Source organism: Pseudomonas sp. AP3_22 TE3818, from assembly GCF_053628995.1.
This window is the reverse complement of record NZ_JBRJHL010000001.1, coordinates 1,230,946-1,345,002: the sequence shown is the minus strand read 5'-3', so window position 1 is coordinate 1,345,002 and position 114,057 is coordinate 1,230,946. Positions and strand designations below refer to the sequence as shown.

Sequence of the window (114,057 nt, the reverse complement as noted above, 5' to 3'; positions counted from 1 at the left end):
AAACCCGATTGATCCTTGCCCTGACCCTTTCCGTGCTGGCTGCCAATGCCTTTGCAGCCGACGGCTACGACAAGACCGGTTCGGCCTCCTACGGCTCCGGCACCAGCGCTGCCATCGAACACGCCCATTCGGGCACCTATGCCGCCGATGGTTTCGATAAAACCGGCACCGCGGACGCTATCGCTGCTGACGGCTTCGACAAAACCGGCAGCGCAGAAGCTATCGGCTGAATGTGGAGGGAAATTCACAGCCCGGCTTCAAAACCTGTAGGAGCGAGCTTGCTCGCGAAAGCATTCTTGCAGACCACACAGCGGTTGAATGTGAAACCGCTATCGCGAGCAGGCTCGCTCCTACAGTGATCTTCATCCGGCTGGAATTCTGCAGCGAGTGACTGCACCATGAACGTTCCCGCACGTTCTGGAACACAGCCCAATGCCCGACGACATCCACTTCTACGAACCCGCCAACGGCCACGGCCTGCCCCACGATCCGTTCAACGCCATCGTCGGCCCGCGCCCCATCGGCTGGATCTCTTCAAAGGATGCCGAAGGCCGCTTGAACCTCGCGCCCTACAGCTTCTTCAACGCCTTCAACTACATCCCGCCGATCATTGGTTTTTCCAGTGTCGGACGCAAAGACAGCCTGAACAACATCGAACAAACCGGCGAGTTCGCCTGGAACCTGGCCACCCGTCCGCTGGCCGAGCAGATGAACCAGAGCAGCGCCATGGTCAGGCCTGAGGTCAACGAATTCGAACTGGCCGGCCTGACGACCGTTGCCTCGAAGGTCATTCAGGTGCCACGGGTGGCCGAAAGCCCGGTCTCCTTCGAGTGCAAGGTCACGCAGATCATTCAGTTGCAGCGGGCGGACGGCAATGTGGTGCCGAGTTGGCTGATCCTCGGCGAAGTGGTCGCCGTGCATATCGCCAAATGGCTGTTGAAGGATGGGGTATACGACACCGCCGCGGCAGAACCGATTCTGCGCGGCGGCGGGCCGGCGGATTATTTCCAGCTGGGGCCTGAGGCGTTGTTCAAGATGTACCGCCCGGGGGCGGTGAAGTGATCACCAGAGCAGGTCGGTGTTTTCCTTGACGTCCTTGAGGCGGGTCAGCTCCCTGGCGGCCGCATCATCGGCCTCGTGGGCCGTCTTGAAGGTCTGGCCTTCCAGCACTTTGTGAAACCGCGGGGCGCCGGCACCACCCAGCGCTTTGACGGCGATAGCGGCGTGGTAGCCCCCCTCGCCCGGTACTACAGCGGAAACAGCTTCGAAGTGATCAAAGGCTTTACGTGCCATGTCGCGAATCCTGGCTGGTTGAGAATGCCGTCATTAAACCCTCAACCGGCCAGTTTGTGTACCGTCAGTCCGGACTGACCGAGGGCCTGCGCCACCGACACTTCCTTGAAGGTGTGGAAATCCAGACTGTTGACCACCAGTTCCTGCACCAGCTCGGCAAAAATCTCCATCGCCGGCGTGCTGAAGTACGCTGTCATGGCTTGCTGATCGCTCCAGAAACCGGACACCAGCCACAGTTCCGGATCGCACTGCGAATGCTGCAAGGCGAAGCTCAGGCAGCCTGGCGCTGCGCGGGACGGTTCGATCAGGGCGCTGAGACGCACACCGAGTTCCGCCGAGCGCCCGGCGCGCGCCCGAACGAAGGCCATATGACTGACGGGGATCTGCTTGGACATGTTCAACCCTCCCGGGGAGTCGCGTGGCAGCCATGGGACGGGCTGCGACAGGATCAAAGGTTAAGGGTCGCGACGCCTGTCTCGTTAGTCGATTCCTGCCGGCGCGTTGCACAATCCTGCGAAACTGCATGACGAGCCTGTAACAAAGGGTAAAACCCTGTCACGGTTCTGCCATACGAATTTCAAGCAAGTTTTTCAGGCACAAGGCTCTAGTGGCAATACCGCCGGTCAACCCCCGGCAGAATCAGGCAAGCATCCGGCAGGATGTGTCTACCGCTGCCACTTGCACAAACATATGCTCTGCTCCATTCCCTCCATGCCTGCCGAGGATGCCACGCATGACGTCGCTCGATCACTTTCAAGCCCCGCTGGATACCGACATGGAAAAGCAACGCGCGGAACTGGCGGCGATCATCCGCCGTAACACCACCGAAGATGGCAGTTATGCCACGGCCATCGGCTCGCTGTTCATGTCACGCCACAGCCAATCCCACGAGTTTGCCCCGGGGCTGGCGCAACCGGCACTGTGCATCATGGCCCAGGGGCGCAAGGAAGTTCGGCTGGCCAACGAGTACTTCAACTACGACCCGTTGAACTACCTGGTGGTCTCGGTCTCGATGCCACTCAGTGGGCGGGTGGTGGATGTCTCGGCCGAGGAACCGATCCTGGCCCTGCGCCTGGATATCGATCCGGCGGAAATCACCGCACTGATCGCCGACGCCGGCCCCCTCGGCGTGCCCACCCGGCCGACCGGGCGCGGGCTGTATGTCGAGCGGCTCGATACGGCCATGCTCGATGCCGTGCTGCGCCTGGCACGGCTACTGGACACGCCGAAAGACATCGCCATGCTCGCGCCGCTGATTCGCCGGGAGATCCTCTATCGCCTGTTGCGCAGCAAACAGGGGCATCGACTGTACGAAATCGCCATCGCCAACAGTCAGAGCCATCGCGTCAGCCAGGCGATCAAATGGCTCAATGGCCATTTCGAACAGCCGTTGCGCATCGATGATCTGGCGAAGGAAGTGAACCTGAGCGTATCGACCCTGCATCACCGCTTCAAGGCGATGACGGCGATGAGTCCGTTGCAGTATCAGAAGCAGTTGCGTCTGCAGGAAGCACGGCGGTTGATGCTGGCCGAAGGGCTGGAAGCTTCGGCGGCGGGGTATCGTGTCGGGTATGAAAGCCCTTCGCAGTTCAGCCGGGAGTACAGCCGGTTGTTCGGCGCGCCGCCGTTGCGGGATCTGGCGCGGTTGCGGTTGACGGTCTGATCAGGAGTGTTGCGGATGGCGCCATCGCTGGCAAGCCAGCTCCTACAGGGGAATATTGGTGAACACCCAATTGTGTGAACACCGACGGCCCTTGTAGGAGCTGGCTTGCCAGCGATGGGCTGCACAGCAGCCCCTGAAAATCAGGCCCCAAGTACCCGGCAAGCCTCCGCCGGCAAGGTCACCGACACCGGATGGCCGACGCTCAGGCCAAAGCCCTGGCACGGCGTACTCAGCGCGGTAAACGATACCCCGGAACACTCAACCGTGGTCTCGATGGTCGCGCCGATATCGCGCACGAAGGTCACCTTGCCCAGCAAGCGGTTGCCCGCCGTCGCCTGCGGCGCCGACAGTTGAAGGTCTTCCGGACGAATCAGCATCTTCACCTTTTCCCCTGCCGCAACGCTCGTGCAGATCGGCACTTGCAGCGCATCGCCACCCGGCAGGCTGACCTTGCCGTTGCCCAGCGCCGTGGCCGGGAAGATGTTGCCCGAACCGATGAAGTCCGCGACGAACTCGTTGGCCGGGTGCCGGTAGATTTCAATCGGCGTGCCGACCTGCTGCACCCGATGCTCACCCAGCACGACCACAATATCGGCCATGGTCATGGCTTCACGCTGGTCGTGGGTCACCATGATGGTGGTGATGTTCAGGCGCTGTTGCAGTTGACGGATTTCCACCTGCATCGATTCGCGCAGCTTGGCGTCCAGCGCCGACAACGGTTCGTCGAGCAGGAGGATTTTCGGGTGATTGGCAATCGCCCGGGCAATCGCCACGCGCTGGCGTTGCCCGCCGGAGAGCTTGGCCACCGGACGATCGATCATCGGTTGCAACTGGATCAGTTCCAGCAACTCCACCACCCGCGCCTGCTGGTCAGCCTTGCTGACCCCGCGCAGTTTCAGCGGATAGGCGATGTTCTCACCCACGGTCATGTGCGGGAACAGTGCCAGGGACTGGAATACCATGCCGAAGTTGCGCAGGTGCGCCGGGGTGTGGCCGATGTCTTCACCGTCCAGGCGGATCTCGCCGCCGGTCAGGGTTTCAAGGCCGGCAATCATGCGCAGCAGCGTGGTTTTGCCACAGCCCGAAGGGCCGAGGAAACACACCAGTTTGCCCTCGGGCAAATGCAGGTTCACATCGGTTACCGCGCAGGCCGAGCCGTAATGTTTCTCGACGTTTTCCAGAATCAGACCAGACATTTGAAGTACCTCAAGAAATCAGAACGAAACGCCACCTTCACCCACCAGCTTCTCCAGCGCCCAGATCAGGACGAAGTCGATCAGCACGATCAGCACGGCAAACGAAAATACGGTTGGGTCGAGCGAAGACACGGTGCGGCTGTACATCCAGATCGGCACGGTCATCACATCGATGGTGTAGAGGAAATAGGTCACGGTGAATTCGTTGAACGAGACGATGAACGCCAGCAGCATGCCCGCCAGGATCCCCGACTTCATCAACGGCACCACCACATCGACAATCGCCCGCAACGGTGAGGCGCCGAGCATCTGCGCGGCCTCCTCGACTTCGCTGCCGATGGAGAGCATCGCGGCCGTGCAGTTCTTCACCACGAATGGCAGCGCCAGGATCACGTGGGCAATCACCAGGCGCGAGGTGGTCATCTGGAATGGCAGGCTGTCGAACACCAGCAGCAACGCCAGCCCCAATACCACCATCGGGAACACCAGTGGCAACGACATCAGTTGCAGGGCCACGGCCTTGCCACGGAACTCGCAACGGGTCAGGGCATACGCCGCCGGTACGGCGATGATGGTCGCGAACACCATGGTCAGGCAGGACACCATCAGGCTGGTGGTCATGGCTTTGCCCAGGCTCAGCACATCGCTGGCGTCCGGCGACACGAAGGTGTGCCAGGCGGCCTTGTACCATTGCAGGCTGTAGCTGCTCGGCGGGAAGTCGAGGTTCGACGCGCCGCTGAACGACATGACGATCATGGTCAGGATCGGCAGCACCGCCAGCAGCAGGATGAAGCCCGAAAGGATGCCGGCAAACTTGCCGGTCTCGCCGGGCAACAGTCCATAACGTTTTTTGGTCAGGGTGCTCATTGGGAAGCCTCCAGCATGCGCCGACGACGGCCAGTGATGTATTCGGACAAGGTCATGATCGCGAGGGTGGTGACGATCAGCACCACACCGGCAGCGGACGCGGCGGGCCAGTTCATCAGCGGGGCGATCTGGTCATGCACCATCACCGCCAGCATCGGCACGCGCCGGCCACCGAGCAGCAAGGGCACCACGAAACTGCTGGCGTTGTAGGCGAACACCAGGGTCGCACCGGTAATGATCCCCGGCAGACTCATCGGCAATACCACCTGGCGGAACACCTGGAAGCGACTGGCGCCGAGGGTGGCAGCGGCTTCTTCGTAGCTGCGGGCGACGCCGCGCATGGCGCTGGCGATCGGCAACACGGCCAGCGGGAAGGCGGTTTGCACCAGGCCCATCAACACGCCGTTCTGGTTGTACAACAGCATGATCGGGCGCTTGATCAGGCCCAGGCCCATCAGGGTCTGGTTGAGCATGCCACCGGGACCGAGGATCACCAGCCAGCCGTAGCTTTGCAGCAGCAGGTTGACCAGCAACGGCAGCAACACCGCCGCCAGGAAGATCCGTCGCACGAACGGCGAGGTCAGGCGCGACATGGTGTAGGCCACCGGGATCGCCAGAATCACTGCGATCACCGCGCTGATCAGCGCCAGGCGCAGGGTCAGCATCAGGGATTTGAGGTAATAGGGTTCCAGCAACTGGGCGTAGCTGGCCAGGCTGAACCCGGACCATTCCGCGCCTTTGGTGCCCACGCTCATGCGCAGTACCAAGAGGCTCGCGGCAATCAATACGCCAAGAAACAGCATCGACGGCGTGAGGAAAAACCAGGCGCGCGTCGTTGGCGAAACACCCCGAGCGGCGCGCACGGGGGCGGCACTCACCGGATGGGTCAGAGGTTGGTGTTCCATAGCAAAGGTCTCGTCAATGGAAGATCAAGCGCATGGCGAGTGCTGCGCACTCGATCGCTGGCAAGCCAGCTCCTACAGGTCATGCGCTGTTCTTGTAGGAGCTGGCTTGCCAGCGATGGAGGTTCGAAGAACCTCCCGCGGCATTCAGATCAGGAAGAAAAGATTTCCGTGTAACGACGAATCCATTGGTCATGCACAGTCGCCAGGAAGGCGTTGTCGTGCATGATCGCCTTCTCGGCAATCTGCTCCGGCGTGAGGATGTACGGGCTTTTGCGCGCTTCGGCGGAGATGATCGCCTTGGCGTTGACCGGGCCGTTGTAGATGTCTTCAGCCATCTTGCCCTGCACCAATGGGTCCAGGGAGTGGTTGATGAAGGCATAGGCCATGTCGGTATCGCCCGGACGGTTCTTCGGCATCACCGACAGCATCAGGTCGGTGTAGAAACCTTCCTTCATGCCAAAGGTCGCGCCCAGACCGTAGTTCGGATCGCGGATCTGTTTCGGGAAGAACGCCGGTGCGTACAGGCCACCCATGTCCAGGGAACCGGTGCGGAACAGCTCGGCGATCTGGTTCGGGTTTTCACCCAGGGTCACCACACGATCTTTCAGCTCGGCGAGTTTCTTGAAGCCAGGTTCGATGTTGTGCTCGTCACCACCGGCCAGTTTGGCGGCGATGATGATCAGGTCCATGGCCTCGGTCCAGTTCGGCGGCGGCAGGAAGATGTTCGGGGCCAGTTCCGGGTCCCACAGGGCCGCGTAGCTGGTCGGAGCTTCTTTCTGGGTGCGGGTGCTGTAGACCAGGCTGTTGCACCACAGCAGGTAACCGATACCGTGGCCATTGGCGCCGGTGCGGTACTTCTCCGGTACATCGACCAGGTTGGGAATGCGGTTGAGGTCGGGTTTTTCCAACAGGTTGGCGGCGGCCAGACCTTCGGCGCCGACGCCTGCCAGGGTAATGATGTCGTACTGAGGACGATCACCGCCGGCCTTGAGTTTGGCGACCATTTCCGAGGTACTGCCGGTGCGGTCAGCGATGACCTTGCAGCCGTACTTGTCTTCGAAAGTCGCGGCGATGTTGCGCAGTGCAGCCAGGCCGGTGTCATCGGACCAGGTCAGCAAACGCAGGGTCTTGCCGGCAAAGCGTGTGTCGCTGGCATTGGCCTTGATGAACGGCATGCTCATGGCTGCCGCTGCAACCGAGGCTACGCCCACGGTCTTGATAAATTGACGTCTGTTCAGATCATGCTCGCCCATTACGGACTCCCTTTGTTTTTGTAGGTATAAGGCAGGTCGAAACTGTTGCATCCGCGCGACCGGATCAGCGTTGGCCCCTCTATTTTCGGGGGGTTGGCTGAACCAGTGAGTTCATCCTGAGGTTGTGTAAAACACCTGACTATCGATAAAAATTCATTGAAGCCATGACGCCAGTGCATGCCTCATGTAGGAGCGAGCTTGCTCGCGATGGGTGCACTGGCGCCGCGTACATTCAGGCGCCCCACGTCATCGTTGACGTCCATCGCGAGCAAGCTCGCTCCTACACAGTGATCGGCGTCAGACGGCCCGGATCACGTGTTTGATTTCCTGGAAAGCCTGCAAGCCCCACGGCCCCAATTCGCGGCCGATGCTGCTCTGCTTGTAGCCGCCCCAGGCGGTCTGCGGGAAGATCACCTGCGGTGCGTTGATCCACACAAGCCCCGCCTGCAAAGCGTTGGCGACGCGGTCGGCAGCCTCGGCATTGCGCGTGACCACACTGGCGACCAGGCCGAACTGGCTGTCGTTGGCCAAGGCAATCGCCTCGGCTTCAGAGGCGAAACTGCGTACGCAGATCACCGGGCCGAAAATCTCTTCACACCACAACGCACTGTCGAGGGGCACTTCGGTGAAAACCGTCGGCTGCAAAAAATATCCGCGCGGCAGGTCCGCCGGGCGATTGCCACCGCAAACCAGTTTGGCGCCGGCGCTCAAACCACGATCGATGTGGCCCAGTACACGCTGGTATTGCGCCTGATTGACCAGCGCGCCCATTTCCACGTTCGGGTCGAACGGGTCGGCCACGCGAATCGCTTCGGCACGGGCCTTCACGCGGCTGAGGAATTCATCGGCCAGTTCATCGGCGACCAGCACGCGGCTGGTGGCGGAGCACATCTGCCCGGCGTTGAAGAAACCACCGCCGCAAGCCACTTCCACCGCCAGGTCGAGATCGGCATCGGCCAGCACCAGCAGCGATGATTTGCCGCCCAGTTCCAGGCTCACGCCTTTGACGGTTTCCGCCGCCCGCTGCATGACCTGCACGCCAACGGCGTTGCTGCCGGTGAAGGAAACTTTCGCGATACGCGGATCCGCCGACAATGGCGCGCCAACGGCCAGGCCGGTGCCACACACCAGGTTGAACACGCCCGCCGGCAAGCCGGCTTCAGCGATGATCGTTGCCAGCTCCAGCTCCGGCAGCGGCGTCACTTCCGAAGGTTTGAGCACCACGCAGCAACCGGCGGCCAGGGCCGGGGCGAGTTTCCAGGCGGTGGTGACCATCGGGAAGTTCCACGGCACGATCAGGCCGACCACACCGCACGGCTCACGGCGCAGGCGCGCACTGAAGTCGTCGCTCGGCAGTTCGATGGCGCTGTCCTGCTTCGCGTCCAGCCCTTCGGCCAGACCGGCGTAATACTCGAACGTGGCGATCACATCATCGACGTCGATCGCGGCTTCGAATTGCGGCTTGCCGTTGTTGCTCGACTGCAAGTGCATCAGTTTTTCACGGTTGGCCTGCACGCCCGCGGCGATTTTGCGCAGGATGGCAGCGCGTTCGGCGCCGGTGGTTTTCGACCAGACGGCGAACGCCCGGGTCGCCGCGCTCACCGCTTGATCAACCGCACGCTCATCGCCGCCATTGACCGTGGTCAACAGGGCTTCGGTCGCCGGGTTGATCACCCGCAGGTGTTCATTGCCGGCCGACCATTGGCCGTTGATGTACAGGCCATCCAGGGTAGTCGGGAAAGTCATTTCGACACCGCCTTCATCCACTCGGCCTGGTCGATTTCAATCAGGGTCGGGCCCTGGCGATCGTGGGCCACACGCAATGCGCCGCGCAATTGCTCGACGCTGCTGACGGCTTCGGCCGCGCAACCCAAGGCCTTGGCCACACCGATGAAGTCCGGGGTGTAGATGTCCACGCCGACCGGCTCGATGGCACGGTTGACCATGTATTTCTTGATCTCTTCGTAGCCCTGGTTATTCCACAGCAGCACGATGACCGGAGTGCGCGCTTCAACGGCGCTGGCCAGTTCCGGCAGGGTGAACTGCAGGCCGCCGTCGCCGATCAGGCACACCACGGGTGGGCGGCTGCCGCTTTCAGTACTGCCGCCGAGCCAGGCTCCAATCGCCGCCGGCAAGGCATAACCGAGGGTGCCGTAACCGGTGGACGAGTTGAACCAGCGACGCGGGCGCTCCGGGTTGAACGTCAGGTTGCCGGTGTAGACCGGTTGGGTCGAATCGCCGACGAACACCGCGTCCGGCAGCTCATGCAGGACGGTTTCGAGGAAACGGGTCTGGGCCAGCGTCGGTGCGTCCCAGGTCGCGGCCAGGTCTTCACGCAGACGGGCGGCCCGTACCTGGCCCCAATCGTTGCGGCGCTCGGCCAGGGATTTGTGCGACAAGGCGCTGAGCAAAGCCTGGGCAGCGTTGCGCGAGTCGGCCACCAGCGCCACGTGCGGCGGGTAGTTGCGCACGGTCTGGTCCGGGTCGATGTCCACGCGCAGCAACTTGCCAGGAATCTCGAAGCCACCGGCGAAGGTCACATCGTAGTCGGTCTCGGCCAGTTCGGTGCCGATGGCCAGGACCACGTCGGCCTCGGCGACCAGTGCACGGGTGGCGACCAGGCTCTGGGTCGAACCGATCAGCAGCGGGTGACCGGAGGCGAGCATGCCCTTGGCATTGATGGTCAGTGCGACCGGTGCGTCCAGCAGTTCGGCCAGTTCGGTCAGCTCGGGCGCCGCGTCGATGGCACCGCCACCGGCGAGAATCAGCGGACGCTTGGCGTTGGCCAGCAATTCGGTCATGCGCGACACGGCACTCGGCGAAGCACCGGCGCGGTCGATGTTGACCGGCAGGCTGCTGAGCAGCTCGTCAGCGTCTTCGACCAACACGTCCAATGGAATTTCAATGTGCACCGGACGCGGACGGCCTGCCTGGAACAGCGCAAAGGCGCGAGCCAGCACAACCGGCAATTCCGACGCCGACATCAGGGTGTGGGAGAACGCCGCGACACCGGCGCACAGTGCGCCCTGGTTCGGCAGTTCATGCAGCTTGCCGCGACCGCCGCCCAACTGGCTGCGCGATTGCACGCTGGAGATCACCAGCATCGGGATCGAATCGGCGTAGGCCTGGCCCATGGCGGTGGTGATGTTGGTCATGCCCGGGCCGGTGATGATGAAGCACACGCCCGGTTTGCCGCTGGTGCGAGCGTAGCCGTCGGCCATGAAGCCGGCGCCCTGTTCATGGCGCGGCGTCACGTGGTTGATGCTCGAACGGGCCAGCCCGCGATACAGCTCCACGGTATGAACCCCCGGAATGCCGAACACCTGCTCGACTCCGTAGTTTTCGAGTAACTTGACCAATACTTCGCCGCACGTCGCCATGTCTTTGCCCTTTTTGTTCGTTTGAGACGCCGGGCATGCGCTGTGTTTATGATGGATTGGCAGGCCCGGGAATGGCCTCATTGGAACGGGCGACACGTAGCCGCAACAATGGATAAAAAGTCATACTAGCCATGTCCTCACGTCATACCTTGGATCCCAATGAAACGACTGCCTCCCCTGCCGGCGCTGCACACTTTTCTGATTACCGCGCAGTGCTGCAATTTCACCCGGGCCGCCGAACAACTGCACATCACCCAGGGCGCGGTCAGCCGGCAGATCGCCGGCCTGGAAGATCACCTGGGTTATGAGCTGTTCATTCGCCAGGCCCGAGGCCTGGACCTGACCGCCGAAGGACGGGAGTGGCTGCCACGGGTGCAGCAGATTTTCGGCCTGATCGACGAGGCCGTGGAGCAGATCGGCGAGAAGCGCGAAACCCTGCAACTCAAGGCACCGACCTGCGTCATGCGCTGGTTGCTGCCGCGCCTGCTGCAATGGCAAAGGGAACGCCCGGATGTGCCGGTGGAGCTGACCACTACGGTCAAGCACGGCGTGGATTTTCATCTCGAGCAGTTCGATGCGGCGGTGATGTACGGCGCACCGCCGGACAATTCACTGATGTCGCAAAAACTCTTCGATGAACAACTCACGCCGGTGTGTTCCAGACCGATGCTCGAAGGTCCCATGCCCCTGCAGACACCTGCCGATCTGCAACAACACCTGCTGCTGCACCCGACCCGCGATGAACGGGACTGGAAGGCCTGGTTGAAGGCCGCGGATGTGAATTTGACCAATGTCGGCAAGGGCCAGCATTTCGAAACACTGGACCTGGCAATGTCGATGGCGTCCCAGGGAACGGGGGTGGCGATTGGCGACTGGTCGCTGATCGGCGATGACCTGAATGCCGGGCGGCTGGTCATGCCATTCGAATTGAAGGTCACAACAGGGCTGGCGTACTACCTGGTTTTCCCAGAAAAACCAGGACCTTCGCCGAAGTTACGTGAATTGATGGGGTGGCTGGTGGAGCAGGCGCAGACACGGTGATACCTGAAACGCATCGCCGGCAAGCCGGCTCCTACAAAGATTGGCGTCGCAACACAGATCCACTGTAGGAGCCGGCTTGCCGGCGATGAATTCAGCGAAGCTATCAATACCCGACGGTAAACCGCTGCCGCGAATGCTTCGGTACTTCCACTTCGTCGAGCATTGCAATCGCATAGTCGGCAAACGTGATCCAGCTGCGCCCTTCACGGCTCACCAGCAAATCATCCTGGCCGAGGCGGAATGTCCCGGTGCGCTCACCCTCGACAAATTCGGCCGAAGGCGACAGGAAGGTCCAGTCCAGATCCTTTTCCTGACTCAGGTTCTCCAGGAACTCGGCACCCGCACCAGCCTCTGCCTTGTACTCTGCCGGGAAGCCTTTGCTATCGATCACCCGGGTGCCATCTGGCAACAACAGGGACCCTGCACCGCCCACCACCAGCAAGCGCTTGACCCCGGCCTTTTTCACCGGCCCGATGACGGCACTGGCAGGCAGCGTTGCGAAATGTGCCGCGCTGATGACTGCGTCATGCCCCTCGATGGCTGCTTGCAATGCACTGGCATCCAGAGCGTCGACGTTGCGCGTGACCACACCGGCACGCTGGCCGATTTTCGCCGTGTTGCGGGCGATCGCGGTAACGCTGTGACCGCGACGCAGGGCTTCTTCCAGCAGTTGGCTACCGGCACGACCGGTGGCACCGATGATTGCGATGTTGCTCATGACATACTCCAGTGGATGACAAATTTGAAAAGCAACGCGGCCTATTGTGGCGAGGGGGCTTGTCGGAATGCCGCACCACCCCGTTCGGCTGCGCAGCAGTCGTAAAACCTCTGCTTAGGGTGTGACTAAAGGAATGCAGGGGAGTGCTTCGCACTCCAACGGGGGCAAGCCCCCTCGCCACAGGAATTCCTATTAACCCTTAAATTTATTCACCCCACTTCATCTCGCCCTTGGCGACCTTGGCGCTCAGCTCCAGGGAGCTTTCATCGCCCAGTGCCGGGAAGCGTTTCTTCATTGCCGCAATCAGTTCAGCAGAATCCCTGGCCTTGGCGGTTTCTTCGTCGAAGGCCTTGATGTAAGCGGCGGTGAACTGCACGGCTGCCACGGAACGGCCGCTCTCGCCGAGGTAATGCCCCGGCACCACGACCTGCGGTTTCAGGGTTTCAATGGAATGCAGCGTAGCCAACCAATCGGCATGGGACTGCGGCGTTTGCGTGTCGGCCATCCACACGTGGATGTTTTGCGCCACCACGACACCACCGACGACCGCCTTGATCGACGGGATCCACACAAAGCTGCGATCCGGCTGCGGCCCCTCAAGACCGACCACCTGCAACCTCTGCCCTTCGAGGATCAGGCTGTCGCCCTTGAGCACGTCCGGCACGATGGTTTTGGCCGGTACATCGGCGCCCATTTTCGGGCCCCAGAAGGCCAGTTTGCCGTCGACGGTTTGCTTGATGTGGTCGACGGTCGGCTGCGAAGCCAGGACCTTGGCCTTGGGGAACGCGGCCGTCAGGGTGTCGAGGCCGAAGTAGTAGTCCGGGTCGCCGTGACTGATGTAGATGGTGGTCAGTTGCTTGCCGCTGGCGCGGATTTTTTCCACCACCTGTTCGGCCTGGGATTTGCCGAATTGGGCATCCACCAGAATCGCTTCCTTTTCGCCGCTGACCAGCACCGAGGTCACCGGGAAGATGGCTTTTTCGCCAGGGTTGTAGACATCCAGCGTCAGGGTCGAGGCGCTGGCGTGGGCGGCAAAACCGAAGGTGGTGGCCAGCAAAACTCGCTTAAGTGAGGTGAAACCGATCATTTGTTGCTCCGAAATCCGATGGCCAGGCTGGCCGCTGACGGTGTAGGAGCTGGCTTGCCAGCGATGAACGCAAAAGCGCCGCAGATATCCTGAAAGCACTCGTTATCGTTAACGACCATCGCGAGCAAGCTCGCTCCTTCATGGGAACAGAGCTTAGTTGCCTGACTCGGTACAAAAAATGCGATGCTTGAACATAGTTTGTTTCTGAAAGCGGGCAAATCATGGATCGTCTTCAAGCAATGCGTGTGTTCGTCACGGTGGTCGACCTCGGCAGCCAGTCGGCCGCCGCCGATCACCTGGAGCTGTCACGGCCGGTGGTGTCGCGGTATCTGGCGGAACTGGAAGATTGGGTCGGCGCGCGCCTGATGCACCGCACCACACGCAAGTTGAGCCTGACCGCCGCCGGCAACGAGATCCTGCCCCGCTGCCGGCAGATGCTCGACTTGTCCAGCGACATGCAAGCCGCCGTCAGCGAACCGGACGACGCACCGCGCGGCCTGCTGCGGATCAGCGTCAGCACCTCGTTCGGCCAGGCGCAACTGGCCGATGCCATGGCCGCGTACGTCAAGCGCTACCCCGGCGTCAGCGTCGACATGCAGATGCTCGACCGCACCGTGAACCTGGTGGATGAGCGCATCGACCTGGCCATCCGCACCAGCAACGATCTGGACCCGAACCTGATCGCCCGCCGCCTGACGGTTTGCCGCTCGGTGATCTGCGCTTCCCCTGCTTACTTGCGCGAACATCCAGCGCCGCAACGGGTCGAGGACCTGAGCCTGCACAATTGCCTGACCCACTCCTACTTCGGCAAAAGCCTCTGGCATTTCGAGCAGGACGGCGAGCAGGTTTCAGTGCCGGTGCAGGGCAACATCAGCGCCAACGAAGCCAGCACGCTGTTGCGCGCAACGATCGCCGGCGCCGGGGTGGCGATGCTGCCCACCTACCAGGCCGGCGTGCACATTCACAGCGGCGAATTGATTCGCCTGCTGCCAGCGGCCGAACCCCGGCAAATGAACGTGTACGCGGTGTATGCCTCACGCAAGCACATGCCGGCGGCGCTGCGCAGCTTGCTGGATTTTCTGGTGGTGAGATTTCCGCAAGAACCGGAGTGGGATGCGGGCCTGTAAACACCGATTCTGTAGGAGCTGGCTTGCCAGCGATGGCGTCCTGAAGACCTGCGCAATATCCAAAGCCCCCATCGCTGGCAAGCCAGCTCCTACAGGGGTATTCGTGTTCTGAATGGCTCGTTATGGCTGGCAACTCAATGGCGCTGACCTATGCTCAAAGTAATACCGAAAGGTATTCGTTCAGAGGTCAACGCCATGAACATCAGAACAAGAAGATACCTCGCGATCTTCATCACCTGCGCGGTCACGCTCGGGCTGTATGGCGCTGCCGCCTGGCGCGTCGAGCAACTGCGCAACCTGCCCCGTGAATACGCGAGCTGTAATTTCGAGCGCTGCATTCCCCACAACGCTACCCTCAACGCCCTCCGGTAACGAAGGGGGTCAGGCTTCGTTGTCCTGATCGGCCTTTAAGCGGTCGCGGAAGGCCTTGGGCGAAATCCCCACGCGACGCCGGAACAGGCGCGTGAAGTTGGTCGGATCGGAAAACCCCAACACGTCGGACATTTCATAAATGGTCATGCTGGTGTAGGTCAGCAAGCGCTTGGCCTCCAGCAATTGCCGTTCGTGCATGATCTGCAGCGCCGGTTGCCCCGCCAGCTCACGACAGGTGCCGTTGAGGTGCGACACGGAAATCCCCAGCCGATGCGCCAGATCCTCGACCTTGACGTGCTGGCGATAAGTCTCTTCCACCAATTGAATAAAGCCGTTGAGGTATTCCCGGGCCCGCTGCGGTCGCGCCATGGCGGTGCGACGCTGGATCACCTGGCGGCTGACCCACACCACGATCACGCTGACCAGCGAATGCATGAGCATTTCCCGCGCCGGTTGATGGCTGTTGTATTCGCTCTGCAAGGCACTGAACAGGCTGTTGAGGTACTCGGCGTCCTTGCCTGCCGGGTAACTTTCGGCCTGGGCCAGGGCATTCACCGAGTGGCCCAACTGCATCTGCAGGTGGGCGATCAGCGGCGCGGCCAGGGTCACGACAAAGCCTTCCACGTCTTCGGAAAAGCGAAAGCCATGCACCGACAGCGGTGGCAGGATCTGGATCCCCGGTTCCACCAGTTGTGTACGTTTGCCTTCGATTTCAAGCTCTGCCTGACCTTTGAATACGAAGAGCAGTTGGCATAAATCAGCGTGGCGGTGGGGTTTGATTTCCCAATGATGTTCGCGGCTGCGTTTGGAAATGGTCTCACAGTGCAGCAAGTCCGGGGTTGGCCAATCCAGGCTTTCACCGTAGAGCTTGAACACCGGAATCGAAGGCAGGTCAGGCTTGTTCATCACTTCAATCCAGGCCTCGGAGTTTGATGGCGGGCGATAATCGCACCGATTGGCAGAATGTACAGCTTTCGGCTCAGTTTTCACCTTCAATTGACAGACTCGCAAGGGAAAAATGCAAGCACTCGATCCATAAAAATCATTCACCGACCCTGGTCGCGTGAAGCCTGCGAGTCATAAAAACAATGAAAACGCTGAAAACCCAGGTCGCCATCATTGGCGCCGGCCCTTCTGGCTTGTTGCTCGGCCAATTGCTGCACAACGCCGGTATCGACACCCTCATTCTCGAACGGCAGACCCCGGACTATGTACTCGGTAGAATCCGCGCCGGCGTGCTTGAACAAGGCATGGTAGAGCTGTTGCGCCAGGCCGGCGTGAGTCAGCGCATGGACACCGAGGGACTGGTGCATGGCGGCTTCGAACTGGCCCTCGACGGGCGCCAGGTGCACATCGATCTGCACGCCCTCACGGGTGGCAAAACCGTGATGATCTACGGCCAGACCGAAGTCACCCGCGACCTGATGGCCGCCCGTCGGGAGGCCGGCGCGCAAACGATTTACCAGGCAACCAAGGTCATTCCCCACGGTATGAAAACCGACGAAGCCTTTGTCACTTTTGAGAAGGATGGTGAGACCTGGCGACTCGATTGCGACTACATCGCCGGTTGCGACGGTTTCCATGGCGTGGCGCGACAATCGATTCCCGCCGACAGCCTGAAAGTCTTCGAACGGATCTACCCCTTCGGCTGGCTCGGGATCCTGGCCGATACCCCGCCGGTCCACGACGAACTGGTCTACGCCCGCCATGAGCGCGGTTTTGCCCTGTGCAGCATGCGTTCGCCGACACGCACCCGTTACTACCTTCAAGTGCCCACCAGCGATCATGTCGATCACTGGTCGGATCAACGCTTCTGGGATGAACTCAAGACGCGTTTGCCACAGGCATTGGCAGACAAACTGGTGACCGGCCCGTCCATCGAAAAAAGCATCGCGCCGCTGCGCAGCTTCGTGGTCGAACCGATGCAATACGGGCGGATGTTCCTGGTCGGCGATGCCGCGCACATCGTTCCGCCCACCGGCGCCAAAGGCCTGAACCTGGCAGCCAGCGATGTGAGTACGCTGTTCAATATCCTGCTCAAGGTTTACCGTGAAAACCGCCTTGATCTGCTGGAGAAATACTCGCAAATCTGCCTGCGCCGGGTGTGGAAGGCCGAGCGGTTTTCCTGGTGGATGACCTCGATGCTGCACCGTTTCGATGAACACGATGCCTTCAGCCAGCGCATTGCCGAGTCGGAACTGGACTACTTCATCGGCTCCGAGGCGGGTCGAAAAACCATCGCGGAAAACTACGTCGGGCTTCCTTATGAGGCTATCGAATAGCCTGCTATCGACTTACACTGGCGAGCATTCCCCGCTCGCCTTGCCACCTGCGGGTCAATCACTGCCGCAGGTTTTACCGTGACCAATCTTCACCAGCCTGAAACGCCAAAACCCGCCATCCGCAGCGTGCTGATCGCCCTGATGCTGGCGATCTTTCTCGGCGCGCTGGACCAGACCATCGTCGCCGTGTCGATGCCGGCCATCTCCGCACAGTTCAAGGACGTCAGCCTGCTGGCCTGGGTGATTTCCGGCTACATGGTGGCCATGACCGTGGCGGTGCCGATCTACGGCAAACTGGGCGACCTGTACGGACGACGCAAGTTGATGCTGTTCGGCATGGGCCTGTTCACTCTGGCGTCGGTGTTCTGCGGCATGGCCCAGAGCATGGAGCAACTGGTTCTGGCGCGGATCTTCCAGGGCATCGGGGCCGGCGGGATGATTTCGGTGAGCCAGGCGATCATCGGTGACATCGTGCCGCCACGGGAGCGCGGTCGTTATCAGGGTTATTTCAGCAGCATGTACGCAGTGGCCAGCGTGGCCGGCCCGGTGCTCGGCGGTTACATGACCGAATACCTGTCCTGGCGCTGGGTGTTCCTGATCAACCTGCCGCTGGGCCTGGGTGCCTGGCTGGTGGCCCATCGCACGCTGGTGGGTCTGCCGGTTCCGCAACGCAAACCGGTCATCGATTACCTGGGCACCGTGTTGATGATCATCGGGCTGACGGCATTGTTGCTGGGCATCACGCAGGTTGGTCAGGGTCATTCCTGGCGCAGTGCCGAAGTGCTGGCGCTGCTCGCTTGTGCGGTGCTGGTGCTGGGGCTGTTTGTCGTTCACGAGCGACGGGCACGGGAGCCGTTGCTGCCCATGCATCTGTTCGCCAACCGCAACGCGATCCTGTGCTGGTGCACGATTTTCTTCACCAGTTTCCAGGCCATCTCGCTGATCGTGTTGATGCCGTTGCGCTTCCAGAGCGTCACCGGCGCCGGGGCCGACAGCGCCGCCCTGCATCTGCTGCCGCTGGCCATGGGCTTGCCGATGGGCGCGTATTTCGCTGGCCGCCGCACCTCGGTGACCGGGCGCTACAAACCGATGATCCTCACCGGTGCCGCGCTGATGCCCATCGCGATTATCGGCATGGCGTTCAGCCCGCCGCAGGCATTCGTCGTGAGCAGCTTGTTCATGCTGCTCTGCGGGATTGCCTCCGGCATGCAGTTCCCGACATCGTTGGTCGGCACACAGAACTCGGTGGACCAGCGGGACATCGGCGTCGCCACCAGTACCACCAACCTGTTCCGTTCGCTGGGCGGTGCCGTGGGTGTGGCGTTGATGTCGGCGCTGCTGCTGGCCTTGTTGCAGGATTCAAGTTTTGCGCACCTGGCCGGCTCGTCGCTGATTGCCGAAGGCAGTTCGGGGAATGTGTTGCTCGACGGGTTGAACGCCGCACCGGGTGAGGCGCAGAACGCCTTGCGTGCCGAATTGCTGCTGACGTTCCGGCACTTGCTGACGGTCAGTGCGGTGGTGTCGTTGCTGGGGCTGGCGGCGGCGATTGCCATGCCGAACATGTTGTTGCGCGGGCGTGAGGACAAGGTTCGATAGGTAAACCGCGTTGCGGCCATCGCTGGCAAGCCAGCTCCTACAGAATTACCCGACCCTGTAGGAGCTGGCTTGCCAGCGAAGACGCCCTTTCAATCAACTCAAAATCAAGGGCTGTAATACCCCACAGCCACCAGAAAATGCCCGACCTTCTTCAGGTAGGCATGCTTGTTCTCGACCTTGCCGGTCACCGGGTTTTTCCAGCGGTATTCGTATTCGCCGTAATCCTGTTTGGCCAGCAACGCCAGGATCGGCTCGCCCACCGGTTTGCCTTCCGGGTCTTCGATCTTGCTGAAGTCGGTATTGATCAGCCGCAGGTTGGTGCCGTGGGCCACATAACGCCGGGTGTTCAGATCGACGACAAACACATACAGGTCATCCTGCAGGTAGCCGCCCTTGAGGGAATTGATCGCCGTCAGGGTGCCCTTTTCATCCTTGGCCAGATCGGTTGCCGCTTTGTTCAGCAAGGCCATAGCCTGTTCAGCAGAGGCCCGGGGCAGGTAATAACCGACCGCCAGAATTCGCTGGCCGATGCGCTGGTAGTAGACATGCTTGCGCTCGACCTTGCCGTCGTTCCAGTTCTGCCAGCGATACTCCGCCTGCTGAATGCCATTGCCCTCCGGCACTTTCAGGGCGTCCTTGAAGGTTTTCTGCAAGTCCGGCCCAAGCACCTCCGACACGTCCCGGCCAATCAACGCCGACGACGGTCCGCCGCTGGCAAGCATCACGCCCTTGGTGTCGAGCACAAAGACGTAACGGTCCTTGTCGACAAACTCGCCCTGGCGACTGAACGCCGCAAAGGCCTTGTCGCCGTTCTGGTGGTAGTAGGCCAAGGCTTTTTCCAGCAGGGCGATGGCCGCCTTGCTGTCGTCCTTTTCCGTCCCGGCGGCTTGTGCCTGACCCAGGCACAGTAAGAACATGCCGCATAGCAAGGCGGACTTATGCAGAAACCCCATTGCGCATCCCTCGTTCCTGATGGTGTTTCAAGAGCGTAGACGGCAATGGGGGGAGGCATGGATATTCAGGAAAACGCTGAGTGTTGTGGTGCGCTGGGCTTTTTGTGGCGAGGGGGCTTGCCCCCGTTGCGCTGCGAAGCGGCGCTAAAAACTGCGGCCGGTGATGGCCTGACACACCGCGGTTACCGGTTTTACGACTGCTGCGCAGCCGAACGGGGTGGTGCGGCATTCCGACAAGCCCCCTCGCCACAGCAAGCCCCCTCGCCACAAGTGCTCGTTTTACTGCCGGGCGCGCAGCTGCTGTTGCAGGTTCTGGATCTGCGCCTGAAGGGTATTGATGTTGCGGGTGACCTGGCTGCGGAAGGCATCGAACTCGGCGGTATTGGTCGTGCCCGGTGCGGCGGCCGGACGGTTGTCCTGCACGCTCTTGAGCACGACGATGTCTTGTTCGAGACGCTCGATGGCAGCGCTCGGGTTGCCTTGTTTCTTCAGTGCGACGATGTCGGCACCCAGGCTTTTCAACTGCGCATCGAATTTTTCCGCGTCGGACGGAGCACTTTTCAGGGCGGCCACTTCAGCACTCAAGGCTTTGACCTCGGCCTGCAACTGGGTATTGACCGCCTGATGTTCGGTGCCCTGGGCAGTCATCAGTGCAAGGCGCTTGTCCACTTCGGTGGTTTGCGCGGTCATTTGCGCCAGTCGCTTGTCCAGGTCCGAGGCCTGGCCGGCCACACCTTGCTGCTGGGTGCTCTGGTCCTGGAGCTTGCCTTCCAGCTGGCGGATTTGCAGCTTCAAGGCCTCGCTGTCGGTGGTGACACTGGTCTGGCTGGCCACAACCTTTCCGGAAATATCCTGCAGGCGCCCTGCCGCTTCCTCGCTGATCCGCGCGAAACTTTCCTGGGTCGCCACCAGTTGCTGTTCCATCAGGGAGATCTGCTGAAAGCTCCACCAGGCCAGGCCCGCGAACGCAATGATCAGCGCCCCGACCAACGCCCACAGGGGGCCGGTGCTCGCCGCCTTGACCTTCACCACCGGCGCCGTGCGCGAATGCACGACCGTGCGAGCAGTCGGCGGAAAATCGTCATCGAGAACGTCTGCACGCAGGCTCGGTACATCGTCGAAGTCGTCGTTGGCATCGTTTCGCATGGACATTGAATCAACCTTAGTGTGAATCAAATAATGGCTTTATGCCGCGCAGTATAAACCCCACGGCCGCAACCATTGACCCCCAAGCCCGTATCCGGTTCAGAAATGGCGCGTTGTTCGAGCCTCAGCGAATATCCTGCGCCTTCCACCAGCCACAGAATTCATCGAGCGCCGCCCAGAGGCTGACCTTGGGATCGTAATCCAGATAATGTCGGGCGCGGCTGATGTCCAGGGTGAAATTTTTGTTCATGACTTGCATGCCCAGACGCGACAGCGTCGGTTCGGGACGCCCCGGCCACACCTTGCACACGCCCTCGTTGAGCGCCGCCACGCTGTAGCCCAGGCCGTAGGAGCGGTAGCGGGTAACCTGTGGGACGTCCATTTTGCGCATGACGTAATTGACCACGTCCCACAAAGGAATCGGCGTGCCGTTGCTGATGTTGTAAGCCTTGCCCAGCGCGGAACCGCTGGCCAGCAAACTGCTGAGCAACGCCTCGTTGAGGTTTTGCACGCTGGTGAAGTCAACCTTGTTCAGACCGTTGCCGATGATTGCCAGGCGCCCCTTGCGCTGCATGTTCAACAGGCGCGGGAAGATGCTCATGTCTCCGGCCCCGGTCACGAAACGCGGGCGCAGGGCCAGGGTTTCGAGACCGAACTCCTGGGCGCCGAAGACTTTTTGCTCGGCCAGGTACTTGGTGGCGGCGTAAGGGTGTTTGAAGCGCTTGGGCACCTGCTCTTCGGTCAGGCCCAGGTGATCTCGACCATCGAAATAGATCGACGGCGACGACAAATGCACCAGCCGCCGTACCCGTTGCTTCAGGCAGGCTTCCACCACGTTCTCGGTGACCTGGACGTTGCCCTGATGGAAGTCTTGATAACGTCCCCACAAACCGACGGCACCGGCGCAATGCACCACGGCCTCGACGTCCGAACACAGTTCGCGCGCCAGTTCCGGGTCGCTCAAATCGCCCTGGATGAATTCGGCTCCCCGGCGTATCAGATGCTCCACACTTTCGGCCCGGCGACCGTTGACCCGCACGTCCAGGCCCTGCTCCAGGGCAAAACGCGCAAAGCGTCCGCCGATGAAGCCGCTTGCGCCGGTAACCAGAATCTTCATGAATTGCTCCGAATATTTCGTTTTGCGTATTACGTGAGGTCTTGACGCTGCGCGTCAGTCCAAGGGCACCAGCCATTGCTTCGATGCGCTGACCAATTGATCGGTGAGTAGCCCCAGCAACTGACCGCCATTACGCCAATGATGCCAGTACAGCGGCACATCGATCGGCTTATCTGGCAGCAACTCCTGCAATACCCCCCTTTCCAGTTGCTCGCGTACCTGCAGTTCCGGGACCAGGCCCCAGCCCAGACCGGCTTCGGTCAATCGAATGAAGCCTTCCGAGGACGGGCATAAATGGTGCTCGAAACCACCCTCGACACCGAGGGACGCAAGGTACCGATGCTGCAGGAAATCGTCCGGGCCAAACACCAGCGCCGGGGTGCGGGCCAACTGATCGGCGCGTACGCCTTGTGGAAAATGCCGGGCAATAAAAGCCGGACTGGCCAGTGCACGGTAACGCATGGCCCCCAGCAACACGCTGCGCGCGCCAGCCACCGGACGCTCGCTGGCGCAGACACAGGCTGCCACCTCGCCGGCGCGCATGCGCTTGAGGCCGACGGTCTGGTCTTCGACCACCAGATCCATCAACAGATGCTGTTGCGCGCAAAACTCCCCCACCGCCTGCGCCCACCAGGTGGCCAGGCTGTCGGCGTTCAGGGCGATCCGCAGGCGTTCGGGCAGGCCCTCTTCATCCAGTGCCGGCACCAGGCTTTGCAAATCCCGTTCAAGCAAGCGCACCTGCTGCACGTGGTTGAGCAAGCGCCGACCGATTTCCGTCGGCGTCGGCGGTGTGGCGCGCACCAGCACCGGCTGGCCAACCCGCGCTTCCAGCAGCTTGATGCGCTGGGATATCGCCGATTGCGACAGGCCCAGCACCTGGGCTGCCCGTTCAAAACCGGCCTGTTCGACCACGGCGGCCAGGGCAGAAAGCAATTTATAGTCGAACATCAGTTTTCCTAATGAGCGATCAGCAAGATTGGTTTTTCTTATACAGCCTTCACAGGGACAATGACCAGCAAGAACTCTTGAACAAGGATTACCCACATGGCTGGCGAAACTTCATTGGCAACGCTGCTGCGCAGCATGAGCCCGCAACTCAATGCCGGCGAATACGTGTTCTGCACCCTGCGCGATGGCCAGTTGCCTGCGGGCCTGGAGATTGTCGGCAGCTTCCGCGAGCAGGAAGGCCTGACCGTGATTCTCGAACGCTCCCATGCCGAAAAAGCCGGGCTGCGCTTCGACTACATCGCCGCCTGGATCACCCTGAACGTGCATTCGGCACTCGAAGCGGTTGGCCTGACCGCCGCATTCGCCACGGCATTGGGCAAGGCTGGCATCAGTTGCAACGTGATTGCCGGCTACTACCACGACCATTTGTTTGTCGGCCAGGCCGACGCCGACCGTGCCCTGCAAGTACTGCGGGATCTGGCAGCCAACGCGGAGTAAAAAATCATGTGGCAGAGTTATATGAACGGCCTGTTGGTGGCCTTTGGCCTGATCATGGCGATCGGCACCCAGAATGCGTTTGTCCTGGCGCAAAGCCTGCGACGTGAACATCACCTGCCGGTCGCGGCACTCTGCGTGGCCTGCGACGCCCTGTTGGTGGCGGCCGGGGTGTTCGGCCTGGCGACGGTATTGGCACAGAACCCGACATTGCTGGCCATCGCCCGCTGGGGCGGTGCAGCGTTTCTGTTGTGGTATGGCACCCAGGCACTGCGCCGGGCCTTTTCGAAACAGAGCCTTGAGCAGGGCGAGGGCCAGACCGTACGCTCGCTGCGGGCGGTCATGCTCAGCGCGCTGGCGGTGACCTTGCTCAACCCGCACGTCTACCTGGATACCGTTTTGCTGATCGGCTCCCTGGGCGCACAACAAACCGAGCCTGGCGCTTATGTGGTCGGCGCGGCCAGTGCCTCGCTGTTGTGGTTCTTCACCCTGGCGCTGGGTGCGGCATGGCTGGCACCCTGGCTCGCCCGCCCCGGTACCTGGCGAATTCTCGATCTGTTGGTGGCGGTGATGATGTTTGCCGTAGCGCTGCAGTTGATCGCGGCCATCTGATTCGCGGAACCTCTATTCCACACAGTTGTTGCGTGGTTATGCGGCCCCCCCGGTGCTATGATCCGTCTCCCTGCGCCGCAAAGAGTACAAACTCCCCGGCGCTTGTCTGGCCGCCCGTGATCGGCCTTGCGCTCACCGCAACTGACCTGATTAGGAGAATCATCATGGCTTTCGAATTGCCGCCGCTGCCGTACGCACACGATGCCCTGCAGCCGCACATTTCCAAGGAAACTCTGGAATTCCACCACGACAAGCACCACAACACCTACGTCGTGAACCTGAACAACCTGGTGCCAGGCACCGAGTTCGAAGGCAAGACCCTGGAAGAAATCGTCAAGACTTCCTCGGGCGGTATCTTCAACAACGCCGCACAGGTCTGGAACCACACTTTCTACTGGAACTGCCTGGCGCCAAACGCCGGCGGTCAACCAACCGGCGCACTGGCTGAAGCCATCAACGCAGCTTTCGGTTCGTTCGACAAGTTCAAGGAAGAGTTCAGCAAGACTTCCATCGGCACCTTCGGTTCCGGTTGGGGCTGGCTGGTGAAGAAGGCTGACGGTTCCCTGGCCCTGGCCAGCACCATCGGCGCCGGCAACCCGCTGACCAACGGCGACACCCCGCTGCTGACCTGCGACGTCTGGGAACACGCTTACTACATCGACTACCGCAACCTGCGTCCGAAGTACGTCGAAGCGTTCTGGAACCTGGTCAACTGGAAATTCGTGGCTGAGCAGTTCGAAGGCAAAACCTTCACCGCTTAAGCTCGACGCCAGTCAAAAAACCCGGCTTTTTAGCCGGGTTTTTTATTGCCCGGGATTTTCAGCGTTCTGCAGGGCCCCTTCGCGAGCAAGCCCGCTCCCACATTTGATCTGTATACGACCCGATCCAGTGTGGGAGCGGGCTTGCTCGCGAAGAACGATGACGCGGTCAACCTGAAGGAATACCTATCCCTGCGGATCGAGGTTATCCAACGCGCGACTCACCGCCAGCTCCGCCAACATGACAATCTGCGAAATGGCCAGCGCTGTGTTGCGCTGGGGACCACTCAGGTAGGTGGCGAAATCACTCGCCAGGACATTGGCTGAAGCCAGTGACTCACAGGCGTGGGCAAGAAGGGTTTCAGTGTCCATGTCGGGAACGATCATGAACAGGGTGTGGGGGCTGTAGGGTTTGGTGGTGCTGCTGGGGGGATCGGGGATTAACTTATCCAAAATATGCTCCTTATCGATTGGAGCCATCTCTTGCCGTTTCTCACGCGGGCGAAGAGGTGGCAGCTATGTGCGGAGTGAGAAACCGGCAAGAGAGCAATCCGGCCAGACCGAGGTCTGCCCGCACACAGCCGCCATAAAGCATTGCTGGCAGCGGATAAGCTGGCGGCAATTATGGTGGTACTGGCGCTGGATTAACACTCTCTTGCGGGTTCTCACGCCCGATCGCTGAAGTATTTCAGCGATCACCAAAGGTTATTCAGCCCGCTTCCGACGGACAACCTGAAAACTGCGTGGGAAACTTCTGGCGCTTTCCTACACCGCGCCATCTCGCAGAAACGTAACGCGGAGCGTCCCTGGCATCACTCCCACGCGGGCGTCTGGGATTGATCAGCTTGGAGGCGTGGGAGATTGGTCGGCTGACAGGCCGTCATCGCAGGCAAGCCAGCTCCCACAGGGTCAAAGTACATCCGCCAGATTCAGGTCGGCTGTCAGGCCGCCTTCGCAGGCAAGCCAGCTCCCACAGGGTCAAAGTACATCCGCCAGATTCAGGTCGGCTGTCAGGCCGCCTTCGCAGGCAAGCCAGCTCCCACAGGGTCAAAGTACATCCGCCAGATTCAGGTCGGCTGTCAGGCCGCCTTCGCAGGCAAGCCAGCTCCCACAGGGTCAAAGTACATCCGCCAGATTCAGGTCGGCTGTCAGGCCGCCTTCGCAGGCAAGCCAGCTCCCACAGGGTCAAAGTACATCCGCCAGATTCAGGTCGGCTGGCAGGCCGCCTTCGCGAGCAAGTCGGATCGCCGCACCGCCGCTCCCACAGAAGAGCAAAGGCAGAGCGGCGTACACAGAGGCTCTTCACCACTCAACAGGCCGAGCGTTAGCTCGCCTGCAGCTTGTGATCTTGATCCACCCGCCCCCTCGGCAGGCTGAGTGGAGGTGTTCATCCGGGGATGGGCGCGCAGCGCCGTTCGACGCAGTCGAACTCATTGCATGTAGGTCGAAGCGAAGCCGACCGGAGGGCAATGCCCCCGGATGGACACCGGAGCGAAGGAACCCCGAGCCTCAGCGAGGGGCCGTACGTAAGGGGCGAGACCTTTTGGTTACTTTTGGGGCGTTTGCCAAAAGTGACCCGCTGTAAGAGCGGAACCATAAGCCGCCGTTACCGCAGAAACGGATATGTACTCAGTTAAAAACCCAACAACGAAACAAGCCTCGAGCCCCTTGCCCCACCGCCACAGACGGCTAACATCAAACAAAAGGAAAATATCTGCGCCCCCACCCCTCAAGTTGAAGGACTCGACAACCGACACAGTGCTAATAGGCTAACTCGTCAAGACAACTGCAAATCAGCCAAGCTGCAGGCAAAATCCCCCAAGGATGATTGTCCCTTTGACTGCCATCACGGGATTGCCAATACTCATGGCAACTTGATACTACCCGCACGGAACAAGGAATATCCCTTTGAAGCTGGAACTCAAGAACAGCTTGTCGGTGAAGTTGCTCCGGGTCGTGCTCCTGTCGGCACTGATTGTCGGCGTGGTCTTGAGCTGCGCGCAGATTGTGTTCGATGCCTATAAAACCCGCCAGGCCGTCGCCAGCGATGCCGAACGCATCCTCGACATGTTTCGCGACCCCTCGACCCAGGCCGTCTACAGCCTGGACCGGGAAATGGGCATGCAGGTGATCGAAGGCCTGTTTCAGGACGCCGCCGTGCGCAAGGCCTCCATTGGCCATCCCAACGAAGCCATGCTCGCGCAAAAAACCCGCGAACTGCAGCACTCCCACAGCCGCTGGCTGACCGACCTGATTCTTGGCAAAGAACGCACCTTCACCACCCAACTGGTCGGTCGCGGGCCCTACAGCGAGTATTACGGCGACCTGAGCATCACCCTCGATACCGCCACCTACGGCCAAGGGTTCATTGTCAGCTCGGTGATCATCTTCATCTCCGGCGTACTGCGCGCGCTCGCCATGGGGCTGGTGCTGTATCTGGTCTATCACTGGCTGCTGACCAAGCCGCTGTCGCGGATCATCGAGCACCTCACGGAAATCAATCCGGATCGTCCCAGCGAACACAAGATTCCGCTGCTCAAGGGCCACGAGAAAAACGAACTGGGCATTTGGATCAACACTGCCAACCAGTTGCTCGAGTCCATCGAACGCAACACCCATCTGCGCCACGAGGCAGAAAACAGCCTGTTGCGCATGTCCCAATACGACTTCCTGACGGGACTGCCGAACCGGCAGCAATTGCAGCAGCAACTGGACAAGATCCTCATCGACGCCGGCAGGTTGCAGCGCCGGGTCGCGGTGTTGTGTGTCGGCCTCGACGACTTCAAGGGCATCAACGAGCAGTTCAGCTACCAGACCGGCGACCAGCTGCTGCTGGCCCTGGCCGATCGCCTGCGCGGCCATAGCGGTCGCCTGGGCGCCCTCGCCCGCCTCGGTGGCGACCAGTTCGCCCTGGTCCAGGCCGATATCGAACAACCCTACGAAGCCGCCGAGCTGGCACAAAGCATTCTCGATGATCTGGAAGCGCCGTTTGCCCTCGACCATCAGGAGATCCGCCTGCGCGCCACCATCGGCATCACCCTGTTCCCCGAGGACGGTGACAGCACCGAGAAGCTGCTGCAAAAGGCCGAGCAGACCATGACGCTGGCCAAGACCCGCTCACGCAACCGCTATCAGTTCTATATCGCCAGCGTCGACACCGAAATGCGTCGCCGCCGCGAGCTGGAAAAAGACCTGCGCGATGCCCTGGTCCGCAATCAGTTCTACCTCGTCTACCAGCCGCAGATCAGTTACCGCGACAACCGCGTAGTGGGCGTCGAAGCCCTGATTCGCTGGCAGCACCCCGAGCACGGTCTGGTGCCGCCAGACCTGTTCATCCCGCTGGCCGAACAGAACGGCACCATCATTGCCATCGGCGAATGGGTGCTGGACCAGGCCTGCAAACAATTACGCGAGTGGCATGACCAGGGCTTCAGTGACCTGCGCATGGCGGTCAACCTGTCCACGGTGCAATTGCACCACGCCGAACTGCCACGGGTGGTCAACAACCTGCTGCAAATGTACCGCCTGCCGCCCCGCAGCCTGGAACTGGAAGTCACCGAAACCGGCCTGATGGAAGACATCAGCACCGCAGCCCAGCATCTGCTCAGCCTGCGCCGCTCCGGTGCGCTGATCGCCATCGACGACTTCGGAACCGGCTATTCATCCTTGAGCTATCTCAAGAGCCTGCCGCTGGACAAGATCAAGATCGACAAGAGTTTCGTTCAGGACCTGCTCGATGACGACGACGATGCGACCATCGTTCGCGCCATCATCCAGCTGGGCAAAAGCCTGGGCATGCAGGTGATTGCCGAAGGTGTGGAAACCGCCGAACAAGAGGCCTACATCATTTCCGAAGGCTGCCACGAAGGTCAGGGTTATCACTACAGCAAACCATTACCGGCGCGGGAACTGGGCGTTTACCTCAAGCAGGCCCAACGCAGTAACGCGGCTATTTTGTAACCCCTGTAGGAGCGAGCTCGCTCGCGATGGTCGTGAACGATAACGCGTTGATTCTGGATGAGCGCGTTGTTCTCAGGTTCATCGCGAGCAAGCTCGCTCCTACAGGGGTCTGTGAATAAGAAATATTTCCACCTACAACCCTTTACACATAATGCGAAAGATTTGCATTATGTCGCAGTTTTGCGTGCGCATAGCGCCACTCCACCCCTATCGAAGCAGGATGTTCGCCATGATTCGTATGCCTCTGGCTACCGCCAGTCTGTTGGCCATCGCTATTTCCCTCGCCGGTTGCGGCGAAGGTGACAAAGAAAAAGCTGCCGCGCCTGCGCCAGCCGCCAGCACCGCGGCTGCCCCGGCTGCTGCACCTGCCGCTGCCGGTAAAGTCGACGAAGCCGCCGCCAAAGCCGTTGTCGCTCACTACGCCGACATCGTTTTCGCCGTATACAGCGATGCCGAATCCACCGCGAAGACCCTGCAAACCGCCGTAGACGCCTTCCTCGCCAAGCCGAACGACGACACCCTGAAAGCCGCCAAGGCTGCCTGGGTTGCCGCTCGCGTGCCTTACCTGCAGAGCGAAGTGTTCCGCTTCGGCAACACCATCGTTGACGACTGGGAGGGTCAACTGAACTCCTGGCCGCTGGACGAAGGCCTGATCGACTACGTCGACAAGTCCTACGAGCACGCCCTGGGCAACCCGGGCGCCACCGCCAACATCATCGCCAACACTGAAGTGCAGATCGGCGAGGACAAGGTCGACGTCAAAGACATCACCCCGGAAAAACTCGCCAGCCTGAACGAGCTGGGCGGTTCCGAGGCCAACGTCGCCACCGGTTACCACGCCATCGAATTCCTGCTCTGGGGCCAGGACCTGAACGGCACCGGCCCTGGCGCCGGCAACCGTCCGGCTTCGGACTACCTGGAAGGCAAAGGGGCTACCGGCGGTCACAACGATCGTCGTCGTGCCTACCTGAAGTCCGTGACTCAGCTGCTGGTCAGCGACCTGGAAGAAATGGTCGGTAACTGGAAGCCGAACGTGGCCGACAACTACCGCGCCACCCTGGAAGCGGAACCGGCTGAAACCGGCCTGCGCAAAATGCTGTTCGGCATGGGCAGCCTGTCCCTGGGCGAACTGGCGGGCGAGCGCATGAAGGTTTCCCTGGAAGCCAACTCCCCGGAAGACGAACAGGATTGCTTCAGCGACAACACCCACAACTCGCATTTCTACGATGCCAAGGGCATTCGTAACGTGTACCTGGGCGAATACACCCGTGTCGACGGTACCAAAATGACCGGCGCCAGCCTGTCGTCCCTGGTGGCCAAGGCCGACCCGGCTGCCGACACCGCGCTCAAAGACGACCTGGCCGCTACCGAAGCCAAGATCCAGATCATGGTTGATCACGCCAACAAGGGTGAGCACTACGACCAGTTGATCGCTGCCGGCAACACCGCAGGCAACCAGATCGTCCGTGACGCCATCGCATCCCTGGTCAAGCAGACCGGCTCGATCGAAGCCGCCGCTGGCAAACTGGGCATCAACGACCTGAACCCGGACAACGCTGATCACGAATTCTGATCAACGCTGGCTGAATGAAAAAGGCGACCTTCGGGTCGCCTTTTTCATGCCTGCCTTTTGTGGTGATGCTGGTGGCCCCATCGCTGGCAAGCCAGCTCCTACAGGTTTGGTGGTTTGCAAAACCCGAGTACACAACCTATCCCTGTAGGAGCTGGCTTGCCAGCGATCGCAACGCCTCGGTCTCAAGTGAAAAACCCTGCCCCACATCAAGCAAACGATAATTCCTCTTATTCAAATTCTTATCCCCTGTTAGACTTTGCGCCCTTGTTTTGCTCGTCTTGCAGGATCCCTGATGCCCTCGCTGCCTCTTCGCTTGTCCGCACTGTTTCTGGCCCTGGGCCTGAGTGCCTGCGATGACGCCCCGAAATTCACCCAGGCAGAACCCGGTGAAGCCCGCTCCGGCGGCAGTGCGACGGTGCGCAAGACCGATCAGAATTCGTTTTCCATGCCCTCGGCGAACCTGCCGCCGTCCCGGCGTGTGGATTTCAGCGTCGGCAACAGCTTCTTCCGCAGCCCTTGGGTGATTGCCCCTTCGACGACGACCGCGCGCGATGGCCTCGGCCCGCTGTTCAATACCAATGCCTGCCAGGGCTGTCACATCAAGGACGGCCGCGGTCATCCACCGGCTGCGGACGATGTGAACGCCGTGTCGATGCTGGTACGCCTGTCGATTCCCGACGCCCCGGCGTATGCCAAGGTCATCGAGCAGATCGGCGTGGTGCCGGAGCCCGTCTACGGCGGTCAGTTCCAGGACATGGCCGTACCCGGCGTGGCCCCCGAAGGCAAAGTGCGGGTCGATTACACCGCCGTGCCGGTTCGCTTCAAGGACGGCACCGAAGTCGAGTTGCGCAAACCCAGCCTGAACATCACCCAGCTGGGCTACGGCCCGATGCACCCCGACACCCGTTTCTCGGCACGGGTTGCCCCGCCGATGATTGGCCTGGGCCTGCTCGAGGCGATCCCTGACGAGGCGATCCTGGCCAACGCCGAGGCACAGGCCAAGGCGAACAACGGCATCAGCGGACGACCGAACCGGGTCTGGGATGACGCCGGGCAAAAAACGGTGCTTGGACGATTTGGCTGGAAAGCCGGACAACCGAACCTCAATCAGCAAAATGTCCACGCGTTTTCGGGCGATATGGGCCTCACGACCAGCCTGCGACCCTTTGATGACTGCACGGACGCGCAAACGGACTGCAAACAGGCCCCCAGTGGCAACGGCCCCGATGGCGAGCTGGAAGTCAGCGATAACATCCTGCGCCTGGTGCTGTTCTACAGCCGTAACCTCGCCGTACCGGCCCGTCGTGACGTCAACGCACCTGAAGTGCTGGCCGGCAAGACCTTGTTCTATCAGGCCGGTTGCCAGTCCTGTCACACACCGAAATACACCACCGCCGCCAACGCCGCCGAACCTGAACTGGCCAATCAAGTGATTCGCCCCTATAGCGACCTGCTGCTGCATGACATGGGCGACGGCCTGGCCGACAACCGTAGCGAATTCCAGGCCAGTGGCCGCGAATGGCGCACCCCGCCGTTGTGGGGCATCGGCCTGACACAGGCGGTCAGCGGCCACACCCAGTTCCTGCACGACGGCCGCGCCCGCAACCTGCTCGAAGCCGTGCTCTGGCATGGCGGCGAGGCGACAGCGGCGCAACAACAGGTTTTGTCTTTCAATGCCGAGCAGCGCGCCGCGCTGCTGGCGTTCCTGAATTCCCTTTAACACGCATTCCACTCGCGGGAGCCCGACATGTTCCGTCCCAAACTGTTGTTCACCAGCCTTGCCGCCCTCGCCCTGGGCGCCTGCTCGCCCCAGGATCCGCAAGCGGTCACGTCGGCTGCCATCGCCAAGTCGGTGATCCTGCCGACCTACACCCGCTGGGTTGAAGCCGACCGTCAATTGGCAGTCAGCGCCCTCGCCTATTGCGAAGGCAAGGAAACCCTGGAAACCGCCCGTGCCGACTTCCTGCACGCGCAAAAAGCCTGGGCCGAGCTGCAACCGCTGCTGATCGGGCCGTTGGCCGAAGGCAACCGCTCGTGGCAAGTGCAGTTCTGGCCGGACAAGAAAAACCTGGTCGGCCGTCAGGTCGAGCAACTGGTCAGCGCCCAGCCGCAGATCGACGTTGCAGCGCTGGCCAAGTCCAGCGTCGTGGTACAGGGCCTCTCGGCCTACGAATACATTCTGTTCGACAGCAAGCCTGACGTGGCCAACGCTGAACAGAAGGCCAGGTACTGCCCACTGTTGGTCGCGATTGGCGAACGCCAGAAGCAATTGGCCGAAGAGATTCTGCAAACCTGGAACAACACCGACGGCATGCTCGCGCAGATGAGCAAATTCCCGAACCAGCGTTACGCCGACTCCCACGAAGCGATCGCCGATCTGCTGCGGGTTCAAGTCACCGCCATCGACACCCTGAAGAAAAAACTCGGCACGCCGATGGGTCGCCAGAGCAAGGGCGTGCCGCAACCGTTCCAGGCCGATGCCTGGCGCAGCCAGTCGTCCCTGACCAGCCTCGAAGCCAGCCTCGCGGCCGCCAAAACGGTCTGGGAAGGTGTGGATAACAAAGGCCTGCGCGGACTGTTGCCGAGCGAGCAGAAACCCTTGGCCGACAAGATCGATGCCGCCTATGCCGCCTCGCTGAAACTGTTTGCCGGTAACCAGCGTTCGCTGACCGACATGCTCAATGACGAGGCCGGCCGTCAGCAACTCAACGAGCTGTATGACAGCCTCAACGTTGTCCATCGCCTGCATGAGGCCGATCTGGCCAAGGCATTGGGCATCCAGCTGGGCTTCAACGCCAACGACGGTGACTGATGAGGGCCCGTTCCATGCTGCGACGCCAGGTTCTGACATTAGGGAGTTTGCTGCTGGGTGCGGTGACGCTGGGCGGCTGGACGCTGTTCAAGCAAAAGGACAAGCGTCCGCTGTTGCTTTCGGCTCGGGACGATACCGATGGCCAGCATTACGCCGTCGGTTATCGGCTCGATGGTACCCAGGTGTTCGCCACCCGGGTCGGCCAGCGTTGCCACGACATCATCAACCACCCGACACAGCCGATTGCGCTGTTCGTCGCCCGCCGTCCGGGTACCGAGAGCTACCTGATTGATCTGCGCAACGGCACTCTGCTGCAAACCGTGACGTCGCAGCCGAACCGGCACTTCTACGGTCACGCGGTCATTCACCACAGCGGCGACTGGCTGTACACCACCGAAAACGACACCACCGACCCGGGCCGCGGCCTGCTCGGCGTGTATAAGTTCGAAGGCGAAAGGCTGGTGCACAGCGGTGAGATTTCCACCCACGGCCTGGGTCCGCACCAGGTGTCGTGGATGCCCGATGGCGAAACCCTGGTGGTGGCCAACGGCGGGATTCGCACCGAGGCCGAAAGCCGGGTGGAAATGAACCTCAACGCCATGGAACCGAGCCTGGTCCTGATGCAACGTGACGGCACCTTGCTGAGCAAGGAAACCCTCGCCCAGCAGATGAACAGCGTGCGCCATCTGGCCATCGCCAGCGACGGCACCATCGTCGCCAGCCAACAATTCATGGGCGCGGCCCACGAGTCGTCGGAGCTGTTGGCGATCAAGCGTCCCGGCCAGCCTTTCGTGGCGTTCCCGGTGCCCGAGCACCAGTTGCAGGCCATGGGGCACTACACCGCCAGCGTCGCGGTGCACAACGACTTGCGCCTGGTGGCGTTGACTGCGCCGCGGGGCAACCGTTTCTTCATCTGGGACCTGGACAGCGGTGAAGTACGCCTGGATGCACCCCTGCCCGATTGTGCCGGGGTCGGCGCCGTGGCCGATGGTTTTGTCGTGACCTCGGGCCAGGGGCGCTGCCGCTACTATGACTGCCGTCAGACAAACCTGGTCGCCAAACCGCTGGAGCTACCCGCAGGGCTCTGGGACAACCATCTTCATCTCATGGCATAAAACGCCAAAAAGATCGCAGCCTTCGGCAGCTCCTACAGGACGTACAACATTCCCCTGCAGGAGCTGGCTTGCCAGCGATGGCAATCTCAATCCTGCCGCCCACTCAACGACTCCTTCGCCGGCAAGCCGGCGCCTACGGGTTGTGAGCGTTCAATAAACGGCAGTCGGATTACCCTCTACACTCCCGGTAATGTGCCCCCGTTGTCTCACCTGATTTTGTCCAAGGAACTGGAATATGCTGCGTCGCCGCATGCTGATCATGTTGGGTGTGGTTCTCTTGATTGTGCTGGTCCTGGCCGCGTACAAAGCCTTCTCGATCTACACGATGGTTCAAGGCTTCTCTGCGCCCAGACCGGCCACCAGCGTTGCCGTGGTCACCGCCACCGAGCGTCCATGGCAAGCCCGCCTGCCTACCGTTGGCACGCTCAAGGCATTGCAGGGCGTGGACCTGAGCCTGGAGACCGATGGTACCGTCATCGATTTGCAGTTCGAGTCAGGTCAAAAGGTCAAGGCCGGTCAACCACTCCTGCGCCTCGACAGCGCCGTTGAAAGCGCCCTGCTGGAAACGGCTCTGGCCGACCTCGGGCTGGCCCAGCTTGATTATGGTCGCGGTAGCCAATTGGTCGGCAGCCAGGCCATTTCCAAAGGCGAGTTCGACCGACTTTCGGCGGTGCTGAAAAAGAGCCGGGCCACGGTCAATCAACTCAAGGCTGCGCTCGGCAAAAAAAGCATCGTCGCGCCCTTCAGCGGGACCATCGGCATTCGTCACGTAGACGTTGGCGACTATCTTGCCAGCGGCACCATGATCGCCACCCTGCAAGACCTCAGCAGCCTGTATGTCGACTTTTTTGTGCCCGAGCAGTCGGTGCCCAAGATTGCACTCGGCCAGCCAGTGCAGGTCATTGTCGCGGCGTATCCGAACCAGGAGTACCCGGGCACCATCAGTGCAATCAACCCCAAAGTCGAGAATAGCACCCGTAACGTGCAGGTCCGCGCCACCCTGGCCAACCCCGATGGCAAGCTGATGCCAGGCATGTTCGCCAACCTCCAGGTGCTCCTGCCCGACCCGCAACCGCGCATCGTGGTGCCGGAAAGCGCGATTACCTACACGCTCTACGGCAACTCGGTGTATGTGGCCGTACCAAAGAAGGCCGAAGATGGCAGCCTGGTGAAGGACGACAAGGGCCAACCGGTGCTGATCGCCGAACGGCGTTTTGTCGAGACCGGCGAACGCCGCGATGGGCAAGTGATGATCACCAAAGGCGTGCAGAGCGGCGAGAAAGTGGTGACCGCCGGCCAGCTCAAACTGGATAACGGCTCACGCATTGCCATCAGCGACGACAAGACCCAGGCCGGGCAGAACAGCCCGCCACGCGCGGACTGATCAAGGAATTCCCATGGCTTTTACCGACCCGTTCATCCGCCGTCCGGTTCTCGCTACCGTGGTCAGCCTGTTGATCGTGCTGCTGGGCTTCCAGGCCTGGAGCAAGCTGCCGCTGCGCCAGTACCCGCAAATGGAAAACGCCCTGATCACGGTGACTACCGCCTACCCCGGGGCCAACGCCGAGACCATCCAGGGCTACATCACCCAACCGATGCAGCAAAGCCTGGCCAGCGCCGAGGGCATCGACTACATGACCTCGGTCAGTCGCCAGAACTTTTCGGTGATCTCGATCTACGCACGTATCGGCTCCAACAGCGACCGTCTGTTTACCGAACTGCTGGCCAAGGCCAACGAAGTCAAGAACCAACTGCCCCAGGATGCTGAAGATCCGGTGCTGAGCAAGGAGTCTGCCAATGCGTCGGTGTTGATGTACATCAGCTACTTCAGCAAGGAAATGAACAACCCGCAGATCACCGATTACCTGTCCCGGGTGATCCAGCCCAAACTGGCTACCTTGCCCGGCATGGCCGAAGCCGAGATCCTCGGTAACCAGGTATTTGCCATGCGCCTGTGGCTGGACCCGATGAAGCTGGCAGGATTCGGCCTCAGTGCCAGCGATGTGACCAACGCGGTGCGCCAGTACAACTTCCTCTCTGCCGCGGGGGAGGTGAAGGGCGAGTACGTGGTCACCAGCATCAACGCCAATACCGAACTCAAGTCCGCCGAAGCCTTCGGGGCGATTCCGCTCAAGGTCGACGGCGACAGCCGTGTGCTGCTGCGGGATGTGGCGCGCGTGGAAATGGGTGCGGAAAACTACGACTCCATCAGCTCCTTCGGTGGCACCCCTTCGGTGTACATCGGCATCAAGGCGACACCCGCCGCCAACCCGCTGGATGTGATCAAGGAAGTGCGCAAGATCATGCCGGACCTTGAGGCCCAGCTACCACCGAACCTCAAGGGTGAAATCGCCTACGACGCCACCCTGTTCATCCAGGCCTCGATCGACGAAGTGGTGAAGACCCTGTTCGAAGCGGTGCTGATCGTGATCGTGGTGGTGTTTCTGTTCCTGGGCGCCCTGCGCTCGGTGGTGATCCCGGTGGTGACCATCCCGCTGTCGATGATCGGCGTCATGTTCTTCATGCAGATGATGGGGTACTCGATCAACCTGCTCACCCTGCTGGCGATGGTATTGGCCATCGGCCTGGTGGTGGACGACGCCATCGTGGTGGTGGAAAACATTCATCGCCACATCGAGGAAGGCAAGACGCCGCTCGACGCCGCCATTGAAGGCGCCCGGGAAATCGCCATGCCGGTGGTTTCGATGACCATCACCCTGGCGGCGGTGTACGCTCCGATCGGCTTCCTGAGCGGCCTGACCGGGGCGCTGTTCAAGGAGTTCGCCCTGACCCTGGCCGGCGCGGTGGTGATTTCCGGCATCGTCGCCCTCACCCTGTCGCCGATGATGTGTGCGTTTCTGCTGCGTCACGACGAGAACCCCAGTGGCCTGGCCCATCGCCTGGACATGCTTTTCGAACGCCTCAAGCGCCGCTACCAGAGCATGCTCCACGGCACCCTCAACACCCGCCCGGTGGTACTGGTGTTCGCCGTGATCGTGTTGTGCCTGATTCCGGTCCTTCTCAAGTTCACCCAATCGGAACTGGCGCCGGATGAGGACCAGGGCATCATTTTCATGATTGCCAACGCCCCGCAACCGACCAACCTCGACTACCTGAACACCTACACCGACGAGTTCGTCGCGATCTTCAAGGGGTTTCCCGAGTACTACTCGTCATTCCAGATCAACGGATTCAACGGCGTGCAATCGGGCATCGGCGGTTTCCTGCTCAAGCCATGGGACGATCGCAGTCGCACGCAAATGGCGATCCTGCCCGAGGTGCAGGCCAAACTGGAAAAGATCCCGGGGCTGCAGATCTTCGGCTTCAACCTGCCGTCACTGCCGGGCACCGGCGAAGGCGTGCCGTTTCAGTTCGTCATCAACTCCGCCAACGATTACGAATCGCTGCTGCAAGTGGTCGAGCGGGTAAAAAAACGTGCGAAGGAATCCGGCAAGTTTGCGTTTGTCCACGTTGACCTGGCCTTCGACAAGCCGGAAGTGGTGGTGGATATCGACCGCGCCAAGGCTGCGCAGATGGGGGTTTCCATGCAGGATCTGGGGGGAACCCTGGCAACCCTGCTGGGTGAAGGCGAGATCAACCGATTCACCATCGAAGGTCGCAGCTACAAGGTCATTGCCCAGGTCGAACGGCCGTTCCGCGACAATCCGGACTGGCTGAACAATTACTACGTGAAAAACACCCAGGGCGAACTGTTGGCGTTGTCGACCCTGATCACCGTCACCGACCGTGCCCGACCGAGACAGCTGAACCAGTTCCAGCAACTCAACTCGGCCATCCTGTCCGGCGTGCCGCTGGTGAGCATGGGGGAAGCCATCGACCTTGTGCGCCAGATCGCCCGGGAAGAGGCCCCCCCCGGCTTTGCCTTCGACTACGCCGGCGCATCGAGGCAGTACGTGCAGGAAGGCAGCGCCCTGTGGGTCACCTTTGCCCTGGCACTGGCAATCATTTTCCTGGTGCTGGCGGCCCAGTTCGAAAGTTTCCGCGACCCGCTGGTGATCCTGGTCACCGTGCCCCTGTCCATCTGCGGCGCGTTGATTCCGCTGTTCCTGGGTTGGTCGAGCATGAACATCTACACCCAGGTCGGGCTGGTGACGTTGATCGGGCTGATCAGCAAGCACGGCATTCTGATCGTCGAGTTCGCCAACCAGCTACGCAAGGACGAGGGCCTGACGGCGCGGGAAGCCGTGGAGGAAGCGGCGGCCATCCGGCTGCGTCCGGTGTTGATGACCACCGCGGCGATGGTGTTTGGCATGGTGCCATTGATCATCGCCACCGGTGCTGGCGCGGTCAGCCGGTTCGACATCGGCACGGTCATCGCGACCGGCATGTCGATCGGCACGTTGTTCACCCTGTTTGTGCTGCCTTGCATCTACACGATGCTGGCCAAACCGGATAAGCCATGAACCTTGTAGGAGCCGGCTTGCTGGCGATGGGCTCAAGTGCGCCGCGTTTATCCAGTTCATACGCGTTATCGTTAGCGACCATCGCCAGCAAGCTGGCTCCTGCAAGGGGTCGTGTGCCCACGCTCAAACCAGTGGAAGCCTCAAAAAAGGTTCATTACGCAATCCCGGAAAACTGTAGGAGCCAGCCTGCTGGCGATGGACTCAAGTGCGCCGCGTTTATCCAGTTCATACGCGTTATCGTTAGCGACCATCGCCAGCAAGCTGGCTCCTACAAGGGGTCGTGTGCCCACGCTCAAACCAGTGGAAGCCCCAAAAAAAAGGCCTCGCAAGTGCGAGGCCTTTCATTTTGGCTTCAATCGTTTCAACTTTGCGGCCTCAATCCCTGAGAAAGTCCGAACATGAATAGCAACAAATCATGATCGGGTCGAGTGGCCACGGATGCCTTCGCAACCCGTGGCAACGGACAATGTTCTTCTGCGCTTATCGAGCTGAGAACCTGGGGGCGTGGTTGCTCCCAGGCTGCCATCGCGATCGATGCAACTGCCAAGGCTCCTACCAGAAACAAACCTCGTGCAATTTCGAGTTTCATCGCTATAAACCCTTGATAGCGCTGCCAAACGCCGTCTCATAAAAGTAGACGAGCTTTTTCCAGTCTGCATCGCTGAACGACGAGTGGCGACGCAACTGCTTCATGTCATGGACAGCTGCGCGACGGGTCGTCAAACGCTGTCGGCATTTTTCCAGATCGATCAGGGCCACTTCGACCTTGGCCGTCTCGCCCTCACCGGTCACGCGAACGAATACGTGCTTGTCGTAAAGGCAACCGTGCTGCCAGCGGCCCTTGTGCATGCGAGCCAGGTTTTCCGCCAGGTCCTTGAGCACGCGTTCGTTTATGGCTTCACCATGTCGCTCGCGACCGCCACCAGCGTACCAGCGATCGATTTCCTCGTAGCCGTCCAGCGACTTGGTGACCAGCAAGGCACGCCACTTGTGCACAGGATCGCGCTGTGCGCCACAGAAAACGATGTCCGGAACCCGTACGCCAAGCGCGGTCACAGCGATGAGCGCAGCATGCTCGCGCATGACCGTAGGCCGCCCGAAAGGGTGCTGCAAGCTACGATGGATATGCCCGGTCTGGCGCTTGACGTAGAGCAGTTGACCATCACTGCCCATCAGGCGTTGAACGCCGCTTTCCCCGCCGCGACGGACATTGGGCTCTTCTACCCATTCACCGCGCTGATTCCAGAAGTAATCGAAGCGGTCCTGGGGAACGACTTCCGTTTCTGCTGCATACTGCACTGCCATCCTGTTACCTCTTGCGTAATACGTAAACTCGCCACATGGCATAGAGCGGCAAAAAGTCCAGTTGTTCCTGGATGCGGAAACCCGCCTGCTCAAATTCCTTTTCTACGGTAGCGGCCGGTAACACAAACCGGTTTTGGTAACCTTCCTGCCCACGGGTTTTCTCCGATCGTTTGCGTTTCCAGGCCTTGAAGTTGCCATCGACCCACAGCGAAAGGATCACGCTGTCGCGGGAAACCCGCTCGAATTCACGCAAAATAGCCATGCGATGCTCGGCTTCACCGATGTGGTGGAGCAAGCGCATGCAAAAAATGCTGTCGACAGCGTTGCCCGGCAAGGCGATGTCGAATGCAGACGTGTGCAAGGGTTGTACCCGTTTCACCACGTCGGCAGGTTGCGCCTGGGTTGCGACCTTCAGCATGGACTCCGAATTATCGGCACCGATGATCACACGGTTGGATTTTTCCGCCAACAAAGGCCAGAAACGCCCTGCACCACAAGGCAAATCGAGGACCAGACCAGGCTCGCCAACCAGGGCCAGCGCCTTACGCGCCAGTTGTTCGTCACGCCAATGGGACAATCGACGGCCGAGCCCCTCTTGGTGTTTGCGCAAATAGCGTTGGGCGTGTTGGTCGTCGTACTTTTCCGAGAAATCGAGCTTGATCGGGCCGTCCATCATCAGGTCTCCTGAACTTCTGATAGCAACTACCTTAGATTTTGCGGTGTCGGCGACTGGTCATCCATTTGTGAAAATATCGTTAGGGGAACCCGGAAGTATTACAAGGTTTTACGAAATTGACAGGGTTTGTCGGGCGCCTGACTCAACAGCTCAAGTTCGGGCCAACTCCACCTGAAAACGGCAGCCACTGGGCTCCATCGTAGTCAGGCTGACGCTCCAGCCCTGGCTTTCACAGATCCGCTGCACCAGTGAAAGCCCCAGCCCCAAGCCCTCTCCGCGTTTTTCAGTGCCTCGAACGAAGGGTTCGAACATCGCCTCGCGTTTTTCCTCGGGAATGCCCACACCGCTGTCTTCGACCAGAAATCCCGTGCCCGTCAGGGTCAGGCGAATGAAGCCCCGTTCGGTGTAGTGCAAGGCGTTACGCAGCAAATTCCCCATTACCGCATGCAGGAACGTCGCGTTGTAGCCCTTGGCCTCGGGGTCTCCCGGTTCGAAGATCAGTTCCAGCCCTTTGCTTTCGATAGGTTCGCGCCACAGACCGACCAGGTCCTCGGCCACCTGCCCCAAGGACTGCTGCGGCGACATGCTGGCGTCTTCGCGCTGGGCACGGGCCAGCATCAGGAAGGTTTGTACCAGCTCACGCATTTCTTCACAGGCCCGGGCGATGCGCTCGACCTGGGCGCGACCGCGCTGATCGAGACCTGGGTTTTCCAGCAACAGTTCGCAGGAACTGGCCAGGATCATCAGGGGTGTACGCAATTCGTGGCTGACGTCGCTGGTGAACAAACGCTCGCGGGTCAGGGCCTGACGCAAGCGCCCGAGGGTGGCGTCGAAGGCCACGGCCAGCTCGCCCACTTCGTCGGCGGCATAATCCGGAGCCAAGGGGGGAGCCAAACCCAGCAGTTGATCGCGATGGCGTACCTGGCGGGCCAACCGCACCACCGGCGCCATGACCTTGCGCGCCAGCACCCAGCCGAGAAATACCGCCAGCGCCAGGCTCAGCACGAAACCCACCAGCACCACGGCAAACAGCACCCGTTCACGCTCTTCAAAGTCGCTCTGGTCCTGCAACAGCACGTAACGTCGGCCGTCGACGATTTCGACCATGGCATGATACGACAGGTTTTCACGGAACACTTCGTGGAAACCCGGCTCCAGATGCCGCAAATCCTTGGGCAACTTGAAATCACCTGGCCCGCTGCTGAAGTAGAACAATTGGTCCGGTTCGGGGCGATGGCTCCAGTCCGTGACATTGTCCATCAGCAACAGGCGCTGCAAATCGCCGCCCAGACCGGCCGAAATCAGCTTTTCCTCCACCAGGTGCACGGTCGCCACGATGCCCATGGCAAAGGCGCCTGCCACCAGTGCGCTCATCAGCGCAAAGGCAATGATGATGCGTTGAGCAAGGCTCTGCTTAAACTCCATCACGCCCCTCGGCCAGGCGATACCCCACGCCGTGAACGGTTTGCAACAACGGCTTGGCGAACGGCTTGTCGATCACCTGGCGCAGTTGGTGGACATGGCTGCGCAGGCTGTCGCTGTCCGGGCAGTCATCACCCCAGAGCGCTTCTTCAAGAATTTCACGACGCAACACATGCGGGCTTTTCTGCATCAACACGGCCAGCAATTTCAGGCCGACCGGGTTGAGTTTCAGCAATCGGCCTTCGCGGGTGACTTCCAGGGTGTCGAGGTCATAGCTCAGGTCGCCGACCTGCAAGGTCCGCCGCCCGCCGCCCTGGGTCCGGCGCATGACCGCTTCGATACGCGCTGCCAGTTCCGACAGGGCGAACGGTTTGATCAGGTAGTCATCGGCGCCGGACTTGAAGCCCTGCAGACGGTCGTCCAGTTGATCGCGAGCCGTGAGCATGATCACCGGCGTTTCACGGCGGGCATCTTCGCGCAGGCGCTTGCACAAGGTGTAGCCGTCGATGCCGGGCAACATGATATCGAGCACGATCAAATCATAGTGCTCGGTGGCCGCCAGATGCAGGCCCGACAGACCATCCTGAGCGCAATCCACGGTATAGCCTTTGAGCCCCAGGTAATCGGCCAGGTTGGCCAGGATATCGCGGTTGTCTTCAACCAATAGAATTCGCATGGGTATCTCTCCGTCCACAGTAACGGCCGTCGTGGCCCGCGCAGCTTAAGGCCAAGTGTGGCTCAGGGCTAGGGGAAGGCTGTGGGTGAATCAATTTGCTCAACCAATAGATATGATTGACAAGTTTTTCACTATCGATTCACACGCTGACAACAGCGGCCGGTGAAGACTGTCACGCGATTGATAATAAGGAATAAAGAAAATGGACTATTTGAAGACAGCCCCCCTGCGCTTTTTGCTGCTGGTCAGCGGCACCTGGCTGGCGATATTTTTTCTGACTCGAACAGTCCTGCTCCTCACTCATCTGGATGAGGCCGGCAGCGGATTTCTGTCGGTATTCGGTATCGGGCTGCTCTACGACCTTGGTTTCATTGCCTACGCGGCACTGCCCATGGGGCTCTACCTGTTGCTGTGCCCGCCGGCCCTTTGGCGCACCCGTGGCCATCGCTGGTTTCTTCAAGGTCTGCTGACCGTCAGTCTGTTCGCGATGCTGTTCACCGCGGTGGCCGAGTGGCTGTTCTGGGATGAGTTCGGCGTTCGCTTCAACTTCATCGCCGTCGACTACCTGGTGTATTCCGACGAAGTACTGAACAACCTGCTGGAGTCGTACCCGATCGGCACGCTGCTGAGCATCCTCGCCGTGCTGGTCGTGGTCCTGAGTCTTGTACTGCGTAAAGCTTTCAACGCTGCACTCGATGCGCCGTTACCGCCGCTGCGTGGCCGCCTGCTGAATGCTCTCGGTTTGTTGATCGTCGCAGGCCTGAGCCTGCAGCTGCTCAGCCAGGACGCCCCACGCGCCCAGGGCGGCAACGCCTATCAGAACGAACTGGCGAGCAACGGTCCCTACCAGTTCTTCGCCGCGTTCCGTAACAACGAACTGGACTACCCACAGTTCTACAGCACGCTGCCGTCGGCAGTGGTTGCTCAGCAGATTCGCGCCGAACTGGCAGAGCCCGATGCCCACTTCGTGGGTCAGGACCCGCAGGACATCCGTCGGCAAATCGATAACCCGGGCACACCGCGCAAGCCAAATATCGTGCTGGTCACCATTGAAAGCTTCAGTGCCAAATACATGGGCAGCAACGGCGACACCCGCAACCTGACGCCCTACCTTGATGCGTTGCGCCAGCAGAGCCTGTATTTCAATAACTTCTACGCCACCGGCACCCGCACCGATCGCGGCCTGGAAGCCATTACCCTGGCGATTCCGCCAACGCCCGGTCGCTCGATCGTCAAGCGCGTGGGTCGTGAAAGCGGTTTTGCCAGCCTGGGCCAGCAACTCAATGCCGTGGGCTATGACAGCGTATTTGTTTACGGGGGCCGCGGTTATTTCGACAACATGAATGCGTTCTTCAGTGGCAATGGTTATCGCGTCGTCGACCAGAGCAGCGTCGAGGAGTCGGAGATTCACTTCAAGAATGCCTGGGGCATGGCAGACGAAGATCTCTACAATCAGACACTGAAACTGGCCGATGCCGACTATGCCAAACAGCAGCCATTCCTGCTTCAGCTGATGACGACGTCCAACCACCGCCCTTACACCTATCCGGACAACCGGATCGACATCAAGTCCGGCAACGGCCGTGACGGCGCGGTGAAATACACCGACTACGCCATCGGCAAGTTTCTCGAACAGGCGCGTCAGAAACCCTGGTTTGACAACACAATCTTCGTCTTTGTCGCGGACCACACCGCAGGCAGCGCCGGCAAGGAAGACTTGCCCATCGCCAACTATCAGATTCCGCTGTTCATCTATGCACCCAAGTTGATCGAGGCTCGGGAAACTGCACAATTGGCCAGCCAGATCGATCTGGCGCCGACCTTGCTCGGCCTGCTCAATCTGGATTATGAATCGACATTCTTTGGACGTAACCTGTTGCAGGATAACCCGCTGCCGCCACGGGTGGTGGTCGGTAACTACCAGCACCTGGGATTGTTCGACGGCAAGGACCTGGCGATTTTGAGCCCTCGCCAGGGGTTGCGTCGTCACGATGACGCGCTGACCGAAAGCCGAGAGTCCCGGTCGACCGCCAATGACCCGTTGATCACCCGCGCCATCACTTATTACCAAACCGCCAGTTATGGCTTCAAGCAACAGCTGCTTGGCTGGAAGGCGCCCAAGGAGGGCGCCGGTCAAGTCGGCGAACGTTAACCGAATCGCCCCGGGCTGATGCCCCGGGGCTTTTTCCTTTGTTCAGGATCCACCATGTCATCAACCGCTGTCCGCCCTGCCCCGCGCCCGCTCAACTTCTGGGTGTGCCTGGGGGTTCCCGCCGTTGCGGCGATCATTCTGGTGTTGCTCGAACTGACCTCACTGGACATGGACCTTGCCAAGCTGTTCTACGACCCGGTCGCGGGTGACTTCATCGGACGGCACAGTTACTTCCTGGAAAACATCCTGCACGATCGCGCCAAGCAAGTCGTCATCGCCTTCTCGGTGTTTGCCATCCTCGGCTTCATCACCTCGTTCTTCATGGCCAGGCTCAAGCCGTTCAAGCGGGAACTGGGTTGCCTGGTGTTATCCCTGGGCCTGGCGACCTCCTTTGTCACGCCGATGAAAGCGGTGACGGCGGTGCAATGCCCTTGGAGCCTTGAGCAATTCGGTGGTCATGAGACGTACAGCGAACTGTTGAGCCCTCGCCCGCATACCGATAAACCGGGACGTTGCTGGCCCGGCGGCCATGCGGCCACCGGCTTCACCCTGTTTGCCCTGTTTTTCGTACTGCGTGACCGTCGCCCGCGCATGGCTCGTGCGGCATTTGTCTTTGCATTTGCCCTGGGTTCGGTGTTTTCCATCGGGCGGATGATGCAGGGGGCGCACTTTTTCTCACATAACGTGTGGACAGCGGTGTTCTGCTGGCTGATTTGTCTGGGGTCTTACTACTGCATTCTTTATCGGCCTGCTTCCCGAGCCGACGCTGTTGCCAAAGCACAACCGGTGAGTGCCTGAAACACAGATCAAAAATGTGGGAGCGGGCTTGCTCGCGAAAGCGGTTCAACATTCAACAAACATGTTGTCTGACACATCGCTTTCGCGAGCAAGCCCGCTCCCACACTAGACCGAGGCGCCCTTCAAATTCCGGGCAATAAAAAACCCCGCCTGCTTTCGCAGGCGGGGTTTTTTCGTACAGGGGTAAGGCTGGCTTACATCATGCCGCCCATGCCGCCCATACCGCCCATGTCTGGCATACCGCCGCCAGCACCGCCGTCTTTCTTCGGTGCTTCAGCAACAGCGGCTTCGGTGGTCAGGATCAGACCGCCGATCGACGATGCAGCTTGCAGAGCCGAACGGGTTACCTTGGTTGGGTCCAGGATACCCATTTCGATCATGTCGCCGTATTCGCCAGTCGCAGCGTTGTAACCGAAGTTACCTTTGCCGTTCTTGACTTCGTTGACCACAACGCTTGGCTCGTCACCGCTGTTGGCAGCGATCTGACGCAGCGGTGCTTCAATGGCACGACGCAGTACAGCGATACCTACGTCCTGGTCAGCGTTGTCGCCTTTCAGGTTCAGGATAGCTTCCAGGGCACGGATCAGTGCCACGCCACCGCCAGGTACCACGCCTTCTTCAACGGCTGCACGGGTAGCGTGCAGGGCGTCTTCAACGCGGGCTTTCTTCTCTTTCATTTCAACTTCGGAACCAGCGCCAACCTTGATCACTGCAACGCCGCCGGACAGCTTGGCCAGACGCTCTTGCAGTTTTTCACGGTCGTAGTCCGAGGAAGTCTCGGCAACCTGGGCACGGATCTGGGTGATGCGTGCTTCGATGTCGCCGTGTACGCCAGCACCGTCAACGATGATGGTGTTTTCCTTGGACAGGGTCACGCGCTTGGCGCTGCCCAGGTTTTCCAGGGTTGCGCTTTCCAGGCTCAGGCCGATCTCTTCGGAGATCACGGTACCGCCGGTCAGAACGGCGATGTCCTGCAGCATGGCCTTGCGACGGTCGCCGAAGCCTGGAGCCTTGACGGCTGCGACTTTAACGATGCCACGCATGTTGTTCACAACCAGAGTCGCCAGGGCTTCGCCTTCAACGTCTTCGGCCACGATCAGCAGTGGACGGCCGGCTTTGGCAACGGCTTCCAGCACTGGCAGCATTTCGCGGATGTTCGAGATTTTCTTGTCGACCAGCAGGATCAGCGGGCCGTCCAGCTCAGCGACCATGGTCTCTGGCTTGTTGACGAAGTACGGGGACAGGTAGCCACGGTCGAACTGCATGCCTTCAACAACCGACAGTTCGTTTTCCAGGCCCGAGCCTTCTTCAACGGTGATCACGCCTTCTTTACCGACTTTTTCCATGGCTTCGGCAATGATGTCGCCGATGGAGTTGTCGGAGTTGGCGGAGATGGTGCCTACCTGAGCGATAGCCTTGGTGTCGGCGCATGGCTTGGACAGGGCTTTCAGCTCTTTGACGATCGCGATGGTCGCTTTGTCGATACCGCGCTTGAGGTCCATCGGGTTCATGCCGGCAGCGACGGCTTTCAGGCCTTCGTTGACGATCGATTGAGCCAGAACGGTAGCGGTGGTGGTGCCGTCGCCTGCGTCATCGTTGGCACGGGAGGCAACGTCTTTGACCAGCTGCGCGCCCATGTTTTCGAAACGGTCTTCCAGTTCAATTTCTTTGGCGACGGAAACGCCGTCCTTGGTGATGGTCGGAGCGCCGAAGCTCTTCTCGATGATCACGTTACGGCCTTTCGGGCCCAAGGTCGCTTTTACTGCGTCAGCCAGGACGTTGACACCGGTGAGCATTTTCTTGCGGGCGGAATCGCCGAATTTAACTTCTTTAGCAGCCATGATCGATATTCCTTAAATACTTTGAAGTAGCGGGAAAATGAGCGGGTAATCAGCCTTCGATAACAGCGAGGATTTCGTTCTCGCTCATTACCAGCAGGTCTTCGCCGTCGACTTTCACAGTGTTGCTGCCGGAGTAAGGACCGAACACAACCTTGTCGCCCACTTTCACGGACAGTGCACGCACTTCACCGTTTTCCAGTACGCGGCCGGTGCCTACAGCGAGGATTTCGCCGCTGTTGGCTTTTTCAGCAGCCGAACCTGGCAGGACGATACCGCCAGCGGTTTTCTTTTCTTCTTCGCTGCGACGGATGACGACGCGGTCATGCAGAGGACGAAGCTTCATTGTCGATCTCTCCTAATTGTGGTTTTCATCGGCCGGTGTAGTCCCGGCGGGTTTAACAAAGGCCGGCGGTGCCGGTTGCGGTTCGTCTAGCGAACCGCGGAAGTCTGTCTGGCGTGTTCGCCAGAAACCTTGCGGTGACCGTTACATAAGGGCGCATAAGCTTATTACAAGGGCGGGTAGCGAAAATTTTTCAGCTCGATGCCCCGCAAACGAACACGGCACCCGAAGGTGCCGTGTCGATGGGCGTATTACTTGGTATCGCGGTGTTCGAACTCGCCTTCGATCACGTTGGGCTCGCGGCCCAGCGGTTCGCGAGGGGCTGGACCGCCACGGGCCTGGAGGTCGTCGGCGAACGCTCGCTGACGCATAGCCTGCTCTTCGGCGCGCTGGCGCATCTTGCCCGCCAGCAGACGGCGACTGAACGGCAGCAGCATGAACAGGCCGATCACATCGCTGATGAAACCCGGAAGAATCAGCAGGCCACCGGCCAATGCCAGCATCAGGCCTTCGAGCATGGTCTGGGCCGGCAACTCGCCGCGGTTCAGGCTTTCACGGGCACGCAGTGCCGTGGCCAGGCCGGCGATGCGCAGCACGAACACACCGAACATCGAGCCGAGAATGATCAGCAGCAGGGCCGGGAAAAACCCGATAGACCCTGCCACCTTGACGAATACGAACAGCTCCAACACCGGGAACAGCAGAAAGAGCAACAAAAAAGGGCGCATCAAATGGTTCCTCAACGCAAGAATGCCTTGCCAGTCCACCTTAGATGACGTCGCCGTTTCGTGAATTCAAGCGTCGGCCACTTCATTTTTCGGCCAATGTTCAGCGTGAGCCAGAGAAACCAAGGCTTCGCGGACTTGTGTCGGCGTATTACAAGGCGCTTGAAACGGCAACCAGTACAGGCTCTGGCCGATACGCAGGTGCATGCCTTCGGTATCGATACCGGCCATTTGCGCCGGCACGTTGTTCGGCAGCCCGGCCAGCTCGACGTAATGGGCGATGGCCTTGGCGTGATCCGCGTTCATGTGCTCGACCATGCTCACTTCGGCCTTGCCGGCGAACGGGTTGGCCAGGGTCAGGTCGTTGACCCAATGAATCGCGCCAAAACCGCCGATGTAACGGTGGCGCACCGGCTTGAGCACCCAGAAGTCGAAATCGTGGGCCTTGTGATAACCCTGCGACTCCGGGAAGTAGCGGTAGTAACGCTCGGAAGCGACTTCGATGGCGGCCTCGTCTTCGAGCTGCTGCGCTTCAGCCAGGTAGGTCAAGCGACCAACGGCTTGCACATCCTCGGCTCCACGCTCGCCCACGAACAGCGAGCATTTCGGGTCTTTCTGCAGATTATGCGTGTGCTGGGCGATGCGGCTGATCAGGATCAGCGGCCAGCCCTGCTCGTCCAGGCAGTAGGGCACCACGGAGCCGAACGGAAAACCGGGCATTGACTTGGAGTGCGTCGAGAGCACTCCACGGTATTCCTTGAGGAGCAATTCTCGTGCATGCTTAGCTGCTTCAACGCTCAATTTATGACTCCTTAGATAGAATCCGTCATAAAAACGGACAAGCTGCTGGTGAAAGTCCCAGCACGCCATCGGGGGCAGTTCTCATGTGCAGCCGGGCCACGTCAGGCGCAGATCGAGAGGCTCTCTACAAGGAAACCACTCAGACCTGCTACCGGGGGACATGCGAATGCAACTCACTGACAAAGTAATCATTATCACTGGCGGCTGCCAGGGTTTAGGTCGTTCCATGGCCGAGTATTTCGCCGACAAGGGCGCGAAACTCGCCCTGGTCGACCTCAATCAGGAAAAACTCGACGCCGCCGTCGCGGCCTGCAAAGCCAAGGGTGTCGAAGCCCGAGCTTACCTGTGCAACGTCGCCAATGAAGAGCAAGTGACCCACATGGTCGCCCAGGTCGCCGAAGATTTCGGCGCGATCCACGGCCTGATCAACAATGCCGGGATCCTGCGTGACGGCCTGCTGCTCAAGGTCAAGGATGGCGAAATGACCAAGATGAGCCTGGCCCAGTGGCAGGCGGTCATCGACGTCAACCTGACCGGCGTATTCCTGTGCACCCGTGAAGTCGCGGCGAAAATGGTCGAGCTGAAAAACAGCGGCGCGATCATCAATATCTCGTCGATTTCCCGTGCCGGCAACATCGGCCAGACCAACTACTCGGCGGCCAAGGCCGGTGTCGCTGCGGCGACCGTGACCTGGGCCAAGGAACTGGCGCGCTACGGCATTCGCGTGGCCGGCATTGCACCGGGCTTCATCGAAACCGAGATGACCCTGGGCATGAAGCCTGAAGCGCTGGAAAAAATGACCGCCGGCATTCCGCTCAAGCGCATGGGCAAGCCGGAAGAGATCGCCCATTCGGCGGCGTACATCTTTGAGAACGACTATTACACCGGTCGGATTCTGGAGATGGATGGCGGGTTGCGGATCTAAGTCCTGCGCAAATCAACTGTAGGAGCGAGCTTGCTCGCGATGTACTCGAAGGCGATGCATTTTTCCAGAAAGCCCGGGTCATCGTTTACGTCCATCGCGAGCAAGCTCGCTCCTACAGAGGATCGTATTTCTAAGCTTTAGTCGTCGCTGATGCTGATATTCGGCATCGCCGGCGTCAAAGCTTCCTGTAATACGATCCGCGCACCGACATGACGCGCCAGCTCCTGGTAAACCATGGCGATCTGACTGTCAGGCTCGGCGATCACCGTCGGCTTGCCGCCATCGGCCTGTTCGCGAATGACCATCGACAGCGGCAACGAGGCCAGCAGCTCGACGCCATACTGGTTGGCCAGCTTCACCCCCCCGCCCTCACCGAACAGATGCTCGGCATGTCCGCAGTTGGAGCAGATGTGCACGGCCATGTTTTCCACCACGCCCAGCACCGGAATGTTGACCTTGCGGAACATTTCCACGCCCTTGCGCGCGTCCAGCAAGGCCAGGTCCTGCGGAGTGGTCACGATGACTGCACCGGCCACCGGCACTTTCTGCGCCAGGGTCAGCTGGATGTCACCGGTACCCGGCGGCATGTCGATGACCAGGTAGTCCAGGTCGCCCCACGCGGTTTGGGTCACCAGTTGCAGCAAGGCGCCGGAGACCATCGGACCACGCCAGACCATTGGTGTGTTGTCATCGGTGAGGAAGGCCATGGACATCACTTCGACGCCATGGGACTTGAGCGGAACGAACCATTTCTGATCCTTGACCTCAGGACGGGTACGCTCCGGGATACCAAACATGATGCCCTGGCTCGGACCGTAGATGTCCGCATCGAGAATACCGACCTTGGCGCCTTCGCGAGCCAGGGCCAGGGCCAGGTTGGCCGCGGTGGTGGATTTGCCCACGCCACCCTTGCCGGACGCCACGGCCACGACGTTCTTGACGTTGGCCAGCCCCGGGATCTGCGCCTGGGCCTTGTGCGCGGCGATCACGCTGGTGATATCAACTTTGGCACTCGACACGCCATCCAGGCCTTGAATGGCCATCTCCAGCATCTGCGCCCAGCCACTCTTGAACAGACCGGCGGCGTAACCCAATTCGAGCTGGACGCTGACGCGGTCGCCCTGGATGTCGATGTTGCGCACGCACCCGGCGCTGACAGGGTCCTGATTCAGGTAAGGGTCGGTGTATTGGCGAAGGACGGCTTCCACCGCTGCGCGATTGACGGCGCTCATGGGCAACTCCGAAAACAGGACTGGAAAAGATGATGGGTATCGTACCTCAAAAGATCGCAGCCTTCGGCAGCTCCTGCAGATGTACGCCGATTCCCTATAGGAGCTGCCGCAGGCTGCGATCTTTTCTGGCTGCTCATCCAATGAAACAGGCTCACAGGATGAAAAATATGCGCCAGCGCTTTATAGTGGCCGACCTCCGTTTCATCAAGTAGCCGAGCCCCATGTCCGAGCCACGCAAGATCCTCGTCACCAGCGCCCTGCCCTATGCCAATGGTTCGATCCATCTTGGCCACATGCTGGAATACATCCAGACCGATATGTGGGTGCGCTTCCAGAAGCACCGCGGCAATCAATGCATCTATGTCTGCGCCGACGACGCCCACGGTTCGGCGATCATGCTGCGCGCGGAAAAGGAAGGCATCACCCCGGAACAACTGATCGCCAACGTCCAGGCTGAACACAGCGCCGACTTTGCCGAGTTCCTGGTGGACTTCGACAATTTCCACTCCACTCACGCTGAAGAAAACCGTGAGCTGTCGAGCCAGATCTACCTGAAGCTGCGTGACGCCGGGCACATCGCCACGCGCTCGATCACCCAGTATTTCGACCCGGAAAAGAAAATGTTCCTGGCCGACCGCTTCATCAAGGGCACCTGTCCGAAATGCGGCACCGAAGACCAGTACGGCGACAACTGCGAAAAATGCGGCGCGACCTACGCGCCAACCGACCTGAAGGATCCGAAGTCGGCAATCTCCGGCGCCACCCCGGTGCTCAAGGATTCCCAGCACTTCTTCTTCAAGCTGCCGGACTTCCAGGCCATGCTGCAAACCTGGACCCGCAGCGGCACCCTGCAGGATGCCGTGGCCAACAAGATCGCCGAATGGCTGGATGCCGGCCTGCAACAGTGGGACATCTCCCGCGATGCGCCGTACTTCGGCTTCGAGATCCCCGACGAGCCGGGCAAGTACTTCTACGTGTGGCTGGATGCGCCGATCGGCTACATGGCCAGCTTCAAGAACCTGTGCAACCGCACGCCGGAACTGGACTTCGACGCGTTCTGGGGCAAGGACTCCACCGCCGAGCTGTACCACTTCATCGGCAAGGACATCGTCAACTTCCACGCACTGTTCTGGCCAGCCATGCTCGAAGGCGCCGGCTACCGCAAGCCGACCGGGATCAACGTGCATGGCTACCTGACCGTCAACGGCCAGAAGATGTCCAAGTCCCGCGGCACGTTCATCAAGGCCCGCACCTACCTGGATCACCTGTCGCCGGAATACCTGCGCTATTACTACGCGTCCAAGCTCGGCCGTGGCGTCGACGACCTCGACCTGAACCTCGAGGACTTCGTGCAGAAGGTCAACTCTGACCTGGTGGGCAAGGTCGTCAACATCGCCAGCCGTTGCGCCGGGTTCATTCACAAAGGCAATGCCGGCGTGATGGTCGACACCAACGCCGCGCTTGAGTTGACCGAAGCATTCCTGGCCGCCGCGCCAGGCATTGCCGATGCCTACGAAGCCCGCGACTTCGCCCGCGCCATGCGCGAGATCATGGGCCTGGCCGACCGCGCCAACGCCTGGATCGCCGACAAGGCTCCGTGGTCGCTGAACAAGCAGGAAGGCAAGCAGGATGAAGTCCAGGCCATCTGCGCCACCGGCGTCAACCTGTTCCGCCAGTTGGTGATCTTCCTCAAGCCCGTGCTGCCGCTGCTGGCCGCCGACGCCGAGGCGTTCCTCAACGTCGCACCGCTGACCTGGAACGACCACGCGACCTTGCTCGCCAACCATCAGTTGAACGAGTTCAAGCCGCTGATGACCCGCATCGACCCGGTCAAGGTACAAGCCATGACCGACGCCTCGAAAGAAGACCTGACCGCCAGCCAGACCGACACCGGCGAAGCCGCACCTGCCGGCAATGGCGAACTGGCCAAGGATCCTCTGTCGCCGGAAATCGAGTTCGACACCTTCGCAGCGGTCGATTTGCGCGTCGCGCTGATCGTCAAGGCCGAACACGTGGAGGGCGCCGACAAGCTGCTGCGCCTGACCCTGGACATCGGTGACGAGCAACGCAACGTGTTCTCCGGAATCAAGAGCGCTTACCCGGACCCGTCCAAGCTCGATGGCCGCCTGACCATGATGATCGCCAACCTCAAGCCACGGAAAATGAAGTTCGGCATCTCCGAAGGCATGGTGATGGCAGCCGGTCCTGGCGGTGAAGAGATCTACCTGCTCAGCCCTGACAGCGGCGCCAAGCCGGGTCAGCGCATCAAGTAAGATCTGCGGCAAATCGATCCCACAGCCGTGCCTGGCGCGACTGTGGGATTTTCATGTCTGGCCCACCCTCCCGCCTTGCCGGATAATGCCTACTCTTTTTAGAGCGTCTCCTGTAGGAGCGAGCTCGCTCGCGATGGTCATTAACAATTACGCGTGTCCATAGATTGAACGCAGCGCTCTTGAGTCCATCGCGAGCAAGCTCGCTCCTACAAAACTGCCGGCACAAACAATGACCGAAATCCTGCTTACGCTTATCAGCGCCGCCTTGATCAACAACCTTGTGTTGCACTGGCCGCTGGGCGTCGATCCGCTGCTGGGCAGCCAACGCCGCCAGGTCCATGCCCTGGGCATTGCGACGACATGCCTGATGCTGATCGTGGGCATGCTCGGCTACGCGCTCTATCACTGGCTGCTGATGCCGCTGCAATTGACGGCGCTGCGTCTGTTTGTGTTTCTGCCATTGAGCGTGTTGCTGATCGGCCCGTTGCTGAAGCTGCTGGCGCGGGTGTTTTCGACACTGTCGTTCGAAGGCCTCTGGCCGTTGCTGCTGGGCAATGCCGGCGTACTCGGCGTGGCCTTGCTCAATGTTCAGGAGGACAAAGGCTTGTTTCACGCCATAGCCTTGAGCCTGGGTGCCGGGTTGGGCTTCTGGCTGGTGTTGAGCCTGTTCACTGATTTGCGTGAACGCACGGCCGACAACGATGTGCCCCTGCCCTTTCGCGGCCTGTCGATCGACCTGATCGGTGCCGGCCTGATCGCAGTGGTTTTTCTCGGATTCAGCGGACTGATCAAAACATGAGTCTGATTCAACTCATCGACGCACTCTTGCCGCAAACCCAATGCGGCAAGTGCGGCCACCCCGGGTGCAAGCCGTACGCCGAAGGCATTGCCAGCGGAGAGCCGATCAACAAGTGCCCGCCCGGCGGCAACGAAACCATCGCGGCCCTGGCTGAATTGCTGAAGGTGCCGGTGCTGGAGCTGGACATCACTCGCGGCTCGGCACCTGCACAGATCGCCTATATCCGCGAAGCCGAGTGTATAGGTTGCACCAAGTGCATTCAGGCCTGCCCGGTCGATGCCATCGTTGGGGCGGCCAAGCTGATGCACACGGTGATCATCGATGAGTGCACCGGTTGCGACCTCTGTGTAGCACCCTGCCCGGTGGACTGCATCGAAATGCGCCCGCTGCCGCTGGACACCGTATTGCCGGTTGTCGGGGGGCTGGCCCTCACACCGCAAGCGCAGCAGGCCCGTGCCCTCAAGCGCGATCACGCGCGGCGCCGCTTCGAACAGCGCAATGCCCGCTTGCAGCGCGAAGAGCAACAGAAAATCGCCGAACGCCAGGCCCGGCAACGTGCCACCCAACCTAGCGAAGCGGTAGTCGACCCGGTACAGGCCGCCCTCGAGCGCGTCCGCGCACAGAAAGCCGCCACTGCCGATGCCGCGCTGAAAAAGGCGAAGATCGATGTGGCGATGAGTCGGGCACAGCTGAACAAATCGCTGAAAGCCTTCGGACATCCACCGACCTTCGAACAACAATCGCAGTTGATTGTCCTGCAACAGCAGTTCGAAGACGCCGAACAAAACCTGGCGCAACTGGAAAGCACCGCGCCACCTGCCCCTGCGCCGACGGTCGCAACAGTGTCGTCAAATGATGCCGACCTGAAACGGGCCAAGATCCAGTTGGCCATGCGCCGTGCCGAACTCAAGAAGGCTCAGGCCAATGAAGCACCGGCGGAGCACATCGAAGCCCTGGAGCGCGCACTCGGCGAAGCCGAACGCCAGGTGAACGCCCATGCCAGCCCTTGAAACCGTTGATGAGCGCCTGCAGCAGGCCATGAAGCTGGTGTTGCTGGCCACGCTGCCGGGACTGCTCGCGGCGTTCTGGCTATACGGCTGGGGCGTGTTGATCAACCTGGTTCTGGCGGCTGCGGCTGCGCTGGCCGTTGAAGCTGCCGTCGTGCAATGGCGCAAGCGACCGCTGATGCCAACCCTGAGTGACGGTAGCGCGTTGGTCAGTGCCACCTTGCTGGCACTGGCGCTGCCGCCTTACTGCCCATGGTGGCTGACCCTCAGTGCTGCTGCCTTTGCGATGATTTTCGGCAAGCACTTGTATGGCGGCGTTGGCTCGAATCCCTTCAACCCGGCGATGCTCGGATTTGCTCTGGTGCTGGTGGCCTTTCCCCAACCCATGACCTATTGGCCATCGCCCCATGGCATGGACCTGTTGAGTGGCTTGCAGCAAGTGTTCGGATTCGGCCAGGCACCGGATGCGTGGGTGCAGGCCACGGCGCTGGACAGCCTGCGGATCAACAGAAGCCTGACCATGGATGAACTGTTTGCCGGCAATCCGGCATTCGGCCACTACGGCGGGCGCGGTGTGGAGTGGGTGAACCTGGCGTTTCTCGCCGGCGGAATGTTTCTCCTGCAACGAAGAGTGATCAGCTGGCATGCACCGGTCGGCATGCTGGCCAGCCTGTTCGTCATCAGCCTGCTGTGCTGGAACGGGTCGGGCTCCGACTCCCATGGCTCGCCGCTGTTTCACCTGCTGACCGGTGCGACCATGCTGGGGGCGTTCTTCATCATTACCGAACCGGTGTCCGGTGCCAGAAGCCCTGGGGCGAAACTCCTGTTTGGCGTCGGCGTCGGGCTCCTGACTTATCTGATTCGTACCTGGGGCGGCTATCCGGACGGTATCGCCTTTGCCGTGCTGTTGATGAACCTGTGCGTGCCGGCGCTGGAGCGGTTCGTGGCGGCCAGACAACAGCCGGAGGCGTCATGAGCCGGACATCAAGCATCGCGCTTCTGGTGGTGTTGGCCGCACTGGGCATGGGTGTGACGTACTTCGTGCAACTCGGCAGCGCGCCGCGCATTGCAGCCGAACAGCGCCTGCTCGACAGCCGGAATCTGCTCGACCTGATACCGTCAGACAGCTACGACAATCAACCTCTCGACCACCCCATCAGGATCGAAACAACCACCCTGGCAAACAGCACCTTGCTGGGCGGCTATCTGGCGACCCGGGGCGAGCAACCCGTCGCGGTGTTGCTGCGCAGTCAAACCCTCGGCTACACCGGTGCCATCGAGCTACTGATCGCTGTCGATGCCAATGGCAGGTTGCTGGGCGTCAAAACCCTCAAACAGTCGGAAACACCTGGGCTGGGGGCACGAATCGCCGACTGGCCCGATGGCTGGCTGCGGATTTTTTCCGGAAAATCCCGAACAGAACCCGCTGACAGCGGTTGGGCGCTGAAAAAGGATCAGGGGCAGTTCGATCAGATCGCAGGCGCGACCATCACCTCAAGAGCAGTGATCAATGCCGTGCACGATGCCTTGCGCTACTTTGATGAACACCGGCAACAACTGCTCGGGAACCCTGCCCATGGATAACTCATCGACGCTGCGCAACGCCCTGATGCTGACGCCGCTGATCGGCGCCACCCACTCGCTGATGGCCGCACTTGGCCTGTGCCTGATGTTCATGCTGGTGACCCAGTTGTTCAGCCTGGCCATGGGCGCCCTGCGACCCCGACTGGTCCCGACGGCCCGCTTGCCGGCCAGCGTTCTGTTGGCCGCCACGCTCACCAGTTGCACTGAACTCTTGGCACAAGCCTGGTCGCTGCAATGGCAGCAGCATCTGGGGTTTTATGGCGCCATGATCGCCTTGCAATGCGTCGTACTGGAGCACACCGGGTTCTTTCAGAACGGCTGGCCCCAGCGCCTGCGACTCAGTGGGCTGTTTGTCACGCTGATGATCGCTATGGGGCTGCTGCGCGAACTCATCGGCAACGCAACCCTTGGAAACCGACTATCGTGGCTGTCCGGTGCAACGCACACTGACTGGCAAGGCTGGGTGCTGGTGGTCGATGGCGGTCTGCGCCTGGCCACATTGGTCCCTGGCGGGTTCATTCTGCTCGGACTGCTGATCGCCGCCTGGCAGGCCTGGCGCCCCAAACCCACCCATTGATTGCCTACGAGGAAACGCACTGCCCATGAATGCCGCAAAACGTCTGGAAATTTTCCGCAGGCTGCACGAAGACAACCCGGAACCCAAGACCGAACTGGCCTATTCCTCACCGTTCGAATTGCTGATTGCCGTGATTCTCTCGGCGCAGTCGACCGACGTCGGCGTCAACAAGGCCACCGCCAAGCTGTTCCCGGTCGCCAATACCCCGGCAGCGATCCATGCCCTGGGTGTCGAGGGACTGTCGGAGTACATCAAGACCATCGGCCTGTACAACAGCAAAGCGAAAAACGTGATCGAAACCTGCCGGTTGCTGGTCGAGCGTCATGCCGGTGAAGTGCCGCAAACCCGCGAAGAGCTGGAAGCGCTGCCCGGCGTCGGCCGCAAAACCGCCAATGTGGTACTCAATACGGCATTCCGTCAGCTGACCATGGCTGTCGACACGCATATTTTCAGGGTCAGTAACCGCACCGGCATTGCGCCCGGCAAAAATGTGGTGGACGTCGAGAAAAAACTGATGAAATTCGTGCCCAGGGAGTATCTGCTCGACTCCCATCACTGGCTGATCCTTCACGGCCGCTATGTCTGCCTCGCCCGCAAGCCCCGATGCGGAAGCTGCCGGATCGAGGACTTGTGCGAATACAAGCACAAAACCTCCGACGATTGAGGCGCTATTGGGATTATTGAATTGTCGATTGAAAAAATCTTTTTTACCCGCCGGGAGATTGTCGATATAAGGAGCGCCAAAGGCCTTCTTAGCCTGGAGCAACTAAATGAGTACTGGCAAAGAGCAATTGGACGTAGAAGACGACTTCACCACCGCCGAAACCGATGACGCCGAGCCGGTGGTTGAAGTAGCGAAAACTAATCTGAGCAAACGCCGCACCATCGACAATCTGCTGGAGGAGCGCCGACTGCAAAAGCAATTGGCCGACTACGATTTTGACTTATGACACCTGAAAGCCTCCCGAAACGGAGGCTTTTTTTTAAGTGCCATACTCCGGTAAACGCCCCTTGTCGCGCAGTTACGCCATCACACCAAGCCATTGCGTTGTGCCAGTTCGATCAAATCGACCAAGGACCTTGCATTGAGTTTGAGCAACAGGCGGGTCTTGTAAGTACTGACTGTTTTATTGCTGAGAAACATTCCATCGGCAATTTCCTTATTGGTCTTCCCTCTGGCCAATTGCTGCAGGACCATCATTTCCCGCCCCGACAACCGATCAACCATGTCGGCCTCACTGGCGTTCCCCAAACTGCAACGTACGGTATGCAAGGCTTGATTGGGAAAGTAACTGTAGCCTGACAACACGGCCTTTATTGCACTGAGCAACTCCGTCAGGTCTTGTTGTTTGCAGACATAACCGGCCGCACCGGATTGCATGCAACGCATGGAAAAATGCCCCGGTGCCTGGGAAGTCAGGATCAGCACTTTCATCGGCATTGAAGTCGAAGACAAACGTGCGATGACTTCCAACCCGTCCAGCTTCGGAATCCCGATATCCAGAATGACAATATCCGGCGTAAGTTCACGGGCTAGTTGCAGTGCATCCACACCATTATCGGTTTCTGCAATAACTTCGTAGCCATGACGTTCCATTAGCATACGTACCGCAAGACGAATGACGGGGTGATCATCCACGATCAGCACTTTATTCATGGGCAAGTCCAATTTTCGCTGTTCGAATTTTTAGAGCCCGCACAATAGCCTAGTCGTTTCACCCATGGCATGTCGCCCCTTCCAACCACCCACACCAAGAGACATACCCTACAAACAACACGGATTTCTCCTACAAAAATCCCTCGAACGGAATGAGTTGAAAACTGTATCAGCGTCATGGTGGCGCTGTTTTCAGCAATCGGCTCTATCGATTTACGACCAGAATTTTCCAAAAGCCAGCGTGAACGGCCGTGCCCTGACAAACACAAGTATCTACTTCTGCGCTAAAACGTAACTGATATTTTCGCACTTAACATTCACACCAGAAATATCACACACCAGGCATCCAATTACTCTTACAGCAAATTATATTTTTTGAGCAATGATTAAAACATTACCAGCAACCTTCCAAAACTCTAAAATCACTACATCAAACAAACCTTAAAAACCATTCAGGAAATGAGAACCCAACATGAGCACAGAACATGACAGAAAGCTAATCACCAACCCAATGACAATCATTGCGATATTCGCAGCACTCTCTGAAACTTCGGCTGCCGTTTCCCTCCCCTTCCTTGACCAAGAGGAAAGAGAACTCTATGTCTGGTTTCTAATCAGCTTTCCGTTTTATTTACTTTTGCTTTTTTTCGCGACACTCAACTTCAACTACCGATCACTGTATGCGCCTTCCGACTTTGAAAAGGGAAAACATTTCATGAAGGCGATGGAAGATGCTGGGCGGTCGGAAAAAAAAGCGTCCGGGAAGTCGTCAGCGAATCCCGCTATGGAAACGTCAACGAACGGCCAGCCGTCAGCTCGGTCGCCCTGCGGTGCACAGGACCCGCCAACGGAGATCGGCCTGCACAGCACCGTCTTCGTTCAGCATCAACTTCAGTTGCCGGAATTTGTAAAAGACCTGTGCATCGTTGATACACGCTGGATGAGCCAGGAGGTCGAATTTGAAACGCTGCTGGAAAAAATCAAGAAGCCGCGGGAAAAGATGGCGTACGTGATTCTGTTTGTCACTTGTGCCATTTCAGAGACCTTACTGAAGGCCAGTGCGCTCAAACATTCCAGGCAGACCACGAAGCACTGCTCCGCCTTCTACATTGCCTACGATCCGGTCTCGCACCGGTTGACGGTCATTGATCAAGCCGGACAACCGGCAAACAACAACGCGTAGAACAGGACAGCCCATTGGAAGGAGAAAGACAGAAAACCGTCAGCGACAACGAATGCACCCGACAACGCAGTAACTGGCATCACACCCCGTTTTCAGGTGCCTGACCTCGTCGAGGACGAGGCCAGGCTTCCATCACGAGTTCAAAGGTCTCAGAACAGCTTCCGGCCTTTGTTCGCCGCAATGCGCATGCGCAGGGCGTTGAGCTTGATGAAGCCCGCAGCATCCGCCTGGTTGTAGGCGCCGCCATCTTCTTCGAAGGTCGCGATGTTGGCGTCGAACAGCGAGTCGTCGGACTTGCGACCAGTGACAATCACATTGCCCTTGTACAGTTTCAGGCGCACAACGCCGTTCACGTTGACCTGGGACGCATCGATCATCTGTTGCAGCATCAGACGCTCAGGGCTCCACCAGTAGCCGGTGTAGATCAGGCTGGCGTACTTGGGCATCAACTCGTCCTTGAGGTGAGCCACTTCGCGGTCCAGGGTGATCGATTCGATCGCACGGTGGGCACGCAGCATGATGGTGCCGCCAGGGGTTTCGTAGCAGCCACGGGACTTCATGCCCACATAGCGGTTCTCGACGATGTCGAGACGGCCGATACCGTGCTCGCCACCGATACGGTTCAGGGTCGCCAGCACGGTGGCCGGCGTCATTTCGACGCCATCCAGCGCGACGATGTCGCCGTTGCGGTAGGTCAGCTCCAGGTACTGCGGCTTGTCCGGAGCGTTTTCCGGGGAAACGGTCCAGCGCCACATGTCTTCTTCGTGCTCGGTCCAGGTGTCTTCCAGCACGCCGCCTTCATAGGAGATGTGCAGCAGGTTGGCATCCATGGAGTACGGGGATTTCTTCTTGCCGTGACGCTCGATCGGGATCGCGTGCTTCGCGGCGTAGTCCATCAGCTTCTCACGGGACAGCAGGTCCCACTCACGCCAGGGGGCAATCACTTTCACGCCAGGCTTCAAGGCGTACGCGCCCAATTCGAAACGAACCTGGTCGTTGCCCTTGCCGGTGGCGCCATGGGAAATGGCGTCGGCGCCGGTTTCGTTGGCGATTTCGATCAGGCGCTTGGCGATCAGCGGACGAGCGATGGAAGTACCCAGCAGGTACTCGCCTTCATAAACGGTGTTGGCGCGGAACATCGGGAAAACGAAATCGCGCACGAACTCTTCGCGCAAGTCGTCGATATAGATCTCTTTGACGCCCATGGCCTGAGCCTTGGCGCGTGCAGGTTCGACCTCTTCGCCCTGACCCAGGTCAGCGGTGAAGGTCACCACTTCACAGTTATAAGTATCCTGCAGCCACTTGAGGATCACCGAAGTGTCCAGGCCGCCGGAATACGCCAGAACGACCTTGTTTACGTCCGCCATGCCATCACTCCACGGGGTTCTACGGAAAGCCGTGAAGTCTACCGCTCATGCAGGATAATTTACAGAGGCGCGACAGCTTATGACGACCAAGCGACAGAATCTGTCGAGAGCGCGACGATGACCAAAGAGTCAGGAAGTTGCCGAATTGGCCGCTTTCGTCGCTTGCGGGGCGACTTGTTCCGCGGGCGCTCCCCGCTCCAGGCGTACCGCTACCCGACGGTTCTTCGCACGGTTGGCGTTGTTGGTATTGGGCGCCAGCGGATAACGTTCGCCATGGAAACGCAGGGTGATTTGCGACTCCTGGATGCCGTTGACCTTGAAGAACTCCATCACTGCCAGGGCCCGGCGCCGCGACAGGTCGCGATTGGTCAGGCGGTTGCCGCTGTTGTCGGAGTGACCGTCAAGCTCGATGTGATTGACCGTCGGATCAGCCTTCATGTACTCCAGCATGACCTGCAGCTTGGCTTTCGCGGCACTGTCGAGCTCGATTCCGCCGCCAGGGAAGCCGATTTGGGATTGTTTCACCTGCTCGAAGTTCTGCGGCAACAGTTTGGCCACGCAGCCTTGATAATCGGCAAACGCCTGGGTGAACCTGACCGGCAGCAAGCGCACTTCCGACACCCGGCCATCCCCCGAGGAATGGCGAACCACCGGGCTGCGACCGTCCATCAGTCCGCTGATCAGGCGTCCGGCCTGCAGCTGTGAACTGTTGAACAACACGTTGCCGCTGCCGATTCTCACCGTGCCCAGGTTGATATCGTCACGCCCCGGTTGCCACGGTGCGGCAGCGGCCAGCAAGGTCGCCGAACCTCCGCCCATCATCGGGTTATAGGCTTTCAGACGAAACGTTGCCTGCTCACCGGCCTTGCGCACGAACTCACCCGAACCGAAGTCGGTAATCGGCTGCGCCAGGCGGCATTCGAATTTGTCGCCTTCGACCGTCCACTCAATGCTCTCCAGGCGGGTCTGAAAAGTGAGCGCCATCGCGGGAAGGCTGGCAAACACACTGAGCAAGGCTAAATAACGCTGGCGCACGGGAGGCTCCACTGGCTTCTACAACAAAAAGACCGACACACACATGTTTACGGCATACCTGTTGGATATCGGAAGCTGGCGGCAAAACTTGATAGCGAGTGCCTGCAAGAGTCTTTTCCGGTAGCATTCCCTTGAGTTTGACCCGCCTGGAATCCCCTCATGTCCGACCGCCTGACCCTGCTGCGTCCCGACGACTGGCACATTCATCTTCGCGATGGTGCCGTGTTGACCAATACCGTCGCGGATGTCGCGCGCACCTTTGGCCGCGCCATCATCATGCCCAACCTGGTTCCACCGGTGCGCAACGCGGCCGAAGCCGACGGCTATCGCCAGCGGATTCTCGCTGCCCGCCCGGCCGGCAGCCCGTTCGAACCGCTGATGGTCCTGTACCTGACCGACCGCACCCAGCCTGAAGAAATCCGCGAGGCCAAGGCCAGCGGATTCGTGCACGCCGCCAAGCTGTACCCGGCCGGCGCGACCACCAACTCGGACTCTGGTGTTACCAGCATCGACAAGATTTTTCCTGCACTCGAGGCCATGGCCGAAGTCGGGATGCCGTTGCTGATCCACGGTGAAGTCACCCGTGGCGATGTCGACGTGTTCGACCGCGAAAAAATCTTCATCGACGAGCACATGCGTCGTGTGGTCGAGCGTTTCCCGACGCTCAAGGTGGTGTTCGAACACATCACCACCGCTGACGCCGTGCAGTTCGTCAACTCGGCTTCGGCCAACGTGGGCGCAACCATCACCGCGCATCACCTGCTGTACAACCGCAACCACATGCTGGTGGGCGGGATTCGGCCGCATTTCTACTGCCTGCCGATCCTCAAGCGCAATACGCACCAGGAAGCCCTGCTCGACGCCGCCACCAGCGGCAGCGAAAAATTCTTCCTCGGCACCGACTCGGCCCCCCACGCCCAGCACGCCAAGGAAGCCGCTTGTGGTTGCGCCGGCTGCTACACCGCTTATGCGGCGATCGAGATGTACGCCGAAGCGTTCGAACAGCGCAATGCGCTGGACAAGCTCGAAGCCTTCGCCAGCCTCAACGGCCCGCGTTTCTATGGCCTGCCGGCCAACACCGATCGCATCACCCTGGTCCGCGAAGAATGGACCGCCCCTGCCAGCCTGCCGTTTGGCGAGCTGACCGTTATCCCGCTGCGCGCCGGTGAAAAACTGCGCTGGCGCCTGCTGGAGGAACACGCGTGAGTGAAGACCATTTCGACGACGAACTGGAAGGCAATGGCGGCGGTGGCGGTTCCCGTCATCCAATGGCTGCCAGGTTTCGTGGTTACCTGCCGGTTGTCGTCGACGTAGAAACCGGTGGCTTCAACTCGGCCACCGATGCCCTGCTGGAAATCGCCGCGACCACCATCGCCATGGATGAAAAGGGTTTTGTCTACCCGGATCACACCTACTTTTTCCGGGTCGAGCCATTCGAAGGCGCGAACATCGAAGCGGCGGCCCTGGAATTCACCGGGATCAAGCTCGATCACCCGCTGCGCATGGCCGTGAGTGAAGAGTCTGCTCTGAACGATATCTTCCGCGGCGTGCGCAAGGCCCTCAAGGCCAACGGTTGCAAACGGGCGATCCTGGTCGGGCATAACAGCAGCTTCGACCTTGGCTTCCTGAACGCGGCGGTTGCGCGCCTGGACATGAAGCGCAATCCGTTCCATCCGTTCTCCAGTTTCGATACCGCGACGCTCGCTGGCCTGGCCTACGGCCAGACCGTGCTGGCCAAGGCGTGTCAGGCAGCGGACATCGACTTCGACGGTCGTGAGGCCCACTCGGCGCGCTATGACACCGAGAAGACGGCAGAGCTGTTCTGCGGCATCGTCAATCGCTGGAAACAGATGGGTGGCTGGGAAGATTTCAACGATTGATGGCTTTGTGTAGGAGCGAGCCTGCTCGCGATGGTCGTTAACGATAACGCGGGGAACCTGACACCCAGCGGTGTTCTTGAGGTCATCGCGAGCAAGCTCGCTCCTACACAGTCCCGGCGTTATTCCGCGCATAAAAAAACCGGCCTCGATGGCCGGTTTTTTTTACCTGCAGCGTGCGCCTTACAGAGCGGCAGCGTGCTCGGTCAGGTATGCCGCAACGCCTTCTGGCGAAGCGTTCATGCCTTTGTCGCCTTTCTTCCAGTTGGCAGGGCAGACTTCGCCGTGCTCTTCGTGGAATTGCAGAGCATCGACCAGACGCAGCAGCTCTTCCATGTTACGGCCCAGCGGCAGGTCGTTGATGATCTGCGAACGGACAACGCCTTTGTCGTCGATCAGGAACGCGCCACGGAACGCCACGCCGTCAGCGGACTGAACGTCGTAGGCTTTCATGATTTCCTGCTTGATGTCGGCAGCCATGGTGTAGCGAACTTCGCCGATGCCGCCGTTGTTGACCGGGGTGTTGCGCCAGGCGTTGTGGGTGAAGTGCGAGTCGATCGATACAGCGACCACTTCAACGTTGCGTGCCTTGAACTCGGACATGCGGTTGTCCAGAGCGATCAGCTCGGACGGGCAAACGAAGGTGAAGTCCAGCGGGTAGAAGAACACCAGGCCGTATTTGCCTTTGATCGCCGAAGACAGGGTGAAGCTGTCTACGATCTCGCCATTGCCGAGTACGGCCGGTACGGTGAAGTCAGGGGCTTGTTTGCCTACGAGTACGCTCATTGGATATCTCCTGGTGTAATAGCGTGAGAAACAGGGTTCGCATCAGCCTGCCACCCGGAGGCGACAGCCCTGTGACACGAACCCCGGTCGCAAAAGACCGGTCATCATACACCGCGTATTTGAGCTGGCTTAGCTGTTTTTTCCCGGTACGATGAAATCCCCGACGGTTTTGTATCACCGGTTTGCCGTATAGACCGTTCGTCAGCCACCCTCGCTTATGACGAAAAGTACCCTGAAACCACTTTGACAATCATTCTCGTTAACATTAAGATCCATCGCAATTGAGTCACAATCAGCGACGGTCCTTCCTTATGTATGTCTGCCTCTGCACTGGCGTCACCGACGGTCAAATCCGCGATGCGATCTATGAAGGATGCTGCAGCTACAAGGAAGTCCGTGCGGCTACCGGTGTGGCCAGCCAATGCGGAAAATGTGCCTGTCTTGCCAAGGAAGTGGTCCGCGAGACCCTGACCAAACTGCAAACGGCCCAGGCTGCAATTCCCTATCCAGCAGAATTTACAGCGGCTTAACTATCGAATTTCAAAGAACCGGACATATGTCCGGTTTTTTTATGTCTCAAAATCAACTAGTTATGATCTAGACGCGGAACACAAACATTCTTATTCCGATTAATTTTCATTTAAGTTTCAATAACTTAGGTTTGACACTATTAAATACGCGGCTCAAACTCTCTGCTCTATTGACAGCTAATAAAGGGCAGGACCCCATCATGAAAGGCGACGTTACAGTCATCCAGCATCTCAACAAGATCCTTGCCAATGAGCTGGTCGCGATCAATCAATACTTCCTGCATGCGCGCATGTACGAAGATTGGGGCCTGAACAAGCTCGGCAAGCACGAGTACCACGAATCCATCGACGAAATGAAGCACGCAGACAAGCTGATCAAGCGGATCCTGTTCCTTGAAGGCCTGCCGAACGTCCAGGACCTGGGCAAGCTGCACATCGGCGAGCACACCAAGGAAATGCTGGAGTGTGACCTGCGTATTGAGAAAACCGGCCATGCCGACCTGAAAGTGGCTATCGCGCATTGCGAAAAAGTTGGCGACTTCGGCAGCCGTGAGCTGCTTGAAGATATCCTCGAATCCGAAGAAGAACATATCGACTGGCTGGAAACCCAGCTGGGCCTGATCGACAAGATCGGTCTCGAAAACTACCTGCAATCGCAGATGGGCGAAGACGAGTAGGAGCTGCAGATGCTGCGATCTTTTGATTTTCCAGGATCAAAAGATCGCAGCCGGCGGCAGCTCCTACAGACGCAATGAAAAGCCCCGCCCTCTTTCGAGTGGCGGGGCTTTTTAATACCTGTTGTCTCTGTAGGAGCGAGCTTGCTCCGGGCGGCGTTCCGACGATGGTGGTCAGCGATAACGCGGGAAATCTGGTTCCCCGCGGCGTTCTTTAGTCCATCGCGAGCGAGCTCGCTCCTACAGAAAGCGAATCAGGCTTCGGTCTTTGGAGCAGCGGCCTTGGCGGCGGCGTCCTTGATCAGGCTCTGCAGCGAACCGTCAGCGGCCATTTCAGTCATGATGTCGCTACCGCCGACCAGCTCACCGGCAACCCACAGTTGCGGGAAGGTTGGCCAGTTGGCGTATTTTGGCAGGTTGGCGCGGATTTCCGGGTTCTGCAGGATGTCCACGTACGCAAACTTTTCACCACACGCCATCACGGCCTGTGCAGCTTTCGCGGAGAAGCCGCACTGCGGGGCATTTGGCGAGCCTTTCATGTAAAGCAGAATGGTGTTGTTGGCAATCTGCTCTTTAATCGTTTCGATGATATCCATGGAGCACCTCGGCTGAACTTTCCGACTCATGGGTCGGCACGGTGGCGCATTGTAACGGAAAGCCGAGCGCCCTGCTCGGTCTCTCCGTCAGACAGATTCAAGCCGCCGCCACGGTCACTGGCACGCCGTTGAGCGCGGCATTTCCCGACAGTTCGTCAAGCTGGCAGTCGTCGGTCAGATCATTGGCGCTGGAGCCCGGCTGGCTGCTGGCAATCGACATTTGCACGCCCGGCCGCGCGTGCCCCCAGCCGTGCGGCAGGCTGACCACGCCTTTCATCATATCAAGACTGCCCAGCACTTCGACCTCGATCACACCCACCCGCGAACTGACCCGAACACGCTGTCCGTCACTGAGCCCGCGACTGACCAGATCGTCCGGATGCATCAGCAACTGGTGACGTGGCTTGCCCTTCACCAACCGATGATAGTTATGCATCCATGAGTTGTTGCTGCGTACATGCCGGCGGCCAATCATCAACAACTCGTCGGCGGCCGGCGCCTTCAAGGCGGCGAAGCGCGCCAGGTCAGCGAGAATCGCCGCCGGCGCGGCCTGGATGCGTTGATTGGCAGTCTTCAGGCGCGGTGCAAGGTTAGGCTTGAGCGCGCCAAGATCGACACCATGGGGATGATCGAACAAAGTCGCCAGCGACAGCTTGTGCTCTGAAGTGTCCCCGTACATCCCCATGCGCAGGCCGCGATCGATCATTTGCGCCGGGGCGATGGTCGGCTTCAACTCTTTGCCGGTCCTGGCGGCAAATGCCTTGGCCAGCCCGACGAAGATCTCCCAGTCGTGCAGTGCACCTTTGGGTTTGGCGAGGATTGCGCGGTTGAAACGGCTGACGTTGCGCACCGCAAACAGGTTGAACGTCGTGTCGTAATGGTCGTTCTCCAGCGCCGACGTGGACGGCAGGATCAGGTCGGCGTAACGCGTTGTTTCATTGATGTACAAGTCGATACTGACCATGAACTCCAGCCCGTCCAGCGCCTGCTCGAGTTTTCGGCCATTGGGCGTGGACAGCACCGGATTGCCCGCCACGGTGATCAGCGCCCGGACTTGCCCTTCCCCTTCGGTGAGCATCTCTTCGGCCAGCGCAGAGACCGGCAGCTCTCCGGCGTATTCCGGACGCCCGGAAACCCGGCTCTGCCACAGATTGAAATGTCCGCCCGAAGTCGTCGCCACCAGATCCACCGCCGGCTCGGTGCACAAGGCACCTCCCACGCGGTCGAGGTTGCCGGTGACCAGATTGATCAACTGCACCGCCCAGTGACAAAGTGTTCCGAAGGCTTGGGTCGAGACGCCCATGCGGCCATAACAGACAGCCGAGGGCGCCGCGGCGAAGTCCCGCGCCAATTGGCGGATCTGTTCGGCCGGCACCGCGCACAACGGACTCATGGCCTCGGCGGTGAACGGCGCGACGGCCTTGCGCACGTCCTCCAGACCGTCTATGGGCAGATGGCTGTCGCGGGTCAAATCTTCAGCGAACAAGGTGTTGAGCAGGCCGAACAACAATGCCGCATCGCCGCCAGGGCGCACGAACAGATGCTGATCGGCAATCGCCGCCGTTTCACTACGGCGCGGATCGACCACCACCACTTTGCCACCTCGAGCCTGTATCGCCTTCAAACGTTTTTCCACATCCGGCACGGTCATGATGCTGCCGTTTGAAGCCAGTGGGTTGCCGCCCAGGATCAGCATGAAATCGGTGTGATCGATGTCCGGGATTGGCAGCAGCAAACCGTGGCCGTACATCAAATGACTGGTCAGGTGATGGGGCAATTGATCGACCGAGGTGGCAGAAAACCGGTTGCGGGTTTTCAGCAGGCCGAGGAAGTAATTGCTGTGGGTCATCAGCCCATAATTGTGCACGCTGGGGTTGCCTTGATAGACCGCCACGGCATTTTGTCCGTGATGCTCCTGAATGGCGGCAAGGCGTTCGGCGACCAGATTGAATGCCGCGTCCCACTCGATGGGCTGCCATTCATTGCCCACCCGCTGCATCGGCTGATGCAGGCGATCCGGATCGTTCTGGATGTCTTGCAACGCAACGGCCTTGGGACAGATGTGCCCACGGCTGAATGTATCCTGGGGGTCGCCCTTGATCGATGTGATCTGGACGTTACCGCCTTCGACCTCGGTGGTTTCGATGGTCAGGCCACAGATGGCTTCGCACAAATGGCACGCACGATGATGGAGAGTCTTGGTCATGGCCAGTCTCTGTCTTGTTATGGGCGGGGCAACATTGGCCGCGGAAGCAAAACTATGGCGCCAGACCCGCCACCGCGCCAGCGATGTTCGTCTTGTGAATCGATGGTTATCAGGCCAGCCGATGGATATCGGAGTTCAATTCGAAGACGGCCTGGGGGGTGCCTGTAACTGGATTCCCGCAGGGTTTCAATCTGCTCGTGGGGTACACAAATGCCGGTCAGCTCACCAATCAGGCACCCGTGTTCGTCGAGCCCGGTGCCGGCTGGCGACACGCTGCTCAAGACCTGGAACGGCAAGTCAGAAACCGACTGTCAGCGCACCATTGCCGCCTCGCCTGATTGCCAAGCCCCGAGAGGCCGGTGTACAAATGAGACGCTGCTGTCAGGAAACAGGCTTCAAAAGCGCTACCTCGGTGAACCCGTAGCACCTCTGAAACTCCCTAAAAACTGTAGCCCTATTGGTAAGACGCGACATTTAATTATAAGATCGCGCCTTCCCCTATTTCGTCGCCCCGTGCGGCTTACGCCGCAGGTCTCGCCCGTTGTTCCGTCAAACAAGGCTTTGAGCATCTGCGGTTTGTAGCAAAAAGGTAGTCAATGATGAGCGCAAGGCACTTTCTCTCCCTGATGGATTGCACGCCCGAAGAGCTGGTCAGCGTGATCCGTCGAGGCGTTGAGCTCAAGGACCTGCGTAACCGCGGCGTACTGTTCGAGCCTCTGAAAAACCGCGTCCTGGGGATGATTTTCGAGAAATCCTCGACCCGCACCCGGATCTCCTTCGAGGCCGGCATGATCCAGCTCGGCGGCCAGGCGATCTTCCTGTCGCCACGTGATACCCAACTGGGCCGTGGCGAGCCGATCGGCGACTGTGCCATCGTCATGTCGAGCATGCTCGACGCGGTGATGATCCGTACCTTTGCCCACAGCAACCTGACCGAGTTCGCCGCCAACTCCCGCGTACCGGTGATCAACGGCCTGTCCGATGACCTGCACCCGTGCCAGTTGCTGGCCGACATGCAGACCTTCCTCGAACACCGCGGCTCGATCCAGGGCAAGACCGTGGCCTGGATCGGCGATGGCAACAACATGTGCAACAGCTATATAGAAGCGGCGATCCAGTTCGACTTCCAGTTGCGCGTTGCCTGCCCGGAAGGCTACGAGCCCAACCCAGTGTTCCTGGCCAAGGCCGGCGATCGCGTCTCCATCGTTCGCGACCCGAAAGATGCCGTGCGCGGCGCACACCTGGTGAGCACCGACGTCTGGACCTCCATGGGTCAGGAAGAGGAAACCGCCAAGCGCCTGCAACTGTTCGCACCGTTCCAGGTCAACCGCGCCCTGCTCGACCTGGCCGCTGACGACGTGCTGTTCATGCACTGCCTGCCGGCGCACCGTGGCGAGGAAATCAGCGTCGACCTGCTCGACGACAAACGCTCGGTGGCCTGGGATCAAGCCGAAAACCGTCTGCATGCGCAAAAAGCCCTGCTCGAGTTCCTCGTCGAACCGGCGTATCACCACGCATGAGCCAGCCATTACTGCTTAACCTGCGCAACCTCGCGTGCGGCTATCAAGACCAACGCGTGGTGCAGAACCTGAACCTGCATTTGAACGCCGGTGACATCGGTTGCCTGCTGGGCTCTTCCGGCTGCGGCAAGACCACCACTCTTCGGGCGATTGCCGGTTTCGAACCGGTACACGAAGGCGAAATCCAGCTGGCCGGCGAGACCATCTCCAGCGCCGGCTTCACCCTCGCCCCGGAGAAACGCCGCATCGGCATGGTGTTCCAGGACTACGCGCTGTTCCCGCACTTGAGCGTGGCCGACAACATCGCCTTCGGTATTCGCAAGCATCCGCAAAAGGATCGCGTGACCGAAGAGCTGCTGGAACTGGTCAACCTGAAGAACCTCGGCAAGCGTTTCCCCCACGAGCTTTCCGGTGGGCAGCAGCAACGTGTCGCCCTGGCCCGCGCACTGGCGCCGGAACCGCAACTGCTGTTGCTCGACGAGCCGTTCTCCAACCTCGATGGCGAATTGCGCCGCAAGCTCAGCCATGAAGTACGCGACATCCTCAAGGCCCGCGGCACCAGCGCGATTCTGGTGACACACGACCAGGAAGAAGCCTTCGCGGTCAGCGACCACGTTGGCGTGTTCAAGGAAGGTCGACTGGAACAGTGGGATACGCCCTACAACCTGTATCACGAACCACTGACGCCCTTTGTCGCCAGTTTCATCGGCCAGGGCTATTTCATTCGCGGTCAGTTGAGCAGCCCGGAGTCGGTGCAAACCGAGCTGGGTGAGTTGCGCGGCAACCGGGCCTACACCTGGCCGGTAGGCGGCGCCGTGGACGTGCTGCTGCGTCCGGACGATATCGTCTACGCACCGGACAGCGCACTCAAGGCGCGAATCGCCGGCAAGACGTTCCTCGGTGCATCGACCCTGTATCGCTTGCAACTGCCGACAGGCGCGCAGTTGGAGTCGATCTTTCCGAGCCATGTCGATCGTCAGGTCGGGGCGGATGTGGGCATTCGTGTCGCGGCTGAACACCTGGTGCTATTCCAGGCGTCCGGCAGCACGGCGGCGCAGATTCCCGCTGTTGAATCGGGTGTCCGGCGCTACAGCACGGCCAACTGACATACATGGATCAAATGTGGGAGCGGGCTTGCTCGCGAAGGCGGAGTGTCAGTCGATGATGATGTTAACTGACAGTCCGCCTTCGCGAGCAAGCTCGCTCCTACACTGGGTTTGCGTTAGCCCAGCATCAGCGTTCCACTTGCTATGAGCGTCGCATCCCCGCCGATCTTCACCCGCTCGCCTTCCAGCCGGCAGAACAACTCCACACCCCGCGCCGAACGCTGACAGGCCATCAGGCTCGACTTGCCCAAACGCTTCGACCAGTACGGAATCAGAAGGCAATGGGTCGATCCGGTCACCGGGTCCTCATTGATGCCGATTGCCGGGGCGAAGTAACGGGAAACGAAATCGTGCTGCTCCCCGCGCGCCGTCACGATGGCGCCCAACCACGGCAGTTTTGCCAGGGCCACCATGTCCGGCTTGCAGTCGAGTACGGCTTGCTCCGACTCCAGCACCACGAACAGCTCATTCGAAGCCAGTACCTCGACAGCCTTGACGCCCAGTGCACGCTCGATGTCCGAGATAACGCTCACCGGCGACGCAGTGATCGACGGGAAATCCAGCCACAGTCGTCCATCTTCACGGGTCACGCTCAACGGGCCGGATTTGCAGATAAAGTCCAGTCGCTCGACCGGCTCTTTATAGACCTCAAACAACACGTGGGCACTGGCCAGTGTCGCGTGACCGCACAGTGGCACCTCGGTGGTCGGTGTAAACCAGCGAATGTGCCAGCCCTGCCCTTCGCGCACGACAAACGCCGTTTCGGCGAGGTTGTGCTCGGCGGCAATCTTCTGCATCAATTCATCGGCGAGCCAGGTATCGAGCCGATAGACCATCGCCGGGTTGCCGCTGAAGGGCTGATTGCTGAACGCGTCGACCTGATGAAACTCAAGCTGCATAACCTTCTCCCTTTGTCAGACCGCCGAGCATGCAGCGCCGATCGAACCGGCACCAGTGACAGAACCGGCTGATTTTCACCATACAGCGCTGCGTTCACGCACGGCCGATATCGGCAAATTTCGCTTGGGTGTGCTCGGCCAGCACGGCCGGCGCCAGTTCGACTTCCAGTCCACGCCGGCCGGCACTGACAAAAATGCTGGCGAAGGGCTGGGCCGAGTTATCAATGAAGGTACGCAAACGCTTTTTCTGCCCCAGCGGGCTGATCCCGCCCAACAAATAACCCGTAGAGCGCTGCGCTGCCGCCGGATCGGCCATTTCGACCTTTTTCACGCCGGCAGCATGGGCCAGCCCTTTCAAGTCCAGGCTGCCGACAACCGGCACCACCGCCACCAGCAACTCTCCTTTCTCGCTGGCCGCCAGCAAGGTCTTGAACACTTGCGCCGGGGCGAGACCGAGTTTTTCCGCAGCTTCCAGACCATAGGAAGCGGCCTTCGGGTCATGTTCGTAACTGTGTACGCGATGTTCGGCCCGAACCTTTTTCAATAAATCCAATGCAGGGGTCATGGCAGCTCCAGACTGGGCGGCAGAAGAAAATACTGCGCCGGATTCTAGGACATTGATCGTCAAAAGGCTCTACGGCGGCGCATCCATAACGCCATTGTCTGGCCATTCCGTTGTGCAATGACTCATTCATTCATGCAACGAATAGTTTTTTTGTGACCGATGGTTCACTTTCGACCTTTGACAGCAGCGTTTCTTGTCTATATTTTTTCGTTTCTGAAACTGTACGAAACGTCCTACCGCTGTACCCGGCAGTAAACCGCGACCAGGATGGGGATCCTGTCTCGGCGAAAAACGCGCGTTGACCATGAAGGCAAGAACGCGCCAGACAACAAAAAAAATGAGGTTTCAATGACTACTGCTTTACAACAACCGTCGCTCTCGAGCCAATGCATGGCCGAGTTTCTGGGTACGGCGCTGCTGATCTTTTTTGGTACCGGTTGTGTTGCCGCGCTCAAGGTCGCGGGTGCCAGTTTTGGCTTGTGGGAAATCAGCATTATCTGGGGCGTCGGCGTCAGCATGGCGATCTACCTCACCGCCGGGGTGTCCGGGGCTCATCTGAACCCTGCCGTCAGCATTGCCCTGAGCATTTTCGCAGACTTCGAAAAACGTAAATTGCCTTTCTACGTACTCGCCCAAGTGGCGGGTGCCTTTTGTGGTGCGTTGTTGGTTTACACGCTCTACAGCAATCTATTCTTCGAATTCGAACAAACGCAGCACATGGTTCGTGGCACGCAAGCCAGCCTTGAATTGGCCTCCGTGTTCTCCACCTTCCCGAATCCTGCGTTGACCACCGCCCAGGCATTTCTGGTGGAGGTGATCATTACGGCCATCCTGATGGGCGTGATCATGTCCCTGACCGACGATAACAATGGCCTGCCTAAGGGCCCGCTGGCACCGCTGCTGATCGGCCTGCTGATTGCGGTGATCGGCAGTTCGATGGGACCGCTGACCGGTTTTGCCATGAACCCTGCGCGGGACTTCGGCCCAAAACTGATGACTTTCTTCGCTGGCTGGGGTGAAATTTCCTTCACCGGCGGACGCGATATTCCGTACTTCCTGATTCCTGTTTTTGCACCGATTGTCGGTGCCTGCCTCGGCGCCGCCGCCTATCGCGGGCTGATTGCCCGCCATCTGCCCGGCCCCGTAGCTGCTACAAAGGATGAGCGACCTGCCATTGACGGCAAACCCAGAACGTCCTGATACCGTTGGCGCGTGCCCCTGCCCTTTGATCGCGCGCCAGACCTCACTCCCTTATTTCGTCCAAGGCAATCGACATGACCGACACACAGAATAAGAACTACATCATTGCCCTCGATCAGGGTACGACCAGCTCCCGCGCGATCATTTTCGACCGCGACGCGAACGTGGTCTGCACCGCCCAACGGGAGTTCGCCCAGCATTACCCGCAAGCCGGCTGGGTCGAGCATGACCCGATGGAGATCTTCGCCACCCAAAGCGCCGTGATGGTCGAGGCCCTGGCACAAGCCGGCCTGCACCACGACCAGGTAGCCGCCATCGGCATCACCAACCAGCGCGAAACCACCGTGGTCTGGGACAAGAACACCGGCCGCCCGATCTACAACGCCATCGTCTGGCAGTGCCGACGCAGCACCGAGATCTGCCAGCAACTGAAGCGTGACGGCCACGAGCAATACATCAGCGACACCACCGGCCTGGTCACCGACCCCTACTTCTCCGGCACCAAGCTCAAGTGGATTCTCGATAACGTCGAAGGCAGCCGCGAACGTGCGCGCAACGGCGAACTGCTGTTCGGCACCGTCGACAGCTGGCTGATCTGGAAATTTACCGGCGGCAAGGTGCACGTCACTGACTACACCAACGCCTCACGCACCATGCTCTTCAACATCCACACCCTCGAGTGGGACGCGAAGATGCTGGAGGTGCTGGATATCCCACGCGAAATGCTCCCGGAAGTTAAATCGTCTTCGGAAATCTACGGCCACACCAAAAGCGGCATCGCCATCGGCGGTATCGCCGGTGACCAGCAAGCCGCCCTGTTCGGCCAGATGTGCGTCGAGCCAGGCCAGGCGAAAAACACCTACGGCACTGGCTGCTTCCTGCTGATGAACACCGGTGACAAAGCGGTGAAATCCAAGCATGGCATGCTGACCACCATCGCTTGCGGCCCTCGCGGCGAAGTGGCCTACGCGCTGGAAGGTGCGGTGTTCAACGGCGGCTCTACCGTACAGTGGCTGCGTGACGAACTGAAAATCATCAACGACGCCCACGACACCGAATACTTCGCCAACAAGGTCAAGGACAGCAACGGCGTGTACCTGGTGCCGGCCTTCACCGGACTTGGCGCACCGTACTGGGACCCGTATGCCCGTGGCGCGCTGTTCGGCCTGACCCGCGGCGTACGCGTGGATCACATCATTCGCGCCGCACTGGAATCGATTGCCTACCAGACCCGCGACGTGCTGGACGCCATGCAGCAGGACTCCGGGGAGCGTCTGAAAGCGCTGCGCGTGGACGGTGGCGCGGTGGCCAACAACTTCCTCATGCAATTCCAGGCCGACATTCTCGGCACGCAGGTCGAGCGCCCGCAAATGCGCGAAACCACAGCACTCGGCGCCGCTTACCTGGCAGGCCTGGCCTGTGGCTTCTGGGGCAGCCTGGAAGAGTTGCGTGGCAAGGCCGTGATCGAGCGCCGGTTCGAACCGACGCTGGATGAAGGGGCGAAGGAAAAACTCTACGCCGGTTGGAAAAAAGCGGTCAGCCGCACCCGCGATTGGGCGGTTGAAGACGAGGCTGAATAAGCGAACTACAGCCCCCGTATCTGTATGTAACTGGTAGGGAGCGGATTCCTGCGTCATCATGGGCAAATTTTGCACGGCAGCCCAAAGGACGCCCCATGAATCTGCCTCCCCGTCAGCAGCAAATCCTCGAGCTGGTTCGCGAACGCGGCTATGTCAGCATCGAGGAAATGGCCACGTTGTTCGTCGTTACACCGCAGACCATCCGCCGCGACATCAATCAGCTCGCGGAAGCCAACTTGTTGCGTCGCTACCACGGTGGCGCCGCCTATGACTCCAGTGTCGAAAACACCGCCTACGCCATGCGCGCCGATCAGATGCGCGATGAAAAACAGCGTATCGGCGAAGCCATTGCCGCGCAGATTCCCGACCACGCTTCGTTGTTCATCAACATCGGCACCACCACCGAATCCATCGCCCGGGCGCTGCTCAACCACAGTCACCTGAAGATCATCACCAACAACCTGCATGTGGCCTCCATGCTCAGCGCCAAGGACGACTTCGACGTGCTGCTGACCGGTGGCAACGTGCGGCGCGACGGCGGCGTGGTCGGTCAGGCCAGTGTCGACTTCATCAACCAGTTCAAGGTCGATTTTGCCTTGGTCGGCATCAGTGGCATCGATGAGGACGGCAGCCTGCTGGACTTCGATTATCAGGAAGTGCGGGTATCCCAGGCGATCATCGCCAATGCCCGACAAGTGATCCTCGCGGCCGACTCGAGCAAATTCGGGCGCAACGCCATGATTCGCCTGGGACCGATCAGCCTGGTCGATTGCCTGGTCACCGATCAGCAGCCATCCCCAGCGCTGGCGCAGCTGTTGAACCAGCACAAGGTTCGGCTGGAGGTTGTTTAACGCCGAAGGCGGTTAAACAACCTGTAGGAGCCGGCTTGCTGGCGATAGCGCCCTTGAGTACGCCATCGCCGGCAAGCCGGCTCCTACAATAAAGACCCCGCAATACGCTCTTCCTCCACATTCAAATGTTCGTAAATTTTCCTTTAACGGCCCTTCGATGAGTATTTTCAATCGAAGTTGACTGGCTGTGCGCCTATTTATGGGCTAGTATTTTCGCAAATGAACATTAATGTTCGAATTCAAATACAGTACATCAAAGAATTCCGAGGCCGTGCCGATGCCCACTTCCACCTTGCCTACGCCCCCTCTCGCCGAGATCTACGATATCGCCGTCATCGGTGGCGGGATCAATGGCGTGGGGATCGCAGCAGATGCCGCCGGTCGCGGTCTCTCGGTGTTCCTTTGCGAAAAGGATGATCTGGCCAGTCATACTTCGTCGGCCAGCAGCAAGTTGATTCACGGCGGCCTGCGCTACCTCGAACATTACGAATTTCGTCTGGTGCGTGAAGCCCTGGCCGAGCGTGAAGTGCTGTTGGCCAAGGCACCGCACATCGTCAAGCAAATGCGCTTTGTGTTGCCACACCGCCCGCACCTGCGCCCGGCATGGATGATCCGCGCCGGGCTGTTTCTCTATGACAACCTGGGCAAGCGCGAGCAACTCCAGGGTTCGAAAAGCCTGAAGTTCGGCACCGACAGTGCGCTGAAAAGTGAAATCACCAAGGGTTTCGAATACTCCGATTGCTGGGTCGACGATGCGCGCCTGGTGGTGTTGAACGCCATGGCCGCCCGGGAACAAGGCGCCCACGTTCACACCCAAACCCGCTGCGTCAGCGCGCGCCGCACCAAGGGCCTGTGGCACCTGCACCTGGAACGCAGCGATGGCAGCCTGTTTTCGATTCGCGCCAAGGCATTGGTCAATGCGGCCGGGCCATGGGTCGCCAGGTTCATTCGAGATGACCTGAAGATGGAATCGCCTTACGGCATCCGCCTGATCCAGGGCAGCCACCTGATCGTGCCGAAGCTGTATGAAGGCGAACACGCGCACATCCTGCAAAACGAGGATCAGCGCATCGTGTTCACCATTCCGTACCTGAACCATTTCACCCTGATCGGCACTACGGACCGCGAGTACACTGGCGATCCTGCCGCCGTTGCAATCACCGACGGCGAAACCGACTACTTGTTGAACGTGGTCAATGCCCATTTCAAAAAGCAGATCAGCCGCGACGACATCCTGCACAGTTATTCCGGTGTGCGCCCGCTGTGCAACGACGAATCCGACAACCCATCGGCCGTTACCCGCGATTACACCCTGGCGCTGTCGGGCAGTGGCGAAGAAGCGCCGTTGCTGTCGGTGTTCGGTGGAAAGCTCACCACTTACCGTAAGCTCGCCGAGTCGGCGCTGGCGCAACTGGCCCCGTACTTCAAGCACATCAAGCCGAGCTGGACCGCCAGCGCCCCGCTGCCGGGGGGTGAAAACATGACTACCCCGCAAGCCTTGAGCTCGCGTATCCGCGACAAGTTCGACTGGGTACCGAGCGAGATCGCGCGCCGCTGGGCCACCACCTACGGTAGCCGTACCTGGCGCATGCTCGAAGGTGTACAGGACCTCAGCGATATGGGCGAGCATATCGGCGGCGGTCTCTACACCCGTGAAGTCGACTACCTGTGCAGCGAGGAATGGGCCACCAACGCCCACGACATCCTCTGGCGTCGCAGCAAGCTCGGCTTGTTCACGACAGTGGCCGAGCAGGACAAGCTCAAGGATTACTTGAACCAGGTCGAGCAGAACCGCAGCAAGATCGAAGCGGCCTGATCGGTCACCGACATAAACAAAAGCCCCTGGATCTCACGATTCAGGGGCTTTTTCGTATCAATGGATTTCAGTCGCGCAAATCCGATTCGTGAATCGGCTGCTCACGGTGAGTCGCCCGCTGATACTGCGCCGGCCACACGGCCTTGTGCCCGCCCAGGTCATCATCGGCGTGCAGCGCCCAGTACGGATCGCGCAACAACTCACGGGCCAGGAAGATGATGTCCGCCTGGCAGGTGCGCAGGATGTGCTCGGCCTGGGCCGGCTCGGTGATCATGCCGACCGTGCCGGTGGCCATGCCCGACTCCTTGCGCACACGTTCGGCGAAGCGGGTCTGGTAACCGGGGCCTGTGGGGATTTCGGCATTCACCGCCGTACCGCCCGACGAGACGTCAATCAGGTCCACGCCCAAGGCTTTGAGGCGACGCGCCAGTTCCACGGTTTCATCGGGGTTCCAGCCGTCTTCGACCCAGTCGGTGGCCGACACCCGGACAAACACCGGCAACTCTTCAGGCCACACCGCACGTATCGCTTCGGTGACTTGCAGCACCAGCCGAATGCGATTTTCGAACGAACCACCATATTGATCGCGACGCTGATTGCTCAACGGCGACAGGAACTGATGCAGCAGGTAGCCATGGGCGGCGTGCACTTCGACCACCTTGAAACCGGCCGTCAGCGAGCGCTTTGCCGCATCGACAAAGGCCTGGATCACTTGGGCGATCTCTTCGTCATCCAGTTGTCTGGGTTGGGTGTGCTGGGGGTCGAACGCAATCGGTGAAGGTCCGACCGGCACCCAGCCGCCCTCATCGGGTTTGACGCTGCCGTGCTTGCCAAGCCATGGCCGATAGGTACTGGCCTTGCGCCCGGCATGGGCCAGTTGAATGCCGGCAACGCCGCCTTGGGCGTTGATGAAGCGGGTGATGCGTTGCAGGGGTTCGATCTGCTCGTCATTCCACAGACCGAGGTCCTGAGCCGTGATACGCCCGTCGGCGGTGACCGCCGTGGCTTCGGTAAACACCAGCCCGGCCCCGCCGACAGCACGGCTGCCGAGGTGGACCAGGTGCCAGTCATTGGCCAGGCCGTCGGCACTGGAATACTGGCACATCGGCGATACGGCGATGCGGTTGGGCAGGGTCAATTGGCGAAGGGTAAAGGGTTCAAGCAGCAGACTCATGGGGCACCTCTCGAATCAGTGGGCAGGCTCCAGGTTCTGTTTGAATAGTCGACGAGTGACAGGAAAAAGGTACAACACCCGCCCCCGCGGGCAAAAAATTCGACAAGACGTCACAAGACCAAAATCAAGCAGTGATTAGAGCCTAGTCGACATCGACGGATGTCGCCCCCTTGTAGGAGCGAGCTCGCGATGGACGACAGGAGACCGCGGGGTATCAGGTTCCCAGCGCCATCGTTCACGACCATCGCGAGCGAGCTCGCTCCTACAGGTGTGGGTTCAACGCGGTTCGATGTGGGCAATCATCAGTTGAACCGTCTCGTTGCCACGAAACTCGTTGAGGTCGAGCTTGTAGGCCAGTTCCACCCACTTGATGGTCGGATTCGGCCAGATGTCGCGATCGATCCCGAAGGCAATGCCGTCGAGCTTCACCGAACCACATTCACTTTTGAGCACCACTTTGAGGTGCCGTTCGCCCACCACGCGCTGTTCGACCAACTGGAACACCCCATGAAACAACGGTTCCGGGAAGTGCTGCCCCCAAGGACCGGCATGCCGCAGGGCGCGGGCCAGTTCCAGGTGAAACTCTTCCACTGCCAGGGTGCCGTCCGACAACAAGCGGCCAGTCAGGTCTTCTTCGCGCAGTTGCCGGCGCACTTCAGTGTCAAAGGCCTCGGCGAACAAGGGGAAATTCGCTTCCGGCAGCGTCAGGCCGGCCGCCATTGCGTGGCCACCATACTTGGTGATGAGATTCGGATGCTGCGCCGCCACCACGCTCAAGGCGTCGCGGATGTGAAAGCCCTGGACCGAACGCCCAGACCCCTTTAGCAGGCCGTCACCGGCATCGGCAAAGGCGATGGTCGGGCGGAAATAACGCTCTTTCATCCGTGACGCGAGGATACCGATGACGCCCTGATGCCACTCGGGATCGAACAGGCACAAGCCGAACGGCATCGACTCCACCGGCAGATCCTTGAGCTGGGCCAGTGCTTCGCGCTGCATGCCCTGCTCGATGGATTTGCGATCCTGGTTCATGCCGTCCAGTTGAGCCGCCATCTCACGGGCCAGATCTGTGTCTTCGGTCAACAGGCATTCGATGCCCAGGCTCATGTCATCCAGGCGCCCTGCGGCGTTCAGGCGTGGGCCGACGATGAAACCCAGGTCGGTGGAGGTGATGCGCGCATGATCACGTTTGGCCACCTCGAGGATCGCCTTGATCCCGGGCCGGGCACGTCCGACGCGAATCCGCTCGAGGCCCTGATGCACCAGAATCCGGTTGTTGGCATCCAGCGGCACCACGTCGGCCACGCTGCCCAAGGCCACCAAATCGAGCAATTCGCCGATATTCGGCTGCGGTTTGCTGGTGTACCAGCCGAGCTCGCGCAAACGCGCACGCAGGGCCATCAGCACATAGAAAATCACCCCGACACCGGCCAGTGCCTTGCTCGGGAACGCGCAACCCGGCTGGTTCGGATTGACGATGGCATCGGCCAATGGCAGCTCTTCACCGGGCAAGTGGTGGTCGGTGACGAGCACCTTGAGTCCGGCCTTTTTCGCCGCTGCCACGCCTTCGACGCTGGAGATGCCGTTGTCCACGGTGATCAGCAAATGCGGCTGGCGCTCCAGCGCGACCGCGACGATTTCCGGGGTCAGGCCGTAGCCGTAGTCGAAACGGTTCGGCACCAGATAATCGACATGCGCCGCCCCCAGCAAACGCAGACCCAGCGTGCCCACGGTGCTGGCCGTTGCGCCGTCGGCATCGAAGTCGCCGACGATCAGGATGCGCTGGCGCTGTTCGAGCGCCTTCACCAATAAATCCACGGCGGCATCAATGCCCTTGAGCTGCTGGAACGGAATCAGCCGCGCCAGGCTCTTGTCCAGTTCCGCCTCCGATTGCACGCCACGCGCTGCATACAGGCGGGTCAGCAGTGGCGGAATATCACCGAGGAATGGCAGGGTGTCGGGCAGCAGGCGAGGTTCGATGCGCATGGGGTGAAAGATGCTTCTCTTCAATACGTAGGATAAAACCGGGTGACGCGCTAAAGCGGCGAATAATCAGCCGCGCTCACCGGCCAGCCACTGCAACTGCACTTCGTGCTGACCACGGTCGTCGGTGACGAAGATCGTCCCTTCGCTGATCATCACGTCCCACTTGATGACGCGTGGCATGTCTTTGGCCAGGGTCTCCAGGACTTCCTGAGGCACGGCAGCGATGTTGACGTTTTTCAGGTTTTTCACCGCAGGCACCACTTTGCCTTCCCACACGCGCAGGCTGCCGTAGGCCAGCAGGCTGGTGCGCTCGGTGCGGCGCGAGCACCAGGTCAGGCGCTCGGCATCCGGCTGGCCGACTTCGATCCAGTGCAGGACGCGGTCATCCAGGCTTTTTTCCCACAAGGCCGGTTCATCCACTTCCGACAGACCACGGCCGAACGACAGCTGTTCGTTGTACCAGAGGGCGTAGGCCAGCAGGCGCACGGTCATGCGCTCCTCGGTTTCCGAAGGGTGACGGGCGATGGTCTGCTTCACGCTCTCATAGACGCTGCGGTCGAGGTCGGTGAGGTTCAGTTCAAACTTGTAGGTCGTGGACGGCTGGGCCATGAACGGGCTTCTTGATACGAGGAAAGGCGGCAAGTCTAACCGATGCGACGGGCAATCCACGAATTGAAGGTGATCAACCTGAAGCGCCTGACAGTCGGCTATGTTAAAACGCTGTATTCGCCCATCCCTTGTCCAGCAGGATCCCGCATGCCGTTCACCGCCAAACCGCTTTCCGGTCTGAAAGTCATCGAATTGGGTACCTTGATTGCCGGCCCGTTTGCTTCACGCATTTGCGCTGAATTCGGTGCCGATGTGATCAAGATCGAATCCCCGGACGGCGGTGATCCATTGCGCAAATGGCGCAAATTGTATGAAGGCACTTCCTTGTGGTGGTTTGTCCAGGCGCGCAACAAAAAGTCCCTGACCCTCAATCTCAAGCACCCTGACGGTCAGGCGATCCTGAAACAGTTGCTCGGTGAAGCCGACATTCTGATCGAGAACTTTCGTCCCGGCGTCCTGGAAAAACTCGGCCTGGGCTGGGACGTCCTGCACGCCTTGAACCCGAAACTGGTCATGGTGCGGCTGTCGGGTTTCGGCCAGACCGGCCCGATGAAAGATCAGCCCGGCTTTGGCGCGGTCGGCGAGTCCATGGGCGGCCTGCGCTACATCACCGGCTTCGAAGACCGGCCACCGGTGCGCACCGGCATTTCCATCGGTGACTCGATTGCCGCGCTCTGGGGCGTGATCGGCGCGCTGATGGCCCTGCGTCATCGCGAGGTTAACGGCGGGCAGGGGCAAGTGGTGGACGTGGCGCTGTACGAAGCCATCTTCGCCATGATGGAAAGCATGGTCCCGGAATTCGACGTGTTCGGCTTCATCCGCGAACGCACGGGCAATATCATGCCGGGCATCACCCCGTCCTCGATCCACACCAGCGCCGACGGCAAGCACGTGCAGATCGGCGCCAATGGCGACGCCATTTTCAAACGCTTCATGCTGATCATTGGCCGGGAGGATCTCGCCAATGACCCTCTGCTTGCCAGCAACGATGGCCGTGATGCGCGGCGCGACGAGATCTATGGCGTCATCGATCGCTGGGTCAATTCGCTGCCGCTGGACAGGGTGCTGGCGCTGCTCAATCAGGCCGACGTGCCGGCCAGCCGGATCTTCAGCGCCGAAGACATGTTCAATGACCCTCAGTACCTGGCGCGTGAAATGTTCCTGCAGGCCAAACTGCCGGACGGTAAAGACTTCAAGATGCCGGGAATCGTGCCGAAACTCTCAGAGACACCCGGTGAATGTGAATGGGTCGGGCCACAACTGGGTGAGCACAACGCACAGGTACTCCAGGAACTTGGCTATGACGCGACGCAGATCGCACAGTTGCGCAAAGACGGAGCCATCTGAACTGAGGCGCCTGCCTGCATGGGTCATTCGGTACTGCCCGTTGCGCGCTGGCTGTTTGCTTTGCGTGCTGGCGACCTTGCTCATTGAACCGGTCCCGTCAGCCCTGGCGCAATCCAGGGAAACCCTGATCTGGCTCAAACGCGACCTGCCGCCGCTGACGATCTTCGACGGACCGAAAAAGGGCCAGGGTGTCATCGATCAACTGCTTCCCCTGTTGATTGCCGGCATGCCGCAGTACCAGCACAGCGTGATGAGGGTCAATCGCGCGCGCGGCCTGCAAATGCTTCACGAACCGTCCCTCGTCTGCGATGCGGCGCTGAACTGGAGCAAGGAGCGGGAACAGTGGATCGCTTTTTCCATCCCGGTCTTTCGTGCGATGAGCAATGGTCTGGCCGTGCGGCGCGTTGACCAGAAGGTACTGGCCCCCTTTATCAAGGATGGCGAAGTGGACCTCGCCGAGTTGCTCGCCAGCGGCAACGAAAAACTGGGGATCATCGCCGAACGCAATTACGGCGAATACCTCGACGGGCTGCTCAAGCAAGCACCCGCCGACGTGCTGACGCCTCATTACGGCAACGACGCCTTGGGCAGCCTCCTGCAAATGCAGCGCCTTGGGCGTTTGCGCCTGCTGTTGGGCTATCGCCCGGAGATCCGCTACCAGGCTTCGCTGCAAGGCATCGCCGAGGATGAATTGCAGTTCTATCCAATCCGTGGCACGGGCAAATACCTGTCCGGCTACATCGGTTGCACCGATACGCCAAAGGGCCGACAAGCCATTGCCGAAATCAATCAGGTGCTGCGCACCCTGCCCCGCGAGCGTCTGGACGAGGCCTATGCCGCCTGGCTGGATCCGCAAAGCCGCAGTGAATACCTGAAAGACACCAAGGCGTTTTTCGACAATCTGGCGCAGCCATGATCAATCACGGGCAAAAAGAAACCCCGAGAAGTGGGGAAACGACTCGGGGTTAAACGTGGTCTGCTTGGAGACCAGTAGCAGCAAGCTACAAGCACCGGAGCACAATGCTTGATCCTGCTGTTACAAAGTCTGACTGACCTGGGCGTGGGAAGGTTCCCACAAAAATCCGTTCAATTGCGGCTGGCCAGAAGCTTGTCCCGGGCAGCATTACGCAATGCCGCGATGACACAAGGCTCAAGGCGTCCTTCAGCGATCAGCACGTCGCGATGCAAACCGTCGACCACATCCGTCAACAGGCGCTTGTCATTCAACTGGGCCTGATTGAATTCGCGCTCGACCACGGTCGCGCCGATAGCATTTTTCAGGGTCACCCGACATTCGCCACGAATGCCTGACGGGGTCAATGTAACCTGATACGGGCTCAGCGCCTCACCGAGCAACAGACTGATACTTTCCATCCCGATCACCACTCAATAGTCCGAAAACAATGTGCCTGGGGCATGCCTACAACAGATGACCGCTGGCCCGAGAAGAAAGTTCTGGCTACTGACCGCAGGCGAACCTGCCGTACAGTCAAGAGAGCATGCACGGTGAACATGACAGAGAAAAAACCCGGCCGTCACGTTTGTCGGGTACGCCGGGCGATATCGGCCCAGCCCCCCAACAAGCCTCTCATCTGGCCATCCGCCGTGTAAAACGGCACGGTCCACTGGTAAATATCCCTGACACCCTCCTTGAACAGCAATTGACGTTCGAAGAAGCGCGTCCTGCGCGTACTCAACTGCTCCATCAGCTCGGCATGCAGCAGCTCCGCGGTTTGTCTGGGCATGACATCGACCTCGATCAACTGCCGCCCCTGCATCCGGTCAAAACGTGTCGACAAGGCGTCCTCATAACTTTTGTTGCACATGATCAAACGCCCTTGCAGGTCACGGACAAACATCGGGTCAGGCATGGCATCCATCAGGGCATGCTGGAATGCGAGCTGATCGCACAGGTTCCTTTGGGCCTCGACCCGCTGCCTGACGACCACCGCCAACCGCCGGTTCCAGAGCAGGGACAACAGGCCGAACAGGCTGAGCACAAACACGCCCCAGCAGACCCACTGGTCAAGCCGCTGCCAGAGGCCAGGCGCCTGTGCCGTGGTAGCACCACCGAACCAATTGCGGCGAAGATCGCGCAGTTCCTGAGCAGGAAAGGCCTCGAGCGCCTTGTTGAGGATGCTCAGCAACTGCGGCTGACCTTTGCGCACCGCCAGATAATCCGCATCCCATTTGTCCGGCACCGCAGCTCCGATCTGCAGTCGGCCCGACGGAAAAAGCCGGGCGCCGATTTCGCTTTCGATGGTGGCATAGGCTTCGCCGCTTTCAACCCAGGCACGGGCTTCGGCGTAGGTCTTGACCGAACGCAATTCGATGGAAGGAAAATCGCGACGGATCATCGCTTCCAGTGCATGCCGGGCCGGCAGCACCAGTACCCGCTTCGCCAGATCCTCCAGCGACTGCACCGGCGGGGCCCCGGCCAACCCGACAAAGACCCATCCTGCACCACCGTACGCATGGCTGAAATCGAGAAACGTCCGGCGCTCGTCATTCATTGACAGCGTGGTGCTCAAATCCGCCGCGCCGCTTTCCAGGCGAGCCAGCATCTGATCAACGGAAAAAGATTCTTCGTAAACGAACTGCAACCCCGTCATGTCACTGATGCGCTTGAGCAGATCACTGTTCAGGCCCGTCCATTGGCCCTGCTCATCCTTGAACTGGTACAACGGGTATTCCAGTGCCGTGACCACGACCCGTGGATGGCTGGCTATCCACTGCAGCTCCTGGTCATCCAGCACGACCGCTGAACGTGCAGTCTTCCCACGCTCCTGAATCAATACAGGGCTTGCCCCTCCCCATTCGGCGACTCCCACGATGCCGAATAAAACCAGCCAGCGCGCGACTGGCTTGAACACACTTGTAAACCGCATTCCCATGTCCTTGGTGATCCACTCGCCTGTCCCTTCGCGGCGAGAACACGACAAGTGTGCATGCAGAAATGAAAAAGCCCGTCAGGAGACGGGCTTCAAAATGTAACAGCGCTGACCGGTTACAGCGGCTTGCCACGGTTGCCATGCTGGCTGACAAAGGCCTGCACGGCCTTCAGGTCATTTGGCAATACGGTGCAACGTTCGTCTCGCTCAAACAAATCAGAAAGATGTACAGGCAGTTCGAGCGCTTTTCCTACACCGGCTTTTTCCACGGCATCCGGGAATTTGACCGGGTGGGCGGTGCCCAGGATCACCATTGGAATGTCCAGGCTACGACGGCATTCGCGTGCAGCTTTCACCCCGATGGCCGTGTGCGGGTCGAGCACTTCACCGGTCTGCTCGTAGACTTCGGCGATGGTTTCGCAGGTTTGCGCGTCATCCACGGCCAGCGAGTCGAACAACTTGCGGGCTTCGGTCCAGCGCTCTTGCTCGACGCTGAAACCGCCGCCCTGCTTGAACGAATCCATCAGGCCGGCGATTGCCGCGCCGTTGCGGCCATGCAGGTCGAACAGCAGGCGTTCGAAGTTCGACGACACCATGATGTCCATGGACGGCGACAGCGTGGCGTGCAGGGTTTCCTTGACGTACTGATTGCCGCTCATGAAGCGGTGCAGGATGTCGTTGCGGTTGGTGGCGACGATCAACTGGTTGATCGGCAGGCCCATGTTGCGTGCCAGGTAACCGGCGAAGATGTCGCCGAAGTTGCCGGTCGGCACCGAGAACGCCACCGAGCGCGCCGGGCCGCCCAACTGCAGGGCTGCGTGGAAGTAGTAAACGATCTGGGCCATGATCCGCGCCCAGTTGATCGAATTCACGGCGACCAGGCGAGTGCCCTTGAGGAAGCCCTGGTCGGCAAAGCTGGCCTTGACCATTTCCTGGCAGTCATCGAAGTTGCCTTCGATGGCGATGTTGTGGATGTTCTCACCGAAGAGGGTGGTCATCTGCCGACGTTGCACCTCGGACACGCGGTTGTGCGGGTGCAGGATGAAGATGTCGACGTTTTCGCAGTGCTTGCAGCCTTCAATGGCGGCCGAACCGGTGTCACCGGAGGTGGCACCGACGATCACCACACGCTCGCCGCGCTTTTCCAGCACGTAGTCGAGCAGGCGACCAAGCAGTTGCAGGGCGAAGTCCTTGAATGCCAGGGTCGGGCCGTGGAACAGCTCCAGCACCCATTCGTTGCCGTTCAGCTGACGCAGCGGCGCGACGGCGCTGTGGGCGAACACGCCGTAGGTTTCTTCAAGGATTTTCTTGAAGTCAGCGTCTGGAATGCTGCCGGTGACAAACGGGCGCATGACGCGGAAGGCCAGCTCGTGATACGGCAGGCCGGCCCAGGAAGCGATTTCCTCCTGGGTGAAACGTGGCAGGTTTTCCGGGACGTACAGACCGCCGTCGGTGGCAAGGCCTGCCAGCAGGACGTCTTCGAAATTCAGGGCCGGTGCCTGGCCGCGGGTACTGATGTAACGCATGACTGACTCCAATGGACAGTGTTCGTAGTGCCGGGCCCGCACGCGAGCCCGGTCAACGATATCGGCTTAGTTCAGGTGCTCGACACGGATCCGAACAACCGGACCGACCACACCCGCCAAGGCTTCCAAAGCAGCGATGGCATCGTTGATGTGCTGTTCCAGCACGCGGTGGGTCAGCAGGATCATCGGCACCAGGCCGTCGTGCTCCTCGGCTTCCTTCTGCATGATCGACTCGATATTGATGCCGCGTTCCGAGAGGATGCTCGCGACCTGAGCCAATACGCCCGGATGGTCCTTGGCCTGAATGCGCAGGTAATAGGCGCTTTCACAGGCTTCGATCGGCAGGATCGGGTGAGCCGACAGCGAATCCGGCTGGAACGCCAGGTGCGGCACGCGGTTCTCTGGGTCAGATGTCATGGCGCGAACCACGTCCACCAGGTCGGCAATCACCGACGAAGCAGTCGGCTCCATGCCGGCGCCAGCGCCGTAGAACAGGGTCGAACCGGCAGCATCGCCATTGACCATCACCGCGTTCATCACGCCGTTGACGTTGGCGATCAGGCGATCGGCCGGGATCAGCGTCGGGTGCACGCGCAGTTCGATACCGGCCGCGGTGCTGCGCGCCACGCCCAGGTGCTTGATGCGGTAACCCAGCGCTTCGGCGTAGTTCACGTCAGCGGTGGTCAGCTTGGTGATGCCTTCGGTGTAGGCCTTGTCGAATTGCAGCGGGATGCCGAAGGCGATGGACGCCAGGATCGTCAGCTTGTGAGCAGCATCGATCCCCTCAACGTCGAAGGTCGGATCGGCTTCGGCGTAACCCAGAGCCTGGGCTTCGGCCAATACGTCCTCGAAGGTGCGACCCTTCTCGCGCATTTCCGTCAGGATGAAGTTGCCGGTACCGTTGATGATGCCGGCCACCCAGTTGATGCGGTTGGCGGACAGGCCTTCGCGGATCGCCTTGATCACCGGAATGCCACCGGCCACCGCCGCTTCGAACGCAACGATCACGCCTTTCTCGCGTGCCTTGGCGAAAATTTCATTACCGTGAACAGCAATAAGCGCCTTGTTCGCGGTGACCACATGCTTGCCATTCTCGATGGCCTTGAGTACCAGCTCGCGGGCAACGGTGTAGCCGCCCATCAGCTCTATAACGATGTCGATCTCAGGGTTCGTGGCCACTTCGAAGACATCGTTGGTAATCGCAATACCGGTCGTTTGGAACTGAGGCTTTGGCGTGCGCATGGCAATTTGTGCCACTTCGATCCCACGCCCGGCACGACGAGCAATTTCCTCGGCGTTGCGCTGAAGTACGTTGAAGGTACCGCCACCGACGGTCCCTAACCCACAGATGCCTACTTTGACCGGTTTCACTGTGAACTCCCCATAAAACGGCCGACTCAAGGCCGGCCGTGAAAACAGCCGCATGCTCGCGGCTCTCTATTAATGGCCCGGCGATGTCGCTGCCGGACCATGATCGTCAATGGCTGCCCGTGACGATGCGAATTTACTTCGCGCCCAGCGCCAGTTTGGCGACTTGTGGCGCAGGCTGGTAGCCCGGAATGACCTGTCCGTCGGCCAAAACGATGGCCGGTGTGCCGTTCACGCCAATCGACTGGCCGAGAGCGAACTGCTTGGAAACCGGGTTATCGCACTTGGCGGCCTTGATTTCCTTGCCATCGACCATTTTGTCCATGGCCGCTTTCTTGTCTTTCGAGCACCACACGGCTTGCAGTTGCTCGTCACCCGGTGAGCCCAGGCCCTGGCGCGGGAACGCGACGTAACGCACTTCGATACCGCGCTTGTTCAGCTCCGGCACTTCGGCGTGGAGCTTGTGGCAGTACGGGCAGGTGGTATCGGTGAATACGGTGATGTGCGACTTGGTTTCGCCAATGGCCGGGTACACCACGGTTTCTGCAACCGGAATATCGTTGATCAGCTTGGAGATGCCCAGGCGCTCGGTCTTCTCGGTCAGGTTGACCGGCTTGCCGTCCTTGAGATCGAACAGGTAGCCCTGCACCACGTACTGGCCGTCGGCGCTGGCGTACAGCACACGACTGCCCTTGAGCTTGACTTCGTACAGGCCCGGCAACGGACTGGCGGTGATGGTCTCTACCGGCACTTCGAGCTGGAGGTTTTCCAGGCTTTTACGAATGGCTTTGTCGGCCGCGTCATCGGCGACGGCAAAGGTGCTGACCAACGCAATGGCTGCGGCGGCGAAAATCTGGGTCAGACGCATGAGAACTCCTGAAGGCGAACATATGGGACGATCAGAACGCCCGTGTCGAAACACCGGGTCATAACCGCCCATCGTGCAAACCGGCCAAGCCTATCACATAAGGTCCGTGTGGCCGAATGGAGCTGACACAAGACATTGTAGCGAGGGAGCTTGCTCCCGCTTGAGCGCGCAGCGCTCACAAAATCTTCGCCGTTCGTTGAATTCTGGGGCCGTTGCGCAACCCAGCGGGAGCAAGCTCCCTCGCCACAAGTGCGATTCCTCCATGAATACTCATCAGCCACGCGGATGGTGTTTTGCGTGAAGGTCTTGCAAGCGGGCGCGGGCGACGTGCGTGTAAATCTGGGTGGTCGACAGATCGCTGTGGCCGAGGAGCATCTGCACCACCCGTAAATCGGCGCCGTGGTTTAGCAAGTGTGTGGCGAAAGCGTGCCGCAAGGTGTGCGGCGACAGCGACTTGCCAATCCCGGCGACCTTGGCCTGATGCTTGATCCGATGCCAGAAAGTTTGCCGCGTCATCTGCTCGCCGCGCTGGCTGGGAAACAGCACATCGCTGGGACGCCCGCCAAGCAGCTCGCTGCGGGCATCACGCATGTAGCGCTCGATCCAGACAATCGCCTCCTCGCCCATCGGCACCAACCGCTCCTTGCTGCCCTTGCCCATCACCCGCAACACGCCTTGACGCAAATTGACCTGCTCCAGCGTCAGGCTGATCAGCTCGGTTACCCGCAAGCCACAGGCATACAGCACTTCAAGCATGGCCCGATCGCGCTGACCAATGGCTTCGCTCAAGTCCGGCGCTGCCAGCAGCGCTTCGACGTCGGCCTCTGACAAGGATTTCGGCAACGGCCTGCCGAGCTGCGGCATATCAACCCGTAACGTTGGATCGACGGCGATCAACTTTTCCCGCAACAGATAGCGATAGAAGCCACGCACCCCCGAGAGAAATCGCGCAGTGGAACGAGGCTTGTAGTTTTGCTCCAGGCGCCAGGCCAGGTGATCGAGGATCAACTCGCGTCCGGCATTGATCAACTCCAGGCCTTTTTCCTGCAGCCAGCCGTTGAACAGCGCCAGGTCACTGCGATAGGCATCGCGGGTGTTGTCGGAAAGGCCTTTCTCCAGCCAGAGGGCGTCGAGGAACTGGTCTATCAGGGGATGATCAATGGCGGGCATAAAGGCTCATGCAAGACCGGCAACACGGTCAGTGAAGATAAATCGCAGGCAACAAAAAAGCAGCCCGCAGGCTGCTTTTTTTTGCATCGGAAGCTGGACTTAAGCCAGTTTTTCCTTGATGCGAGCTGCTTTACCCGACAGGTCGCGCAGGTAGTACAGCTTGGCTTTACGTACGTCACCGCGACGCTTGACAGCCATGCTGTCGATTTGCGGGGAGTAGGTCTGGAAAGTACGCTCTACGCCAACACCGTTGGAGATTTTACGAACGGTGAATGCACTGTTTACGCCGCGGTTACGCTTGGCGATAACAACACCTTCGAACGCTTGCAGACGCGAACGGTCGCCTTCCTTCACTTTCACCTGAACGACAATGGTGTCGCCCGGGGCAAAGGTAGGGATCTCTTTGGTCATCTGCTCTGCTTCGAGTGCAAGGATGATTTTGTTAGTCATGCTGTGCTCCTAAGGTAAATCGTCGGATCTACCATCGATACGTTGTTAACTATCGTCCCGCTCGCGGATGTATTCCTCGAGCAGCTTCTTCTCTTCTCCAGAAAGCGAGCGGCTTTCCAGAAGATCGGCGCGTCGTTCAAAGGTCCGACCAAGGGACTGCTGTAAACGCCAACGCCGGATGTGCGCGTGATTGCCACTTAGCAATACGTCGGGAACACGCTGATCCGCATACACCTCCGGTCGAGTGTAGTGCGGGCAATCCAGCAAACCATCCGTAAAGGAATCTTCCTCGGCGGAGTCCGCATGCCCTAAAGCTCCAGGCAGCAGTCGTGTAACCGCATCGATCAGGACCATCGCCGGCAGCTCGCCGCCAGACAGTACATAGTCGCCAATCGACCACTCTTCATCGACATGAGCATCAATAAAACGCTCGTCAATGCCTTCATAGCGGCCGGCAATCAGGATCAATGCATCCAGATTCGCCAACTCGCGTACCGCCGACTGAGTCAGCTGGCGGCCTTGGGGCGACAGGTAAATTACCTTCGCCGCCTCCCCGGCTGCTGCCTTGGCCTGAACCAGAGCATCTTCCAGGGGCTTGATCTTCATCACCATGCCCGGACCACCGCCAAACGGGCGATCGTCCACAGTGTGATGTCGATCCGTCGTGTAGTCTCGCGGATTCCAACAGGTGAGCTGCAAGAGCCCCTGTTTCACCGCACGACTGGTGATGCCGTACTCGCTGATGGCAGAGAACATCTCGGGAAACAGACTGATCACTTCTACGCGCAAGTTAGCCACGCTTAGAAATCCGCGTCCCAATCCACCTTCATCTCGCCTGCCGCCAGGTCGACGGCCAACACGCATTGCTCGGTATAGGGCAACAGGCGTTCGCGATCATCCAGGCTGCCAGCGCAAGGCTTGACCACCATGACATCGTTCGAGCCGGTCTCCAGCAGGTGATCGATCTTCCCGAACAGTTGCCCGAGGGTGTCGATGACCTTGAGACCTTCCAGCTGGTACCAGTAGTACTCGCCGTCGGTCAGTTCAGGGAACAGGTTGCGCGGCACGCAGATCTCATAACCGGCCAGAAGACGAGCTTCTTCACGATCATCAAGACCCTTGAGCTTTGCGACCAGGAACTTGTCATTCCCGCGTCCGCTGACCAGCTCTACCTGCTTTACATTGCCGTCACGCTTGAGCGTCCAGGTTTTGTAATCCAGCAGGTTCTTAATCGGATCAGTAAAGGAGTACACCTTCACTTCGCCGCGAACGCCGTGAACAGAATAAATCTTGCCGATAACGATCAAATCATCAGCAACAGCTGGCGTCGCGTTCATATTGCTCAGGCCGCAGCCTTAGCAGATTCCTTCAACAACTGAGCAACGCGCTCAGAAGGTTGTGCACCAACGCTCAGCCAGTAGGCTACGCGCTCTTGGTTCACGGACAGACGAACTTCCTGACCACGGGCAACAGGGTTGAAGTAGCCAACCTGTTCCTTGTGCGAACCGTCGCGCGGGTTGCGGCTGTCGGTTACGGTCAAGTGGTAAAACGGGCGCTTTTTGGAGCCGCCAAGGGCAAGACGGATTGTTAGCATGTGAACATCGTTCCTGTAGTCGGTGCTGCAAATCTAAAGGCACAGCGGGCATGGGTGCCCGAAAGGCCGCATATTCTAAGGAATATCCGGACTTTTGCAAATGACTTTTTCCGGCGGTCTATCGGCCGCCATGCAGATTTGCTATAGAGCCGTCGTTGAAAACGGCCGGTCAGCTCCCGCCAAGTGCGGGTTTGCTGTGTATCCCACGTCCGTGTGGGGCTGCGCCGACCTGATGGCCGGCGCGAATTCGTGTGTCCTTTCTCGTCAATACGCTCACATTTTGGCAAGTGACTGGTGCCCTCAGGCAAGGCGCCGCGACGAGTCATAGCCCGCTATGGCGAGGAGCGGCAACGCCGCATGAGGGCACCAGACGCCGCCAAAAGTGAGCAGTATTGGCGTGAAAGGACACTATATTTTGGGCATGCCGCCACCGGGCAACATACCGCCCATGCCGCGCATCATCTTGGCCATTCCGCCTTTTGCAGAGAACTTCTTCATCATCTTCTGCATCTGCTTGTGCTGCTTGATCAAGCGGCCGATGTCCTGCACCTGGGTGCCGGAACCCATGGCGATCCGGCGCTTGCGCGAACCGCTGATCATCTCGGGGTCGCGGCGCTCGGCCGGGGTCATGGAGTTGATGATGGCTTCCATCTGCTTGAATTGCTTCTCAGCCGCACCCTGGGCGTTGCCCATTTGCGCCAGGTTCACGCCACCCATGTTCGGCAGCTTGTCCATGAGCCCGCCGAGGCCGCCCATGTTCTTCATCTGTTGCAGCTGATCGCGGAAGTCTTCGAGGTCGAAGCCCTTGCCCTTCTTCAGCTTTTTAGCAAGCTTGTCGGCCTTGTCCTTGTCGAGGGTCGCTTCCGCCTGCTCGATCAGGCTGAGCACGTCGCCCATGCCGAGGATGCGCGAGGCGATACGCTCAGGGTGGAACGGATCGAGCGCTTCGCTCTTCTCGCCCATACCGATGAACTTGATCGGCTTGCCGGTGATCGCACGCACCGACAGCGCGGCACCGCCACGGGCGTCGCCGTCGACCTTGGTCAGGATCACACCGGTCAGCGGCAATGCATCGCCGAAAGCCTTGGCCGTGTTGGCGGCGTCCTGGCCGGTCATGGCGTCGACCACGAACAGGGTTTCGACCGGGTTGATCGCGGCGTGCAGGGCCTTGATCTCGCCCATCATCTCTTCATCGATGTGCAGGCGACCGGCGGTATCGACGATGACCACGTCGATGAATTTGAGTTTTGCTTCCTTGATAGCCGCATTGGCGATGTCGACCGGCTTCTGGCTCAGGTCCGACGGGAAGAAGGTCACGCCGATGTCATTGGCCAGGGTTTCCAGCTGCTTGATCGCCGCCGGACGGTAGACGTCGGCGGACACGACCATGACCGACTTCTTCTTGCGCTCTTTAAGGAAGCGCGCAAGCTTGCCGGCGGTGGTGGTTTTACCAGCGCCCTGCAAACCGGCCATGAGGATGACCGCTGGCGGCACTGCGCTCAGGTTCAGGTCTTCGTTGGCCGCGCCCATCAGGCTTTCGAGCTCGGCCTGGACGATCTTCACGAAGGCCTGGCCCGGCGTCAGGCTGCGCGACACCTCGGTACCGACGGCACGCTCCTTGACCGAATTGACGAAGTCCTTGACCACCGGCAGGGCGACGTCGGCTTCGAGCAACGCCATGCGCACTTCACGCAGGGTGTCTTTGATGTTGTCTTCAGTCAGCTTGGCCTTGCCGGTGACATGGCGCAGCGTCTGCGAGAGACGTTCGGTTAAGTTTTCAAACATTGCGCGATCCTTTCAGGCCCTGTGTAGACCGGGATAATGGCGGCCCGGACCGGACTAAATGTGTGCTCGGCGAGCCTGCGGCGTGGGCAGGTCGCGGATTATAGCGAAGACTGTGGCCGGCGGACACCTCGCCGTCGGGTTGCGCGGTCTTTCGTGTGGCAGGGGTTCTATGCCAAACTCAGCGACTTTCGGGCTTGCCTAACAGGATTTATGCTCCCCTTGTCACCCAGCTTGCTAACTACCCTCGCCGCCGCCTGCTTGTATGCCGCTGCGACCATTTACCAGGGCACTCACCTGGCGTCCGGCGCCAAGGTCAACAAACGCCTGCTGGTCATGCTCGGCGTGCTCGCCGTATTGGCCCACAGCATCAGCCTGCTCACCCACCTGCTGACCCCGACCGGCCTGGCCCTGGACTTCTTCAGTGCCGCCAGCCTGATTGCCGTGGCGGTCATCGCACTGACCCTGCTGGCCTGCTCGCGGATTCCGGTAGAGAACCTGCTGGTCCTGCTGTTCCCGCTGGGTGCCTTGACCGTGATGCTGGCGCATTTTGCCCCCGCCGGCACGGTACAGGTCATCGATGAGGAGCCGGGCATCCTCGCCCACATCCTGCTTTCGATTCTGGCCTATGGCATGTTCACCATCGCAGTGTTCCAGTCCTTGCTGCTGCTGGTTCAAGACCACCAGCTCAAGCACAAGCACCCCTCCGGGCTGATCAAGAACTTCCCGCCGCTGCAAACCATGGAAAGCCTGCTGTTCGGTTTTCTCTGGGCCGGCTGGACGCTGTTGTCGCTGTCGCTGATTTCCGGCTGGCTGTTCGTCGAGAACCTGTTCGCGCAGCATCTGGTGCACAAAACCCTGCTGGCCTGCCTGGCCTGGGTCGTTTTCAGCGTGCTGCTGTGGGGACGCAATCGCCTCGGCTGGCGCGGACATAAAGCCATTCGCTGGACCCTGGCCGGCTTTTGCCTGCTGATGCTGGCGTATTTCGGCAGCAAGCTGGTTCGTGAATACATCCTGCATATCTGACGGGCGGCATTAATGGACGACTTGCCCATAGGGCCGATGCTCGCGGTAGTGACCCTGCTGGTTTTATGGTCGGGGCTGTTTACCGCCATCGAAGCGGCGCACCAGCATTTGCTGGCACAGCGCACCGCAACGCGTTCCAGCGACAAACCGGTGGCGAAACTCAGCTTCCCTCTGGCCAGCCTGATTTTTTGCAACACACTGTGCCGTGCACTCGTGGTGGTCATCAGCACCTTGCTGGCCATTTTCACCTGGGCCGAGAACGGCCCGTGGGTCGCCTGCCTCGGGGCGGGCGCCATGTTGCTGGTGTTTTCCGACTACTTGCCACGCACTCTCGCCGCTCGCTATCCGGATGCGATCCTGGCCCAGGGCAACAACCTGCTGCGGTTGCCGCTGACAATCATCTATCCCGCGGCATGGCTGCTCACCAGCATCAGCCGTTTGCTGACGCGCCCATTCGTCCGTAAAGCCAAAGTGGTGCAACAAAGTGAGGACGAAACGCTGACGGAGCGCCATGCGCCCTCCGAAACCGTAAGCCGCCCTCACCCGCTGCCAGGCATCCACGCGCTGGACAACATCACCGTCAATGACATCCTGGTACCACGCAGCGACGTGGACGGCATCAATCTCGATGACTCCATCGAAGAAATCATCGAGCAGTTGCGCCACAACAAGCGCACGCGCCTGCCGGTGTTCCACAGTGATATCAACCAGGTCGAAGCCGTCCTCAACACCCGGCACATCCTGCACTTGCTGCCCGATGCGAGCCTGACCAGGGAAGCCTTGCTGGCGGCCAGTCACGAGCCGTACTTCGTGCCGGAAAGCACCCCGTTGCAGCTGCAACTGCTCAACTTCCACAAACAGCAGCGACGCCTGGGCATGGTGGTCGATGAATACGGCGAAGTGCTGGGCATCGTCACCCTGGAAGACATTCTCGAAGAAATCGTCGGCGAGTTCGAAAGCCAACACAGCCTGGACAACCCGCACATTCATCCGCAAGCCGACGGACGCCTGGTGATCGACGGAGCCGCGTCCATCCGCGAACTGAACAAGAGCCTCGGCTGGCACCTGCCCAGCGATGGCCCGAAAACCCTGAACGGCTTGGTCACCGAAGCGCTGGAAACCATCCCCGAAAGCGCGGTGTGCCTGAAGATCGGCCGGTATCGCCTGGAAATCCTCGAGACCGAGGACAACCGCGTCACGCGAGTGTTGATCTGGCAGACCAGCTCGATGCCTGTGGTTATCTAGGATTCGACGCAACTTCCTGTGGCGAGGGAGCTTGCTCCCGCTCGGGCGCGCAGCGGCCGCCTCAGGCCTGCTTCGCAGTCCAGCGGGAGCAAGCTCCCTCGCCATATAAAGCCAGAGCCCAATCCAGCTACTTGTTTGATCGTTAGCTACCTTCCTATAATCGAATCGCTTACCCAAGCCTCGCCGGCCCCGTGCTTACCCCGCACTTCGCAGCTTCCGGCCCGATCATCAGCAAGATCCGCAACAAACCGACGACTGTTCCTACCTGAAACAGCGACCGCGCCCCCACCCACATCCCTGGGTTCTCGACCATAATAATTCGCTCCACTGGGGCACATGACTGTCAGGGATCACCGCATGACGACCAGCACGACTTACAGCGACTCCACACCTGCCCAACCGACGAACTCCGCTACCCGCGTGGCCACTGCAAGCTTCATCGGTACCGCCATCGAGTTCTACGATTTCTATGTTTATGCCACCGCCGCGGCGCTGGTGATTGGCCCGGTGTTCTTTCCGCAGACATCTGGCACCGCCCAGATGCTGTCGGCGTTTCTCACGTTCGGCATCGCCTTCCTCGCCCGTCCCTTGGGTTCGGCCCTTTTCGGCCACTTTGGCGACCGTATCGGTCGCAAATCGACCCTGGTTGCCTCGCTGCTATTGATGGGCGTGTGCACCACGCTGATCGGCGTGCTGCCGGGATACGACAGCATTGGCGCCTGGGCACCGATCCTGCTGTGTGTCCTGCGCTTCGGCCAGGGCCTGGGGCTGGGCGGTGAATGGGGTGGCGCGGCATTGCTGGCCACGGAGAACGCGCCGAAAGGCAAGCGCGCCTGGTTCGGCATGTTCCCGCAGCTGGGTCCCTCCATTGGCTTCCTGGCGGCCAACGGCCTGTTCCTGACCCTGGCCGTGGTGCTGGACGATGAACAGTTCCGCTCATGGGGCTGGCGAATTCCGTTCCTGCTCAGCGCCGCGCTGGTGATGGTTGGCCTGTACGTGCGCCTCAAGCTGCATGAAACCCCGGTGTTCGCCAATGCCATGGCGCGCCAGGAACGGGTGAAGATCCCGCTGTTCGAGCTGTTCGGCCAGTACTGGGCGCCCGTCTTGCTGGGTGCCGGCGCGATGGTGGTGTGCTATGCGCTGTTTTACATCTCCACGGTGTTCTCCCTGAGTTACGGCGTTGCAACGCTCGGCTACAGCCGCGAAACCTTTCTCGGCCTATTGTGCTTCGCAGTGCTGTTCATGGCGGCTGCCACCCCGCTGTCGGCCTGGGCCAGCGACCGTTACGGGCGCAAGCCGGTGCTGATCATCGGTGGCGTGCTGGCGATCCTGTCCGGCTTCCTCATGGAACCGCTGCTGACCCAAGGCTCGACCTGGAGTGTGGCGCTGTTCCTGTGCATCGAACTGTTTCTGATGGGCGTGACATTTGCGCCCATGGGCGCGCTGCTGCCGGAGCTGTTTCCGACCCACGTGCGCTACACCGGTGCTTCGGCGGCCTATAACCTGGGCGGTATCGTGGGCGCCTCCGCAGCGCCGTTCTTCGCCCAGAAACTGGTGGCGATGGGCGGACTGAGCTACGTCGGCGGGTATGTGTCCGGGGCGGCGCTGCTGAGTTTGATTGCGGTGCTGTGCCTGAAGGAAACGCGGCATAACGATTTGAATCAGGTCGCCTGACAGATCGCTTTCGCGGGCAAGCCCGCTCCCACAGGGTTGGTGTCGATCACAAGATAGCTGTACGACATATAACCTGTGGGAGCGGGCTTGCCCGCGAAGGGGCCCTCTCTGACAAAACACCAACCACAACTTTTCCCCCGCCCATTGTCACCTCGCTCTACGCGCATCGGCTCATCCCCGCTATACTTCCCGGCTTTTCCTGAATAAATGCCAATAGGGTCCCGCCGCGCATGGATAAGACCTACCAGCCGCACGCCATTGAAACTTCCTGGTACAACACTTGGGAGTCAGAGAATTACTTCGCCCCGCAAGGCGCGGGCGAGTCCTACACCATCATGATCCCGCCGCCGAACGTCACCGGCAGCCTGCACATGGGTCACGGCTTCAACAACGCGATCATGGACGCCCTGATCCGTTTCCGCCGCATGCAGGGTCGCAACACCCTGTGGCAGCCGGGCACCGACCACGCCGGTATCGCCACACAGATGCTGGTAGAGCGTCAGCTCGAAGCCAAGGGCCAGAGCCGCCATGACCTGGGCCGCGAAAAATTCCTCGAGAAAGTCTGGGAATGGAAGGATGAGTCCGGTGGCAACATCAGCCGTCAGATCCGTCGCCTCGGCTCGTCCGTCGACTGGAGCCGCGAGCGCTTCACCATGGACGACGGCCTCTCGGAAGCCGTGAAAGAAGCTTTCGTGCGTTTGCACGAAGACGGCCTGATCTACCGCGGCAAGCGCCTGGTCAACTGGGACACCAAGCTGCACACGGCGATTTCCGACCTCGAAGTGGAAAACCATGACGAGAAAGGTTTCCTGTGGAACCTGAAATACCCACTGGCCGACGGCGCCAAGACTGCTGAAGGCAACGATTTCCTGATCGTCGCGACCACTCGCCCGGAAACCATGCTCGGCGACTCCGCCGTCGCGGTGAACCCGAACGATGAACGCTACAAAGCCCTGATCGGCAAATTTGTCGAGCTACCTCTGGTTGGCCGCCGCATCCCGATCATTGCCGACGATTACTGCGATCCTGAATTCGGCACCGGCTGCGTGAAAATCACCCCGGCCCACGATTTCAACGACTACGAAGTCGGCAAGCGTCACAACCTGCCGCTGCTGAACATCTTCGACAAGAACGCCACCGTTCTGCCGGCCTGCCAGGTGTTCAACCTCGACGGCACGCTGAACGAAACCATCGACGGCAAGATCCCGGCCGAATACGCCGGTCTCGATCGCTTCGAAGCGCGCAAGCAGATCGTGGCCGCGTTCGATGCTGCCGGTCTGTTGGTCAGCGTTGACGACCACGCCCTGAAAGTGCCGAAAGGCGACCGTTCCGGCACCGTCATCGAGCCATGGCTGACCGACCAGTGGTACGTGTCCACCAAGCCGTTGGCCGAACCTGCGATCGCCGCCGTTGAAGACGGCCGCATCCAGTTCGTGCCGAAACAGTACGAAAACATGTACTTCTCGTGGATGCGTGACATCCAGGACTGGTGCATCAGCCGTCAACTCTGGTGGGGCCACCGCATTCCGGCCTGGTACGACGAGTCGGGCAAGGTCTACGTCGGTCGTGACGAAGCCGAAGTACGTGCCAAGCACAACCTCGGCCCGGACGTTGCCCTGCAACAGGACAACGACGTTCTCGACACCTGGTTCAGCTCGGGTCTGTGGACCTTTTCCACCCTTGGCTGGCCGGAAAAAACCGAGTTCCTGAAAAAATTCCACTCCACCGACGTTCTGGTAACCGGCTTCGACATCATTTTCTTCTGGGTTGCCCGGATGATCATGCTCACCATGCATCTGGTGAAAAACGAAGACGGCACGCCGCAGGTTCCGTTCAAGACCGTGTACGTTCACGGCCTGGTGCGTGACGGCCAGGGCCAGAAGATGTCCAAGTCCAAGGGCAACGTCCTGGACCCGCTGGACATCATCGACGGTATCGAACTCGAAGCCCTGGTGCAGAAGCGCACCTCCGGCATGATGCAGCCGAAACTGGCGAAGAAGATCGAGAAGCAGACCCGCGACGAGTTCGCCGAAGGCATCGCCAGCTACGGCACCGACGCCCTGCGCTTCACCTTCTGCTCGCTGGCGTCCACCGGTCGTGACATCAAGTTCGACATGGGCCGCGTCGAGGGCTATCGCAACTTCTGCAACAAGATCTGGAACGCGGCGCGCTACGTGCTGGACAAGGGCGAAGACTGCGGCCAGAACGGCGAAGCCTACGAGCTGTCACTGGCTGACCGCTGGATCATTTCGCAGCTGCAACGCACCGAAGCCGAAGTGACCCGTCAACTCGACCAGTTCCGTTTCGACCTGGCGGCACAAGCGCTGTACGAGTTCATCTGGAACCAGTACTGCGACTGGTACCTGGAACTGTCCAAACCTGTGCTGTGGGACGAAAACGCACCGGTCGAACGCCAGCGCGGCACCCGTCGCACCTTGGTGCGCGTACTGGAAGTCGCCCTGCGCCTGGCGCACCCGTTCATGCCGTTCATCACCGAAGAAATCTGGCAGCGCATCGCGCCGCTGGCCGGCATCGAAGGCAAGACGATCATGCTGCAACCTTGGCCAGTGGCCAACGAAACCCGCATCGATCAGGCGGCCGAAGACGACATCGAATGGCTCAAGGGCCTGATGCTCGGTACCCGTAACATCCGTGGCGAAATGAACATCGGCCCGGGCAAACCGCTGCCGCTGTTCCTGAAGAACGTCAGCGCCGAGGATCAGCGCCGCCTGACCGAGAACGAAGCCCTGCTGAAGAAGCTGGCGCGCCTCGAATCGATCACCGTGCTGGCTGCCGGCGAAGAAGCACCACTGTCCGCCACCGCACTGGTCGGCGAGATGGAAGTACTGGTGCCAATGGCCGGCCTGATCGACAAAGGTGCGGAGTTGGCGCGTCTGGACAAGGAAATCCAGCGTCTTCAGGGTGAAGTGCAACGTGTCGGCGGCAAGCTGTCCAACGCCGGTTTCGTAGACAAGGCACCCGCCGAAGTCATCGAAAAGGAGCGTGCCAAACTGGCCGAGGCCGAACAGGCCCTGGGCAAGCTGGCCGAGCAGCACGCGCGGATTGCCAGCCTGTAACGGCAGATCGCAATGAAAAAGGGAGGCCGCTAGTGGCCTCCCTTTTTTGTGCCTGCCACTTTCCTGCATCTAATGAAGCCCCCCTGTGGGAGCGGGCTTGCTCGCGAAGAGGCCATAACATTCGATATAAGTATTGACTGAAAGTCCGCTTTCGCGAGCAAGCCCGCTCCCACATTTGATTAGTGTGACGCTCAGATGTGGGACAATGCCCGCCACTTTTAGCCATACCCGAATCGACCGCCGCCATGACCGCCCCCCGCACACCGAAACCTGCGCGCAAAAAGCCTGAATCCGCGCCTGCGGCCAAAGCCGCGGCGCCGCGTGAGAAGGCCAGCCTGCATCCGCGCAATCGCCATCAGGGTCGCTACGACTTTCCGGCGCTGATCAAAAGCACGCCGGAACTGAAAAAATTCGTGATCATCAATCCGTACGGCAAGGAAAGCATCGACTTCGCCAGCCCGGAGGCCGTGCGGGTGTTCAACCGGGCGCTGCTCAAGTCGTTCTATGGCATCGCTCACTGGGACATTCCCGCCGACTACCTGTGCCCGCCAGTGCCAGGCCGTGCCGATTACGTGCACTTCCTCGCCGACCTGCTGGCCAGCGGGAATGACGGAGCGATCCCCCGTGGTGCTGCCGTGAAGGTGCTGGACATCGGCATGGGCGCCAACTGCGTGTATCCGCTGATCGGTTACAGCGATTATCGCTGGCAATTCCTTGGCTCCGACATCGATGCGACCGCCATCGCCGCGGCGAAGGCCATCATTCAATCCAATGGCCTGAACAAGGCAATCCAGGTACGCCAGCAGAGCAACCCCAAGCAAATCCTCACAGGCCTGCTGGAGAGCGCAGAGCGGTTCGACCTGACCATGTGCAACCCGCCATTCCACGCCTCGCTGGACGAGGCCACGCGGGGCAGTACGCGCAAATGGCGAGCCCTGGGCAAGGCCGATCCGAAACGCAAGCTGCCGGTGCTGAACTTTGGCGGGCAGGCGGCGGAACTGTGGTGTGAGGGCGGGGAAGTGCGTTTCGTCACGCAACTGGTCAGCGAGAGCGTGCAGGTGGCGCAACAAGTGCTGTGGTTCAGCACGCTGGTGTCGAAAGCGTCGAATCTGCCGGCGATCCAGAATGCCCTGACCAAGGCCGGCGCGCTGGACAGTCGGGTGGTGGAAATGGGTCAGGGACAGAAGCAGAGCCGCTTCGTCGCCTGGACCTTCCAGACCCAGGCGCAGCAACAGGCCTGGCGTCAGGCGCGATGGTCGAAGGCTACAGCTGAGTAAAAAGTTAAACGCACAAAAAAGCCGTGCCCGGATGACTCCTGTACACGGCTTTTTAACAAGCCTTAGCGGTTAGCAATGTCGCTCATATCTATATCCACAAACTGCCTGAGCTTTCCGGGCAACTTCGATAACAAGCAAGTTCAGACACCTTCATATCAGCGTTTTGTTGTACGAACAACTTCTTTGAACGCACAGGCACGTACCTCCTTGCTATCGCAGTAATACTGACCAAACCATTCCTCCCATGGCCCATTAGTATCAATGCTCACGACAGTTCCCTCTCGTTTGTATCTCATATCCAGTTCGCCTCCATTTTGCAGCATGTAACCGCAACGCAGAATTTCACCGGCTACAGTGCTGATCTCGGCCGCTATGCGAGGTGCGAATATCGCCAGTTCGAACTTACCAACCGGCCCACGACCGGTTTGCGAAACACCGTACCATTCCCCGTCTCCACTGGCTGTCGGGGCTTTATAGGCACCGGCTGCCAACTCCCTGATGTCAGCAGGGCTTGGGCAGTACTCGGTCACATTGGCCAACGCCTGACCGGACACCAGAATCGATACGCACATCAACAACTGTTTAACTTTCATAAAAAACGTCCCTGTAACGAAAAACTGAAATTTGGTTTTGGCTTTTACGCAAAGCCATGCGCTACGCCTTATCGATACTACCGACCCAAGGCGCACACTCAACTGTCAGTTCTGTAGGAGCGTTCGTTTTATACAGGGAGAAAAGTGTTATTCGGAACAAACGAGCTATCCCGATGAAACGCGCGGCAACAACCGCTTTCACAAATAAATTATTGCCAAAGTTTACCTTGCGTAAACTTTTTAAACGCCCATAAAAAAACCGTGCCCGGATCGCTCCGGCGCACGGTTTTTCTTAACAAGTCTTACTTGTTAACAGCGTCGGTCAGGCCTTTGGCCACAACCAGCTTGATCACTTTCTTGGCAGCGATTTCGATGGCAGCGCCAGTCGAAGGGTTGCGGCCGGTACGGGCAGGACGCTCAGTCACTTTCAGTTTGCCGATACCTGGCAGAGTGATTTCGCCGCCGTTTTCCAGCTGATCGGCAACGATTTGGCCCAGTTGGTCCAGAGCGTTACGCGCGGTGGTTTTCGGCGCGTCGATAGCTTCAGCGATGTCGGCGATCAGTTGGTCTTTAGTAAGAGCCATTTAGTGTTCCTTCCCTATCAAATTCATATGGATTGCAGAGTGCAATGTCAGCCATCGAGCCCGATCTTTTGGATCCGGCACCCTCGGCCAAATAACCTCGGGATCGGGGTTATAGATACCGAAATCAGGGTTTGGTTCGACCTGACAAATGCTGACTGCACGCTTAACGCAGTGACTTCGCGCAAGACCGGGCAAAGCTAGCACACAGACGTGGAAATATCCGCCTCTAGCTACCCATTTGGTCAGCTTTATTGCGCTAAAACAGGAAAAAAACGCATAAGCGCCGTCGGTCGCCTGCCAATTGCCCTTCGCACCGCGCCAAAACCAGTGGTTGCGGTACACTGGGCGCTTTTTCGGGGGAGCACGCCCTCCTCTCCTCATTCAGCCGAGAAGCCCATGCCGATCCGTCATTGCATCGTCCACCTGATCGACAAAAAACCCGACGGCACACCTGCAGTTCTCCACGCCCGTGACTCCGAACTGGCCGAGTCCGCGGCCATCGAGAACATGCTCGCCGACCTCAACGAAAGCTATAACGCCAAACAGGGTAAAGCCTGGGGCCTGTTCCATCCGGAATCCGGTGCATTTCCGTTCAGCGGCTGGCTGAAGGAGTACCTCGAAGGTGGCCAGGATTTCACGGCGTTCAGCCGCGTGGCGGTCGAGCACCTGCAAAAACTGATGGAAGAATCGAATCTTTCGGTTGGCGGCCACGTGTTGTTCGCACACTACCAGCAAGGCATGACCGACTACCTGGCCATCGCCCTGCTGCACCACAGCGAAGGCGTGGCCGTAACCGATGAACTGGACGTGACCCCGTCCCGTCACCTGGACCTGGGCCAATTGCACCTGGCGGCGCGGATCAACGTTTCCGAGTGGCAGAACAATAAACAATCCAAGCAGTACATTTCTTTCATCAAAGGCAAGAACGGCAAAAAGGTTTCGGAGTATTTCCGCGACTTCATCGGCTGCCAGGAAGGTGTCGACGGTCCGGGTGAAACCCGCACCCTGCTCAAGGCCTTCAGTGATTTCGTTGAAAGCGAAGACCTGCCGGAAGACGACGCCCGCGAGAAGACCAAGACCCTGGTGGATTACGCCAGCAGCCAGGCCAAGCTCGGTGAGCCGATGGGCCTGGAAGAATTGTCGGGGCTGATCGACGAAGAACGCCCGAAGGCCTTCTACGATCACATTCGCAACAAGGACTACGGCCTGTCGCCGGAAATCCCGGCCGATAAACGCACCCTGAACCAGTTCCGTCGATTCACTGGCCGCGCCGAAGGCTTGTCGATCAGTTTCGAAGCGCACCTGCTGGGTTCGAAGATCGAGTATGACGAAGAAGCGGGTACGTTGATCATCAAGGGCCTGCCCACTTCGCTCACCGATCAGCTGAAGCGTCGCAACTGATGCTCGGCGGCGTACTGAAAAAATTCCTGCTGATCCTGCTGGTGGTCGTGGCTTACCAGAACTGGGGCAAGATCGAGCGGGTGTTCAACCCTTCGCAAGTGGTGCCAGCACAGACGCAGGCCCGCGCCAACGTCGTGCTCTACGCCACCGAATGGTGTGGTTACTGCAAGCTGACCCGGCGCTTTCTCGATCAGAAAGGCATTCCGTACAAGGAATTCGATATCGAGAAAGATGCCGTCGCGCGCAAGGACTATGAGGCCTTGGGTGGTGGAGGGATTCCGATTATCGATGTGAACGGAACCTTGATTCGCGGGTATGACCCGGATGCGATTCTGGCGGCGTTGAAATAACTGACCAGGTTCACAAAACCCTTGTGGCGAGGGAGCTTGCTCCCGCTGGACTGCGCAGCAGTCCCTCTTCAAGGGCCGCTTCGCGACCCAACGGGAGCAAGCTCCCTCGCCACAGGTGTAATCCTGCGTCAGATCGCTTCGATACGGAATCCAAACCGCGGGAAGTGCACATGCACCACGCCGCCACGCTCGTCCTTGCGTCGTACGATCAACTCTTCGCTGCCGACAAACAGCAGCTCTCCCGCGACCGGATCAACGCCATAGTCCGTGGCCGCGATCACCACCTGCTGGCCCACCGTGAATCCGTTGGGATCGACGAACTGCTCATCCGGCAATGCCGCTGGTGTGGAACTGCGCGCCACCTCCAGCGCCTCTTCGGACGTCATCTCGCTGGAGGCGCCATGACCAAAGCCCAATACCCGAGAGAGCCACGCATTGACTGCCGGGTAAGCGTCGACCAGCGGAGCCGTCACCGGTGTGGCCTTGAGGAACCAGAGGCAATGGGCCAGAGCAAAGTCGGCAATCGACGGTTCACCGAACAGGAAATCACCCTCTTCACGCTGCAACTGCAACTCCAGCCGCGACATGATCGTTGGCCACTGATGCTTGGCCTGTTCAATAGACAATTTTGTCGCGCTACCACCACTGAACAAACCGGCACGGTCGGCCAGAAACGCCTTGATCGCTTCCGGCGATAAATTGCCAAAGCGCACCGCTATCGATTCCGGCTGGAACACCAGGCTGACCGCGTGCTGGAACACAACAGAGTCGGCCCAGGCTGCAAACGACGCGGTGATCATTTCCTGACCTTCCGGAAAGAACGCCGGCAAGGCTTTTTCCTGTTCCAGTCGCCGGGCAATCAATGCCGTATCGCAATAAATATCTGCACCGACCTGCAACACTGGCGTCTTGCGGTAGCCACCGGTCAACGCCGTAAGGTCCGGTTTGGGCATCACTGGCGAGATCTTCACCGAGCGCCATGACAAGCCCTTGAAGCCCAGCAGCAGGCGGGCCTTCTCGGCAAAGAGGGACGTCGGGTAATGATGCAGAATCAACTCGGACATGCTCGGCTCCGCCGCAAGGATCAGGAATCCGCAGCTTAGCGCGCAATCAACTGGCAGCCTACAGATCTGCCTGATGGGAACTGATCAGTCAGAGTGATAAGACGCGACCAGACATTCCTTGGCGCTTTTGCGCAGTTTCTTGATCAGCCGTTCCTGGCGCAGCGCTTCGCTTTTGTCGCGACAACGTTCGGTGTAGACCAGCGCCATGGCCGGGCTGGACAGAAAGAACCGTGCACCCTTGCCACTTTGATGCTTGGCGAAGCGGCGCACGGGATCATCGCTGACCCCGCAATACAGCGAACCATTGGCCGCGCGAACGAGGTAGACGAACCAGGGCTTGCTGACGGGAGACGCGCTTGGGGTGGTCACGGCACGATCAAGGCTTGAAAGGAAACAAGCCGCGATCTTATCAGCGACCGGCCTGAAATGCCTTCAGCCCCTTCAATGCCTGGGCGCGAACGGCGTTGCGCACCAGTGGCGTCCAGCCCAGAAGCAAACCTTTGAAACCCAATGCCTGACGTGACCAGGTCCAGAGATCAAAGCTGTCGTGATGCTCGCAGATCTTGCCGTCGCGAAAAACGAAGCGCGCCTGGATGTCGTTGACCACGGTGTTGCCGGTCTGGCTGAACAGGTAGGTCGCGACCCAATGGGCGCCACCGGTGCGCCCGTCGGCGTGAACATGATCGAAGGTCAGGGAAAAATCCTTGGCCCGGGTAGTCAGCATGCGCCACATGTCACCGGCATCGCGACCGCGAAGCTCACCGAACGCCGGGTCACTGAACACCACATCATCGGTGTAGCAGGCCGCCATGGCTTCGGCATCCAGGCGCTGGAAAGCCTGGTAGAAACGGGTGATCAAGGCGCTATGGGCTTCACTCATCTGCGGGTTCCCCTGGGTTTGCATAATGATTTCGAAAGAGTGCCCGCACGATAGTCTGCAAATGCATCGAACACTATCGGCATTCACGACGAAAATAACGCGATGACTATTCAGGTCATTCCGCTGTCCCGGGCGTAGGAAAAAAGATCAACGTCCGTGGAAATACCTAACCGGAGCATAGCCATTTTCTTTTGCTTACTGATGGTCGACACGCTGCGATTGAAGTGAACGGCGATTTCGCTGACGGTCATGCCACTGGCGAGCATTCGGACCACTTCGTGCTCCTTGGCTGACAAGGGTGATTCGTGAAACTGATCGCGGGTATTGGCCAACAGCGTGCGCAGGGACTTGCTGAGGTAACGGCGCCCTTCTTGCACCGCATTGATTGCCAGGGGCAACTCCGTCGACGATGCAGTTTTGGCAACGATGCCCATCACCCCTTGCGCCAGCGCAGCCCTAGCCGTCACCACACTGGTAAACATGGTCACCAGAATGATCGGCAAGGTCGGGTAATGGCGCTGAATCGTACTCAACATCTTCAAACCATCGGCCTGCAGCCCTCCCGGCATGGAGAAGTCGGTGATCAGCAGTTCGCAGGACGTGCTTGAAAGCAGATTCATTAAGTTGTCGACACTGTCGGCCTCACCGACGATCACGCACCGTCGACTGGCGTTGATGAGTATGCGCAGCCCGACACGAACGACGGAATGGTCGTCAGCAATAACGACTCGCATTGTGGGATACCTCCTGCTGGTGGCGCAAAAGCGCGGAAAGTAGCGCCGTTCCTGCCCCTTCCACAACGCCTCGAAAAACCCTCCGACGTCGCATCCCCAATGTATTCAATGGGCTAACTCTTTGCCCATCCAACAAACAGATGGATCCTACATTGCAGCGCGCTGAAGACTACGCAGAAGGACTACAACTAAAAGAGCCCTCCTTAGAAATCGCTGCGTAGTCCGTAACACTCTTTCATACACGCCCGCTCTCTTTTCGTATTAGTTGCATTCCTCCAGCGCCCCTTGCGCACTAACTTGTCGCCTGCCAAGCAGTCCGGCCACCCCTGCCCAGAACTGCACTCATTCTTTGCCTGACTATCAATGACATGAAGAAGACGCCTACGCCCCTGAGCACTGCCTGTTTGTTCACGGAACCTCTGCGCCACCTGTATTGCGAGCCATGCCAACAGTCTTTTATCCGGGAAATCCAATGAGCGACATCAAGACAATATTTTTCAAGCAGTTGCGCCGCCTGACCCACACGGGCATCGGTGCGTGCGCTCTGATATGGACCGTACAGGTCCACGCCGACGGCATGGTGCCTGATACCTCCGTGATCATCGTCAATGAAGCCAACGGGGAAACCGCCGTATCCGTGACCAATACCGACGCCAGCCTGGCACTGCTGCACGTCACCATAGAAGACATTCCCGAAGACACCGAACCATTGGTATTCGTGACGCCACCCTTGGCACGCGTTGAAGCCGCCAAGACGCAGTTGGTGCGCTTCATCCTGCAATCGGAAAAGCCCCTGCTCACCCAGCGATTGAAACGGGCGATTTTTGAAGGCATCCCCCAAGGCAAACCTGCTGCCGAAGCCGGGCATGCCCGTGTGGGTGTGACGGTGCGCCAGAACCTGCCGATCATCCTCCATCCTGCGGGCCTGGCGCCCAACCGCACGCCATGGACCGACCTGAAATGGTCGCTGCAGGAGGGTCAACTGACCGTACGCAACGAAACACCTTATGTCGTACGCCTGGCTCAGGAAGTACAACTGCTGCCTTCCGGAAGCGCCGCGACGCTACCGCGAACCTACGTACTGCCCGGTGACCAGATCAGCATTACGGTCCCTGCAAAGGCTGCCACCCAGGTTCGAATCAATCCAGCGACCGTCTATGGCTTTGCTGTGCCTCCCTATGACGCGCCGATCGCCCTCTAGAGCAGACATCATCGATAGCGCCATGCAGGGAAAAGCAGGCGTCGACATTTCAGCGTGACGGAATCCGAAGCGGATCAAGCCGGCACCCTGGCAGAACCCAAGTGAACCCCATGAACACCGTATTGAAATACCGTGATGGCGAAGCCATGCCTGCGATTCGGCCGGCCAGCACGTCCCCTCATCTGTCGCGAATCCGGACCGGCATGGTGTTGCTGCTTGGCAACGTGCTGATAGGACTCGAAGCCAATGCCGATGACCTCAATGCCGATCTGTTGCTGACTTCGTTCGACCGGAAAACGCTGATTCAGCGGGGTATCGACCCCAGTCTCGCAACCCAACTATTGGCCGCCCCAAGCTTCACCGCCGGCCGACATCCGATCACCCTCACGGTCAATGGCCAGCGTCGCGGCCGGGTCGACGTCACGTTCAACCGGGAGGGCGACTTGTGCTTTGACCGTTCCCTGCTGGATGCGGCAAACCTGAGCGAGCCATCGATTCCGGCCAACGACAAAGGCTGTTTCGATGTGCTCGCCACTTGGCCGCAGGCTCGAATCGAACAGGATCCGGCCAATCTCGGCCTTTCCTTGATAGTGCCCACCCAGGCGATACGTCCGGTGGTCCGGGATATCTCCGGTTATCAAACCGGCGGTATCGCCGGGCTACTCAACTACGACATCAACAGCCTCCACAGCCAATACGGCAATCGATCGAGCCGCTACCTCTCAGCCAACACCGAAGCCGGTTTCAATGCCGGCGACTGGATTGTGCGCAGCCGTCAGGTGCAGACCTGGCAGAACGATGTGTCGCACACCACTCACCTGGCGGCTTACGCCCAGCGCACCTTTGCTCGCCACGAAACAGTGCTTCAAGCGGGTCAGGTCAATCTCTACAACCCGGTACTGGCGGGTGCGCAAATCACCGGCGTTCAGGTCATGACGGAGCAGGCGCTCCAGGTCGAAGGCCAAGGCAATCCCATCGAAGGGATTGCCCGCAGTCAGGCCCAGGTCGAAATACGCCAGAACGGTTCGCTGATCCACTCGACAGTAGTACCGGCCGGACCGTTTTCCCTGAGTAACGTACGTCGGCTCGACAGTCGCTCCGATGTTGAAGTCACCGTCAAGGAAGCGGATGGCAGCGAGCAACGCTTCACCGTCCCCGTCGCCATGCTCGGCGTTGGCCTGCCGGCTCCCGGCTTTTCGTTGGCCGCCGGCCAGGTACGCCGTCTCGGCGACGCCCGGAGCGGCGAACCCTGGGTGATCAGCGGCGGCTGGAGTGGAGCACTCAACCCGAATGTCTTGCTCAGCACCGGTGCCACCGGTACCGCCGATTACCGTGCTGCGGGCGCTGGCCTGAGCCTGCTGCCAGGGCCCGCTACACAGATCCAGACCACCCTGCAAGCAGCCGACACCAGCACCCGCCAGGCCGACAGGGGGCTTCAGGCCGACCTGAATGTTTCGCAACGCTTGGGTGAACAGTGGTCGATCAATGCCGCAACTTCGTACAGGACATTCGGCTATCGCGACTTGTCCGAGGCGGTGTTCGATACTCAGTCCGAGCGTAGCCAGTCGCGCTACCGCGATCAGCAGAGCCTTTCGCTGGCCTGGTCACACCCCGGGCTTGGCGCGTTCAGCAGCGGCTTCAATCGTTCAACGACATTCGACGGGCAAAACAGCAGCCGCGCCCTGGCGTCCTGGGGCACCCGGATTGGCGACGTGTCGGTGTCGGCCACCGCGCAATGGCAAGTCAGCGGCACCCAACGTAGCGACGACAGTGTCTACCTGAGCCTCAGCCTTCCACTGGGTGAACGTCGCCGGGCGCGCACCTGGGTACGCAGTTCCGCTGGCGAATACCGCAGCGGTGTCGGCTTGAACGAGCAGATCAACGACCAGTTGAGCTACCGGGTCGGTGTCGAGCACGACACACGAGACAAACAAGTGCAGTCCTCGGCGGGGGTTTCCCTGCTGCCGCGCTACAGCCAACTGGACTTGAACTACACCCGCTCCCATGCCGAACGTTCCAGCTACCAGGTTGGCGCGCGTGGCGGGGCCGTTCTGCACGGCGACGGCCTGACGTTATCGCCATACGCCGTAAGGGACACCTTCGCGTTGCTTTCGGTTGGCGATGAAAGCGCCATCAAAGTCTCGACCCCAAGCGGTCCGGTCTGGACCGACTGGAAAGGTCAGGCCGTGGTGCCTCAAGTGAGCGCCTATGGGCGCAGCCCGGTAGAAGTCGACACCCGCTCACTGCCACGCAACCTCGATATCAACAACGGACTGGCCGTGGTTTCCGCCGGACGCGGGGCCGTCGACAAGGTCGAGTTCGGTGTCACCTTGACCCGCCGCGCCCTGCTCAAAGTCACCACGGACGACGGTGCCCCACTGCCCCGTGGCGCAACGGTAAGCAGCGCAGACGGTGAATTCATCACGCTCGCTCAAGAAGGTGGATTGGTGTTTCTGCCCAACGTTCTGAACACCCGCGACCTGTGGATAACCGCACCAGGGCTGGAGCGCTGCGAACTGCGTTTCGAACTGCCGGCCAAGGCCAATACCCAGGTGTATTACGAGACCGCTGCCGCCCGGTGCCGCACACTTTGAGGATATCCCCATGAAGCTGTCCCACCCTTTGTTGCTGACACTCGGCACGTTGATGTTGAGCGGACTGGCGCCGCACGCCTGGGCCCTGGCCGATGAATGCAAGCTCACCCTGAGTCAGCCGGTAGTCGATTACGGTTTGACGAATCGGGCCATACGCGCCAATGGCTCCGCAGAGCAAACCCTGGGCGAGCGCCACCTGAGCCTGAACCTGAGCTGTCCCCAACCCACTGACATGATCCTGTTCTACCGTGCCATGGCCGCGACCGCCGAGCGCTTTCGCTTTGCCGAACACGGCAGCTATGCCGTGCGCATGAGTGA

108 protein-coding genes (2 of these 108 cut by a window edge) are annotated in these 114,057 nt (G+C 59.9%); 52 read left to right on the top strand and 56 right to left on the bottom strand.

Annotation, left to right across the window (positions count from 1 at the left end):
• Positions 1-230, top strand: partial view of a hypothetical protein gene (locus AB7M25_RS06390; RefSeq protein ID WP_104449250.1) — the 3' portion only. 4 nt of this gene lie to the left of the window's left edge; the window shows 230 of its 234 coding nt (coding positions 5-234); its start codon lies beyond the left edge, outside the window; its stop codon occupies positions 228-230.
• A 14-nt stretch (positions 231-244) separates the two neighbouring features.
• Here AB7M25_RS06390 and AB7M25_RS06385 read toward each other — a convergent pair whose 3' ends face one another.
• Positions 245-400, bottom strand: coding sequence for a hypothetical protein (locus AB7M25_RS06385; RefSeq protein ID WP_429394141.1), 156 nt, complete (start codon positions 398-400; stop codon positions 245-247).
• 32 nt (positions 401-432) lie between these two features.
• Here AB7M25_RS06385 and AB7M25_RS06380 point away from each other — a divergent pair, with 32 nt between their 5' ends.
• Positions 433-1,062, top strand: coding sequence for a flavin reductase family protein (locus tag AB7M25_RS06380; protein ID WP_429384909.1), 630 nt, complete (start codon positions 433-435; stop codon positions 1,060-1,062).
• Here the strand turns inward: AB7M25_RS06380 and AB7M25_RS06375 are convergent, their stop codons facing one another.
• Both AB7M25_RS06375 and AB7M25_RS06370 read right to left on the bottom strand, forming a co-directional pair.
• Positions 1,063-1,293 carry a hypothetical protein gene (locus AB7M25_RS06375; protein ID WP_102698409.1) on the bottom strand — a complete coding sequence of 77 codons (231 nt, stop codon included), beginning with the start codon at positions 1,291-1,293 and terminating at the stop codon, positions 1,063-1,065.
• A gap of 41 nt (positions 1,294-1,334) precedes the next feature.
• Positions 1,335-1,688 (bottom strand): putative quinol monooxygenase, encoded by a 354-nt coding sequence (locus AB7M25_RS06370; RefSeq protein ID WP_454237078.1) that lies wholly within the window; start codon positions 1,686-1,688, stop codon positions 1,335-1,337.
• Between the two features lie 338 nt (positions 1,689-2,026).
• On the opposite strand from AB7M25_RS06370, the gene AB7M25_RS06365 reads away from it, so the two are divergent.
• Entirely contained in the window at positions 2,027-2,956 is a 930-nt protein-coding gene (locus AB7M25_RS06365; RefSeq protein WP_454237077.1) for an AraC family transcriptional regulator, read from the top strand.
• A gap of 140 nt (positions 2,957-3,096) precedes the next feature.
• On the opposite strand, the gene AB7M25_RS06360 is transcribed toward AB7M25_RS06365, so the two are convergent.
• The 6 genes from AB7M25_RS06360 to AB7M25_RS06335 form a co-directional block, all read right to left on the bottom strand.
• The gene (locus tag AB7M25_RS06360) at positions 3,097-4,152 is read right to left on the bottom strand and encodes an ABC transporter ATP-binding protein (RefSeq protein ID WP_007978493.1); all 1,056 of its coding nucleotides are present in this window, start codon (positions 4,150-4,152) and stop codon (positions 3,097-3,099) included.
• Between the two features lie 18 nt (positions 4,153-4,170).
• Positions 4,171-5,019 carry an ABC transporter permease gene (locus tag AB7M25_RS06355; RefSeq protein ID WP_007986104.1) on the bottom strand — a complete coding sequence of 283 codons (849 nt, stop codon included), beginning with the start codon at positions 5,017-5,019 and terminating at the stop codon, positions 4,171-4,173.
• Complete coding sequence (locus tag AB7M25_RS06350) at positions 5,016-5,924, bottom strand: ABC transporter permease (RefSeq protein ID WP_007978497.1); 909 nt, start codon at positions 5,922-5,924, stop codon at positions 5,016-5,018. Before AB7M25_RS06350 ends, AB7M25_RS06355 begins: the two co-directional genes overlap by 4 nt.
• A gap of 149 nt (positions 5,925-6,073) precedes the next feature.
• Entirely contained in the window at positions 6,074-7,177 is a 1,104-nt protein-coding gene (locus tag AB7M25_RS06345; RefSeq protein WP_104449254.1) for an ABC transporter substrate-binding protein, read from the bottom strand.
• A 297-nt stretch (positions 7,178-7,474) separates the two neighbouring features.
• A complete protein-coding gene (locus tag AB7M25_RS06340; RefSeq protein ID WP_454237076.1) occupies positions 7,475-8,923 on the bottom strand; it encodes an aldehyde dehydrogenase family protein in 1,449 nt (482 codons plus the stop codon).
• Complete coding sequence (locus tag AB7M25_RS06335; RefSeq protein ID WP_429561592.1) at positions 8,920-10,557, bottom strand: 5-guanidino-2-oxopentanoate decarboxylase; 1,638 nt, start codon at positions 10,555-10,557, stop codon at positions 8,920-8,922. The genes AB7M25_RS06340 and AB7M25_RS06335 overlap by 4 nt, the downstream gene beginning before the upstream one ends.
• Before the next feature lie 159 nt (positions 10,558-10,716).
• On the opposite strand from AB7M25_RS06335, the gene AB7M25_RS06330 reads away from it, so the two are divergent.
• Entirely contained in the window at positions 10,717-11,598 is an 882-nt protein-coding gene (locus AB7M25_RS06330) for a LysR substrate-binding domain-containing protein (protein ID WP_429384921.1), read from the top strand.
• Positions 11,599-11,701: 103 nt separating this feature from the next.
• Here the strand turns inward: AB7M25_RS06330 and AB7M25_RS06325 are convergent, their stop codons facing one another.
• The 3 genes from AB7M25_RS06325 to AB7M25_RS06315 all read right to left on the bottom strand — a co-directional run bounded on the left by AB7M25_RS06325 (position 11,702) and on the right by AB7M25_RS06315 (position 13,522).
• Positions 11,702-12,316 carry an NAD(P)-dependent oxidoreductase gene (locus tag AB7M25_RS06325; RefSeq protein WP_429561591.1) on the bottom strand — a complete coding sequence of 205 codons (615 nt, stop codon included), beginning with the start codon at positions 12,314-12,316 and terminating at the stop codon, positions 11,702-11,704.
• A gap of 205 nt (positions 12,317-12,521) precedes the next feature.
• Complete coding sequence (locus AB7M25_RS06320; RefSeq protein WP_429384925.1) at positions 12,522-13,403, bottom strand: MBL fold metallo-hydrolase; 882 nt, start codon at positions 13,401-13,403, stop codon at positions 12,522-12,524.
• Entirely contained in the window at positions 13,400-13,522 is a 123-nt protein-coding gene (locus AB7M25_RS06315) for a hypothetical protein (RefSeq protein ID WP_454237075.1), read from the bottom strand. The genes AB7M25_RS06320 and AB7M25_RS06315 overlap by 4 nt, the downstream gene beginning before the upstream one ends.
• 102 nt (positions 13,523-13,624) lie before the next feature.
• Here AB7M25_RS06315 and AB7M25_RS06310 point away from each other — a divergent pair, with 102 nt between their 5' ends.
• The gene (locus AB7M25_RS06310) at positions 13,625-14,530 is read left to right on the top strand and encodes a LysR family transcriptional regulator (protein WP_429384927.1); all 906 of its coding nucleotides are present in this window, start codon (positions 13,625-13,627) and stop codon (positions 14,528-14,530) included.
• Between the two features lie 150 nt (positions 14,531-14,680).
• The gene (locus tag AB7M25_RS06305; RefSeq protein ID WP_033063270.1) at positions 14,681-14,902 is read left to right on the top strand and encodes a hypothetical protein; all 222 of its coding nucleotides are present in this window, start codon (positions 14,681-14,683) and stop codon (positions 14,900-14,902) included.
• A gap of 9 nt (positions 14,903-14,911) precedes the next feature.
• Here AB7M25_RS06305 and AB7M25_RS06300 read toward each other — a convergent pair whose 3' ends face one another.
• Positions 14,912-15,808: a helix-turn-helix domain-containing protein gene (locus tag AB7M25_RS06300; RefSeq protein WP_258682484.1), complete on the bottom strand. Its 897-nt coding sequence runs from the start codon at positions 15,806-15,808 to the stop codon at positions 14,912-14,914.
• Between the two features lie 182 nt (positions 15,809-15,990).
• Between AB7M25_RS06300 and pobA the strand changes: the two genes are divergently transcribed.
• Both pobA and AB7M25_RS06290 read left to right on the top strand, forming a co-directional pair.
• The gene (pobA, locus tag AB7M25_RS06295) at positions 15,991-17,184 is read left to right on the top strand and encodes a 4-hydroxybenzoate 3-monooxygenase (protein WP_429384930.1); all 1,194 of its coding nucleotides are present in this window, start codon (positions 15,991-15,993) and stop codon (positions 17,182-17,184) included.
• Positions 17,185-17,262: 78 nt separating this feature from the next.
• Positions 17,263-18,780 carry an MDR family MFS transporter gene (locus AB7M25_RS06290; RefSeq protein WP_429384932.1) on the top strand — a complete coding sequence of 506 codons (1,518 nt, stop codon included), beginning with the start codon at positions 17,263-17,265 and terminating at the stop codon, positions 18,778-18,780.
• A 104-nt stretch (positions 18,781-18,884) separates the two neighbouring features.
• Here the strand turns inward: AB7M25_RS06290 and AB7M25_RS06285 are convergent, their stop codons facing one another.
• The 4 genes from AB7M25_RS06285 to AB7M25_RS06270 form a co-directional block, all read right to left on the bottom strand.
• The gene (locus AB7M25_RS06285) at positions 18,885-19,733 is read right to left on the bottom strand and encodes a cache domain-containing protein (RefSeq protein ID WP_429384934.1); all 849 of its coding nucleotides are present in this window, start codon (positions 19,731-19,733) and stop codon (positions 18,885-18,887) included.
• 279 nt (positions 19,734-20,012) lie between these two features.
• The gene (locus AB7M25_RS06280; RefSeq protein WP_454237074.1) at positions 20,013-20,885 is read right to left on the bottom strand and encodes an ATPase; all 873 of its coding nucleotides are present in this window, start codon (positions 20,883-20,885) and stop codon (positions 20,013-20,015) included.
• Between the two features lie 118 nt (positions 20,886-21,003).
• Positions 21,004-21,996, bottom strand: a complete 993-nt coding sequence (locus AB7M25_RS06275) for an NAD-dependent epimerase/dehydratase family protein (RefSeq protein WP_454237073.1) — start codon at positions 21,994-21,996, stop codon at positions 21,004-21,006.
• A 54-nt stretch (positions 21,997-22,050) separates the two neighbouring features.
• Entirely contained in the window at positions 22,051-22,944 is an 894-nt protein-coding gene (locus AB7M25_RS06270) for a LysR family transcriptional regulator ArgP (protein WP_429518946.1), read from the bottom strand.
• Positions 22,945-23,040: 96 nt separating this feature from the next.
• On the opposite strand from AB7M25_RS06270, the gene AB7M25_RS06265 reads away from it, so the two are divergent.
• The 3 genes from AB7M25_RS06265 (at position 23,041) to AB7M25_RS06255 (ending at position 24,812) form a co-directional block, all read left to right on the top strand.
• Complete coding sequence (locus AB7M25_RS06265; protein ID WP_015096660.1) at positions 23,041-23,442, top strand: ACT domain-containing protein; 402 nt, start codon at positions 23,041-23,043, stop codon at positions 23,440-23,442.
• Between the two features lie 6 nt (positions 23,443-23,448).
• Entirely contained in the window at positions 23,449-24,051 is a 603-nt protein-coding gene (locus AB7M25_RS06260) for a LysE/ArgO family amino acid transporter (protein WP_015096661.1), read from the top strand.
• Between the two features lie 164 nt (positions 24,052-24,215).
• Complete coding sequence (locus AB7M25_RS06255; RefSeq protein ID WP_008022038.1) at positions 24,216-24,812, top strand: superoxide dismutase; 597 nt, start codon at positions 24,216-24,218, stop codon at positions 24,810-24,812.
• Between the two features lie 183 nt (positions 24,813-24,995).
• On the opposite strand, the gene AB7M25_RS06250 is transcribed toward AB7M25_RS06255, so the two are convergent.
• The gene (locus AB7M25_RS06250; protein ID WP_429384942.1) at positions 24,996-25,262 is read right to left on the bottom strand and encodes a DUF6124 family protein; all 267 of its coding nucleotides are present in this window, start codon (positions 25,260-25,262) and stop codon (positions 24,996-24,998) included.
• A 1,455-nt stretch (positions 25,263-26,717) separates the two neighbouring features.
• On the opposite strand from AB7M25_RS06250, the gene AB7M25_RS06245 reads away from it, so the two are divergent.
• The 7 genes from AB7M25_RS06245 to AB7M25_RS06215 all read left to right on the top strand — a co-directional run bounded on the left by AB7M25_RS06245 (position 26,718) and on the right by AB7M25_RS06215 (position 38,693).
• Positions 26,718-28,769 (top strand): putative bifunctional diguanylate cyclase/phosphodiesterase, encoded by a 2,052-nt coding sequence (locus AB7M25_RS06245; RefSeq protein ID WP_454237072.1) that lies wholly within the window; start codon positions 26,718-26,720, stop codon positions 28,767-28,769.
• Positions 28,770-28,998: 229 nt separating this feature from the next.
• Entirely contained in the window at positions 28,999-30,342 is a 1,344-nt protein-coding gene (locus tag AB7M25_RS06240; RefSeq protein WP_429518595.1) for an imelysin family protein, read from the top strand.
• Positions 30,343-30,634: 292 nt separating this feature from the next.
• A complete protein-coding gene (locus tag AB7M25_RS06235; protein ID WP_454237071.1) occupies positions 30,635-32,062 on the top strand; it encodes a di-heme oxidoreductase family protein in 1,428 nt (475 codons plus the stop codon).
• 27 nt (positions 32,063-32,089) lie between these two features.
• On the top strand, positions 32,090-33,154 hold the full coding sequence (locus AB7M25_RS06230; protein WP_429384947.1) for an imelysin family protein: 1,065 nt from the start codon (positions 32,090-32,092) through the stop codon (positions 33,152-33,154).
• Between the two features lie 14 nt (positions 33,155-33,168).
• Positions 33,169-34,269 carry a DUF1513 domain-containing protein gene (locus AB7M25_RS06225; RefSeq protein ID WP_454237070.1) on the top strand — a complete coding sequence of 367 codons (1,101 nt, stop codon included), beginning with the start codon at positions 33,169-33,171 and terminating at the stop codon, positions 34,267-34,269.
• A gap of 235 nt (positions 34,270-34,504) precedes the next feature.
• A complete protein-coding gene (locus AB7M25_RS06220) occupies positions 34,505-35,653 on the top strand; it encodes an efflux RND transporter periplasmic adaptor subunit (protein WP_429384951.1) in 1,149 nt (382 codons plus the stop codon).
• Between the two features lie 13 nt (positions 35,654-35,666).
• Positions 35,667-38,693 (top strand): multidrug efflux RND transporter permease subunit, encoded by a 3,027-nt coding sequence (locus AB7M25_RS06215; protein ID WP_454237069.1) that lies wholly within the window; start codon positions 35,667-35,669, stop codon positions 38,691-38,693.
• A 361-nt stretch (positions 38,694-39,054) separates the two neighbouring features.
• Here AB7M25_RS06215 and AB7M25_RS06210 read toward each other — a convergent pair whose 3' ends face one another.
• The 5 genes from AB7M25_RS06210 to colR all read right to left on the bottom strand — a co-directional run bounded on the left by AB7M25_RS06210 (position 39,055) and on the right by colR (position 42,772).
• On the bottom strand, positions 39,055-39,282 hold the full coding sequence (locus AB7M25_RS06210) for a hypothetical protein (protein WP_102698438.1): 228 nt from the start codon (positions 39,280-39,282) through the stop codon (positions 39,055-39,057).
• Between the two features lie 2 nt (positions 39,283-39,284).
• Entirely contained in the window at positions 39,285-39,998 is a 714-nt protein-coding gene (locus AB7M25_RS06205; protein ID WP_429384956.1) for a lipopolysaccharide kinase InaA family protein, read from the bottom strand.
• A 4-nt stretch (positions 39,999-40,002) separates the two neighbouring features.
• Positions 40,003-40,671, bottom strand: coding sequence for a class I SAM-dependent methyltransferase (locus AB7M25_RS06200; RefSeq protein WP_454238334.1), 669 nt, complete (start codon positions 40,669-40,671; stop codon positions 40,003-40,005).
• Between the two features lie 153 nt (positions 40,672-40,824).
• Entirely contained in the window at positions 40,825-42,099 is a 1,275-nt protein-coding gene (locus AB7M25_RS06195; RefSeq protein ID WP_429384958.1) for a sensor histidine kinase, read from the bottom strand.
• A complete protein-coding gene (gene colR, locus AB7M25_RS06190; protein ID WP_007985839.1) occupies positions 42,089-42,772 on the bottom strand; it encodes a two-component system response regulator ColR in 684 nt (227 codons plus the stop codon). The genes AB7M25_RS06195 and colR overlap by 11 nt, the downstream gene beginning before the upstream one ends.
• A 202-nt stretch (positions 42,773-42,974) precedes the next feature.
• Here colR and AB7M25_RS06185 point away from each other — a divergent pair, with 202 nt between their 5' ends.
• Both AB7M25_RS06185 and AB7M25_RS06180 read left to right on the top strand, forming a co-directional pair.
• Positions 42,975-44,924 (top strand): LTA synthase family protein, encoded by a 1,950-nt coding sequence (locus AB7M25_RS06185; RefSeq protein WP_429384960.1) that lies wholly within the window; start codon positions 42,975-42,977, stop codon positions 44,922-44,924.
• Positions 44,925-44,978: 54 nt separating this feature from the next.
• Positions 44,979-45,722, top strand: coding sequence for a phosphatase PAP2 family protein (locus tag AB7M25_RS06180; RefSeq protein ID WP_429384962.1), 744 nt, complete (start codon positions 44,979-44,981; stop codon positions 45,720-45,722).
• Between the two features lie 194 nt (positions 45,723-45,916).
• Here the strand turns inward: AB7M25_RS06180 and groL are convergent, their stop codons facing one another.
• The 4 genes from groL to AB7M25_RS06160 form a co-directional block, all read right to left on the bottom strand.
• On the bottom strand, positions 45,917-47,563 hold the full coding sequence (gene groL / locus AB7M25_RS06175; RefSeq protein ID WP_015096675.1) for a chaperonin GroEL: 1,647 nt from the start codon (positions 47,561-47,563) through the stop codon (positions 45,917-45,919).
• Positions 47,564-47,612: 49 nt separating this feature from the next.
• Entirely contained in the window at positions 47,613-47,906 is a 294-nt protein-coding gene (locus tag AB7M25_RS06170) for a co-chaperone GroES (RefSeq protein WP_007985847.1), read from the bottom strand.
• Between the two features lie 248 nt (positions 47,907-48,154).
• On the bottom strand, positions 48,155-48,631 hold the full coding sequence (locus AB7M25_RS06165; RefSeq protein ID WP_429384966.1) for an FxsA family protein: 477 nt from the start codon (positions 48,629-48,631) through the stop codon (positions 48,155-48,157).
• A 66-nt stretch (positions 48,632-48,697) separates the two neighbouring features.
• Complete coding sequence (locus AB7M25_RS06160) at positions 48,698-49,429, bottom strand: HugZ family pyridoxamine 5'-phosphate oxidase (protein ID WP_454237068.1); 732 nt, start codon at positions 49,427-49,429, stop codon at positions 48,698-48,700.
• A gap of 166 nt (positions 49,430-49,595) precedes the next feature.
• Between AB7M25_RS06160 and AB7M25_RS06155 the strand changes: the two genes are divergently transcribed.
• Positions 49,596-50,354, top strand: coding sequence for an SDR family oxidoreductase (locus AB7M25_RS06155; RefSeq protein WP_429384970.1), 759 nt, complete (start codon positions 49,596-49,598; stop codon positions 50,352-50,354).
• Positions 50,355-50,491: 137 nt separating this feature from the next.
• Here AB7M25_RS06155 and apbC read toward each other — a convergent pair whose 3' ends face one another.
• A complete protein-coding gene (gene apbC / locus AB7M25_RS06150; protein ID WP_015096679.1) occupies positions 50,492-51,586 on the bottom strand; it encodes an iron-sulfur cluster carrier protein ApbC in 1,095 nt (364 codons plus the stop codon).
• Between the two features lie 221 nt (positions 51,587-51,807).
• Between apbC and metG the strand changes: the two genes are divergently transcribed.
• From metG to AB7M25_RS06110, 8 genes are all read left to right on the top strand, one after another.
• Positions 51,808-53,859 (top strand): methionine--tRNA ligase, encoded by a 2,052-nt coding sequence (metG, locus tag AB7M25_RS06145; protein ID WP_429384976.1) that lies wholly within the window; start codon positions 51,808-51,810, stop codon positions 53,857-53,859.
• Positions 53,860-54,088: 229 nt separating this feature from the next.
• Positions 54,089-54,658, top strand: a complete 570-nt coding sequence (locus tag AB7M25_RS06140) for an electron transport complex protein RnfA (protein ID WP_429561039.1) — start codon at positions 54,089-54,091, stop codon at positions 54,656-54,658.
• On the top strand, positions 54,655-55,668 hold the full coding sequence (gene rsxB, locus AB7M25_RS06135) for an electron transport complex subunit RsxB (protein WP_429384981.1): 1,014 nt from the start codon (positions 54,655-54,657) through the stop codon (positions 55,666-55,668). The genes AB7M25_RS06140 and rsxB overlap by 4 nt, the downstream gene beginning before the upstream one ends.
• A complete protein-coding gene (locus tag AB7M25_RS06130) occupies positions 55,655-56,641 on the top strand; it encodes an RnfABCDGE type electron transport complex subunit D (RefSeq protein WP_429384983.1) in 987 nt (328 codons plus the stop codon). The genes rsxB and AB7M25_RS06130 overlap by 14 nt, the downstream gene beginning before the upstream one ends.
• Positions 56,638-57,249 carry an RnfABCDGE type electron transport complex subunit G gene (locus tag AB7M25_RS06125; RefSeq protein WP_429384985.1) on the top strand — a complete coding sequence of 204 codons (612 nt, stop codon included), beginning with the start codon at positions 56,638-56,640 and terminating at the stop codon, positions 57,247-57,249. Before AB7M25_RS06130 ends, AB7M25_RS06125 begins: the two co-directional genes overlap by 4 nt.
• A complete protein-coding gene (locus tag AB7M25_RS06120) occupies positions 57,242-57,826 on the top strand; it encodes an Rnf-Nqr domain containing protein (RefSeq protein WP_429384987.1) in 585 nt (194 codons plus the stop codon). Before AB7M25_RS06125 ends, AB7M25_RS06120 begins: the two co-directional genes overlap by 8 nt.
• A 25-nt stretch (positions 57,827-57,851) precedes the next feature.
• Positions 57,852-58,490: an endonuclease III gene (gene nth / locus AB7M25_RS06115; RefSeq protein WP_429384989.1), complete on the top strand. Its 639-nt coding sequence runs from the start codon at positions 57,852-57,854 to the stop codon at positions 58,488-58,490.
• 106 nt (positions 58,491-58,596) lie between these two features.
• Positions 58,597-58,776, top strand: coding sequence for a PA3496 family putative envelope integrity protein (locus AB7M25_RS06110; protein WP_007972325.1), 180 nt, complete (start codon positions 58,597-58,599; stop codon positions 58,774-58,776).
• A gap of 80 nt (positions 58,777-58,856) precedes the next feature.
• On the opposite strand, the gene AB7M25_RS06105 is transcribed toward AB7M25_RS06110, so the two are convergent.
• Complete coding sequence (locus tag AB7M25_RS06105) at positions 58,857-59,483, bottom strand: response regulator transcription factor (RefSeq protein ID WP_007972324.1); 627 nt, start codon at positions 59,481-59,483, stop codon at positions 58,857-58,859.
• Positions 59,484-59,955: 472 nt separating this feature from the next.
• On the opposite strand from AB7M25_RS06105, the gene AB7M25_RS06100 reads away from it, so the two are divergent.
• Positions 59,956-60,666 (top strand): hypothetical protein, encoded by a 711-nt coding sequence (locus tag AB7M25_RS06100; protein ID WP_454237067.1) that lies wholly within the window; start codon positions 59,956-59,958, stop codon positions 60,664-60,666.
• Positions 60,667-60,815: 149 nt separating this feature from the next.
• Here the strand turns inward: AB7M25_RS06100 and AB7M25_RS06095 are convergent, their stop codons facing one another.
• The gene (locus AB7M25_RS06095; protein WP_007972320.1) at positions 60,816-62,033 is read right to left on the bottom strand and encodes an argininosuccinate synthase; all 1,218 of its coding nucleotides are present in this window, start codon (positions 62,031-62,033) and stop codon (positions 60,816-60,818) included.
• 129 nt (positions 62,034-62,162) lie between these two features.
• Positions 62,163-63,068: a flagellar protein MotY gene (locus AB7M25_RS06090; protein WP_454237066.1), complete on the bottom strand. Its 906-nt coding sequence runs from the start codon at positions 63,066-63,068 to the stop codon at positions 62,163-62,165.
• Positions 63,069-63,227: 159 nt separating this feature from the next.
• Between AB7M25_RS06090 and pyrC the strand changes: the two genes are divergently transcribed.
• Entirely contained in the window at positions 63,228-64,274 is a 1,047-nt protein-coding gene (gene pyrC, locus AB7M25_RS06085) for a dihydroorotase (RefSeq protein WP_015096688.1), read from the top strand.
• Entirely contained in the window at positions 64,271-64,948 is a 678-nt protein-coding gene (rnt, locus tag AB7M25_RS06080; protein WP_007972317.1) for a ribonuclease T, read from the top strand. The genes pyrC and rnt overlap by 4 nt, the downstream gene beginning before the upstream one ends.
• 180 nt (positions 64,949-65,128) lie before the next feature.
• On the opposite strand, the gene AB7M25_RS06075 is transcribed toward rnt, so the two are convergent.
• Positions 65,129-65,731, bottom strand: coding sequence for a peroxiredoxin (locus tag AB7M25_RS06075; protein WP_007971324.1), 603 nt, complete (start codon positions 65,729-65,731; stop codon positions 65,129-65,131).
• Between the two features lie 311 nt (positions 65,732-66,042).
• On the opposite strand from AB7M25_RS06075, the gene AB7M25_RS06070 reads away from it, so the two are divergent.
• Both AB7M25_RS06070 and bfr read left to right on the top strand, forming a co-directional pair.
• On the top strand, positions 66,043-66,261 hold the full coding sequence (locus AB7M25_RS06070; protein WP_007971322.1) for a bacterioferritin-associated ferredoxin: 219 nt from the start codon (positions 66,043-66,045) through the stop codon (positions 66,259-66,261).
• A gap of 200 nt (positions 66,262-66,461) precedes the next feature.
• On the top strand, positions 66,462-66,938 hold the full coding sequence (gene bfr / locus AB7M25_RS06065) for a bacterioferritin (RefSeq protein ID WP_102698455.1): 477 nt from the start codon (positions 66,462-66,464) through the stop codon (positions 66,936-66,938).
• 251 nt (positions 66,939-67,189) lie between these two features.
• On the opposite strand, the gene grxD is transcribed toward bfr, so the two are convergent.
• Positions 67,190-67,531 carry a Grx4 family monothiol glutaredoxin gene (grxD, locus tag AB7M25_RS06060; protein WP_007971318.1) on the bottom strand — a complete coding sequence of 114 codons (342 nt, stop codon included), beginning with the start codon at positions 67,529-67,531 and terminating at the stop codon, positions 67,190-67,192.
• Positions 67,532-67,628: 97 nt separating this feature from the next.
• Entirely contained in the window at positions 67,629-69,737 is a 2,109-nt protein-coding gene (locus AB7M25_RS06055; protein ID WP_429561043.1) for a molybdopterin oxidoreductase family protein, read from the bottom strand.
• 599 nt (positions 69,738-70,336) lie between these two features.
• On the opposite strand from AB7M25_RS06055, the gene argF reads away from it, so the two are divergent.
• Together argF and AB7M25_RS06045 are read left to right on the top strand one after the other, a co-directional pair.
• A complete protein-coding gene (gene argF, locus AB7M25_RS06050) occupies positions 70,337-71,257 on the top strand; it encodes an ornithine carbamoyltransferase (RefSeq protein ID WP_033047492.1) in 921 nt (306 codons plus the stop codon).
• Entirely contained in the window at positions 71,254-72,363 is a 1,110-nt protein-coding gene (locus AB7M25_RS06045) for an ABC transporter ATP-binding protein (RefSeq protein ID WP_007971311.1), read from the top strand. Before argF ends, AB7M25_RS06045 begins: the two co-directional genes overlap by 4 nt.
• Positions 72,364-72,479: 116 nt before the next feature.
• On the opposite strand, the gene AB7M25_RS06040 is transcribed toward AB7M25_RS06045, so the two are convergent.
• Positions 72,480-73,262, bottom strand: a complete 783-nt coding sequence (locus AB7M25_RS06040; protein ID WP_454237065.1) for a PhzF family phenazine biosynthesis protein — start codon at positions 73,260-73,262, stop codon at positions 72,480-72,482.
• Positions 73,263-73,356: 94 nt separating this feature from the next.
• Entirely contained in the window at positions 73,357-73,827 is a 471-nt protein-coding gene (gene ybaK, locus AB7M25_RS06035; protein ID WP_214378399.1) for a Cys-tRNA(Pro) deacylase, read from the bottom strand.
• 348 nt (positions 73,828-74,175) lie between these two features.
• On the opposite strand from ybaK, the gene AB7M25_RS06030 reads away from it, so the two are divergent.
• From AB7M25_RS06030 to glpD, 4 genes are all read left to right on the top strand, one after another.
• Positions 74,176-75,027: an MIP/aquaporin family protein gene (locus AB7M25_RS06030; protein ID WP_454237064.1), complete on the top strand. Its 852-nt coding sequence runs from the start codon at positions 74,176-74,178 to the stop codon at positions 75,025-75,027.
• Between the two features lie 74 nt (positions 75,028-75,101).
• Positions 75,102-76,607 carry a glycerol kinase GlpK gene (gene glpK, locus AB7M25_RS06025; RefSeq protein ID WP_429385009.1) on the top strand — a complete coding sequence of 502 codons (1,506 nt, stop codon included), beginning with the start codon at positions 75,102-75,104 and terminating at the stop codon, positions 76,605-76,607.
• A gap of 95 nt (positions 76,608-76,702) precedes the next feature.
• Positions 76,703-77,458 (top strand): DeoR/GlpR family transcriptional regulator, encoded by a 756-nt coding sequence (locus AB7M25_RS06020; RefSeq protein WP_007971301.1) that lies wholly within the window; start codon positions 76,703-76,705, stop codon positions 77,456-77,458.
• Between the two features lie 277 nt (positions 77,459-77,735).
• Entirely contained in the window at positions 77,736-79,274 is a 1,539-nt protein-coding gene (gene glpD / locus AB7M25_RS06015; RefSeq protein WP_454237063.1) for a glycerol-3-phosphate dehydrogenase, read from the top strand.
• Positions 79,275-79,341: 67 nt separating this feature from the next.
• Here the strand turns inward: glpD and AB7M25_RS06010 are convergent, their stop codons facing one another.
• The 3 genes from AB7M25_RS06010 to AB7M25_RS06000 all read right to left on the bottom strand — a co-directional run bounded on the left by AB7M25_RS06010 (position 79,342) and on the right by AB7M25_RS06000 (position 83,043).
• Complete coding sequence (locus AB7M25_RS06010; protein ID WP_102698461.1) at positions 79,342-80,448, bottom strand: NADH:flavin oxidoreductase/NADH oxidase; 1,107 nt, start codon at positions 80,446-80,448, stop codon at positions 79,342-79,344.
• Positions 80,449-80,724: 276 nt separating this feature from the next.
• Complete coding sequence (gene recJ / locus AB7M25_RS06005) at positions 80,725-82,434, bottom strand: single-stranded-DNA-specific exonuclease RecJ (RefSeq protein ID WP_454237062.1); 1,710 nt, start codon at positions 82,432-82,434, stop codon at positions 80,725-80,727.
• A gap of 66 nt (positions 82,435-82,500) precedes the next feature.
• Positions 82,501-83,043, bottom strand: coding sequence for a YaeQ family protein (locus AB7M25_RS06000; protein ID WP_007971297.1), 543 nt, complete (start codon positions 83,041-83,043; stop codon positions 82,501-82,503).
• 147 nt (positions 83,044-83,190) lie between these two features.
• Here AB7M25_RS06000 and AB7M25_RS05995 point away from each other — a divergent pair, with 147 nt between their 5' ends.
• Both AB7M25_RS05995 and AB7M25_RS05990 read left to right on the top strand, forming a co-directional pair.
• The gene (locus AB7M25_RS05995; RefSeq protein ID WP_454237061.1) at positions 83,191-84,390 is read left to right on the top strand and encodes a CaiB/BaiF CoA transferase family protein; all 1,200 of its coding nucleotides are present in this window, start codon (positions 83,191-83,193) and stop codon (positions 84,388-84,390) included.
• Positions 84,344-85,306: a TIGR02285 family protein gene (locus tag AB7M25_RS05990; RefSeq protein ID WP_454237060.1), complete on the top strand. Its 963-nt coding sequence runs from the start codon at positions 84,344-84,346 to the stop codon at positions 85,304-85,306. Before AB7M25_RS05995 ends, AB7M25_RS05990 begins: the two co-directional genes overlap by 47 nt.
• Positions 85,307-85,476: 170 nt before the next feature.
• On the opposite strand, the gene AB7M25_RS05985 is transcribed toward AB7M25_RS05990, so the two are convergent.
• The 11 genes from AB7M25_RS05985 to ffh all read right to left on the bottom strand — a co-directional run bounded on the left by AB7M25_RS05985 (position 85,477) and on the right by ffh (position 96,042).
• Positions 85,477-85,764, bottom strand: a complete 288-nt coding sequence (locus tag AB7M25_RS05985; protein WP_007971293.1) for a DUF3509 domain-containing protein — start codon at positions 85,762-85,764, stop codon at positions 85,477-85,479.
• A 161-nt stretch (positions 85,765-85,925) separates the two neighbouring features.
• A complete protein-coding gene (locus AB7M25_RS05980) occupies positions 85,926-87,278 on the bottom strand; it encodes a transporter substrate-binding domain-containing protein (protein ID WP_454237059.1) in 1,353 nt (450 codons plus the stop codon).
• Positions 87,279-87,397: 119 nt separating this feature from the next.
• The gene (gene thrC, locus AB7M25_RS05975; protein WP_429385022.1) at positions 87,398-88,807 is read right to left on the bottom strand and encodes a threonine synthase; all 1,410 of its coding nucleotides are present in this window, start codon (positions 88,805-88,807) and stop codon (positions 87,398-87,400) included.
• Positions 88,808-88,873: 66 nt separating this feature from the next.
• Entirely contained in the window at positions 88,874-90,178 is a 1,305-nt protein-coding gene (locus tag AB7M25_RS05970; protein ID WP_007998527.1) for a homoserine dehydrogenase, read from the bottom strand.
• A 133-nt stretch (positions 90,179-90,311) separates the two neighbouring features.
• Complete coding sequence (gene dsbC / locus AB7M25_RS05965; protein ID WP_007971283.1) at positions 90,312-91,043, bottom strand: bifunctional protein-disulfide isomerase/oxidoreductase DsbC; 732 nt, start codon at positions 91,041-91,043, stop codon at positions 90,312-90,314.
• Between the two features lie 273 nt (positions 91,044-91,316).
• Positions 91,317-92,213, bottom strand: a complete 897-nt coding sequence (xerD, locus tag AB7M25_RS05960) for a site-specific tyrosine recombinase XerD (RefSeq protein ID WP_429385025.1) — start codon at positions 92,211-92,213, stop codon at positions 91,317-91,319.
• A gap of 99 nt (positions 92,214-92,312) precedes the next feature.
• Positions 92,313-92,663: a 50S ribosomal protein L19 gene (gene rplS / locus AB7M25_RS05955; RefSeq protein WP_003175895.1), complete on the bottom strand. Its 351-nt coding sequence runs from the start codon at positions 92,661-92,663 to the stop codon at positions 92,313-92,315.
• 45 nt (positions 92,664-92,708) lie between these two features.
• The gene (gene trmD, locus AB7M25_RS05950; RefSeq protein ID WP_007897583.1) at positions 92,709-93,461 is read right to left on the bottom strand and encodes a tRNA (guanosine(37)-N1)-methyltransferase TrmD; all 753 of its coding nucleotides are present in this window, start codon (positions 93,459-93,461) and stop codon (positions 92,709-92,711) included.
• Positions 93,462-93,463: 2 nt separating this feature from the next.
• Entirely contained in the window at positions 93,464-94,000 is a 537-nt protein-coding gene (gene rimM / locus AB7M25_RS05945) for a ribosome maturation factor RimM (protein ID WP_007972729.1), read from the bottom strand.
• Between the two features lie 5 nt (positions 94,001-94,005).
• Positions 94,006-94,257, bottom strand: a complete 252-nt coding sequence (gene rpsP / locus AB7M25_RS05940; protein ID WP_007972721.1) for a 30S ribosomal protein S16 — start codon at positions 94,255-94,257, stop codon at positions 94,006-94,008.
• A 408-nt stretch (positions 94,258-94,665) separates the two neighbouring features.
• Positions 94,666-96,042, bottom strand: a complete 1,377-nt coding sequence (gene ffh / locus AB7M25_RS05935) for a signal recognition particle protein (protein ID WP_218477635.1) — start codon at positions 96,040-96,042, stop codon at positions 94,666-94,668.
• A 210-nt stretch (positions 96,043-96,252) separates the two neighbouring features.
• Between ffh and AB7M25_RS05930 the strand changes: the two genes are divergently transcribed.
• The 5 genes from AB7M25_RS05930 (at position 96,253) to rlmF (ending at position 104,338) form a co-directional block, all read left to right on the top strand.
• Positions 96,253-97,065 (top strand): cytochrome C assembly family protein, encoded by an 813-nt coding sequence (locus AB7M25_RS05930; protein WP_104449306.1) that lies wholly within the window; start codon positions 96,253-96,255, stop codon positions 97,063-97,065.
• Positions 97,066-97,077: 12 nt separating this feature from the next.
• Positions 97,078-98,310, top strand: a complete 1,233-nt coding sequence (locus AB7M25_RS05925; protein WP_454237058.1) for a transporter associated domain-containing protein — start codon at positions 97,078-97,080, stop codon at positions 98,308-98,310.
• A 357-nt stretch (positions 98,311-98,667) separates the two neighbouring features.
• Positions 98,668-99,984 (top strand): MFS transporter, encoded by a 1,317-nt coding sequence (locus AB7M25_RS05920; protein ID WP_429385032.1) that lies wholly within the window; start codon positions 98,668-98,670, stop codon positions 99,982-99,984.
• Between the two features lie 230 nt (positions 99,985-100,214).
• On the top strand, positions 100,215-103,061 hold the full coding sequence (locus tag AB7M25_RS05915) for a valine--tRNA ligase (RefSeq protein ID WP_095965484.1): 2,847 nt from the start codon (positions 100,215-100,217) through the stop codon (positions 103,059-103,061).
• A 245-nt stretch (positions 103,062-103,306) separates the two neighbouring features.
• Positions 103,307-104,338: a 23S rRNA (adenine(1618)-N(6))-methyltransferase RlmF gene (gene rlmF, locus AB7M25_RS05910; protein ID WP_429385034.1), complete on the top strand. Its 1,032-nt coding sequence runs from the start codon at positions 103,307-103,309 to the stop codon at positions 104,336-104,338.
• A gap of 155 nt (positions 104,339-104,493) precedes the next feature.
• Here the strand turns inward: rlmF and AB7M25_RS05905 are convergent, their stop codons facing one another.
• Together AB7M25_RS05905 and AB7M25_RS05900 are read right to left on the bottom strand one after the other, a co-directional pair.
• Positions 104,494-104,931: a DUF3757 domain-containing protein gene (locus tag AB7M25_RS05905; RefSeq protein ID WP_429385036.1), complete on the bottom strand. Its 438-nt coding sequence runs from the start codon at positions 104,929-104,931 to the stop codon at positions 104,494-104,496.
• A gap of 302 nt (positions 104,932-105,233) precedes the next feature.
• On the bottom strand, positions 105,234-105,515 hold the full coding sequence (locus AB7M25_RS05900; RefSeq protein ID WP_007905514.1) for an HU family DNA-binding protein: 282 nt from the start codon (positions 105,513-105,515) through the stop codon (positions 105,234-105,236).
• 396 nt (positions 105,516-105,911) lie between these two features.
• Between AB7M25_RS05900 and yejK the strand changes: the two genes are divergently transcribed.
• Complete coding sequence (yejK, locus tag AB7M25_RS05895) at positions 105,912-106,916, top strand: nucleoid-associated protein YejK (RefSeq protein ID WP_008018580.1); 1,005 nt, start codon at positions 105,912-105,914, stop codon at positions 106,914-106,916.
• Positions 106,916-107,266, top strand: coding sequence for a glutaredoxin family protein (locus AB7M25_RS05890; RefSeq protein ID WP_102698474.1), 351 nt, complete (start codon positions 106,916-106,918; stop codon positions 107,264-107,266). Before yejK ends, AB7M25_RS05890 begins: the two co-directional genes overlap by 1 nt.
• A 128-nt stretch (positions 107,267-107,394) precedes the next feature.
• Here the strand turns inward: AB7M25_RS05890 and AB7M25_RS05885 are convergent, their stop codons facing one another.
• The 4 genes from AB7M25_RS05885 to AB7M25_RS05870 form a co-directional block, all read right to left on the bottom strand.
• A complete protein-coding gene (locus tag AB7M25_RS05885) occupies positions 107,395-108,330 on the bottom strand; it encodes a glutathione S-transferase family protein (protein ID WP_429385040.1) in 936 nt (311 codons plus the stop codon).
• A gap of 84 nt (positions 108,331-108,414) precedes the next feature.
• Positions 108,415-108,699, bottom strand: coding sequence for a GIY-YIG nuclease family protein (locus AB7M25_RS05880; RefSeq protein ID WP_429385042.1), 285 nt, complete (start codon positions 108,697-108,699; stop codon positions 108,415-108,417).
• A 40-nt stretch (positions 108,700-108,739) separates the two neighbouring features.
• Positions 108,740-109,210 carry a nuclear transport factor 2 family protein gene (locus AB7M25_RS05875; protein ID WP_429385044.1) on the bottom strand — a complete coding sequence of 157 codons (471 nt, stop codon included), beginning with the start codon at positions 109,208-109,210 and terminating at the stop codon, positions 108,740-108,742.
• Between the two features lie 110 nt (positions 109,211-109,320).
• Complete coding sequence (locus AB7M25_RS05870; RefSeq protein WP_429385047.1) at positions 109,321-109,944, bottom strand: response regulator; 624 nt, start codon at positions 109,942-109,944, stop codon at positions 109,321-109,323.
• A gap of 472 nt (positions 109,945-110,416) precedes the next feature.
• Here AB7M25_RS05870 and AB7M25_RS05865 point away from each other — a divergent pair, with 472 nt between their 5' ends.
• The 3 genes from AB7M25_RS05865 to AB7M25_RS05855 all read left to right on the top strand — a co-directional run.
• Complete coding sequence (locus tag AB7M25_RS05865) at positions 110,417-111,145, top strand: fimbria/pilus chaperone family protein (protein ID WP_429385049.1); 729 nt, start codon at positions 110,417-110,419, stop codon at positions 111,143-111,145.
• 110 nt (positions 111,146-111,255) lie between these two features.
• A complete protein-coding gene (locus tag AB7M25_RS05860) occupies positions 111,256-113,739 on the top strand; it encodes a fimbria/pilus outer membrane usher protein (protein WP_429561045.1) in 2,484 nt (827 codons plus the stop codon).
• A gap of 10 nt (positions 113,740-113,749) precedes the next feature.
• Positions 113,750-114,057: the start of a DUF1120 domain-containing protein gene (locus AB7M25_RS05855; RefSeq protein WP_429396667.1), read on the top strand. Its footprint extends 835 nt past the window's final position; 308 of the gene's 1,143 nt are visible here — the first part of the coding sequence; the start codon lies at positions 113,750-113,752; its stop codon lies beyond the right edge, outside the window.

Bases quoted from the DNA above. Each gene is read 5' to 3' on its own strand.
- AB7M25_RS06230 (WP_429384947.1), top strand. From the start codon at position 32,090: ATGTTCCGTCCCAAACTGTTGTTCACCAGCCTTGCCGCCCTCGCCCTG.
- AB7M25_RS06305 (WP_033063270.1), top strand. From the start codon at position 14,681: ATGCTCAAAGTAATACCGAAAGGTATTCGTTCAGAGGTCAACGCCATG.
- AB7M25_RS06095 (WP_007972320.1), bottom strand. From the start codon at position 62,033: ATGGCGGACGTAAACAAGGTCGTTCTGGCGTATTCCGGCGGCCTGGAC.
- AB7M25_RS06180 (WP_429384962.1), top strand. From the start codon at position 44,979: ATGTCATCAACCGCTGTCCGCCCTGCCCCGCGCCCGCTCAACTTCTGG.
- AB7M25_RS05865 (WP_429385049.1), top strand. From the start codon at position 110,417: ATGAGCGACATCAAGACAATATTTTTCAAGCAGTTGCGCCGCCTGACC.
- yejK (WP_008018580.1), top strand. From the start codon at position 105,912: ATGCCGATCCGTCATTGCATCGTCCACCTGATCGACAAAAAACCCGAC.
- AB7M25_RS06375 (WP_102698409.1), bottom strand. From the start codon at position 1,293: ATGGCACGTAAAGCCTTTGATCACTTCGAAGCTGTTTCCGCTGTAGTA.
- AB7M25_RS05995 (WP_454237061.1), top strand. From the start codon at position 83,191: ATGCCGTTCACCGCCAAACCGCTTTCCGGTCTGAAAGTCATCGAATTG.
- groL (WP_015096675.1), bottom strand. From the start codon at position 47,563: ATGGCTGCTAAAGAAGTTAAATTCGGCGATTCCGCCCGCAAGAAAATG.
- rlmF (WP_429385034.1), top strand. From the start codon at position 103,307: ATGACCGCCCCCCGCACACCGAAACCTGCGCGCAAAAAGCCTGAATCC.
- AB7M25_RS05980 (WP_454237059.1), bottom strand. From the start codon at position 87,278: ATGCGGTTTACAAGTGTGTTCAAGCCAGTCGCGCGCTGGCTGGTTTTA.
- pyrC (WP_015096688.1), top strand. From the start codon at position 63,228: ATGTCCGACCGCCTGACCCTGCTGCGTCCCGACGACTGGCACATTCAT.
- ffh (WP_218477635.1), bottom strand. From the start codon at position 96,042: ATGTTTGAAAACTTAACCGAACGTCTCTCGCAGACGCTGCGCCATGTC.
- xerD (WP_429385025.1), bottom strand. From the start codon at position 92,213: ATGCCCGCCATTGATCATCCCCTGATAGACCAGTTCCTCGACGCCCTC.
- AB7M25_RS06165 (WP_429384966.1), bottom strand. From the start codon at position 48,631: ATGCGCCCTTTTTTGTTGCTCTTTCTGCTGTTCCCGGTGTTGGAGCTG.
- AB7M25_RS06320 (WP_429384925.1), bottom strand. From the start codon at position 13,403: ATGATCGGTTTCACCTCACTTAAGCGAGTTTTGCTGGCCACCACCTTC.
- AB7M25_RS06270 (WP_429518946.1), bottom strand. From the start codon at position 22,944: ATGTTCGACTATAAATTGCTTTCTGCCCTGGCCGCCGTGGTCGAACAG.
- AB7M25_RS05985 (WP_007971293.1), bottom strand. From the start codon at position 85,764: ATGGAAAGTATCAGTCTGTTGCTCGGTGAGGCGCTGAGCCCGTATCAG.
- AB7M25_RS06280 (WP_454237074.1), bottom strand. From the start codon at position 20,885: ATGTCCATGCGAAACGATGCCAACGACGACTTCGACGATGTACCGAGC.
- AB7M25_RS06155 (WP_429384970.1), top strand. From the start codon at position 49,596: ATGCAACTCACTGACAAAGTAATCATTATCACTGGCGGCTGCCAGGGT.
- AB7M25_RS05905 (WP_429385036.1), bottom strand. From the start codon at position 104,931: ATGAAAGTTAAACAGTTGTTGATGTGCGTATCGATTCTGGTGTCCGGT.
- AB7M25_RS05900 (WP_007905514.1), bottom strand. From the start codon at position 105,515: ATGGCTCTTACTAAAGACCAACTGATCGCCGACATCGCTGAAGCTATC.
- AB7M25_RS06285 (WP_429384934.1), bottom strand. From the start codon at position 19,733: ATGGGGTTTCTGCATAAGTCCGCCTTGCTATGCGGCATGTTCTTACTG.
- AB7M25_RS06275 (WP_454237073.1), bottom strand. From the start codon at position 21,996: ATGAAGATTCTGGTTACCGGCGCAAGCGGCTTCATCGGCGGACGCTTT.
- colR (WP_007985839.1), bottom strand. From the start codon at position 42,772: ATGCGAATTCTATTGGTTGAAGACAACCGCGATATCCTGGCCAACCTG.
- ybaK (WP_214378399.1), bottom strand. From the start codon at position 73,827: ATGACCCCTGCATTGGATTTATTGAAAAAGGTTCGGGCCGAACATCGC.
- AB7M25_RS06340 (WP_454237076.1), bottom strand. From the start codon at position 8,923: ATGACTTTCCCGACTACCCTGGATGGCCTGTACATCAACGGCCAATGG.
- AB7M25_RS06055 (WP_429561043.1), bottom strand. From the start codon at position 69,737: ATGACCAAGACTCTCCATCATCGTGCGTGCCATTTGTGCGAAGCCATC.
- rpsP (WP_007972721.1), bottom strand. From the start codon at position 94,257: ATGCTAACAATCCGTCTTGCCCTTGGCGGCTCCAAAAAGCGCCCGTTT.
- AB7M25_RS06260 (WP_015096661.1), top strand. From the start codon at position 23,449: ATGTGGCAGAGTTATATGAACGGCCTGTTGGTGGCCTTTGGCCTGATC.
- AB7M25_RS06235 (WP_454237071.1), top strand. From the start codon at position 30,635: ATGCCCTCGCTGCCTCTTCGCTTGTCCGCACTGTTTCTGGCCCTGGGC.
- AB7M25_RS06380 (WP_429384909.1), top strand. From the start codon at position 433: ATGCCCGACGACATCCACTTCTACGAACCCGCCAACGGCCACGGCCTG.
- AB7M25_RS06265 (WP_015096660.1), top strand. From the start codon at position 23,041: ATGGCTGGCGAAACTTCATTGGCAACGCTGCTGCGCAGCATGAGCCCG.
- AB7M25_RS06125 (WP_429384985.1), top strand. From the start codon at position 56,638: ATGAGCCGGACATCAAGCATCGCGCTTCTGGTGGTGTTGGCCGCACTG.
- AB7M25_RS06310 (WP_429384927.1), top strand. From the start codon at position 13,625: ATGGATCGTCTTCAAGCAATGCGTGTGTTCGTCACGGTGGTCGACCTC.
- AB7M25_RS06140 (WP_429561039.1), top strand. From the start codon at position 54,089: ATGACCGAAATCCTGCTTACGCTTATCAGCGCCGCCTTGATCAACAAC.
- AB7M25_RS06210 (WP_102698438.1), bottom strand. From the start codon at position 39,282: ATGAAACTCGAAATTGCACGAGGTTTGTTTCTGGTAGGAGCCTTGGCA.
- metG (WP_429384976.1), top strand. From the start codon at position 51,808: ATGTCCGAGCCACGCAAGATCCTCGTCACCAGCGCCCTGCCCTATGCC.
- grxD (WP_007971318.1), bottom strand. From the start codon at position 67,531: ATGGATATCATCGAAACGATTAAAGAGCAGATTGCCAACAACACCATT.
- AB7M25_RS06185 (WP_429384960.1), top strand. From the start codon at position 42,975: ATGGACTATTTGAAGACAGCCCCCCTGCGCTTTTTGCTGCTGGTCAGC.
- AB7M25_RS06240 (WP_429518595.1), top strand. From the start codon at position 28,999: ATGATTCGTATGCCTCTGGCTACCGCCAGTCTGTTGGCCATCGCTATT.
- dsbC (WP_007971283.1), bottom strand. From the start codon at position 91,043: ATGCGTCTGACCCAGATTTTCGCCGCCGCAGCCATTGCGTTGGTCAGC.
- recJ (WP_454237062.1), bottom strand. From the start codon at position 82,434: ATGCGCATCGAACCTCGCCTGCTGCCCGACACCCTGCCATTCCTCGGT.
- AB7M25_RS06385 (WP_429394141.1), bottom strand. From the start codon at position 400: ATGGTGCAGTCACTCGCTGCAGAATTCCAGCCGGATGAAGATCACTGT.
- AB7M25_RS06100 (WP_454237067.1), top strand. From the start codon at position 59,956: ATGAGCACAGAACATGACAGAAAGCTAATCACCAACCCAATGACAATC.
- AB7M25_RS06170 (WP_007985847.1), bottom strand. From the start codon at position 47,906: ATGAAGCTTCGTCCTCTGCATGACCGCGTCGTCATCCGTCGCAGCGAA.
- AB7M25_RS06200 (WP_454238334.1), bottom strand. From the start codon at position 40,671: ATGGACGGCCCGATCAAGCTCGATTTCTCGGAAAAGTACGACGACCAA.
- AB7M25_RS06195 (WP_429384958.1), bottom strand. From the start codon at position 42,099: ATGGAGTTTAAGCAGAGCCTTGCTCAACGCATCATCATTGCCTTTGCG.
- rimM (WP_007972729.1), bottom strand. From the start codon at position 94,000: ATGAACGCGACGCCAGCTGTTGCTGATGATTTGATCGTTATCGGCAAG.
- rsxB (WP_429384981.1), top strand. From the start codon at position 54,655: ATGAGTCTGATTCAACTCATCGACGCACTCTTGCCGCAAACCCAATGC.
- glpD (WP_454237063.1), top strand. From the start codon at position 77,736: ATGCCCACTTCCACCTTGCCTACGCCCCCTCTCGCCGAGATCTACGAT.
- bfr (WP_102698455.1), top strand. From the start codon at position 66,462: ATGAAAGGCGACGTTACAGTCATCCAGCATCTCAACAAGATCCTTGCC.
- AB7M25_RS06045 (WP_007971311.1), top strand. From the start codon at position 71,254: ATGAGCCAGCCATTACTGCTTAACCTGCGCAACCTCGCGTGCGGCTAT.
- AB7M25_RS06105 (WP_007972324.1), bottom strand. From the start codon at position 59,483: ATGAATAAAGTGCTGATCGTGGATGATCACCCCGTCATTCGTCTTGCG.
- AB7M25_RS06355 (WP_007986104.1), bottom strand. From the start codon at position 5,019: ATGAGCACCCTGACCAAAAAACGTTATGGACTGTTGCCCGGCGAGACC.
- AB7M25_RS06110 (WP_007972325.1), top strand. From the start codon at position 58,597: ATGAGTACTGGCAAAGAGCAATTGGACGTAGAAGACGACTTCACCACC.
- AB7M25_RS05875 (WP_429385044.1), bottom strand. From the start codon at position 109,210: ATGAGTGAAGCCCATAGCGCCTTGATCACCCGTTTCTACCAGGCTTTC.
- AB7M25_RS06030 (WP_454237064.1), top strand. From the start codon at position 74,176: ATGACTACTGCTTTACAACAACCGTCGCTCTCGAGCCAATGCATGGCC.
- AB7M25_RS06370 (WP_454237078.1), bottom strand. From the start codon at position 1,688: ATGTCCAAGCAGATCCCCGTCAGTCATATGGCCTTCGTTCGGGCGCGC.
- nth (WP_429384989.1), top strand. From the start codon at position 57,852: ATGAATGCCGCAAAACGTCTGGAAATTTTCCGCAGGCTGCACGAAGAC.
- AB7M25_RS06345 (WP_104449254.1), bottom strand. From the start codon at position 7,177: ATGGGCGAGCATGATCTGAACAGACGTCAATTTATCAAGACCGTGGGC.
- thrC (WP_429385022.1), bottom strand. From the start codon at position 88,807: ATGCGTTACATCAGTACCCGCGGCCAGGCACCGGCCCTGAATTTCGAA.
- rplS (WP_003175895.1), bottom strand. From the start codon at position 92,663: ATGACTAACAAAATCATCCTTGCACTCGAAGCAGAGCAGATGACCAAA.
- AB7M25_RS06365 (WP_454237077.1), top strand. From the start codon at position 2,027: ATGACGTCGCTCGATCACTTTCAAGCCCCGCTGGATACCGACATGGAA.
- AB7M25_RS06360 (WP_007978493.1), bottom strand. From the start codon at position 4,152: ATGTCTGGTCTGATTCTGGAAAACGTCGAGAAACATTACGGCTCGGCC.
- AB7M25_RS06120 (WP_429384987.1), top strand. From the start codon at position 57,242: ATGGATAACTCATCGACGCTGCGCAACGCCCTGATGCTGACGCCGCTG.
- glpK (WP_429385009.1), top strand. From the start codon at position 75,102: ATGACCGACACACAGAATAAGAACTACATCATTGCCCTCGATCAGGGT.
- AB7M25_RS06075 (WP_007971324.1), bottom strand. From the start codon at position 65,731: ATGAGCGTACTCGTAGGCAAACAAGCCCCTGACTTCACCGTACCGGCC.
- AB7M25_RS05990 (WP_454237060.1), top strand. From the start codon at position 84,344: ATGACGCGACGCAGATCGCACAGTTGCGCAAAGACGGAGCCATCTGAA.
- AB7M25_RS06070 (WP_007971322.1), top strand. From the start codon at position 66,043: ATGTATGTCTGCCTCTGCACTGGCGTCACCGACGGTCAAATCCGCGAT.
- AB7M25_RS05930 (WP_104449306.1), top strand. From the start codon at position 96,253: ATGCTCCCCTTGTCACCCAGCTTGCTAACTACCCTCGCCGCCGCCTGC.
- AB7M25_RS06315 (WP_454237075.1), bottom strand. From the start codon at position 13,522: ATGGTCGTTAACGATAACGAGTGCTTTCAGGATATCTGCGGCGCTTTT.
- AB7M25_RS06010 (WP_102698461.1), bottom strand. From the start codon at position 80,448: ATGAGTCTGCTGCTTGAACCCTTTACCCTTCGCCAATTGACCCTGCCC.
- apbC (WP_015096679.1), bottom strand. From the start codon at position 51,586: ATGAGCGCCGTCAATCGCGCAGCGGTGGAAGCCGTCCTTCGCCAATAC.
- AB7M25_RS06040 (WP_454237065.1), bottom strand. From the start codon at position 73,262: ATGCAGCTTGAGTTTCATCAGGTCGACGCGTTCAGCAATCAGCCCTTC.
- AB7M25_RS06225 (WP_454237070.1), top strand. From the start codon at position 33,169: ATGCTGCGACGCCAGGTTCTGACATTAGGGAGTTTGCTGCTGGGTGCG.
- AB7M25_RS06020 (WP_007971301.1), top strand. From the start codon at position 76,703: ATGAATCTGCCTCCCCGTCAGCAGCAAATCCTCGAGCTGGTTCGCGAA.
- AB7M25_RS05890 (WP_102698474.1), top strand. From the start codon at position 106,916: ATGCTCGGCGGCGTACTGAAAAAATTCCTGCTGATCCTGCTGGTGGTC.
- AB7M25_RS05870 (WP_429385047.1), bottom strand. From the start codon at position 109,944: ATGCGAGTCGTTATTGCTGACGACCATTCCGTCGTTCGTGTCGGGCTG.
- AB7M25_RS06255 (WP_008022038.1), top strand. From the start codon at position 24,216: ATGGCTTTCGAATTGCCGCCGCTGCCGTACGCACACGATGCCCTGCAG.
- AB7M25_RS06205 (WP_429384956.1), bottom strand. From the start codon at position 39,998: ATGGCAGTGCAGTATGCAGCAGAAACGGAAGTCGTTCCCCAGGACCGC.
- AB7M25_RS06330 (WP_429384921.1), top strand. From the start codon at position 10,717: ATGAAACGACTGCCTCCCCTGCCGGCGCTGCACACTTTTCTGATTACC.
- AB7M25_RS06215 (WP_454237069.1), top strand. From the start codon at position 35,667: ATGGCTTTTACCGACCCGTTCATCCGCCGTCCGGTTCTCGCTACCGTG.
- argF (WP_033047492.1), top strand. From the start codon at position 70,337: ATGAGCGCAAGGCACTTTCTCTCCCTGATGGATTGCACGCCCGAAGAG.
- AB7M25_RS06325 (WP_429561591.1), bottom strand. From the start codon at position 12,316: ATGAGCAACATCGCAATCATCGGTGCCACCGGTCGTGCCGGTAGCCAA.
- AB7M25_RS05860 (WP_429561045.1), top strand. From the start codon at position 111,256: ATGAACACCGTATTGAAATACCGTGATGGCGAAGCCATGCCTGCGATT.
- AB7M25_RS05925 (WP_454237058.1), top strand. From the start codon at position 97,078: ATGGACGACTTGCCCATAGGGCCGATGCTCGCGGTAGTGACCCTGCTG.
- pobA (WP_429384930.1), top strand. From the start codon at position 15,991: ATGAAAACGCTGAAAACCCAGGTCGCCATCATTGGCGCCGGCCCTTCT.
- AB7M25_RS06350 (WP_007978497.1), bottom strand. From the start codon at position 5,924: ATGGAACACCAACCTCTGACCCATCCGGTGAGTGCCGCCCCCGTGCGC.
- AB7M25_RS06130 (WP_429384983.1), top strand. From the start codon at position 55,655: ATGCCAGCCCTTGAAACCGTTGATGAGCGCCTGCAGCAGGCCATGAAG.
- AB7M25_RS06220 (WP_429384951.1), top strand. From the start codon at position 34,505: ATGCTGCGTCGCCGCATGCTGATCATGTTGGGTGTGGTTCTCTTGATT.
- AB7M25_RS06300 (WP_258682484.1), bottom strand. From the start codon at position 15,808: ATGAACAAGCCTGACCTGCCTTCGATTCCGGTGTTCAAGCTCTACGGT.
- AB7M25_RS06000 (WP_007971297.1), bottom strand. From the start codon at position 83,043: ATGGCCCAGCCGTCCACGACCTACAAGTTTGAACTGAACCTCACCGAC.
- AB7M25_RS05885 (WP_429385040.1), bottom strand. From the start codon at position 108,330: ATGTCCGAGTTGATTCTGCATCATTACCCGACGTCCCTCTTTGCCGAG.
- AB7M25_RS05915 (WP_095965484.1), top strand. From the start codon at position 100,215: ATGGATAAGACCTACCAGCCGCACGCCATTGAAACTTCCTGGTACAAC.
- AB7M25_RS06335 (WP_429561592.1), bottom strand. From the start codon at position 10,557: ATGGCGACGTGCGGCGAAGTATTGGTCAAGTTACTCGAAAACTACGGA.
- AB7M25_RS05920 (WP_429385032.1), top strand. From the start codon at position 98,668: ATGACGACCAGCACGACTTACAGCGACTCCACACCTGCCCAACCGACG.